The 114,332-nt window shown below is 61.4% G+C and carries 108 protein-coding genes (1 of these 108 running past the window's edge); 49 read left to right on the forward strand and 59 right to left on the reverse strand.

Annotated elements, in window-relative coordinates; genetic code table 11:
• Positions 1–286 precede the first annotated feature (286 nt).
• The 6 genes from HP556_RS14730 to HP556_RS14755 form a co-directional block, all read right to left on the reverse strand.
• A complete protein-coding gene (locus HP556_RS14730; RefSeq protein WP_175367534.1) occupies positions 287–1,285 on the reverse strand; it encodes a M23 family metallopeptidase in 999 nt (332 codons plus the stop codon).
• Positions 1,286–1,322: 37 nt separating this feature from the next.
• A complete protein-coding gene (locus tag HP556_RS14735) occupies positions 1,323–2,468 on the reverse strand; it encodes a helix-turn-helix transcriptional regulator (protein WP_175367535.1) in 1,146 nt (381 codons plus the stop codon).
• A 45-nt stretch (positions 2,469–2,513) separates the two neighbouring features.
• Positions 2,514–3,860 (reverse strand): HlyD family type I secretion periplasmic adaptor subunit, encoded by a 1,347-nt coding sequence (locus tag HP556_RS14740; protein ID WP_231077868.1) that lies wholly within the window; start codon positions 3,858–3,860, stop codon positions 2,514–2,516.
• An 11-nt stretch (positions 3,861–3,871) separates the two neighbouring features.
• Complete coding sequence (locus tag HP556_RS14745; protein ID WP_175367623.1) at positions 3,872–5,542, reverse strand: type I secretion system permease/ATPase; 1,671 nt, start codon at positions 5,540–5,542, stop codon at positions 3,872–3,874.
• Between the two features lie 128 nt (positions 5,543–5,670).
• Complete coding sequence (locus HP556_RS14750) at positions 5,671–7,080, reverse strand: calcium-binding protein (RefSeq protein ID WP_175367536.1); 1,410 nt, start codon at positions 7,078–7,080, stop codon at positions 5,671–5,673.
• A gap of 922 nt (positions 7,081–8,002) precedes the next feature.
• Positions 8,003–9,064, reverse strand: coding sequence for a class I SAM-dependent methyltransferase (locus HP556_RS14755; RefSeq protein WP_175367537.1), 1,062 nt, complete (start codon positions 9,062–9,064; stop codon positions 8,003–8,005).
• A gap of 213 nt (positions 9,065–9,277) precedes the next feature.
• On the opposite strand from HP556_RS14755, the gene HP556_RS14760 reads away from it, so the two are divergent.
• The gene (locus tag HP556_RS14760; RefSeq protein WP_175367624.1) at positions 9,278–10,195 is read left to right on the forward strand and encodes an alpha/beta hydrolase; all 918 of its coding nucleotides are present in this window, start codon (positions 9,278–9,280) and stop codon (positions 10,193–10,195) included.
• Between the two features lie 119 nt (positions 10,196–10,314).
• Here the strand turns inward: HP556_RS14760 and HP556_RS14765 are convergent, their stop codons facing one another.
• The gene (locus tag HP556_RS14765) at positions 10,315–10,500 is read right to left on the reverse strand and encodes a hypothetical protein (protein WP_170849737.1); all 186 of its coding nucleotides are present in this window, start codon (positions 10,498–10,500) and stop codon (positions 10,315–10,317) included.
• 323 nt (positions 10,501–10,823) lie between these two features.
• Between HP556_RS14765 and HP556_RS14770 the strand changes: the two genes are divergently transcribed.
• The 8 genes from HP556_RS14770 to HP556_RS14805 all read left to right on the forward strand — a co-directional run bounded on the left by HP556_RS14770 (position 10,824) and on the right by HP556_RS14805 (position 16,745).
• Positions 10,824–11,600, forward strand: a complete 777-nt coding sequence (locus HP556_RS14770) for a FadR/GntR family transcriptional regulator (RefSeq protein WP_175367625.1) — start codon at positions 10,824–10,826, stop codon at positions 11,598–11,600.
• Positions 11,590–12,087, forward strand: coding sequence for a 2,4'-dihydroxyacetophenone dioxygenase family protein (locus tag HP556_RS14775; protein WP_231077871.1), 498 nt, complete (start codon positions 11,590–11,592; stop codon positions 12,085–12,087). Before HP556_RS14770 ends, HP556_RS14775 begins: the two co-directional genes overlap by 11 nt.
• Positions 12,088–12,104: 17 nt before the next feature.
• Entirely contained in the window at positions 12,105–12,863 is a 759-nt protein-coding gene (locus tag HP556_RS14780) for an SDR family NAD(P)-dependent oxidoreductase (RefSeq protein WP_093759962.1), read from the forward strand.
• 115 nt (positions 12,864–12,978) lie between these two features.
• The gene (locus tag HP556_RS14785) at positions 12,979–13,800 is read left to right on the forward strand and encodes an ABC transporter permease (protein ID WP_309947350.1); all 822 of its coding nucleotides are present in this window, start codon (positions 12,979–12,981) and stop codon (positions 13,798–13,800) included.
• Positions 13,797–14,603, forward strand: coding sequence for an ABC transporter permease (locus HP556_RS14790; protein ID WP_175367538.1), 807 nt, complete (start codon positions 13,797–13,799; stop codon positions 14,601–14,603). The genes HP556_RS14785 and HP556_RS14790 overlap by 4 nt, the downstream gene beginning before the upstream one ends.
• The gene (locus tag HP556_RS14795; protein ID WP_175367539.1) at positions 14,600–15,358 is read left to right on the forward strand and encodes an ABC transporter ATP-binding protein; all 759 of its coding nucleotides are present in this window, start codon (positions 14,600–14,602) and stop codon (positions 15,356–15,358) included. Before HP556_RS14790 ends, HP556_RS14795 begins: the two co-directional genes overlap by 4 nt.
• Entirely contained in the window at positions 15,355–15,687 is a 333-nt protein-coding gene (locus tag HP556_RS14800; RefSeq protein ID WP_092138836.1) for a hypothetical protein, read from the forward strand. Before HP556_RS14795 ends, HP556_RS14800 begins: the two co-directional genes overlap by 4 nt.
• 2 nt (positions 15,688–15,689) lie before the next feature.
• Positions 15,690–16,745: an ABC transporter substrate-binding protein gene (locus HP556_RS14805; protein WP_175367540.1), complete on the forward strand. Its 1,056-nt coding sequence runs from the start codon at positions 15,690–15,692 to the stop codon at positions 16,743–16,745.
• Positions 16,746–16,870: 125 nt separating this feature from the next.
• Here the strand turns inward: HP556_RS14805 and HP556_RS14810 are convergent, their stop codons facing one another.
• The 5 genes from HP556_RS14810 to HP556_RS14830 all read right to left on the reverse strand — a co-directional run bounded on the left by HP556_RS14810 (position 16,871) and on the right by HP556_RS14830 (position 21,505).
• Positions 16,871–17,617 (reverse strand): SDR family NAD(P)-dependent oxidoreductase, encoded by a 747-nt coding sequence (locus tag HP556_RS14810; protein WP_175367541.1) that lies wholly within the window; start codon positions 17,615–17,617, stop codon positions 16,871–16,873.
• A 136-nt stretch (positions 17,618–17,753) separates the two neighbouring features.
• Positions 17,754–18,722, reverse strand: a complete 969-nt coding sequence (locus tag HP556_RS14815; protein ID WP_420878667.1) for an MBL fold metallo-hydrolase — start codon at positions 18,720–18,722, stop codon at positions 17,754–17,756.
• 80 nt (positions 18,723–18,802) lie between these two features.
• The gene (locus HP556_RS14820) at positions 18,803–20,008 is read right to left on the reverse strand and encodes an NAD(P)/FAD-dependent oxidoreductase (RefSeq protein WP_175367542.1); all 1,206 of its coding nucleotides are present in this window, start codon (positions 20,006–20,008) and stop codon (positions 18,803–18,805) included.
• Positions 20,009–20,129: 121 nt separating this feature from the next.
• Positions 20,130–20,459 carry a hypothetical protein gene (locus HP556_RS14825; protein WP_139285859.1) on the reverse strand — a complete coding sequence of 110 codons (330 nt, stop codon included), beginning with the start codon at positions 20,457–20,459 and terminating at the stop codon, positions 20,130–20,132.
• Between the two features lie 101 nt (positions 20,460–20,560).
• Positions 20,561–21,505, reverse strand: a complete 945-nt coding sequence (locus HP556_RS14830) for a helix-turn-helix domain-containing protein (RefSeq protein WP_175367627.1) — start codon at positions 21,503–21,505, stop codon at positions 20,561–20,563.
• A gap of 479 nt (positions 21,506–21,984) precedes the next feature.
• On the opposite strand from HP556_RS14830, the gene HP556_RS14835 reads away from it, so the two are divergent.
• Positions 21,985–22,830 (forward strand): tetratricopeptide repeat protein, encoded by an 846-nt coding sequence (locus HP556_RS14835; RefSeq protein WP_175367543.1) that lies wholly within the window; start codon positions 21,985–21,987, stop codon positions 22,828–22,830.
• Positions 22,831–22,913: 83 nt separating this feature from the next.
• Here HP556_RS14835 and HP556_RS14840 read toward each other — a convergent pair whose 3' ends face one another.
• Positions 22,914–23,114: a hypothetical protein gene (locus HP556_RS14840; RefSeq protein WP_175367544.1), complete on the reverse strand. Its 201-nt coding sequence runs from the start codon at positions 23,112–23,114 to the stop codon at positions 22,914–22,916.
• A gap of 241 nt (positions 23,115–23,355) precedes the next feature.
• On the opposite strand from HP556_RS14840, the gene HP556_RS14845 reads away from it, so the two are divergent.
• A complete protein-coding gene (locus HP556_RS14845; RefSeq protein WP_210269198.1) occupies positions 23,356–23,787 on the forward strand; it encodes a hypothetical protein in 432 nt (143 codons plus the stop codon).
• 117 nt (positions 23,788–23,904) lie between these two features.
• Here the strand turns inward: HP556_RS14845 and HP556_RS30255 are convergent, their stop codons facing one another.
• Complete coding sequence (locus HP556_RS30255; protein ID WP_175367546.1) at positions 23,905–24,309, reverse strand: Imm63 family immunity protein; 405 nt, start codon at positions 24,307–24,309, stop codon at positions 23,905–23,907.
• Between the two features lie 153 nt (positions 24,310–24,462).
• Here HP556_RS30255 and HP556_RS14855 point away from each other — a divergent pair, with 153 nt between their 5' ends.
• On the forward strand, positions 24,463–24,696 hold the full coding sequence (locus HP556_RS14855) for a hypothetical protein (RefSeq protein ID WP_175367547.1): 234 nt from the start codon (positions 24,463–24,465) through the stop codon (positions 24,694–24,696).
• Between the two features lie 30 nt (positions 24,697–24,726).
• Here HP556_RS14855 and HP556_RS14860 read toward each other — a convergent pair whose 3' ends face one another.
• Entirely contained in the window at positions 24,727–25,746 is a 1,020-nt protein-coding gene (locus tag HP556_RS14860) for an arsenate reductase/protein-tyrosine-phosphatase family protein (RefSeq protein WP_175367548.1), read from the reverse strand.
• A 150-nt stretch (positions 25,747–25,896) separates the two neighbouring features.
• Here HP556_RS14860 and HP556_RS14865 point away from each other — a divergent pair, with 150 nt between their 5' ends.
• The 3 genes from HP556_RS14865 to HP556_RS14875 all read left to right on the forward strand — a co-directional run bounded on the left by HP556_RS14865 (position 25,897) and on the right by HP556_RS14875 (position 27,257).
• A complete protein-coding gene (locus HP556_RS14865) occupies positions 25,897–26,334 on the forward strand; it encodes a lipid-binding SYLF domain-containing protein (protein WP_068731288.1) in 438 nt (145 codons plus the stop codon).
• Positions 26,335–26,727: 393 nt separating this feature from the next.
• On the forward strand, positions 26,728–26,946 hold the full coding sequence (locus HP556_RS14870) for a hypothetical protein (protein ID WP_068731389.1): 219 nt from the start codon (positions 26,728–26,730) through the stop codon (positions 26,944–26,946).
• A gap of 122 nt (positions 26,947–27,068) precedes the next feature.
• A complete protein-coding gene (locus HP556_RS14875) occupies positions 27,069–27,257 on the forward strand; it encodes a hypothetical protein (RefSeq protein WP_068731284.1) in 189 nt (62 codons plus the stop codon).
• Positions 27,258–27,300: 43 nt separating this feature from the next.
• On the opposite strand, the gene HP556_RS14880 is transcribed toward HP556_RS14875, so the two are convergent.
• Complete coding sequence (locus HP556_RS14880) at positions 27,301–28,275, reverse strand: VOC family protein (RefSeq protein ID WP_175367549.1); 975 nt, start codon at positions 28,273–28,275, stop codon at positions 27,301–27,303.
• A 208-nt stretch (positions 28,276–28,483) separates the two neighbouring features.
• On the opposite strand from HP556_RS14880, the gene HP556_RS14885 reads away from it, so the two are divergent.
• Both HP556_RS14885 and HP556_RS14890 read left to right on the forward strand, forming a co-directional pair.
• Positions 28,484–30,469 carry a tannase/feruloyl esterase family alpha/beta hydrolase gene (locus HP556_RS14885; protein WP_175367550.1) on the forward strand — a complete coding sequence of 662 codons (1,986 nt, stop codon included), beginning with the start codon at positions 28,484–28,486 and terminating at the stop codon, positions 30,467–30,469.
• 199 nt (positions 30,470–30,668) lie between these two features.
• Positions 30,669–32,855, forward strand: a complete 2,187-nt coding sequence (locus HP556_RS14890) for a TonB-dependent siderophore receptor (protein ID WP_175367551.1) — start codon at positions 30,669–30,671, stop codon at positions 32,853–32,855.
• A gap of 279 nt (positions 32,856–33,134) precedes the next feature.
• On the opposite strand, the gene HP556_RS14895 is transcribed toward HP556_RS14890, so the two are convergent.
• Positions 33,135–34,754, reverse strand: a complete 1,620-nt coding sequence (locus tag HP556_RS14895) for a hypothetical protein (protein ID WP_175367552.1) — start codon at positions 34,752–34,754, stop codon at positions 33,135–33,137.
• Positions 34,755–34,807: 53 nt separating this feature from the next.
• The gene (locus HP556_RS14900; RefSeq protein WP_089261652.1) at positions 34,808–36,100 is read right to left on the reverse strand and encodes an adenylosuccinate synthase; all 1,293 of its coding nucleotides are present in this window, start codon (positions 36,098–36,100) and stop codon (positions 34,808–34,810) included.
• Between the two features lie 473 nt (positions 36,101–36,573).
• Between HP556_RS14900 and HP556_RS14905 the strand changes: the two genes are divergently transcribed.
• The 4 genes from HP556_RS14905 (at position 36,574) to HP556_RS14920 (ending at position 40,979) form a co-directional block, all read left to right on the forward strand.
• Positions 36,574–37,095 carry a FecR domain-containing protein gene (locus tag HP556_RS14905; protein ID WP_175367553.1) on the forward strand — a complete coding sequence of 174 codons (522 nt, stop codon included), beginning with the start codon at positions 36,574–36,576 and terminating at the stop codon, positions 37,093–37,095.
• 37 nt (positions 37,096–37,132) lie between these two features.
• The gene (locus HP556_RS14910; RefSeq protein WP_338117572.1) at positions 37,133–39,022 is read left to right on the forward strand and encodes a CHASE2 domain-containing protein; all 1,890 of its coding nucleotides are present in this window, start codon (positions 37,133–37,135) and stop codon (positions 39,020–39,022) included.
• A 200-nt stretch (positions 39,023–39,222) separates the two neighbouring features.
• Complete coding sequence (locus tag HP556_RS14915; protein ID WP_175367554.1) at positions 39,223–40,575, forward strand: HWE histidine kinase domain-containing protein; 1,353 nt, start codon at positions 39,223–39,225, stop codon at positions 40,573–40,575.
• A gap of 11 nt (positions 40,576–40,586) precedes the next feature.
• Complete coding sequence (locus HP556_RS14920) at positions 40,587–40,979, forward strand: response regulator (protein ID WP_231077883.1); 393 nt, start codon at positions 40,587–40,589, stop codon at positions 40,977–40,979.
• A gap of 8 nt (positions 40,980–40,987) precedes the next feature.
• Here the strand turns inward: HP556_RS14920 and HP556_RS14925 are convergent, their stop codons facing one another.
• Both HP556_RS14925 and HP556_RS14930 read right to left on the reverse strand, forming a co-directional pair.
• On the reverse strand, positions 40,988–41,179 hold the full coding sequence (locus HP556_RS14925; RefSeq protein ID WP_175367555.1) for a hypothetical protein: 192 nt from the start codon (positions 41,177–41,179) through the stop codon (positions 40,988–40,990).
• Between the two features lie 174 nt (positions 41,180–41,353).
• Positions 41,354–41,563 (reverse strand): cold-shock protein, encoded by a 210-nt coding sequence (locus HP556_RS14930; protein ID WP_068731259.1) that lies wholly within the window; start codon positions 41,561–41,563, stop codon positions 41,354–41,356.
• Between the two features lie 268 nt (positions 41,564–41,831).
• On the opposite strand from HP556_RS14930, the gene HP556_RS14935 reads away from it, so the two are divergent.
• Positions 41,832–42,533: a class I SAM-dependent methyltransferase gene (locus tag HP556_RS14935; protein WP_175367556.1), complete on the forward strand. Its 702-nt coding sequence runs from the start codon at positions 41,832–41,834 to the stop codon at positions 42,531–42,533.
• Between the two features lie 28 nt (positions 42,534–42,561).
• Positions 42,562–42,963, forward strand: coding sequence for an avidin-fold protein (locus HP556_RS14940; RefSeq protein WP_210269199.1), 402 nt, complete (start codon positions 42,562–42,564; stop codon positions 42,961–42,963).
• Between the two features lie 11 nt (positions 42,964–42,974).
• Here the strand turns inward: HP556_RS14940 and HP556_RS14945 are convergent, their stop codons facing one another.
• A complete protein-coding gene (locus tag HP556_RS14945; RefSeq protein ID WP_175367557.1) occupies positions 42,975–43,886 on the reverse strand; it encodes a PhzF family phenazine biosynthesis protein in 912 nt (303 codons plus the stop codon).
• A gap of 270 nt (positions 43,887–44,156) precedes the next feature.
• Between HP556_RS14945 and HP556_RS14950 the strand changes: the two genes are divergently transcribed.
• Entirely contained in the window at positions 44,157–44,936 is a 780-nt protein-coding gene (locus HP556_RS14950) for an alpha/beta fold hydrolase (RefSeq protein ID WP_420878668.1), read from the forward strand.
• A gap of 107 nt (positions 44,937–45,043) precedes the next feature.
• Positions 45,044–46,291 (forward strand): cupin domain-containing protein, encoded by a 1,248-nt coding sequence (locus tag HP556_RS14955; RefSeq protein WP_175367558.1) that lies wholly within the window; start codon positions 45,044–45,046, stop codon positions 46,289–46,291.
• 50 nt (positions 46,292–46,341) lie between these two features.
• Here HP556_RS14955 and HP556_RS14960 read toward each other — a convergent pair whose 3' ends face one another.
• Together HP556_RS14960 and HP556_RS14965 are read right to left on the reverse strand one after the other, a co-directional pair.
• Complete coding sequence (locus HP556_RS14960; RefSeq protein WP_175367559.1) at positions 46,342–47,904, reverse strand: serine hydrolase domain-containing protein; 1,563 nt, start codon at positions 47,902–47,904, stop codon at positions 46,342–46,344.
• 111 nt (positions 47,905–48,015) lie between these two features.
• Positions 48,016–49,137 (reverse strand): HPP family protein, encoded by a 1,122-nt coding sequence (locus HP556_RS14965; protein ID WP_175367560.1) that lies wholly within the window; start codon positions 49,135–49,137, stop codon positions 48,016–48,018.
• A gap of 203 nt (positions 49,138–49,340) precedes the next feature.
• Between HP556_RS14965 and HP556_RS14970 the strand changes: the two genes are divergently transcribed.
• The 3 genes from HP556_RS14970 (at position 49,341) to HP556_RS14980 (ending at position 50,782) form a co-directional block, all read left to right on the forward strand.
• Complete coding sequence (locus tag HP556_RS14970; protein WP_120288645.1) at positions 49,341–49,865, forward strand: carboxymuconolactone decarboxylase family protein; 525 nt, start codon at positions 49,341–49,343, stop codon at positions 49,863–49,865.
• Between the two features lie 22 nt (positions 49,866–49,887).
• Entirely contained in the window at positions 49,888–50,361 is a 474-nt protein-coding gene (gene ybaK / locus HP556_RS14975; protein ID WP_120288644.1) for a Cys-tRNA(Pro) deacylase, read from the forward strand.
• A gap of 118 nt (positions 50,362–50,479) precedes the next feature.
• The gene (locus HP556_RS14980; RefSeq protein WP_175367561.1) at positions 50,480–50,782 is read left to right on the forward strand and encodes a DUF3551 domain-containing protein; all 303 of its coding nucleotides are present in this window, start codon (positions 50,480–50,482) and stop codon (positions 50,780–50,782) included.
• Positions 50,783–50,887: 105 nt separating this feature from the next.
• Here HP556_RS14980 and HP556_RS14985 read toward each other — a convergent pair whose 3' ends face one another.
• From HP556_RS14985 to HP556_RS15000, 4 genes are all read right to left on the reverse strand, one after another.
• Complete coding sequence (locus HP556_RS14985; protein WP_120288642.1) at positions 50,888–51,073, reverse strand: hypothetical protein; 186 nt, start codon at positions 51,071–51,073, stop codon at positions 50,888–50,890.
• Positions 51,070–52,224 carry a PepSY-associated TM helix domain-containing protein gene (locus tag HP556_RS14990; protein WP_338117574.1) on the reverse strand — a complete coding sequence of 385 codons (1,155 nt, stop codon included), beginning with the start codon at positions 52,222–52,224 and terminating at the stop codon, positions 51,070–51,072. The genes HP556_RS14985 and HP556_RS14990 overlap by 4 nt, the downstream gene beginning before the upstream one ends.
• A gap of 144 nt (positions 52,225–52,368) precedes the next feature.
• Positions 52,369–54,672: a TonB-dependent siderophore receptor gene (locus HP556_RS14995; protein ID WP_246297726.1), complete on the reverse strand. Its 2,304-nt coding sequence runs from the start codon at positions 54,670–54,672 to the stop codon at positions 52,369–52,371.
• Between the two features lie 276 nt (positions 54,673–54,948).
• Entirely contained in the window at positions 54,949–56,658 is a 1,710-nt protein-coding gene (locus HP556_RS15000) for a methyl-accepting chemotaxis protein (protein ID WP_246297728.1), read from the reverse strand.
• 367 nt (positions 56,659–57,025) lie between these two features.
• Here HP556_RS15000 and HP556_RS15005 point away from each other — a divergent pair, with 367 nt between their 5' ends.
• A complete protein-coding gene (locus tag HP556_RS15005) occupies positions 57,026–57,940 on the forward strand; it encodes a DMT family transporter (protein ID WP_175367634.1) in 915 nt (304 codons plus the stop codon).
• Positions 57,941–57,988: 48 nt separating this feature from the next.
• Positions 57,989–58,792, forward strand: coding sequence for a sugar phosphate isomerase/epimerase family protein (locus HP556_RS15010; RefSeq protein WP_175367562.1), 804 nt, complete (start codon positions 57,989–57,991; stop codon positions 58,790–58,792).
• Between the two features lie 62 nt (positions 58,793–58,854).
• Here HP556_RS15010 and HP556_RS15015 read toward each other — a convergent pair whose 3' ends face one another.
• Both HP556_RS15015 and mbfA read right to left on the reverse strand, forming a co-directional pair.
• The gene (locus HP556_RS15015) at positions 58,855–59,148 is read right to left on the reverse strand and encodes an antibiotic biosynthesis monooxygenase (RefSeq protein WP_089263582.1); all 294 of its coding nucleotides are present in this window, start codon (positions 59,146–59,148) and stop codon (positions 58,855–58,857) included.
• 153 nt (positions 59,149–59,301) lie between these two features.
• On the reverse strand, positions 59,302–60,273 hold the full coding sequence (mbfA, locus tag HP556_RS15020; protein ID WP_175367563.1) for an iron exporter MbfA: 972 nt from the start codon (positions 60,271–60,273) through the stop codon (positions 59,302–59,304).
• Positions 60,274–60,678: 405 nt separating this feature from the next.
• Between mbfA and HP556_RS15025 the strand changes: the two genes are divergently transcribed.
• On the forward strand, positions 60,679–61,665 hold the full coding sequence (locus HP556_RS15025; RefSeq protein WP_120288638.1) for a Bug family tripartite tricarboxylate transporter substrate binding protein: 987 nt from the start codon (positions 60,679–60,681) through the stop codon (positions 61,663–61,665).
• 309 nt (positions 61,666–61,974) lie between these two features.
• Positions 61,975–63,330 (forward strand): esterase-like activity of phytase family protein, encoded by a 1,356-nt coding sequence (locus HP556_RS15030; protein WP_175367564.1) that lies wholly within the window; start codon positions 61,975–61,977, stop codon positions 63,328–63,330.
• 118 nt (positions 63,331–63,448) lie between these two features.
• Here the strand turns inward: HP556_RS15030 and HP556_RS15035 are convergent, their stop codons facing one another.
• The 11 genes from HP556_RS15035 to HP556_RS15085 all read right to left on the reverse strand — a co-directional run bounded on the left by HP556_RS15035 (position 63,449) and on the right by HP556_RS15085 (position 77,634).
• Positions 63,449–65,134 carry a methyl-accepting chemotaxis protein gene (locus HP556_RS15035; RefSeq protein ID WP_175367565.1) on the reverse strand — a complete coding sequence of 562 codons (1,686 nt, stop codon included), beginning with the start codon at positions 65,132–65,134 and terminating at the stop codon, positions 63,449–63,451.
• A 179-nt stretch (positions 65,135–65,313) separates the two neighbouring features.
• Complete coding sequence (locus tag HP556_RS15040) at positions 65,314–67,002, reverse strand: cache domain-containing protein (protein ID WP_089261690.1); 1,689 nt, start codon at positions 67,000–67,002, stop codon at positions 65,314–65,316.
• 292 nt (positions 67,003–67,294) lie between these two features.
• Positions 67,295–68,974: a methyl-accepting chemotaxis protein gene (locus HP556_RS15045; protein WP_120288635.1), complete on the reverse strand. Its 1,680-nt coding sequence runs from the start codon at positions 68,972–68,974 to the stop codon at positions 67,295–67,297.
• A gap of 202 nt (positions 68,975–69,176) precedes the next feature.
• Positions 69,177–70,766: a phosphoglycerate dehydrogenase gene (serA, locus tag HP556_RS15050; RefSeq protein ID WP_089261694.1), complete on the reverse strand. Its 1,590-nt coding sequence runs from the start codon at positions 70,764–70,766 to the stop codon at positions 69,177–69,179.
• A gap of 234 nt (positions 70,767–71,000) precedes the next feature.
• The gene (locus tag HP556_RS15055; protein WP_120288634.1) at positions 71,001–72,173 is read right to left on the reverse strand and encodes a phosphoserine transaminase; all 1,173 of its coding nucleotides are present in this window, start codon (positions 72,171–72,173) and stop codon (positions 71,001–71,003) included.
• A 219-nt stretch (positions 72,174–72,392) separates the two neighbouring features.
• On the reverse strand, positions 72,393–72,797 hold the full coding sequence (locus HP556_RS15060; RefSeq protein ID WP_175367635.1) for a GNAT family N-acetyltransferase: 405 nt from the start codon (positions 72,795–72,797) through the stop codon (positions 72,393–72,395).
• Positions 72,798–72,853: 56 nt separating this feature from the next.
• Positions 72,854–73,435, reverse strand: a complete 582-nt coding sequence (locus HP556_RS15065; protein ID WP_175367566.1) for a glutathione S-transferase family protein — start codon at positions 73,433–73,435, stop codon at positions 72,854–72,856.
• Between the two features lie 72 nt (positions 73,436–73,507).
• Entirely contained in the window at positions 73,508–74,344 is an 837-nt protein-coding gene (locus HP556_RS15070; protein WP_175367567.1) for an outer membrane protein, read from the reverse strand.
• Between the two features lie 154 nt (positions 74,345–74,498).
• Entirely contained in the window at positions 74,499–75,368 is an 870-nt protein-coding gene (locus HP556_RS15075) for an outer membrane protein (protein ID WP_175367568.1), read from the reverse strand.
• Positions 75,369–75,839: 471 nt separating this feature from the next.
• Positions 75,840–77,186 (reverse strand): phosphoglucosamine mutase, encoded by a 1,347-nt coding sequence (gene glmM / locus HP556_RS15080; protein WP_068731229.1) that lies wholly within the window; start codon positions 77,184–77,186, stop codon positions 75,840–75,842.
• A 250-nt stretch (positions 77,187–77,436) separates the two neighbouring features.
• Positions 77,437–77,634 (reverse strand): hypothetical protein, encoded by a 198-nt coding sequence (locus HP556_RS15085; RefSeq protein WP_141137017.1) that lies wholly within the window; start codon positions 77,632–77,634, stop codon positions 77,437–77,439.
• A 123-nt stretch (positions 77,635–77,757) separates the two neighbouring features.
• On the opposite strand from HP556_RS15085, the gene HP556_RS15090 reads away from it, so the two are divergent.
• On the forward strand, positions 77,758–78,897 hold the full coding sequence (locus tag HP556_RS15090) for an alpha-hydroxy acid oxidase (protein WP_175367569.1): 1,140 nt from the start codon (positions 77,758–77,760) through the stop codon (positions 78,895–78,897).
• 7 nt (positions 78,898–78,904) lie between these two features.
• Here the strand turns inward: HP556_RS15090 and HP556_RS15095 are convergent, their stop codons facing one another.
• The 10 genes from HP556_RS15095 to HP556_RS15140 all read right to left on the reverse strand — a co-directional run bounded on the left by HP556_RS15095 (position 78,905) and on the right by HP556_RS15140 (position 88,847).
• Positions 78,905–79,708: an alpha/beta hydrolase gene (locus tag HP556_RS15095; RefSeq protein ID WP_210269200.1), complete on the reverse strand. Its 804-nt coding sequence runs from the start codon at positions 79,706–79,708 to the stop codon at positions 78,905–78,907.
• Positions 79,709–79,733: 25 nt separating this feature from the next.
• On the reverse strand, positions 79,734–80,363 hold the full coding sequence (locus HP556_RS15100; protein ID WP_175367570.1) for a hypothetical protein: 630 nt from the start codon (positions 80,361–80,363) through the stop codon (positions 79,734–79,736).
• A 72-nt stretch (positions 80,364–80,435) separates the two neighbouring features.
• On the reverse strand, positions 80,436–81,281 hold the full coding sequence (locus HP556_RS15105; RefSeq protein WP_175367571.1) for a shikimate dehydrogenase: 846 nt from the start codon (positions 81,279–81,281) through the stop codon (positions 80,436–80,438).
• A 141-nt stretch (positions 81,282–81,422) separates the two neighbouring features.
• Positions 81,423–83,162, reverse strand: coding sequence for a SulP family inorganic anion transporter (locus tag HP556_RS15110; RefSeq protein WP_175367572.1), 1,740 nt, complete (start codon positions 83,160–83,162; stop codon positions 81,423–81,425).
• A 55-nt stretch (positions 83,163–83,217) separates the two neighbouring features.
• Complete coding sequence (locus tag HP556_RS15115) at positions 83,218–83,505, reverse strand: helix-turn-helix domain-containing protein (RefSeq protein ID WP_089261718.1); 288 nt, start codon at positions 83,503–83,505, stop codon at positions 83,218–83,220.
• A gap of 64 nt (positions 83,506–83,569) precedes the next feature.
• On the reverse strand, positions 83,570–84,079 hold the full coding sequence (locus HP556_RS15120; protein ID WP_175367573.1) for a P-loop NTPase family protein: 510 nt from the start codon (positions 84,077–84,079) through the stop codon (positions 83,570–83,572).
• Between the two features lie 11 nt (positions 84,080–84,090).
• Positions 84,091–86,154, reverse strand: coding sequence for an elongation factor G (locus HP556_RS15125; protein WP_175367574.1), 2,064 nt, complete (start codon positions 86,152–86,154; stop codon positions 84,091–84,093).
• Positions 86,155–86,338: 184 nt separating this feature from the next.
• On the reverse strand, positions 86,339–86,815 hold the full coding sequence (locus HP556_RS15130) for a DUF992 domain-containing protein (RefSeq protein WP_068731211.1): 477 nt from the start codon (positions 86,813–86,815) through the stop codon (positions 86,339–86,341).
• Between the two features lie 179 nt (positions 86,816–86,994).
• A complete protein-coding gene (locus HP556_RS15135; RefSeq protein WP_068731210.1) occupies positions 86,995–87,525 on the reverse strand; it encodes a DUF992 domain-containing protein in 531 nt (176 codons plus the stop codon).
• A 119-nt stretch (positions 87,526–87,644) separates the two neighbouring features.
• Entirely contained in the window at positions 87,645–88,847 is a 1,203-nt protein-coding gene (locus tag HP556_RS15140) for a pyridoxal phosphate-dependent aminotransferase (RefSeq protein ID WP_068731379.1), read from the reverse strand.
• A 217-nt stretch (positions 88,848–89,064) separates the two neighbouring features.
• On the opposite strand from HP556_RS15140, the gene HP556_RS15145 reads away from it, so the two are divergent.
• The 4 genes from HP556_RS15145 (at position 89,065) to HP556_RS15160 (ending at position 92,686) form a co-directional block, all read left to right on the forward strand.
• Positions 89,065–90,291 carry a glycosyltransferase family 87 protein gene (locus tag HP556_RS15145; RefSeq protein WP_175367575.1) on the forward strand — a complete coding sequence of 409 codons (1,227 nt, stop codon included), beginning with the start codon at positions 89,065–89,067 and terminating at the stop codon, positions 90,289–90,291.
• 181 nt (positions 90,292–90,472) lie between these two features.
• Complete coding sequence (locus HP556_RS15150; RefSeq protein WP_089261726.1) at positions 90,473–91,126, forward strand: glutathione S-transferase family protein; 654 nt, start codon at positions 90,473–90,475, stop codon at positions 91,124–91,126.
• Positions 91,127–91,266: 140 nt separating this feature from the next.
• A complete protein-coding gene (locus tag HP556_RS15155) occupies positions 91,267–91,440 on the forward strand; it encodes a hypothetical protein (protein ID WP_175367576.1) in 174 nt (57 codons plus the stop codon).
• 82 nt (positions 91,441–91,522) lie between these two features.
• Positions 91,523–92,686, forward strand: coding sequence for a PQQ-dependent sugar dehydrogenase (locus tag HP556_RS15160; protein ID WP_175367577.1), 1,164 nt, complete (start codon positions 91,523–91,525; stop codon positions 92,684–92,686).
• Positions 92,687–92,693: 7 nt separating this feature from the next.
• On the opposite strand, the gene HP556_RS15165 is transcribed toward HP556_RS15160, so the two are convergent.
• A complete protein-coding gene (locus tag HP556_RS15165) occupies positions 92,694–93,050 on the reverse strand; it encodes a DMT family protein (protein WP_068731204.1) in 357 nt (118 codons plus the stop codon).
• 261 nt (positions 93,051–93,311) lie between these two features.
• Here HP556_RS15165 and HP556_RS15170 point away from each other — a divergent pair, with 261 nt between their 5' ends.
• The 3 genes from HP556_RS15170 (at position 93,312) to HP556_RS15180 (ending at position 95,970) form a co-directional block, all read left to right on the forward strand.
• On the forward strand, positions 93,312–93,854 hold the full coding sequence (locus tag HP556_RS15170; RefSeq protein WP_374725693.1) for a PAS-domain containing protein: 543 nt from the start codon (positions 93,312–93,314) through the stop codon (positions 93,852–93,854).
• A 223-nt stretch (positions 93,855–94,077) separates the two neighbouring features.
• A complete protein-coding gene (gene olsA, locus HP556_RS15175; protein WP_089261732.1) occupies positions 94,078–94,932 on the forward strand; it encodes a lyso-ornithine lipid O-acyltransferase in 855 nt (284 codons plus the stop codon).
• 96 nt (positions 94,933–95,028) lie between these two features.
• Entirely contained in the window at positions 95,029–95,970 is a 942-nt protein-coding gene (locus tag HP556_RS15180; RefSeq protein ID WP_093759308.1) for an aldo/keto reductase, read from the forward strand.
• 205 nt (positions 95,971–96,175) lie between these two features.
• Here HP556_RS15180 and HP556_RS15185 read toward each other — a convergent pair whose 3' ends face one another.
• Together HP556_RS15185 and HP556_RS15190 are read right to left on the reverse strand one after the other, a co-directional pair.
• Complete coding sequence (locus tag HP556_RS15185) at positions 96,176–97,402, reverse strand: DUF1501 domain-containing protein (protein WP_175367578.1); 1,227 nt, start codon at positions 97,400–97,402, stop codon at positions 96,176–96,178.
• Complete coding sequence (locus tag HP556_RS15190; RefSeq protein WP_175367579.1) at positions 97,399–98,892, reverse strand: DUF1800 domain-containing protein; 1,494 nt, start codon at positions 98,890–98,892, stop codon at positions 97,399–97,401. The genes HP556_RS15185 and HP556_RS15190 overlap by 4 nt, the downstream gene beginning before the upstream one ends.
• 122 nt (positions 98,893–99,014) lie before the next feature.
• Here HP556_RS15190 and HP556_RS15195 point away from each other — a divergent pair, with 122 nt between their 5' ends.
• On the forward strand, positions 99,015–99,218 hold the full coding sequence (locus HP556_RS15195) for a hypothetical protein (protein ID WP_175367580.1): 204 nt from the start codon (positions 99,015–99,017) through the stop codon (positions 99,216–99,218).
• Positions 99,219–99,271: 53 nt separating this feature from the next.
• Here HP556_RS15195 and HP556_RS15200 read toward each other — a convergent pair whose 3' ends face one another.
• The 3 genes from HP556_RS15200 to HP556_RS15210 all read right to left on the reverse strand — a co-directional run bounded on the left by HP556_RS15200 (position 99,272) and on the right by HP556_RS15210 (position 102,345).
• Positions 99,272–100,744 (reverse strand): sensor domain-containing diguanylate cyclase, encoded by a 1,473-nt coding sequence (locus tag HP556_RS15200; protein WP_175367581.1) that lies wholly within the window; start codon positions 100,742–100,744, stop codon positions 99,272–99,274.
• A 172-nt stretch (positions 100,745–100,916) separates the two neighbouring features.
• Positions 100,917–101,612, reverse strand: coding sequence for a glutathione S-transferase family protein (locus HP556_RS15205; protein WP_089261744.1), 696 nt, complete (start codon positions 101,610–101,612; stop codon positions 100,917–100,919).
• Positions 101,613–101,634: 22 nt separating this feature from the next.
• Positions 101,635–102,345, reverse strand: coding sequence for a glutathione binding-like protein (locus tag HP556_RS15210; RefSeq protein WP_175367582.1), 711 nt, complete (start codon positions 102,343–102,345; stop codon positions 101,635–101,637).
• 214 nt (positions 102,346–102,559) lie between these two features.
• Between HP556_RS15210 and HP556_RS15215 the strand changes: the two genes are divergently transcribed.
• Both HP556_RS15215 and HP556_RS15220 read left to right on the forward strand, forming a co-directional pair.
• On the forward strand, positions 102,560–103,672 hold the full coding sequence (locus HP556_RS15215) for an MBL fold metallo-hydrolase (protein WP_175367583.1): 1,113 nt from the start codon (positions 102,560–102,562) through the stop codon (positions 103,670–103,672).
• Positions 103,673–103,719: 47 nt separating this feature from the next.
• Entirely contained in the window at positions 103,720–104,316 is a 597-nt protein-coding gene (locus HP556_RS15220) for an SCO family protein (protein WP_175367637.1), read from the forward strand.
• Positions 104,317–104,369: 53 nt separating this feature from the next.
• On the opposite strand, the gene HP556_RS15225 is transcribed toward HP556_RS15220, so the two are convergent.
• Positions 104,370–105,146: a DUF4394 domain-containing protein gene (locus HP556_RS15225; protein ID WP_175367584.1), complete on the reverse strand. Its 777-nt coding sequence runs from the start codon at positions 105,144–105,146 to the stop codon at positions 104,370–104,372.
• A 153-nt stretch (positions 105,147–105,299) separates the two neighbouring features.
• On the opposite strand from HP556_RS15225, the gene HP556_RS15230 reads away from it, so the two are divergent.
• On the forward strand, positions 105,300–105,878 hold the full coding sequence (locus HP556_RS15230; protein ID WP_175367585.1) for a sigma-70 family RNA polymerase sigma factor: 579 nt from the start codon (positions 105,300–105,302) through the stop codon (positions 105,876–105,878).
• Positions 105,875–106,639: an anti-sigma factor gene (locus tag HP556_RS15235; protein ID WP_175367586.1), complete on the forward strand. Its 765-nt coding sequence runs from the start codon at positions 105,875–105,877 to the stop codon at positions 106,637–106,639. Before HP556_RS15230 ends, HP556_RS15235 begins: the two co-directional genes overlap by 4 nt.
• 59 nt (positions 106,640–106,698) lie before the next feature.
• Here the strand turns inward: HP556_RS15235 and HP556_RS15240 are convergent, their stop codons facing one another.
• Positions 106,699–107,961 (reverse strand): hypothetical protein, encoded by a 1,263-nt coding sequence (locus HP556_RS15240; RefSeq protein ID WP_175367587.1) that lies wholly within the window; start codon positions 107,959–107,961, stop codon positions 106,699–106,701.
• A 159-nt stretch (positions 107,962–108,120) separates the two neighbouring features.
• On the opposite strand from HP556_RS15240, the gene HP556_RS15245 reads away from it, so the two are divergent.
• Both HP556_RS15245 and HP556_RS15250 read left to right on the forward strand, forming a co-directional pair.
• Complete coding sequence (locus HP556_RS15245) at positions 108,121–108,273, forward strand: hypothetical protein (protein ID WP_175367533.1); 153 nt, start codon at positions 108,121–108,123, stop codon at positions 108,271–108,273.
• 96 nt (positions 108,274–108,369) lie between these two features.
• Positions 108,370–109,413, forward strand: a complete 1,044-nt coding sequence (locus HP556_RS15250; protein WP_175367588.1) for a hypothetical protein — start codon at positions 108,370–108,372, stop codon at positions 109,411–109,413.
• 32 nt (positions 109,414–109,445) lie between these two features.
• Here HP556_RS15250 and HP556_RS15255 read toward each other — a convergent pair whose 3' ends face one another.
• Positions 109,446–111,410: an alkyl/aryl-sulfatase gene (locus tag HP556_RS15255; RefSeq protein ID WP_246297731.1), complete on the reverse strand. Its 1,965-nt coding sequence runs from the start codon at positions 111,408–111,410 to the stop codon at positions 109,446–109,448.
• Positions 111,411–111,525: 115 nt separating this feature from the next.
• Between HP556_RS15255 and HP556_RS15260 the strand changes: the two genes are divergently transcribed.
• Positions 111,526–111,915, forward strand: coding sequence for an EF-hand domain-containing protein (locus HP556_RS15260; protein ID WP_175367590.1), 390 nt, complete (start codon positions 111,526–111,528; stop codon positions 111,913–111,915).
• Between the two features lie 40 nt (positions 111,916–111,955).
• Positions 111,956–114,332 carry the 5' portion of an excinuclease ABC subunit UvrB gene (uvrB, locus tag HP556_RS15265; protein ID WP_175367591.1) on the forward strand. Its footprint extends 638 nt past the window's final position, so only the first 2,377 of its 3,015 coding nucleotides appear in the window; it begins with the start codon at positions 111,956–111,958; the stop codon falls past the right edge of the window.

Genomic DNA, 114,332 nt, shown 5'->3' on the forward strand with positions numbered 1-114,332 from the left:
AGTGGCAGACCCCCGTAGTGGGGCCGGACGGTGACCCAAGGCCTCCCGAGTGCGTGAGGGAACGTCTCCCTCCCGCCCGCAGGCGCCACATCCCGCCCCGCGCTAACAAGCGTCCCTGGCAACGCCCCTCAAAGTGGGACGAGATGCAATGGAATATAATCTCCTCGAAAACAGCGTCAAGGATTATTTTCAGAATTCTTCGGAGGCACCCGCCAGAGAGCCCACCTCCTGAGAGAGCGACGCAGGTGTACAGATGAATATCGAGGCGTGATAGAAAACGGACCCGCTAACGCAGATCATGACGAAATACCTGGTTCAACATCGGCGCGCCGTTACGCCCGACGATATATGTCGCGGAATATACTCCGCCTGGCCAAGGTTCGGTGGACCGCTTTTTTCCGATGAAGAGAAGCGTCTGGGCCTGATTTTGCGCAACTGCAACTGGACCCTTCTCGGCGATGATCCTGCCGTCGGGATCGCGCAGCGTCAGTGACTGTTCGTCGCCCGTCTTCAAGCCAATTGTCCGAACATAAACGACAAGGGCTTCAGATTTCGTACTTGGCTTGCGCTGAGAGACAGCGTCAACCTCGATCATATCGTTCGTGACCGCTTCGGTAGCGAATCCGAAGTTCAAGACTGCGCGCGGTGAATAGGCCAGACGAACCCGAGCATCGTCCGTCCATTCACTTTCAGTATGACTGCCGCAAGCGCCAGGCATCAAGCCTGTTCCAAAGGGATCGATGACCTTCCCTTCTCGCCGCACAATAAAGTGTAGATGCGGATACTCAGTTAGCCCCGACATGCCGACGGCACCGAGAACTTGGCCAGCGCGGACTGTATCTCCAGCTCTTACCAAGATGCTGTCTTTGGCCATATGGCAGTACTGGGTTTCGCGATCTCCGGAATGTCTGACAACAACGCCATTGCCGCATTCATTTCCTTTGGCTGCATCGCGCCTGTCGCCTTTCACAGGGCTGTCCGCAAGGCCATCGCGAGTTCGCAGCACCGTGCCCTCGGCGGCTACGACGACGTGAACCGGCTTCTGCTGTCTGCCATGTGACGTTAATCGAAAATCGACGCCGTTATGGCCGTCATAGGTCAATGTCCCGCACATGTAGTCCTTGGCCGAGGGACTATCGTCGATGTCTACGTAATTCTGGATGAAACACGTGCGACCAATGTCGCACGATAACGGTATGATCAAATCTCCAGCAGTCGCCGCGTGCGATATTCCTATAACGAGGGGCAGCGCTAACAATATCGCAATCTGTTGCCGATGCGCCATCTGATCACGTCTGGATGCCCGCGGGAACTCCACGATTTTACATGGATGAAGATGTGGTGATGTAGGGTGCCCCGGGCTGTCGCAACTTGAACGGTGAGAATGTTCGACTATGCAGAACGAAAAATTCCGATTGGCGATTGATTCCAACTTTCAGCATGACGCGTTTGATGTAAGTCCGTACGGTTTCTTCCGTGAAACCAAGTTCCAATCCGATGGCGCGTGGACAGCGCCCGCGGAGAATACAGCGAACAATCCGCGCCTCCACCCAACTCAAGCCAAACGCGAGAGCAATGCGCTGGGCACCGGCCTCCTCATTGAATTGAGGAACGTAGATGAGAGCAAGATTTGGATCGGTATTTCCAGGGATTGAACCGATCACAGCAAACAAAAATCGCTGCTCCTCTTGCGAGATGAGTACGGTCGATCCGACGTTCTTTTGGTTTAGATCCGGAATGATAGCGGCTCGAACAGCGTCCCTGAGCTGGGTGGTGATGAGGGGGGTCGATCCCGAGAGCGTACCACCATCGAGAGTGATGACACCTTCGCCGACAAGTCGCCGAAACCCGCTGTTCATGCTCCGAACGATCAGATTTTCGTCAATGGTCAGGGCGGGCGACTCAATGTCATCCAGCCACATTTGATGAGACTGCAATGTGGTCTTTGTCAGATCAGCGACCGCATCCCATAGGAGCTCGATCGCGCGCCTAGCGGTAGCGAATTCTGCATCAGGAATCTGCACCTGCCACCATCCCGCAATAAAGATGGCAGTATCCCCAGAGACCGTACATACACGTCCGATGACCGAGTGGTGCCCGTAGACCGGGCGCGTTCCGATCAGCCGGCGTGCAAACCCGTTTGGCGACGTAGACGACTGATATATGAAATTGCCGTCTCCGTTGAAAGTCTCCGAGATGGATCTCGCCAACGCTTCCGATGCGGGACTGGGCGCGGGTAATCCAACTGAAGTCTGATCGAGTAGATCTCCTTCTGGAGACAAGAACACAGCGTAGCAGCGTTTGCATTCGAGCAGTCGGGCTAAGGATCGCGCAAACCACAGGTTTTGTGGCGCACTGGAGTTGCGGCTGGGGCGGGGCAATGGATTCGCCGGAGTAGCTCGAAGCCTGAAGGCCAGTGAGCCGATGGTGTCAGAGCGGTCGTTTTCCTGTTGGTATCCTTGCTGCATAAATGCCTCCCAAAGAATTTGTGTGTTCAATATTCCGCCAAGGCGTCAACTCTCCCGGAAGGCACGGTGGACGCGTAGGCGCAGCGGCTGAATTAAGTACTCCGCAAATGTTCTTATGCCTGTTTCAACAAAGACTTCGACCGGAAGGCCGGGCTTCAAAGTCGTGAGATGAGGTTCGACCTCCGGTGATCGCTGCAAATCAATTTCTGCCATGTAGGATGTGACGCCGCTCTTCGTGTCAGTGAACGCATCCGCCGCGACAGCAGTCACCTGGCCTTCCAGCATGGGTCGGCGGCGAATGTTGAGGGCAATGATGCGGATACGAGCGTTCTGCCCCGCCATGACTTCCTCGCGATCCTGCGGCCGCAGGGATGCCTCGATGACGAGGCGATCCTCGATGGGCACGATCTCCATGAGTGTCTCTCGAGGCGCTAACACAGTGTTCAATTCCCTGCTGTTGAGGCGAACAACCCGTCCCGACTCCGGTGCGCGTAAATCAGTCCGCGCCAGTTGTTCACGCAATGCGCCAATCCGATGTCTGAGATCGCCGATCGATTCTCGCGTTGCGTGACTCTGTTTTGCGATATCCTGACTTTGGTTGAGACCCAGCTGTTTTCCACGATCGACGAGTTCTGCGATTTTCCCGCGTGTTTCTGCTTGCTGGGTCAGATTGCGCGTGAGTTGGGCCTGCATGTCCGCTTCCGCCCTCTTCAACGCAAGTACGCGTGGCTTTCGTGCGAGCCCTTTTTCCAATAGCGATGCTGTATCTCGTATTTCTTCCTGAAGAAACTGAAGTTGCTCTTGCAGGCTTGTCCTGCTGTTTTCGAGGCCATGGGCCGTTTCCATGAGTTGTCGGGTCTGCTGATCGATCAATTTCCGCTCGCCGGTCAATGCACTTGATCGCGTCGCGAACTCCGTCTCCTGGGTCTGAATTGCCGTCTTTGCTTCGGGGCGAGGAGAATTCCGTAATTCGTCAGGAAATGAAATAGCGGTGGACTGCATTTGTTCAGCGAGTAACCGTGCATCCAGCGAGAGATCAGCAAACAATTTTGTCTCTAATACGCCAAGGCTTCCCTCAACTTGGGTCGTATCGAGTTTTGCAACGATCTGACCGGCCTCGACTTGCTCGTTCTCGCGGACATAAATGGTCTTCAATATCCCACCGTCGAAATGTTGCACCGCCTTCCGCTTGGATTGGACCTTTATGATACCGGGAGCGATGACGGCGCTGCGCAGCGGGACGAATGTAGCCCAAAGGCCGAATCCGCCGAATTGAATCGCTAAAAGGAAGGCTCCCCATTTTATGAGTCGTCGGGCATCGGACCTGGGTTTCTCCAGGATTTCGTGGCTGCTCGTTGCACCGAGTAAAAGTTCGTGGACGTGAGTTGTCACAATTCCTGCTCCTAGCCAGATAGCAGTTGCGGGCGCTCGGGCTGACGCGGACCCCGGCGTGAAGGGAGCCCCGCTGTGTTGCTGGGTAGAACTTCCGAAACGGGACCGAAGGCGACCTGCGTGCCGTCGCGGAGCAGCAATACGTGATCCGCAATCGTCAGGAGGCGTGGCCGGTGGGTCACGATCAGGAAGGTTGCGCCCTGCGATCGTGCGCTCAATATCGCAGTGCACAGCGCTGCCTCGCCATCCGGATCGAGATTTGCGTTGGGCTCGTCGAGCAGTATCAGTTTACGGTTGCCGAAGAAGGCTCGTGCCAAGCCGATGCGCTGTCGCTGGCCACCAGAGAGGCGATGACCGTCGCGACCGATCTGCGTTTGATACCCGGCCGGCAGTGCCAGAATCATCTGATGCGCGCCAGCCAGAGTTGCCGCCATGACGATATCTTCGTCGCGCGGGCTCTCCTCAAATCCCGAGATCGCTTCAGCAACGGTACCGGCGAGCAATTCGACATCCTGAGGAAGATAGCCGATGTAGCTTCCGAGCTGATCGGGGTGCCAGCTCTCCAGCAACGCGTTGTCGAGCCGGATTTCACCGACGCTGGGCTTCTCCAAGGCGGCCGCCATCCGCAAGAGAGTGGACTTGCCCGCGCCGGTCGGACCAACGACCACGACGATCTCGCTGGGCCTGCATCGGAAGGCAATACCTCTCAGGATCGAACGTCTCGCCTGCGGAATGGTGAAGCCGACACCATTGAGTTCCAGTAAGCCATTTGGGGCAGTGAGGCGGGTCCGATGAGGTTGCTTCAACACCCATGTCGCCGCGGCGCTGACGCGTTTCCATGCCTCCTGCGCCGCGGTCACCCCGCGCCAGGCAGAGATAAGGCTCTCCATCGGTTGCAGGGTTCGGCTGACCATGATCGAGCTCGCGATCAGGCTGCCGGCGAGTACCTCGTTTTGCAGTACAAGCCAGGCACCACATCCGATAGATAGAACTTGCAGAGTAGACCTCACCATGCGTGCCGCCGATGCGATCGCGGCGACCCGTTCGCTGGCGCGAACGACAGGAGATAACGCCTCATCATTGGCGCGCATGAAGGCGTGGATGGCGCCTCCAGTCCAGCCCATGGCCCTGATGAAGTTGCCGTGTCGTACGATGCCATCCATTAGCATCTGACAACGTGCGGCTGCACCGCTCGCTTCATTGACCTCCGCCCGGGCAATACAGCTACTCACATATCCCATGATCGACAGAACGACCGCGCCAGTCAGCGCAATAGCGCCGTAGTAGGGATGGATGAGAAAGAGGATAAGTATGAAGACGGGAAGAAACGGGGCATCGACCAACGTAATGACAGCGCCGCCTGAAAAGAAGTTCCGTAGCTCCCGAACTTTCACCAGATCATGCGTCGAGCCTTCGCGGCGTCGCGCCGGATCGGCAATGGTTGCCTCCAGGATGAGCGGTGCGATGCGCTGTTCGAAGGTGACGGCGAACCGGCTGAGCAATCGAAATCGAATGACGTCGAAGAAGGCGCTGAAGATCAACGCCGCAATTCCGAGGGAGGTCAGGCCGATGAGAGTCTCGATGCTTCCGCTGCTGATGACCCGGTCGAAGACCTCGATGGAGTAGAAGGGTAACACAAGCAGAAGGATGTTGGCCGACACGCTGAAGACGACGACCCACACGAGCGTGGTTCGCCCTGGAACGGCGCTGACAACAGATTCTGCTCGGGCCGAGTGAGCCAGACGCATAGTGACTGCCTAATTGCGCAGAATGCGTAGGGCGGCAACGTGCCGCCCTACGTCGTCAATAATCAGACAACTTCGATAGCGGTGTAACCCGCTGCGTTATTTATGTCCTCGATCGAGGCATAGGGGGTTCCTCCGCCCGTAATGCCATCGAGGGTGATGGTTCCGAAGCCGAAATCCAGCGTGGTATTGGTACCATCGTCGTCGACGACCACCGTTGTCGGGTCATAGCCAGGCGCCGCATCGATGCTGATGGTGTCACCGTCAGCGAAACTAAGATCGGTAACTTCGTCATCACCGAAGTCCGCGCCCGTACCATCGCCAGCGTTGATCGCGTCGGTTCCGGCGCCTCCTGTAAGCACGTCATCACCGATACCGCCGTTCATCGCGTCAGCGCCGTTACCGCCGCTCAGCTCATCGTCGCCCGCCGCGCCGTTGAGCGTGTCATTTCCTGCACCGCCGGCCAGCGTATCGTCACCGTCGCCGCCTTCAAGCGCATCCGCTCCATTGCCGCCGGCAAGCGTATCGTCGCCTGCATCGCCGTTTAACGTATCGACGCCGGTGCCACCGGACAGTTCGTCTGCCCCGTCGCCACCATTAGCGACGTCATCGCCAGCGCCGCCTTCGATTGTGTCGTCACCGGCGTCACCTGCCAGCAGGTCGTTACCCGCACCGCCCTCCATGACGTCGTCGCCCGCTCCACCATTAAGTGTGTCGTTTCCGGCGTCGCCGTTCATGATATCGTTCCCGTCATCGCCATTGAGGGTATCGATACCATCGCCTCCGTTCATGGTGTCGTTACCGGCACCGCCATTCAGTGTGTCATCACCGAGACCGCCATTCACCGTATCATCACCCAGGCCGCCACTGGCGGTATCATTGCCGTCGCCGCCTTCCAGCGTGTCATTGCCGAGCCCGCCGGTCAGGGTATCGTCGCCGGCATCACCATTGATGGTATCATCGCCCACCCCGCCAGACAGGACGTCAGCACCATCACCACCATTCAATGTGTCATCGCCAGCAGCGCCTGCGAGTGTATCATCGCCTGCGCCCCCCGAGAGAACGTCATTTCCAGCACCGCCGTCGACGTTGTCATTTCCGTCGCCGCCATCGATCGTATCCGCCCCGGCGTTGCCGGAGAGATCATCATTCCCTGAGCCGCCATTGATCGTATCGTCCCCCGCGTCGCCGCTAGCCGTATCATCTCCAGCGCCACCGTCGATCGTATCAATGCCAGCGCCGCCACTGATCTGGTCGTTTCCGTCTCCTCCGAGAATGGAGTCGTCTCCCGCGTTGCCGTTCAAGGTGTCGTTGTCGACGCCACCATCGATCGAGTCGTTACCGGCTCCACCGTTGATCGTGTCATCACCGCCGAGGCCTGAGAGAGTGTCATTACCCGGGAGCCCATTGATCGTATCCGCAACTGGGGTTCCGTCCAGAATGTCGTCACCTGGTGTACCATTGATCAGTGCCATGATTGCCACTCCATGATGATGTCGCGCTTCTAACGCGACTACGCTTCGCGCTGAACATAGATGCATGATCCTAGCTATCCCCTCGACAACCGGAGATCGCTGACACCGAGCGTGTCGATCGAGCGAATTTTGCGCAATCCCCATGTGGGGACAAAATGCAGCGCGTGATAGGGAAAGCTATTGCGTAAATGTTCGCTCAGGATTCATCTGAAGGACAGCCCTGCTGCCGTAACTCAAGTTCGACAATAATGCTCTGAGGCCATGATTAAGCGCGTCGAGCGTGCAATCTGAAGATGAGGGGCAGAGCAGAACTCTAACTATCCGGTATTCTTACGGATTACAGAGTGCTCTCGCGCGTGGCTCGTGACGACTGCTCCATCTAGCCGAGTGCCTTCGTCTACTTCAGCCATAATCTCGTTAATCGTCTCAATAGGTCTTGCAGAAAGGAAGGATGACGCGAAGCTCATGTGCGTGAAACTGGCTTAACGCCAACAATGTGCAACGCCCGTCCCAAGTATATTATCCTGGAATCGATCTATCCTACGAGTGTCACATGTAATCGGCATCGTGTCGCACATCGACGAGCTGCTCGACCGCAACATCGGTGCCGGGTATCCAATTGGTCGATTTGAAGCCGCTCACGCACGCGGCAATCCCTTGCGACATTAAGATAGCTCACGTCCGCTTCTGGTGCCAAACCGACAATCGGTAACGGACGATGTCGGCCGCTTGCCATGAGCGAGACAAGACCTTTGTGGCGGTCAAATTACTCTGAACTACACTTTCGAGAGATTTTTGCAGCGGCTCCTTTTCGAATCTGCAGCGCTCCTGTCGACAGGTGACATCAATCCAGAGCGACGCAGCCCCTAGAAGCCGCATTTCCCGCGGCATCCGGGTCGCTCTGCACGGTTGATCTGAGAGATCAAGCGCGTACTTCGAAGATCATATTGAAGGGTGTCTCAGTCGCGCGGCGGAAGCGCTTGAATCCTGCCTCAGTCGCGACCTGACGCAATTTGCTTTCACCTGCCTGGGCACCGAGCCCCAAGCCCACCTCCTGAGAGAGCGACGCGGGTGTACAAATGAATGTCGAGGCGTGATAGAAAATGGACCCGATCGGGTTGAGATTATCCTTGAGATTGTCATGAGCAAATGGCTCGACGATCATCCACGACCCGTCTTTGGCCAGTGTTTCCTTGACATGCTTGCCCGCACCAACGGGGTCGCCCATGTCATGCAGGCAATCGAAGAAAGCGACCAGATCGTAGTCTTTTGCCGGAAAATCCTTGGCACTGGCCTGCGCGAATTCAATTCGGTCTCCGACCCCCGCTTCCTGGGCCAGGACCTTCGCGCGATCGATCGAAGGTTTGTGGTAATCAAACCCGAAGAACCTGGATTTGGGGTACGCCTGCGCCATCACGATGGTAGAGGCGCCGTGGCCGCATCCGACATCGGCCACCTTGGCGCCAGCTTTCAATTTGGCTTCGACGCCTTCGAGCGTCGGAATCCAGTTTGAGACCAGATTGGCGTTATAGCCCGGCCTGAAGAAGCGTTCGGTGCCCGAGAAAAGGCACTTCGAATGCTCATGCCAGCCAACGCCCTTCCCTGTTCGAAATGCTTCGGCGACCTTGGGTTCGTCGAGATAGGTGGACTGCACGACATCGAATGCACCGGCGAAGAAAGCTGGCGACCCTTCCTCGGCGAATGCCATCGCTTGTTCGGCCGAGAGCGAGAACGCGTTCTTTTCAGGGTGATAATCGATGTAACCAGAGGCGGCTTGGCCGGAGAGCCACTCGCGGACATAACGCTCATGCAGGCCGGTCTTCTTGGCAAGCGCCGACGGCGTGAAGATATCTCCATCCGCCATTGCCTTGTAGAGGCCGAGACGATCGCCGAGCAGTATACTGGCACCGCCGAGTGAAATGCCGAGGTCGTTGACCAGCTTTCCTACGAGTGCGTTCAGCTTTTCAGGATTTGGTTCACGCATTGCAGCATCCTCCACTTTGTGAAGAACAGCCCTCGCTCTAGTTAAGCACGACTGGCGAATTACAAGTGGGAGCCGAGCGCCACGCGATGTCAGATTGAGGATTATGCGGAATTGTCCGCTGCTGGCGCAATACCCGCGTTCCCTCTAGACTTGCTTCTGCGAAGTTTTGAAATTGCCGCTCAATTTTCACGAGTTTTCGGGGGAAATTATCCTTTGGCCGAAAGTGGGATTGCGAATATTCGCGCGGTACTGTTGTCAAAGCCCCGCCCGGTCGGGTGGGATCAGCGCCGGCAGCGACTTGACGAAGTCGGGTCGATCTGGCCGGTGGCCGACGATGTCGAGTTGCGGACTGTCGATCGCGGAAATGTCGTGGGGGAATGGTCCTTCTCACCGGGGGCAGATACGACGCGCGTGCTTCTGTATTTTCATGGCGGCGGTTTTTGTTCGGGATCAATCCTCAGTCATCGACGCCTGGTGACAGAGGCGGGGCGGGCTGCTGGCATAAGCACCCTGGCGATTGACTATCGGCTCGCGCCAGAAAATCCGTTTCCTGCCGCTCACGACGACGCGATGAGCGCTTGGCGATATCTGCGCCAGCAGGGCATAGACGCCAGCAATATAGTAGTTGCTGGTGACAGCGCTGGCGGCAATCTCACAATTACCCTCATCAACGCCTTGCGCGGAGCCAATGAAGAGTTGCCGGCATGCGCTTGGCTTATTTCGCCCTGGACCGATCTTTCAATGTCCGGGACGACGCTACAAAGCAAGGATCAGATCGATCCGATCATCCACCGTGGCTATCTCGAGGAACTGGCTGACGCCTTTGCTCCGGCATCGCTTGACCGCAGGAGCCCGTTTCTGTCTCCGCTATTCTCGAACCTCATCGGATTTCCACCAACACTCATTCAGGTCGGGTCAGCCGAAACTTTGCTCGCAGACTCGACGCGTTTCGCGGAGGCTGCCGCAATAGCCAACGTCGCGACGACGTTGGAGGTATGGCCCGACATGATCCATGCATGGCCTCTGTGGAATGGCGGTCTTACAGACGCAAGGTTGGCGCTCAGGTCAGCTGGACAATTCATCAAGCATCAATTGTCTGATCTAGTTCAAATCAGTTCCAAGTCTTCGTGATTCATGATTCTTAACTCTGACATCCGATGGAGTTCGCCCCATCGCAGGACATCAAGGCGCCATTGCCGCCACGACAGTACGGACGGCACTGCGCGCATTCGCAAGGCGGCATCGCAACCTCAGCTCTGATGCGGGCCTTGCATGATCTTCATAGCATCCTTCACGTGGCGCCACTCGTTGGCTTCTTCCACCTGACCCTTTTGCTCGCATGTCAGTGCATTCTGAGCGGCATGAGCGATGGCCACGGCGCCGTGCCGATCAAGCATCTGCCGGGCGATGGTGTGGACTTGAGTTTCGGACATCATTTGCTTTCTCCTGATTTACCCGAGCCAAGGAGAACCTGTGCTGCTGGAACCGAACCGGCCCGGTGTCTCTGAAAACGGTGGAACAGCCAATCTCGTTCCCGCAAAAAACAACCGACCGCGCGCTGGCATGGGCCGGCCATCTATCGCGACCGCCTTGCCATGAATTTCAAACTCGAATTGCGATCGGACAAAGCATTGTGCACCGCAAATCAATCATCCGATGTTAAACATCGGATGATTGCATTCGCTCTGAAAACGTGAGATAGGCCACTGAGGAAACAAGCGGGGAAAGAACACTCGTGGCACGAAGTCCTACAAAATCGCTGGAGCGGGGAAGCAAACCAGGTCGTATCAATTCGGTCTTGACCACACTCGGCTGCGAAATCGCGCAGGATATTATCCCGATTGGCGCAACCCTCCCCCCAGAGCCGGAACTGGAGGCGCGCTTCGGTGTCGGGCGCGGCGTCATCCGGGAAGCGATCAAAACCCTCGCTGCGAAAGGAATGGTCAGCGTCCGTCCGCGTTACGGTACGCACGTCTTGCCGCGCCGCGACTGGAGCCTGCTCGATCGCGATGTGCTGGGATGGCTGGTCGGCAGCGGCGAACCGGACCGCGATCTTCTGATGGCGATTCAGGAAGTCCGACTGATCATCGAGCCGGCAGCAGCCGCGCTCGCGGCAACCCGGAGCACCAAGCAGGACAGGTTGCGCATCGAAGCCGCGCTGGTCGGCATGGAAACCTCGCACGATCAGGAAAGCGCCATCAAGGCGGACAAAGCATTCCACCTCGCCATTCTGGATGCGACGCATAACCCTGTGTTGCAGGGTTTTCGCGGCGCCATCGATACCATTCTGAGCGCGGTGTTTCTTGTCGCGGTCGGCAGCCCCGGCTGGTTCGAAGACAACCTGCCAAACCACGCGGCCGCGGCGCGCGCGATTTCCGCGGGCGATGCAAAGAAGGCCAAGGCCGCCATGGAACAGGTGCTTGGCTACACGCAATTCAAACTCTCGAAGCGTCGCGCGACTGCGACGCCTGAAGGCATAACGCGGGTCTCAACCGCGGCGGCGAAAAAAAGAAAGAGGAAGCCCCATGTATCGTGACATGATCGGATCGACGCACGTCCTTGCATCACCGGAAATCGCCGTCGTCGCTATTCCCGAGGACGAGCGCGTCTGGGTGCCGCAGGCGCCGGATGTCTGGTTTCGTCCGCTGATGCTGAACACACGACAGGGGCAGTGGTGCAATCTACTGCGCGTGCGACGCGCCGGCGTGCTGTCGCGACATCTGCATCCCAATCCGGTGCATGGCTTCGTGTTGCGCGGCAAGTGGTTCTACCGCGAACACCAGTGGGTGGCGACGGAAGGCTCCTACGTGTTCGAGCCTCCGGGTGAGATCCACACGCTGGTCGTCCCAGAGGACGTTTCCGAGATGATCACCTTCTTCAACATCCAGGGATCGATGCTGTATCTCGATGAGAACAACAAGCACGTCGGCTATGAGGACGTCTTCACCAAGATCGATATGTGCCGCGCCCACTACGAGTCCGTCGGCCTTGGCCGTGACTACGTCGACCAGTTTGTGCGCTGATGGCAGACGGAGCCAACATGATCGAGGAGATTCCGTCGGCCGCATGGGCGTCGATCTGGTATGCGGGAAAACGCGTGCTGGTGACGGGCGGAACGTCAGGGATCGGCGCGGGCCTGGCGCGCGGCTTCGTTGAGGCCGGCGCGGAGGTCATCGCGACCGGCGTGAATGCTGCGGAGATCGAGCGGGCGCGTTCGGATTCGGTGCTGCGCGAGGCTCAGGCGCATCAGCTCGACGTCCGCGACGACAGCGCGATCAAGTCCCTTGTCGGCTCGCTCGGCGAGCTCGATGTGATCGTCAATTGCGCCGGCGTTATTCGTCGCAGCGAAGAACTCGACCCCGCGGTTTTCCAGTCGGTCGTCGATATCAATCTCAACGGCACCATGCGGATGTGCGCCGCCGCGCGGCCGCTGCTGGCACGCTCCAAGGGCGCGATCGTCAATCTGGCATCCATGCTGTCGTTCTTCGGCGGCGGTCTCGTTCCCGGTTATGCCGCCAGCAAGGGCGGTATTGCACAACTGACGAAATCGCTGGCGATCGCCTATGCGAATGACGGCATTCGCGTCAACGCGATCGCGCCGGGCTGGATCGCGACGCCGTTGACGACCGATCTGCAGGCCAGCCCGGAACGCAGTCAGGTCATTCTGGGGCGCACGCCGTTGGGCCGTTGGGGCAAGCCGTCGGACCTTCTGGGCGGCGTGCTCTATCTGTGCTCGCCGACGGCTTCTTTTGTGACGGGGACGATCCTCGTCATCGACGGCGGATATGCCGTGACGTGATCAGGCGGCGGCGAAGTGCCGCCGTTCGCAGACGAGATTTGAGTACTAAACTGCGTAGCCGAGAGCCTCGCAGATAAAAACAAAGCGGCCAGAACGCTGGTCAAAGGGAGGTCGCGTGCTCGTTGCGCCCGGTCAAAAAGTGCGGTCCCGCGTCGCCTGGCGCGGCATGAACTCGCTGGTGGGCGCAGCCTTGTTCGTGGCGCCCCTGCTGGTGCTCGTCGCCATCTGGGCGATCGTGGTCCCGCTGTTCAATGTCAATCCGCGGATTTTTCCCTCGGTCGGCTCGGTGGCGGAAGCAGCGGTTGCCGCGATCGGCGATGGCTCGCTCATCCGCCACATCGGCGCGAGCATGCTGCGTGTGGGACTGGGCACGTTTCTCGGCGTGCTCGTCGCCGTTCCGCTTGGCATCGCCATGGGCGTGAGCCCTGCGGTCTCGGCATTTCTGACGCCGCTGTTTCGCTTCTTCTCTGTGCTTGCCGGCATCGCCTGGATACCGATCGCGACATTGTGGTTCGGCTACGGCTTCGGCGCCATCATCTTCGTGATCTTCAACGCCGTCTTCTTTGTGGTCGCCTACAACACGCTGCTTGGTGTCTCCACCATTCCGATGACGATCCGCAATGCAGCCGCGTCGCTCGGTGCCGGACGATGGGCCTTGCTCACCGAAGTGCTGCTGCCGGGTGCGCTCCCCAATATCGTGACAGGCGTGCGCACCGGGCTCGGCTTCGCGTGGCGCGGCCTGATCGCGGCGGAGATGATCGCGACCAATGTCGGACTTGGCTACATGCTGTTCGTCGCCCGTGACTTCTATCGCACCGAAGTGATCGTGCTCGGCATGATCGTCATTGGCGTGCTGTGGCTATTCATCGACCGGTTGCTGCTCGTTCCGCTGGAACGCGCGACGATCGAGCGATGGGGACTGGTGAGGCGCACATGAACATTGCACTGAGATTCTGGAGCGGCTACGTGCGCACGACGCATCGGTGGCCAATTATCGCGACCATCGTGCCATTTATTCCCGTGGTGGCGATCTGGAGCATTGTCGCCAATTCAGGCATGTTTCCGCGCGCCTTCTTCCCGGCGCCGGTGGATGTGATGCGGTCGTTCATTTCCCTCACCTACAAGGGAATTTTGCCGGACTATCTGCAGGACAGTCTGATCCGGCTGCTGTTCGGCGCAACCATCGGCGTCGCGCTGGGTATTCCGCTCGGCATCCTGATCGGCTCCAGCCGCCTCGCGCATCGCATCTGCTGGCCGGTGCTGCTGTTCTTTCAGGCCATCGGCGATATTGCGTGGCTGCCGATCCTGCTGATCTGGTTCGGCTTCGGCCTCACCACCATGACGTTCGTCATCGTCTACACCGTGCTGTTTCCGATCGTGCTGAGCACCGTGCTCGGCGTGCAGTCGGTGCACCGCGATCTGGCCCGTGCCGCCCAGAGCCTCGGCGCTTCGCCGATGCGGGTGCTGTGGGAAGTGACGCTGCCCGGCGCTTTGCCGAATATTATTACCGGCCTGCGCAATGGCCTCGGCTATGGCTGGCGCGCGCTGATCGCGGTGGAGATCATCGTCGGCACCAGCGGCATCGGATTCATGATGTTCGATGCACGTCGTGCCGGCTCAACGGTCGAGATCCTGCTCGGCATGATCGTTCTCGGCACTCTTTGGTACATCGTCGATGCCTGGATCCTTGCGCCGATCGAGCGCGCAACGGGCCAGCGGTGGGGATTGGTTACGTCATGAAAACACTGTCGCTGAAAAATCTTCGCAAGACCTATTTCGATCCCTATGCGGGATCGCAGGTCACCGCCGTCCACGACGTCTCGCTCGACGTCGAGCAGGGCGAATTCGTCTCCGTCGTCGGTCCCTCCGGCTGCGGAAAGACGACAATCCTGAACATGATCGCGGGCTTCATCCCCTATACGGGTGATGAAATCCTGATCGACGGCAATCTCGTCAAGGGACCGGGTCCGGATCGCGGCGTCGTTTTCCAGTCGTTCGCCCTCTTCCCGTGGAAGACGGTGCTGGAGAATGTCGGCTTCGGCCCGAAGATGCGGGGCGTGCCAAAGGACGAGCGCGACCGCACTGCGCGGGAATATCTCGCGCTCGCCGGCCTCTCGCATGCCGCGGATCGCTACCCGAATGAACTGTCCGGCGGCATGCAGCAGCGCGTCGGCGTCGTCCGCGCATTGGCCAACAATCCGGCCGTGCTGCTGATGGACGAGCCGTTCGCCAGCGTCGATGCGCAGACCCGCATGACACTGCAGGAAGAGCTGACGCGGATCTGGCAGGAGCGCAAGCCGACCGTCATTTTCATCACACACGATGTGGCGGAGGCCGTGTTCCTCGCCAACCGCGTCGTCGTGCTGTCCAAGGGCCGCGTGCTCGATCAGATCAAGGTCGATCTTCCGCGTCCGCGCGTCTGGGATCACCTGATCGAAGATGAAACGTTCAAGCGTCTATCGGCGCAGGTGCTGCAAATGGTGCGGGCCGCATGAGTATTGCGCGAGATGTCATTCGTTCGACCCGCGGGCGTGTGGTGCTCGCTGTCATCGCCGTGTGGGCCGCGTTTCAGGGCTGGCTGAGCATCGAGGCGCCGGGCAAGATTTCCAAGGAGCTCGCCGGCGCGTCCGACAAGGTCAATATCCAGATCGATATGCCGTTTACGCCGGAGCGTTTTCACGTTCTGGCGTTTCAGAAGTATGGGCGGATCGCCGGAGCCGACGATCATTCCATCGGACTAAGGGGTGTGAAACGAACGGACCTCAACGCGGTTGCCCGGCCTTACTGGGTCACGAGCGTGGGGCCAATCAAGGAGGAGGACTGATTTTGAAACGCATATTATGGGCCTTAACTGCCGTGATGCTGGCTTGCGTGCCCGCACAATCGCAGACATTGACGAAACTGAATGTCGGCATGGTCAGCGCCATCGACATGCTGGCGATCCCGGTGGCACTGGAGCGCGGTTACTTCGAGAAGCAGGGTCTCGATGTCACCATTGCGCGCCCCTACGCAACCGGCGTTGATGCGCTGAATGCGCTGCAGGCCGGCGAGACCGAGATCCTGCAGGTCGGCGTTCCGATGATCGGCGCCGTGCTGCGCGGCATGGATCTCGTGGCGCTCGGCAATTACAGCGGCAGCGCCACCAAGTCCGGTTCGGACGCGACAATGGCGATCATCGCCCGTGAGGGATCGGGCATCGTCAAGGGTGACCTCAAGAGCCTCAAGGGCAAGAAGATCGCGACCTCCTTCGGCACCGTCAACCATCTCTATATCCTGGCACTGCTGGAGAAGGCCGGGCTCAAGCCCGACGACGTCCAGCTGGTCAACACGCCGCCGCCGGATATGACGGTCGCGTTGCTCGCCAAGGGCATCGATGCGTTTTCCGGCTGGGATCCGTGGCCGATCATCGCGCAGAAGGACGTCCCCGGCGCCTTCGAAGTGATCCGCGGCGGCGATGTCATCGCCTATCTCGGCTATGTCGTCTCGCTTCGGTCCTGGGTCGAGAAAAATCCGGAATCGACGGAGAAATTCCTGGCCGCGACCTCACAGGCCGACCAGTGGATGCGCAAAAATCCCAAGGCCGCCGCGCAGATCGGCACCCGCTGGATTCCGGGCCTGAAGCCGGAGATCGCCGAAGCCGCCATGGAGTTTAATGTCCAGCAGCTTGATCGACGTCTTTCGGCAAATAGCTACAAGGCACTCTGGAGCGCGCAGGATCGGCTGCAGCGGCTGGGCGTGCTGAAGGCGACATTCGACGTCACCAAGAACATCGACGCCAAGCCGATGCTGAACGTCATGAAGAAGCATCCCGAACTATTCGCCGATCTGCCGCCCATTCCGGCTGAGGTGGCGCTCGGACCGGATTTCACGTTCAAGCCATGAATAAAGGAGGCGGTCCGCGCAATCGCGGACCGCCTTTTTTCTGATCGATGCATCAATCGAAAACGCTAGCTAGCAGCGTCGTGCTTTTGCGAGCAGCTCACGTTCATCCGCAACATCAACAGCACCTAAGCCAGTCCCAGGCCGCCATCAACAGCAACAACCTGGCCCGTCATCCATTCCGAAGCGGGACTCGAAAGCCTCACGATCCATTCCGCCAGGTCGTCAGGAACGCCGCGCCGCCCGAGCGGTATGCGCGCACGCTCCTGCTCCTTGATTGCCGCAGCCTGTTCCGGGGAGAGCCCCATCATGCCCGTCAGCGCGCCCGATTCCGTAGGCCCTGCCGCCACGGCGTTCACGCGTATGCCGAGTGGTGCAAGCTCCAGCGCCCAGCAGCGCGTCAAATGCTCCAAAGCCGCCTTGCTGGCGGCGTAATGAGACAGTCCAGCCACCGGCTTGTGACCGAAAGTGCTCGAGACATTAACGATCGTGCCCCGTGTTGCCTTTAGGTGAGGAAGAGCAGCAGAGGCGAGGAGACTTGGGCCGAGCACATTGACGGAGAAAATATCCATGATCCGATCGGCTGTCGCGTCTGCCAGCGGAAGGATTGCACCTGCGCCCGCGTTGTTGACCAGGGCATCAACCCTGCCCCAAAGATCGATCGTCTTGGCGATTGTGCGCTTGGCATCTTCGGCGGAGGCTGCATCCGCCACCATGCCGGCTATGTTCGCATGCTCGGCAATCGTTTCTTCAATTGGGCCGGAACGGCGGCCGGTCACGAACACCTTGTTGCCTTCCCTTGCGAAGCGCAGCGCCGCCGCCTTCCCTATGCCGGAGCTGCCGCCCGTTACAATCACGACCTTTTCACTCTGCATTTTCAATCTCCTTCTTGCCAAGATGACGCGGCTTGGCCCCACGACGCTGCAGTCCATCTGAATCGGCGCTGCTAAAACCAGGGCGCGCACGCATGAACGCCAAGAGGGCGCGCCCCGGTCTTAACCCGGCAAACGATCAGTAGTCCCAGGAGATCGGAACCCAGCGAAACGCGTCGCCATCGATCGCCACGTGGCCGGCGGACGGGAATGGCAGATGGGTCGCGACCAACAATTCGCCTGTTGCCGCCAGCTCCCGCAACAGAAGGGTCCGCACGCGCGCTGCTTCTTCGGGGTCGTGCTCGAAACCGTTGTGCCAATCGGGTTGGTCAAACCCGACCGTGAACACGGCGTCGCCGGCGAAGGTCAGCGCGTCACCGCCGGATGCCAGGCGGACGACACTGTGTCCGGGCGTGTGGCCGCCGGTCCGACGTACGATGACTCCCGGCGCCAGTTCGTGCTCGTCCGTGAATGTCCGAAAATGCTTTCCATATTCGGCCATGAACCGCTTGGCGGTCGCCCGCAGCGCGTCCGGGAATCCGGGCGGCATTTGGGTGTGAGAGAAATCGGGCGCTTTCCAGAATTCGACCTCGGCGGCAGCCACGTGGATTCGCAGATCCGAACGCAACTGATCCTTCACCCCTTCGACGAGCAGTCCGCCGATATGGTCCATATGCAAGTGCGTCAGCACGATATCGGTGACGCATGCAAGATCGATCTCGGCAGCGGCCAATCGCTGGATCAGTTGTCCGGCCCGCGGCAAATGCAGGTCCGGGTCCAATCCCAGCCCGGCGTCGACAAGAATGGTCTGCTCGCCACTCTGCACGACGACCACGTTCAGCGGCCAGTCGAAAGCGTCCGGCGGCAGGAACATGTCGCGCATCCAGGCGGCCCGAACGGCGGGGTCTGCGTTATGTCCCAACATGGAGGTTGGGAGTGGCAACACGCCATCGCTGACCACCAGCACGTCGATGTCGCCGATTTTCACTGCATAGCGCGACGGAACGAGTTCGTTACGCCCCGACTTGACGGGGGCTGATGTCGTATCAAGGTTCATGTGTTTCTCCTTCTGGGTATTTTGCTGAGTTTTTTGAATCGTCTGTGTCATCTGTGAGTCCTCCTGGTTGATCGATGGTGAGAGCTGGCCGCGCTCCTGCATGGAGCGCGGTCCTTTCTTGTGTGGGGTGGCTAGACTTCGGTCACATGCTCCGGATCGGCCGAGGCGAGAGCGGCAGCACGCTCGGGCTTCGGCGGATAAATCCAGACGGTGTTGATTTCCTGCTTGGTCTTCTTGGCAACGTCGCCAACCATCTCGACCTTGCGATCCCAGCCGCGCGTGAACAGTGCGCCGGCTTCGCCAAGGTCGAGACAGGTGACGTAGCCCTTCTGGTGATATGGCCTGGTCGCCATGCGCAACAATTCGGCGGCGGCATTGTTGCCGGCAAAGGCGCCCATCCGCGTCGCATGCTGGCACGACATCAGCGCGTAATTGCCGACATCGTCGCTGGCCGCTCTGGCGGCATCGCCCGTGGCAAAGACGCCAGGTACCGAGGGTACGCGCAAATCGCGGTCGACCAGCAGCCGGCCGAAATTGTCGCGCTCGGCTGGGATCTGCGTGGTCAGCGGCGCAGCGCGAATGCCTGCCGCCCAGATCACGGTCTCGGTTTCGATACGTTCGCCGTCGGACAGTGTGATCCCGGATGCATCCAGCGAGGCAACGCCGGCACCGAGCCGGGTCTCCACACCGAGCTTGCGCAGCGCCTCCTCGATGATGGGACGTGGTCCCTCGCCCATGTCGGGAGCGATCGCGCTGTTTCGTTCGACAATGATGACGCGCGGCCGGGCGTCCTTGCCGAGGATCGCGCGAAGCCGCGCCGGGATTTCGGTCGCGGCTTCAATTCCCGTGAAGCCGCCGCCAGCTACGACGATGGTGTCGCGTCCGTTCGACGCCGGCCGGTTAGCCAGGCCATGCAGATGCTTGTCGAGCGCGATCGCATCGTCGAGATTGTCGACGCTGAAACCATGCTCCGCGAGGCCGGGAATATTCGGACGGAACAACCGGCTTCCGGTCGCCACGACCAGCCGATCGTAGGAGAGCGACTGTCGCCTATTGTTGGCGGTCGCGACTTGCACCGTGCGGGATGCGGTGTCGATCGTCTCGGCGCTGCCTTTGATATAGACGACGTCGACGGCCTTGAGGACATCCAGCAAAGGCGCCGTCAAGGTTTCGGGCTTCGGCTCATAGAGCCGCGGGCGAATGACCAGTGTCGGCTCGGGTGCGACCAGCGCGATCTCGAGCTCTTCGGGCGAAACGCCCTTGATGTCGCGCAGGCGGGCTGCGGACAATGCGGCGTACATGCCGGCGAAGCCGGCGCCTATGATGACTATTCGCATGTGATGTTCTCCTTGGGTTTAAGTTGCTCGGCAGTACGCGCGTCACCGCGCCGCTTCTCACCTGCGGCAAATTTGTTGCGATCAACGATGACGCGAAGACGGGAAACGACGAGGTGAGCCCCTATGGAGGGGTACAGTCCAGCATCGACGCCAGTTGCATGGGACGTTCACATTCGGCGCGGCAGATTCGCGGAACCAGCGGCCGGTCACGATGAAAGATGATCGGCTGTGCGAACGTCAGCGGCCGGTCGTTCAAAGCCTGGATGTCATCGCTCACGATGATGGACAACGAGGGGGTGCTGTCTTGGGCGGGCTGCGCTGGCTTCTCGGCCTCTTCGCCCGTCGATGTCGTCAGTCGAATGGTCAGTGAAAGTCCATATATCAGAGAGCTCGTGACGACCCTCCGTCGCGGTATCATTGCAAGTGGGTCGACGAAGGTCTTCCAGGCCATTGTCTGTCTCCGTCCGTTATTGGCGTGGGCACGGTGATGATCTAGCCGATCGGATCTGCAACTGCCCCAGAGCGATTGACGTACCTGTCGAGAGATTGCGGCTAACGCGTCCGTCGGCGCCAATCGCTTGGACTTTCGCCGGTCAGCTTCCTGAACGCCGCTGCAAACGCTGTCTGCGAGGCATAGCCAAGCGCCGCAGCCACCGACACGACCGATGCGTCGGTGTCGCGCAGCATGTTCATGGCCTGCTCGAGCCGGTGTTGGCGCAACCAGGCATGTGGCGAAAGCCCGGTGCTTTCCTTGAAGGCGCGGCAGAAGTGAAAGCGCGATAGGCCGGCATCCGAGGCCAGGGCGGAAAGAGAGACGTCCGTATCGCTGTCCGAGCGCAAACGTTCGATGGCACGTAGCAGCGTCTTCGGCGCCAGCCCGCCCATGGTCTGCTGGAACGTGGTTGGCGCGCCGGTGTGCGCAGCCAGCAGGCGCGTGGCCAGAAGATCCGTCACTTGCTGCCTGAACAGGGCATCCAGGGCCGCATTGCCCTCCAGGACGTCCGCCGCACTTATAAGCAACCGCGATGTGATGGGATCGGGATGCGCCGTTCGCTCCAAAAGGTCGCCAGGAGCGGCGATGTCGGCTTCGTGGGCAACGCGCTCGAGTATTCTGTGCGGAAGATAGAGCTGAACGACATCGACAGGTTTCGGAATATCCCATCGGGAGCTTGATCCTTCTGGAATGATGATCACAACCCCGGGACGAAACGTTCCAATCGCAACCGATCTTCCTGACCGCCGCTCCATGCGCTGCATCGAACCGTTGTAAGCCATGATGACGTGATGGGTCATCGGCTCGACGACGTCGTGCAATGGCTCATGTTTCCAGTGGGTGATTCCGGCACCGGAGGAATCCAAAGCCATATGAAATGGTGTGGTCCCGAGCACGCGGGACATCTCCGCACCGGCAGAAGGCCGCTCGGCATGGGACGGAGTTTCCTGGGGCGCCTCAGATGCGGCTGCCGGGTCATTCGAACGATCGTGAGGCTTGGTCATGGACGTGCACCCGCAGCAAGGGTTCGTGTGTGTCCGATGAGACCCGTACCGCCCATGACGATAATCCTCATGACTTTCCTCCGATTGTTCAGGCCATCCGTGGCCTTGCTCCTGAAAGCACTGCCAGAATGCGCGCGGACGGGCCGGAAAGCCTTGTAGGCACCTTGAATTGCCGTTGAGTTTTCCTTGGCTTCTTGTGCAATCGACGCGCGGACGTGCAGTTTTCATTCAAAAATGATTGCCTGGACGCCGATCAGCGCGAGCTCAAGCGAGGCGCCCGAACTCGTCGCTGCTGGACCGAAGCCGTTCGATCTGCTGCTCTTTCCGGTCCCGAACAATGACCCGAAGCGGAAACCGAGGATCCAATCATCGCTGATGAACTATTTGATCTGCGACCCCGACCAAGGGACAAATGAGCGTCCGGGGAATGGCGGTCGGGTATCCCGGCTGCTCCGGACAAGGTGCGGAGACCACATGCGATGCAGATGCGCTTCTCAACATACCGGTTGTTCGCATGCATGGGCGTGGTGCTTCTCGCCGGGTTGCCGGGAGTGGCCGCCGCAGACGAGTCGGATTCCTGCATAAAGCTGTCGGATGACCTCGCGGTCGCGGGGTGCACGCGCACCATCGACTCGCACCAATACACGGGTCGAAGCCTCGCGCGGGTCTATGCGCGTCGCGGCGGGGCGTACCGGGCACAGGGCGACCTCACCCACGCCATGACGGATTACAACGAGTCGATGCGGATCGATCCGACCTATCCGTCTGCCTACAACAATCGCGGCAACGCTTGGTACCACAGCGGAAAATTCGATCGGGCCATCGCGGACTATAACCAGGCGATCCAGCTCGATCCGAAATCAGGGCTCGCCTACGCCAACCGTGGCAGCGCCTGGGGCGCCAAGGGCGACTTCAACCGGGCCATCGAGGACTTCGACCGGGCGATCCAGCTCGATCCGAAAGATACTGACGCCTACTACAACCACGGCAGCGCCTGGAGCGGCAGGGGTGACCTCGATCGGGCCATCGCGGACTACGATCAGGCGATCCAGCTCGATCCGAAACATGGGGCTGCCTACGTCAACCGCGGCAACGCCTGGGGCACCAAAGGCAATTTCGACCGGGCCATCGCGGACTTCAACCAGGCGATCCGGCTCGATCCGAAAGATACCAAAGCCTATTACAACCGCGGCATGGCGTGGGAGAAGAAACGCAGTCTGAAAGAGGCATTGGCTGACTTCAAGATGCACGCGCGACTGGCTCCGTCCGATCCAGAAGGCCTGAAGGCGTTGAAGCGCGTATCGAAAGAATTGAGCGCAATATGACGGGCCGGCGCTGAGCGAAGCGATACCCATCTTGCGGCATTGATGGGTTTCGCGAAGAGCTCAACCCATCCTACGCGCTAATGTTACAGTGCTTCCGGCTTCAGATATTTCGGAGGATCGTTGCGATCCTTCTCTCTTTTCAGATTGTAGGCATCCAGTACCTGCTGACGCTTCTGTGCCGATTCAGACAAATTATGACGCCAATACTGAAACATCCAGACGGCGCCGGCGATAGCAGCCAGAATAAGGATGCCTTCTGTACGGGTGAGTGGTGACTTATTCATGCGACGCCAGCATTTGATCTCGTACGGCCTAAATGGCTTACGATCATTCCACGACAACATTGTTATCAGAGATATAACTGCGCATGATGAAACTCGGCGGCGTTGCCCTGCCTCAACAGCGTAGCCCGCCTGTTGCGATGCCCATCCGGGCTGCGCTTACGGCACTCGCCGCATTGAACATTCCTGCCGGATGTATCGACCAAGCGTCATGCCTCCGACGTCTGATATCCCCACCCCTCCCATGTCCCGCGTCTCGCAATGCCTGATCGACATCGGGCGCATGATCGTTGGCCTGATCGCGGCGATTATCATCGCGCCTTTGGCCACGGGAGTTCTGCTGCAGCTCAGCCTTCGGCCCACCGGCGGACTCGCCGCGCATCTCGGCGCGGTCGTCACGACGGCTCTGCTGACTCTCGTTTTCGGCGTGGCGGGTTCGTTCAAGGCCACCGTTTTCATCGCCCTGCCCGGAATCCTCTTTGCGCGATGGGTCGGGATCATGTCGCCCGCGATGTGCATGATCGGTGGCGCCATCACCGGCGGCGGCTTCTTCGGCATCAGCGCCTCCATTGGCTCCTCACTCCCGACCGAATGGGGGCTGATCGCCGCAGCGGCCTGCGGCGGGAGCCTCGCGGCGCTCGCTTACTGGTGGCTGGCGGAGCGTCACATCCGGTGACCGACGCGGCACCGCCAATGAGAACAATTGGCCTGTTTTGGGATCGACCGACATAACAAAGCCTGTCGCGCCGCCCATTGCTCACATCACGTCTGCTTTCGCAACGATGCATGCCGATCAACGACCGTCGACATAAGGATGACGCGAGAGGATATCGTCGAGTCCGGCGCGGCAGCGATCCGCCCATGCAGGATCGAGCCGGCCCAGCAATGCGAGCTGATGCGCAAAACGCAGGCGCCTGATATCGCCGGCGTTGGAATTGCGGTGCATGAGTTCATAGTTTCCGGCCATCGCCAAGGTGATGGTCTCGAAAGTCCAGTACATCAGCTCATCGAGATCGTCGGTGGTCCGCATGTCGTATCGCTCGCCGCGTTCGACGAACATGTAGTGGAAGTGCCCGTCATGCTCGATCAGCGCACGGCCGGAATCGACATGCCGATACCCCGGCAGCAGCTCCTCGGACGCATGGATGCGTGCGGCAAGCACGCGGATGCGGTGATCGACTTGCTCAAGGGGTGTCACGGCAGCGGCCTCGTGATTGGCCGATGCGGCCGTGGGACGGTGGCGATAAGTCGGGATAACTGCGCACCAGGTTCACGCAACAAGGCGCAAAGCAGCCGCAATACGGCTGAACCCGATCGTCGCGCTCGCCGACTGATCGAAAGGAGTTAGTCGATGTCCGAGCCAAGCCCCCCTCTGGAATTCATCATGCAGGCGTTGGCGTCAAAGCCGGAAGAGCGCGGCTGTCTATTCTACTCCGCGCTGACATTCGCCATCGGCCTCTGCGTTGCCGAGTTGTGGCCATTTGGCGGCACGCAGGCCGACGTCCTGACCGGCTATGGGATCGTGGTTGTGGCGGTCGGCAGCGGCGTGTTACTGGTGAAGTGGTTCTTTCACAGCATCAATTGACGCGGGCTTCGTAGTTCACAGGCGTTGGCCTTACGCCACGCCTGCGCGACGCACGCACGGCGCAAACGGATCGACCGCCCACGCCTCGCCGGATTTGAGCCACGCGCGGCTGATCTCAAGCCAATCCGCCAGCGGCAGCAACCGGAGACCAGAGGGCGTTGCCCAGCCCTGCGCTTCCGTCACGAACGGCGCATCGTCATGAGGGCGGCGCACGATCTGGACCACATGGGTGATCCCGCGTGGCCGCGGATGGTTCGCGGCCCATACCCCGCCCCCCTGTCGCAAGCCGATCGTGGCAAAGCGCGGCAGGCTTTCGAGATCGATCCGATCGCCTTCGAGAATAAAACCGGTGCGAGCCTCGATGACCTCGATCATGCGATCGGACCAGGTCGAAATCCCGGCAATCTCACCGGCGCTGAAGACGCCGCTTCTGGATGCATCATTCATCGCTTGCATCGCACTGGACAGCAGCAGCGCAGCCCAGCCGGAGCAATCGATGACCGGCGGATCCCACGCAAGTCCTTCGGACTTGACGCCGCCTTTATAGCCGACCTGCCCCACATGGCGCTCGACGAGTTGCCACATGGCGGGAGCGATCAGACTCGTATGGGGAGGTTCAGCCAGCTCACGCACCAGACGCGCGACATGCGTTTTCAGCTCGCCCAGCGCGACGTCGGGAGGCGCCACGTCGATGTCATGCACGCGCCAATAGGTCACGCGATCTTCCCAACCCGGAAAGCGCGTCACCAGCAAGGTGCGGTGCTCGGCCTCCTTCACGGCCACGATCATATCGGACGCTGCAAGCGCATCATGCGTACAGGGTGCCGGCATCCGCGACGCGCCAAGGGGCGCAATGCCGTCGATGGTCAGAGCGTCGATGGTCTGCCGCGCCATCGGGCCGACATTGTCCTTGCCCCGCTCGATGGCCAGGGCGTGAGACGTCGCCTCCCAGTCCAGACCGGCACGGCGCGCCAGGTGATTGAAGAGTTCTTCCGCATAGCGGCTGCGATAGTAGTTGCCGGTGCAGAGGAAGAGGACGGTCCTGGCCATGGTCGAGTGTGTTTGGTGGGGCCTGCATTTGTCAATTGCAGCGCCCTAGCCGCCCGCCCAGCGCCGAAGGCCCATGGACCCCGCGGCCATTTTGCTGAATTGTGCCGGCCTCGCCTTGCGCCAACGAATCATCCCTCGGAGGACACCCCCATGTCGCGCTCGCTTTTCCGCACCACCCTCGTCGCCGCCCTCGCTTTGATCGGCGCAAGCCTGTCCTCCGCAGCTTTCGCCGATAGCGGCACGATCCGCATCAATGTGCTGAAGGGCGGCTGGTTCATCGGCGCGTCGGGCGGTTCGGGCACGCTGACCTTTCGCGGGCGGACCTATCCGCTGTCGATCGGCGGCTTGAGCGCGGGCCTGGTGTTCGGCGCGTCGCAGACCTATCTGTCCGGCCGCGTCAGCCGCATCAACAGCCCGGGCGATGTGGCCGGCGTCTATGGCGCAGGCGGCGCGGGGGCTGCCGTCGGCCGCGGCGTCAGCGCCATCGTGCTCACCAACGAGAAAGGCGCGCTGCTGGAACTCAGCGGCCGCCAGACCGGATTGATGGTTAATGCCGATCTCTCGGGCCTCGCCATCTCGCTGAGGTAAGCCGCGAGCCCATAAGCGGAGCACGGACGCCTTGCTCCAAGGCGCCCGTGCAACACATATCCGCGAACCGACGCCCCGGCGCACGATAGGCCGCATTCGGGAATGGCGCTTTATCAAGCCCCCATTCAGCGAAATGGCAGGGGGTCATCGATCGCGCGAATGTGCACGCGACGTCATCGTGGCTTCACACTCGCTAAAGATTTTATCGATCCCTTTTTGCGCTCTGGTGTGCAGCGCAATGCGCGCGACGCGATGTCGCGCAACACCGCGTGAAGGTTCACGCCCACACTTCAAAACAATGTCACCAGCCGTCATCCACGTTTCATCGCACGGGCCAAGATACGCCCCAATGCGCCAGCATGGTCCGCGCAGCTCGAGACGACGGAGTGTATCATGACAACCGACCCGACACCGAAGTTCGACGCAAACTATGTGGCCACGCTGCGCCAGGTGCTGGATATCGCTGTGCAGCAGATCGCCGTGCAGCATCGCACCCCAGCGACGAAGGCGATGATGGCGGAGACCATCGTGCGCCATGCGGCCGGCGGCATCACCGACGCTCATGCGCTCGTGTCGCACGCCGTGACCGCAGGCGCCAACGGCGCGCCGTAACGTTGCTGCGCAATCTTTCGCAACGCAAAAAGCGGGAACTGCCACGTATTTGATGGCATGCCGCCACGTCTTCGCCAAACCGGGCGGCGAAGTTCCATCGAAGCCGATGGAAAACGATACCGATGATTATGTCAGAAAATTATTTCAGAGACCGCGCGGACGATTGCAACCGCCTCGCCCGCGAGGAGAGCGATCTGGAAATGCGCGGCATGCTCTGCGATCTCGAACTGGATTATCGCGCCAAGGCACTCCATGCTGCGGCCCATGGCTGGCGCGACGCGCCGCGATATTTCGAATTGGCTGAGGCGTAGGCCTGTCGCGCGCGACAGCAGACCGGCCGAATCTTTCTCAATCTTAAGCTTTCACGAGCCGCACCTGAGTGCCCCAGGGATCGGCGATCATAATGCCATCTGCAATCGACTCGCCTGACAGGCCCGCCGCCGCAAGACGGCGCTTGCGGTCAGTTATGACAGCATCATCGGCAATACGGAGCGAGAACCAGGCCAGCCCGGTCTCCTGCGCGTTGCGCGGACCACTGCCGGCGCTCTGCCATGTGTTGATGCCGATGTGATGGTGATAGCGACCAGACGACAGGAATGCGACACCCGGCCGGCCAAGCCGCGTCGGCTCCATCCCGATCAGCCCCTCATAAAAATTGCGCCCGCGCGCGACATCGCCGACGCGTAGATGCATGTGGCCGATACGCAGCGCCTTCGGCGCGGTGTGATACTGATCGCGGGTTGTGTCCGTCTGCGCCACGATGTTGTCGATGTCGAGCTGGTCGGTTCCCATAGTGACCATGTCGCCGGTCCATTTCCACGCCGATGGCGGCCGGTCCGAATAGACCTCGATGCCGTTGCCCTCGGGATCGGTGAGATAGGAGGCTTCGCTGACGTGATGATCGGCAAAGCCATCGAACGGCGTGCGCGCCAGTGCAGCATGGACCAGCCAGCGCGCGAAATCGGCGCGGCTCGGCATCAGGAACGCGGTGTGAAACAGCCCCGCGGTGGTCTGCGCTTCCAGTGGCGCATCGGGCCGATGGATCAGATGCAGCAGCGCCACGCCATCGACGCCGAGCACGACCTCGGTCTTGTCCGTGCTGATGGTGTCGAGCTTCAGCAGGTCTGTGTAATAGGTCCGCATCTTGCCGAGGTCGCGGACACGAAGCGCGGCGGCACCGATCCGCATCGGCGTCTGCTGCGCGAAGGGGAGCGGTGACAACGCGGCCGGGCCGGAATCGACACCGCCCTCGGCCCGCACCGCGCCCATCAGCGCGGTCTGGCTGGCAGCGAAGGCGGCGAGCTTCATCACCTGTCGGCGCGTGGTCATGCGGGGGTCCATGGCGGCAGAAGGGGTTCAAGAGCGGATCATTGTGGATAGCAGGCGACCATACGGGGTCAAATCACATCGCTGTAGGCCCAATCCGCGGGCCTTTTTTAACATAATGTTACGTTCCGACATCGTTTTGGTAGTTGATCGCAGGGGCGAAGTGAGGAGAACTCACCCCAACTCAAAAATAAAACAGACGGGAAACGCCATGTCGACAGCCCCCCACATCGTCCATGATGACAACCGCGCGCGTGCCATCGTGACGGCGATAGCCTTGTTTGCCGCGCTATGCGGCACCACCGCCCCCGCTTCCGCACAACAGCTCGGCTGCGACGACGGTATCAAGACTGCATTTCATCCCGATGAGGCCACCACCGTGGTGGCCGTGCGGGCGATCAAAAAGGGCGAGGAACTGGTCGCACAGGATTCGCCCCGCCCGATCACCATGGCGGCGGACATGTGCCTTGTGAAGCTTCTGGTGGGGCCAGGCTTCACGGCGGAAAAGGACAAGACTGCACGCTCCTGGTCCGAGGGCATCGGCATCGAGGTCTGGCTGCCGACATCGTCGAACTGGAATACGCGCATCCGCAATTACGGCGGCGGCGGCTGGGTCGGCGGTGGCCATCGCACTGCCGACAAGATCGGCAGCAAGGTGCCCGCCCTCGTCAACGCCAATATGGGTTATGCCTCGGGCACCACCGATGCAGGACAACCCTGGTATCAGGACGGCTCCTTCACATTCCTCTCCGACGGCAAGGTCAATGTCGAGGCGTTCCGCGACTTCTCGGTCCGCGCCATGGTGGAGCAGGCCGTCAAGACCAGGGCGCTCGTCACGCTCTATTACGGCAAGGCGCCGGCTTACGCTTATTACGACGGCCACTCGCAGGGTGGCCGGCAGGGCATGAAGATCGCCCAGGACTATCCCGAGCTCTATGACGGCTACATGATCGCGCAGCCGGCGCTCAACATCCCGCAATTCGGCACGGCTGCGCTGTATCCGCAGATCGTGATGAAGACCGAGCTCGGCTTCACAGCACTCGACAAGCCGAAAGCCACCGCCTTTGCCACCAAGATCGACGCCGCCAACAAACGCGCACTCGCAGCCTGCGACAAAGCCGGGATCGGTTTCCTGCTCGATCCGTTCGCCTGCGATTACGATCCCGCACGCGATGCCGCAGCTCTCTGCAGCGGCGAGGCTGGCCAGGGCGTTACCGGCAGTAATGCCGATGCGGCAACCTGCATGAGCATCAAGGAAGCGATGGCGCTCGACAGGATCTGGTTCGGCGCAACGCCCGATGGCAGCTATGACGCCGCGCAAAGCTCCGACAGCCGCAGTGGCAAGGTGCTCGGCACGAAACAGGTGTGGTGGGCCTTCACCAGGACCACGGCGATCGGCAGCCAGATCACCGGTACAGCCGCCGGCAGCGTGGCCCTGGCCCTGCAGGACGTCCGCTACGCCGCCGATGCCAGCGCCACCAACCCGTCGGACATTCCGTTCAACAACGGCTCGACCACTGAACGCAACAAGTGGCAGGAGCTCAGCTATGCCGGTCTGGCCGATACGGTGAACAAGAACCTTGCCCTGCAGCCCACCCTGTTCAGCAATCTCGGCACTGACAAGGCGGATCTCGGCAAGTTGCGCGATCTCGGTCGCAAGATCATCGTCTATAGCGGCCTTGTCGATGACGCGATCCCGCCCGCCGGCAATGTCAACTATCACGAGCGCGTCGCCGCACAGATGGGCGGTCATACCGAGGTGCAGAGGTTCATGCGGATGTATCTGCTGCCCGGTTCGGCCCACAGCTCGCAGGGCCGCGCCTATACCGTGGGCGGCCAGAACGACTCCGTGCCGCTGCCGAAACTACCCGGCAATGCCAACCAGACGCCGACGCGTGAGCAGGATCAGTTCTTCACCGCGCTGACGGACTGGGTCGAGAAAGGTGTGGCTCCCGGCGAGATCGCACTGACGTCGCGCGACAGCAAGTTGAGCTATCCGGCTTGCGTCTATCCGTTGCGGACAGTGTGGAATGGTGGAGCAGTGACACAGGCGGGAGCTTCGGCTGCAAGTAGCTGTCATTCCGGCGGCGCGAGAGCGAAAGCTCTCGCCTCTCGTTCGTTATGGCCGGACTTGATCCGGCTATCCACAAATTGCCGCTCGGTACGCTCCTGCGATTTTAACGATTCTAGTGTGTAGAGGTTCTAACTTGGCAGGTAATGCCATGCGCGATTTGATGTCCTAGAGACCACGCAGGAATCGGGCTCAGTCAGTCCGAACGACATGCGGGGCGTTATCGGTGGGGATCGTCGAAAGAAAAGTCACCAAGGCAATGTGTCTTGGTGCAGCGAGTTCTATTGTCTTGTTGATGGGCCTGTCAGCGCAAGCAAGCGCACAAATGCTTGCGCAAGCCACCGGCACGGAGACGCCTTCAGCGCGCGCCACGCAGCTGGATCCCGTCATCGTTCAAGGCAGCGCAGACCGGCGCGCCAAACCCAAGAACACTGCGCGCAGCAGCGCGTCGCGCACCGCCGCACGGGCGGCGCGCACAGCCACGCGTCAGGGAACAGTCACTCCGAGCAATGTGCCGGGCGCCCGCGCAACGGAATCCGCATGGGGCCCCGTTCAAGGCTATGTGGCCACGCGAAGTGCCACGGGCACCAAAACAGATACGCCTCTGATCGAGACGCCGCAGTCGATTTCGGTGGTGACGCCGGAGCAGATGCGCGACCAGGGCGCGCGAACCGTCGGTGAGGCGCTAGCCTATACGGCGGGCGTGCAAACCCAGCCCTATGGCTACGATGCCCGCTATGACCAGTTCCTGATCCGCGGATTTGCAGCTAACCAATACGGCAACTACCGCGACGGCCTGCGGCAGGGTAACGGCTCCTTCGCCTATTTCCGCAACGAACCCTACGGTGCCGAGCGTCTCGAAGTGATGCGCGGTCCGTCCTCGGTGCTATACGGCGCCAACGAAGCCGGCGGCATGGTGAACTATGTCAGCAAGATGCCGCTTGAGAAGCGGCTCAACGAAGCCGGGCTCGATATCGGCAATTTCAATCGCTATCAGGGCCGTTTCGATTTCAGCGGGCCGACGCTCGACAACGACAAGCTGCTCTATCGCTTCACCGGCCTGGTGCGTGACAGCGGCACGCAGATTCCCGGCACCTGGGACGATCGCGTGTTTCTGGCGCCGAGCTTAACCGCAAAGCTGGGCGAAGACACGACGCTCACGGTGCTGGCCGAATACGAGCGCAGCAAGACGTCGATGTGGCCGTATTATTTGCGCAACCCGGCGACGGGCGTGGTGACCAATATTCGTCTCGGCGATCCGTCATTCGATGCGCTCACGCAGTCGCAGGCCTCGGTCGGCTACAGGCTCGAACATCGCTTCAATGAGGCTGTGACGTTCCGGCAGAACGTCCGGCTCGGGCACGTGTCGTTCGAAGGCAACATGGTCGATGCGCTCAGTCTCGCGCCCGACGGCCGCACGTTGAACCGCTACGCGGCAACCTTCAAGGAAAGCCTGAACACCTTCAATATCGACAATCAGGTCCAAGCCAGGTTGGCGACCGGCCCGATCAAGCATACGGTCCTGGCCGGAGTCGATTACTTCCGGCAGGGAACGACCTTTGGCTCCTATGCGGGCGCCGGTCCGTCGCTCGACCTGACAAATCCTGTTTATAGCACTTCGGCGCCGACATTGCCCTTGTCGCTTCTAGGCGCCAACAGCCAGACTCTCGGTCAGCTCGGACTTTACGCGCAGGACCAGATGGCACTGGGCGGCTGGCGGCTGACCATCGGCGGCCGGCAGGACTTTGCCGAGCTCTCGGACCATAACGACCTGTCAGGCGTGACCACCACGAGCGACCCAAGCAAGTTCACAGGCCGCGCAGGATTGCTGTATCTGTTCGACAACGGGCTCGCGCCTTACGTCAACTACGCGACATCGTTCCTGCCGCAGACCGGCACGACGCGCGGCGGCACGCCGTTTGCGCCGACCACAGGCGAATCCTTTGAGGCCGGCATCAAGTATCAGCCGCTTGGCTGGAACAGCTACTTCACGGCGACCTGGTTCAACCTGACCAAGGACAACGTCCTGACCACCGATCCGGTCTTCGGTTCGCCGTACTCGGTGCAGACCGGCCAGATCCGCTCACGCGGAACCGAACTGGAGGCGGTGCTGTCTCTGGCAGAGGGACTCAAGGGTGTCGCGTCCTATAGCTATACTGACGCCACCGTGACTCGCAGCAACGGGGCCGATCTCGGCAAGGTGCCGATCGGCGTGCCCACCCAGCAGGCGGCGATTTTCCTCGACTACACCTGGCAGAGCGGTCCGATCGCGGGCTTCGGTGTCGGCGCCGGCGCACGCTGGATCGGCCAGACCTGGGCTGACGACATCAATACGATCAGAAATTCTGCGATCACAGCGTTCGATGCGGGTGTGCATTACGATTATCGCGGCATGCGCCTGGCCGTGAATGCGCGCAATCTGTCGGACGAGCGTGTTCCGATCTGCAACGGCGGCACTTGCACCTTCACACAGGGGCGCACCGTTCTCGGCAGCCTGACAGCGCGATGGTGAGCGCGCGCCTGCGAAACCTCTGCTGAAGCAGTTCTGGCTGCAGGAATGACGTGAAACGACGGAGCGGCGCAGGCGGATAGCTTTGAGGGCAAGTAACCGTAGCCTCAACATCGATTTGTTGGTCCAGGCAATGCACTCTCATTCGTCATGGCCGGGCTTGTCCCGGCCATCCACGCCTTCCTTTGGCACGGCTCAAGACGTGGATGCCCGGCTCAAGGCCGGGCATGACGTGGAGAGATCGGTGCAGATCACGAGCGGCTGACCAGCGCGCTTGATCTGTTACTCGCCCCAGGCCGCGAAGGCGTCGTTGAAGGCACGCTCGCCGGGCGAGCCCTTCTCGATGGCGATGATGGCGCGGCGCTGATTGGCATAGACCAGCGGGATATCGAACCATGACCGCTCCTTCAGGAGCTGCAGGTTGCGCGCGCGATCGCTTTCGACATTGCTGAGACCGACCAGGAAGAAGCCGTCGGTGACCTTGACCGCGAGGCCGGCCAGCGGCGTGCCCCGTGCCTGCTCGTTCGACTTCATCAGCACGCCCGGAACATTGGCGATGCCGCCGCCGGCGAAATCGGGCGGCAGCACGAAAGTGAGTTCGGCCGTGTGGCTGGCAGGCAGCGACGTGTCGGTGTTGCGGCGGAACGACATGGTCATCTTGAACTTGCGTTCCGGAATCTCGATGTCCGCGCGCACGGCGATGTCACCAGGCTTGCCGCCGGTGCCCTTGATCTGCTCGGTGCGCCAGACCACCGTGCCGACATATTGCCGGCCCTTCGGTTCAGCCGGATCCTCGTCATACAGAACGACGCGCTGCGCGACGGGCGCGATCTGATCCGACGACGACGGCTGACCAACGCGATCGGCGATCTTCGGCCGCGGCGCCAGCGGCGCATCCTTGTTGTCGGTGACGACGGGCGCCGAACCGCCGGCGAAACCGCGCACCATCTTGTTGATCGTCGGCCATCCCAGGATCACGGCGCCGATCAGGATCATCACGATGCCGATGAGAAGCGCGGTCTTGAACGGGAAACCGCCGCTGACGCGCTTCGGCTTCGGAGGCTTGGGCGGCTTCGCCTTCTTGCCCTTGGAATCCTTGATGCGCGACGGCGGCACCTGCGACTCGTCGCCGTCCTGGTCGTCGTAAGCCGTTTCGTCGTAGCCGAACGCCTCGCTCCGCGCTTCCATGCTGGGTTCGAGACGATCGAATTCCGGCGTCGGCGACGGCACGTTGGCGTAGGTCTTGCGCGCCGCGCGGTTGGCCTGGGCGGCGGCGCGGCCGAGATCGTCGACATCGGCGGTGACGTCGCGGAAACCGCGCATCGCGGCATCGCCCTGGTCGCCGCGGTCGTTGCGGGCCGGCGGGGGTGCCGCCGGATTGTTTTCGAAGCGGCGCGGCGTGCCTGATCGTTCGCGGGTTGGTGGACCGTTCGGATCCTGCGCGCCGGCATTGGGGGACTGCTGCTTCGGAATCGGTGGCGGATCGACGCGCAAGGTGCGTGGCTGGCGCGGCTCTTCCGGCACGCGGGGAGACGCCGGCGTCGGCGCAATCGGCTGGCGGCCGCGCGGCGACGGCTCGGCCGGCGTGGCACCGGCACGCGGCCCGGCATTGCGGAAAGCATCGCCGGCGCGCGGCTTGCCGTCGCCCGTCGTTCCAGCCCCCGCAGGCCGCGACGCATCGCGAGCGCGCTGGGCCGCTTCGGATTCGACCTTGCGGACGGCCTCTTCGAGCGACAGCCGCTCCCTAGTGATCTCTGACTCGCTGAGCGGCGGCTCGACACTGCGCAACTGGGCAATCAGAGCCGTGCGGGCGCGCTCATAGAGCGCGCGCCGCTGCTCACCGGGAGCACTGGGGTCCAGTCCGGCGATGGCACGGGCGATCAACGGGTAGTAATCAGCCATCTCGACTCAATGTTGCGGGTGCATCAATTTGGAGGCTATCCGGTAACAGTCCGTTAAGCCTCGAACGGGTTTTGCACCAGAATAGTATCTTCGCGTTCCGGGCTCGTGGAAAGCAAAGCAATCGGACAGCCCACCAGTTCCTCGATCCGGCGCACGTATTTAATCGCCTGCGCCGGCAGATCGGCCCAGGAGCGGGCGTTCGCGGTCGGCTCTTTCCAGCCTTCGATGGTCTCGTAGATCGGCTCGATCCGGGCCTGGGCGCCTTCACCGGCCGGCAGATAGTCGATTTCCTTGCCGTCGAGCTTGTAGCCGACGCAAACCTCGATGGTGTCGAAGCCGTCGAGGATGTCGAGCTTGGTCAGCGCCAGACCATTGATGCCGCAGGTGCGGACAGTCTGTCGCACCAGCACCGCATCGAACCAGCCGCAGCGGCGCTTGCGCCCGGTGTTAACGCCGAATTCCTTGCCGCGGCGGCCGATCTCTTCGCCGATCTCGTTGAGCAGTTCGGTCGGGAATGGACCCTGGCCGACGCGCGTGGTGTAGGCCTTGCAGATGCCGAGCACATAGCCGACCGCGCCCGGGCCCATGCCGGTGCCGGTCGCCGCCTGCGCTGCCACGGTGTTGGACGAGGTGACATAGGGATAGGTGCCGTGATCAACATCGAGCAACGCGCCCTGCGCGCCCTCGAACAGGATGCGCTTGCCTTCGCGGCGCTTGCTGTCGAGCAGCCGCCAGACGGCCTCAGCGTAGGGCAGCAGCACCGGCGCGAATGCGGAGAGCTCCTTCACGATGTCAGCCGTGTTGAATTCTGCGAGGCCGAGGCCGCGGCGCAGTGCATTGTGATGCGTCAGCAGGCGATCGACCTTGTGTGGCAGCGTGGCGAGATCGGCGAGATCCATCAGACGGATGGCACGGCGGCCGACCTTGTCTTCATAGGCCGGGCCGATGCCGCGCTGGGTGGTGCCAATGGCGGTGGCCTTGTTGGCATTCTCGCGCAGCGCATCGAGCTCGCGGTGCAGCGGCAGGATCAGCGTGACGTTTTCGGCAACGCGCAGATTGTGCGGGCCAACATCGACGCCCTGGCCGCGGAGCTTAGCAACTTCATCGACAAAGGCCTGCGGGTCGAACACCACGCCATTGCCGATCACCGAGAGCTTGGACTGGCGCACAACGCCGGACGGCAGCAGCGCCAGCTTGTAGGTCTGGCCATTGATGACCAGCGTATGACCGGCATTGTGGCCGCCCTGATAGCGGGCGACGACATCAGCCTGATCCGACAACCAGTCAACGATCTTGCCCTTACCCTCGTCGCCCCACTGGGCGCCGACGACGACAACATTGGCCATTTGGCGCTAGTCCTCTGAAAATACACGCGTCGAAGCGTGATCAGCGCGGAAAACGGTCTGCCGTTTGCCGGATCACGCCCAGGCATCCGCCTAAACGCGGCCAATGATCTTGGTTACCCAAGTCTTCCAGGACGCTGTCTGCGATGCAAAACGGGAATAAAGGAAGCGCGGGGGGAAAACAAGCACGAACGCCCCGAAAATGGCCTCGTTGGCCTCATGCAAACCTTTGATATCCCCTGAAAATCCGGGGCGATGTGGCGAGATTGCGGCAGCGCTCGCGGCCCGATTACTGAGAATGCCTCTCAATCTCACATGGTCGTGAGATCGGCCGTACCGGTTGGATCTGCCCTCGTTGTGCCGCGGCGTCGCCCTATATGGGTACCTCCGAGCGTTAATCACGCCGCTCGCCCGCTGACGTTGAACGGAATCCCCCGCCGCCCGCCTTACCGATGTGGCGTTCAGGAGTAACCAACATGACCCATTCAATCAGGCTGGCGGCGGCCACTGTCGCTGCGGCGTGCCTGTATGGCAGTGCTGCATCGGCGCAGCAGGCCGGCCCCGGCTGTACATCGAGCCAGCCGACCGGCGGCCCACAAACCCTGCACTGCGGCGGCGTGACGATCATTGCTGAAAACGGCGCGCGTTTCACGCTGCTCGACCGCGACCGCAACGGCCGTGTCGACGGCGTCGACCTGCAAAGCAAGGCCATTTTCATCGAGGCCCCCAAACAGAAGGCCGGCAAAACCTTCGAGGTGATGACACCGCAAGCAATCGCCGCCGTGCGTGGCACCAAATGGGCGGTGGACGCCGAGGGCAGCAAGACCTCCGTCTTCGTCGAGACCGGTCGTGTCGGCGTCAGGCGTGTGACCGGCCCCGGCAGCGTGAGCCTCGGCCCCGGTGAAGGCGTCGATGTCGATGCATCAGCGACACCACTCGACATCAAGCGTTGGCCCGCGCCGCGCGTCGCCGCATTGATGGCAAGGCTTGGTCGTTAGCAAGGCTTGGACGTTAAAGAGGCCTGGATACGCGACGATGATGAAGGCCAGCAGATTGCAGACACCGCTCGCCATGGTCCTTGCGGGCGTGTGGGCGGCAGCACTGGCCTTTGGTCACAACCGCGGCGATGTCGGCTTTCTCGACCGGTTAGAGGCGACGCTGACCGACCTGCGCATCCAGATCCGCGGCGTGAAGAAACCGCCCGATCTCGTCACCATCATCGCCATCGACGATCGGGTCGCACGCGAACAAGGCAGCTATCCGCTGCCCCGCGCCACGCTGACGACAATCATCGAGGAGATCACACGCTACAAACCGAAAGTGCTCGCACTCGATCTGCTGCTGGTCGATGCCGGCGCAGCGGAAAGCGATGCCGCACTGGCGCTGGCGATCGGCAAGACCAACACCGTCGTCGCCGCGGCGGCGCTGTTCAGCGAGTCCAAACAGACCGTGGCCACCAAGGAGGCCGGTCCGCTCGCGGACCTGCCCGTGGCATCGGGATTTCTGCTGCCGCTGAAAGTCTTCGCCGATCAGGCCACGGTCGGCGTGGTCAATCTCAACACCGATAGCAGCGGCGTACCGCGCTCGATGCCGATGCTGATGCGCTCGGCCGACCGCGTGATGGTGTCGATGCCGCTGCGCGTCGCATCCGCCGCCTCGCGCGACGATGCTCAGATTGGCGAGTACAATTTCTCCCTCGCCGGCACCCATGTCCCGACCGATGTCGGCCATTTGTTGCCGATGTCTTTCTATGGGCCGCGCGGCACGATCAGGACGATCAGCGCATCGGAGGTTCTGGCGGGCAAACTGCGCCGCGCCGATGTCGAGGACCGCGTCGTCGCCATCGGCGTCACCGTCAGCGGCGGCGGCGATTTCTTCTCCACGCCATTCGATCCGGTGATGCCCGGCGTCGAGGTCGTGTCCACCGCGATCACGCATCTGCTCGCCAAGGACACCTTGCTGCGCAATACATCCATCCGGCTGTTCGATGCCGGCTTTGCGATCGTCTTGGCGATGCTGTGCATCGCCCTGCTCGCCTGGCGGCGCAATGCCGTCGGCCTCATTGCGATTGTCGCCGTCGTCGCATTGTGGGCCGTGATCAACACCGTCGCCTATGCCCATGGCATCTGGATGAGCGCTGCATTGCCGCTGGCTGCGGCTGTGCCGCCGGCCATGGCGTTCGGCGCGCTGCAGATCTGGAGCAGCCGGCGCAGCGTGCAGCGTTTCGCCGCCCGCAGCGACCTGCTGCGCCAATTCCAGGCGCCGGGCCTGCGCGAATGGCTGATCAAGGATCCGGACTATCTGTTGCAGCCGGTGCATCAGCATGCCGCCGTCATCTTCATCGATATCTCGCGCTTCACCGCACTCAGTGAGACACGCGACGCAGATGCGGTGCGCGAATTGCTGAAGTCCTTCCACGCCATGATCGATCAGGTGACCCTCGCCCATGGCGGTGTGGTGACAACCTTCATGGGCGACGGCGCGATGATCCTGTTCGGATTGCCTGTGGTCGCCGATGACGATGCCGCCCGTGCCGTGCGCTGCTGTATCGAACTGACGACGCGCACCGGCACATGGATCGCCGGCCTTCCGCCTGAGATCGCCAGCCAGATCGGATTCAAGATCGGCGCACATTTCGGCGATATCGTCGCATCGCGTCTCGGCGGCGCCAGCTACCAGCACATCACCGCGACCGGCGATACCGTCAATGTCGCCAGCCGGCTCATGGAGGTCGCCGCGAGCCACGGCGCCAAGGTGGCCCTGAGCGACGACCTGCTGCGCGCCGCGGGGGCTGATTGTGCGGTGCGCGCAACGGGGGCGCTGAGCGGCCCGACCGAAGTCCAGATCCGCGGCCGCAGCGGCGCGGTCAGCGCGTGGCTCTGGCACGACGGCAGCGCGGCGGAGGCTATATCGACCTCAGCGTAAATCGACGCACGCGGCATCGCCGCGATTGAGCCGGAACCCGGTCTGGTCTGGCACGTTTGCTCGAAGACCTGTTAGCGTAAATCCGCAACCGTATCTGTTTGCGGCCGTATTTCATTGCAGCGTATTTTTGCGATCGGAGCCGCAGCTCCCGGGTATTCGTGGATCAATCGTTAGGACCTATTCAGGACGCCAATTCATTCTTGCGAAGTTTGCTCGAAGCATCGGGCGACTGCATCAAGGTTCTCGATTTCGACGGCAACCTCATCTTTATGACCGACGGCGGCCAGCGCATCATGGAGGTCACGGATTTCGATGCGATCAAGGGCTGCCCATGGCCGGACTTCTGGCAGGATCAGGGCAATATCGACGCCAAGGCGGCTGTAAGAGCCGCTCAGCTTGGGCGTACCGGACACTTCCAGGGTTTCGCCGCCACAATGGCCGGCACGCCGAAATGGTGGGATGTCACCGTCACCGCCATTCCCGGCCCCGATGGAAAACCGCATCAGCTGCTTTCGGTGTCGCGCGATATCACTGCATCGCGTGCCGTGGATGTCGCGCTACAGGCCAGCGAAAGCCAGCTACGACTTGCACTCGACGCCGCCGACACTGGAACCTGGGATCTCGACCCGCGTACCGGCGTGCTGCAATGGGACCGGCGCTGCTACGAATTGTTCGGCCTCACCTTCGGCAAGCCGATCTCGTTCGACGTCTTCCTGCAAGGGCTTCATCCCGACGATCGCGACGTCACTGAGAAGGCGTGCCTGAACGCCATGAAGCTGGACGGACCGCAGGCCTATGACATCGAATACCGCACCATCGGCCTCGATGACGGCATCGAGCGCTGGTGCTCGGCCAAGGGCCGTGCGGAATTCGAAAACGGCGAAGTCAGTCGCTTCATTGGAACCATTCGCGATATCGGCAAGCTGAAGCGCGCCGAAGCGCAACAGCAAATGCTGACGCGCGAACTCGAGCACCGCATGAAGAACACCATGGCGATGGTCGGCGCCATCGCCAGTCAGACGTTCCGGACTGCCGCGACCAAGGAAGATGCGCGCACAATCTTCGATGCGCGTCTGGCCGCGCTCAACCAGGCGCATGACATCCTCACGCAATCGAGCTGGACCAGCGCGTCGATGCCCACGGTGATCGCTGGCGCGCTCGCGCCGCATCGAACGGGCGAAAAGCGCATTCGCGTCTCGGGCCCCGAGGTGGAACTGACGGCCAAGCAGGCGCTGTCGCTGGCGCTCGCGCTGCATGAACTCGCAACCAATGCCACAAAGTATGGTGCATTATCCGTTCCGGACGGAACGATAGATATCGACTGGGCTTGTCACACCGGCAGCGACGGGCCGGCGTTAGGTTTCGCGTGGCGCGAATCCGGCGGCCCCGTCGTGGCGCCGCCGACGCGACGTGGATTTGGCTCACGACTGATCGAAGGTACGCTGTCTGCCGACTTCGGCAGTTCCGTCAAAATCGAATTCTTGCCCGAAGGGCTCACATGTCGGTTCGAAACCAGATTGAGCGATCTGGCTTCGGTGCCCGACGAAAGGTGACACCAATTTTTATGGCATCACTCCAAGAACTCAATGCACGTGACATGCAGCGGCCCGCCGTCCTCATCGTCGAGGATGAGCCTCTGCTCCGCATTCACGCGGCCGACATCGTCGAGGAAGCCGGGTTCTTCGCCATTGAGGCCAACAATGCCGACGAGGCCGTGCGAATTCTGGAAACGCGCGACGACATCGTTCTGCTGTTCACCGACGTACAGATGCCTGGAAGCATGGACGGGTTGAAGCTGGCCCACGCGGTACGCAACCGCTGGCCACCGATCAAGATCGTGATCGTTTCCGGCCATTTGCAGGTCGCCAAGAACGATCTGCCCGACGACAGCCGCTTCTTCGGCAAGCCGTTCGAGACGACGAAGATGATCGCGGAACTACGCGCGCTGATCGGCTAGAGCCGGCGCTACTGGACGGGTTGCTCACCGGTGATGGCGCGATCGATGGCGTCGACCACGTTCTGAATCTCGACAAACTTCATGCGAGCCCGTTCCGCATTATCGCGATTGAAGGGCGCCGCCAGCACTTTTGCGTGCGCATCACGTTCCTCGATCATGCGCATACGCGCCGCCTTGAGCGTATCCAGACGTTCAATCATCTTGATCGATCCTCATATGGGACGCTGAAATCGGACGTATGATCATGCGTATAGCATGAAGCCCGCCGATGATGATCACCGACGGGCTTCAGTCATTCAAAATCTATCAGACGAGGCAAAACTTGTTGGTCGAGAAATCCCAGTACATCCGTGGAAATTTCAGGACCTTCAAGCTCAGATCGCGCGGAGATCTTCCGCGCTGGTCTTGCCGCGCATCTTGTCAGCCTTGGCTTCGAAAGAAACCTTCTGGCCTTCATTGAGCGAACCCAATCCAGCGCGCTCGACTGCACTGATGTGAACGAACACATCCTGGCCGCCGTCATCAGGCTGAATGAAACCGAAACCCTTGGTCGCGTTGAACCACTTAACTGTACCGACTGCCATAACTATTCTCCAAGATGTGCGAATGCGCGAGCCCTACGCGACATCGCGTGAGCCCGATCCGATTTCAACGATGTCTTGGGGAATGGAGCCGATTACGGCGCGGTCAACAAGCCAGAGCATATATTCGAATAACTGCAATATAGATGATTTCAGCCGAATTACAAGAACAATGATTCCAGAGCGTGTTTAACGAGCATTTACAACGGTGAACTTCAGATCGAAGCTGGCTGTGGAACTCTGATTTACCGTTGCTGCAGCGGGCACACGAATGGACAGATCGAGGCGACGCACACCGGTTCTGGCCGAACTTCGCTTCGCCGAGCGACGCTGCGAATTCGACGGGCTCGATCTCACCACGCGTTTCGAGCTGATCTATCGCACCAATCTGTGGGGCGCTGAAAAATCGCAATCCGGCCTCGGCTCCGAACTCGACGCAACAACGTCACTCCGCCGCGACCTCACGCAATTGCTGCGACGATTACGGGTGCAATCCATCCTCGATCTGCCCTGCGGCGATTTCACCTGGATGGCGCAGATGGACCTCGGTGGTATCCGCTATCTCGGCGCCGATATCGTTGCGGATATCGTGGCAGCCAATGCCGCGCACTATGGCAATGCAGGCTATATCCATTTTGCCCGCCTCGATCTCGTCAGCGATACCCTGCCCGCTGTCGATCTGGTGTTGTGCCGCGACTGCCTTGTGCATCTGTCATTCGCCAACATCCACCGCGCCATCGCCAATCTGAAACGCTCCGGTACCCACTGGCTGCTGACCACGACATTTCCCGACGCATCAGCCAATCGCGATATCGAGGACGGTGACTGGCGCGTACTCAATCTGCAGCACGCACCGTTCCTGTTTCCTGCTCCCTTAGCCGTGATCAACGAAGGCTGCACGGAAGCTGCCGGCGACTATGCCGACAAGTCGCTGGCCCTGTGGCGCGTGAGAGATCTGCCGGACGGGGCGTGAAGTTATGTCAACAGATAGCGAGGTGCGCATGGATAACAACAGTTCCGATGAAACCGCAAAGACGCTCGTCGAACAATTGGACGGACGCAGCTTTGTCACGACCGGCAATGCGGAAGGCCTGTCGACTGCCGCAACGACGTTCCAATACTCAAGCGATGGAGCAACTGTAACCGGCGGCTATAAAGGCGGTCACATCTCTGTCGGACAGATCGCAGGGAAAAGTACCAGCCCGGACACGATCGAATTGCTGTTTCAATGTCTGACCACCGACGGCCAGCTTCTCAGCGGCCAATCGTCCGGGCGGATAGCCCGAAATCATGATGGCCTTCTGACCATCGATTTCAATTGGTCCTGGCTGACGGGCGATCGATCTGGCGGCACATCACACTACATCGAGGTCACCGGCAACGAAGCAGGCAACATGCCGTAGTGGCCCTCACGCTACACGTCGATACGGCCCTGCATCACCGGCACGCAACGGCCGGAAATGCGAACGCTCTCGACATGTCCATCACGCTTCCGCACCTCGACCTCAATGAGGCTGCGGCGCCCCATCTCAACGCCCTGCTCGATGGTGATGCCACAGACCGCATCGCGGCGCGGGTCGAGCGTGACGAGATAGGCCGCGAGCGCCGCCGAGGCGCTGCCGGTGGCGGGATCTTCGGGCACGTTGCTGAGCGGCGCGAACATGCGGGCGCGCAAATGATCGATGCCGTCGCCGGTGCGGACATAGATGAAGGCCGAGAAGCGATCGTCGCGGTGCCAGTATGTCTTTCCCGCTACCTCAAAGGCCGATGTATTCGGACGCGCGGAGGCCAGTGCATCGAGACCCGACAGTTCAGCGACAGCGAAAGGCAGGCCGACGGAGACGATGCGCGGCGGATGCGTGTGTGACACGACCGCATCCGCCGGCAGCGAGATGCAGCCGGCCAGCGTCGCTACATCGACTTCGTCACCGATCTGAACGGATTGCGGCGCGACAAAGCCGGCGCCGATGACCTCCCCACCATCGCGCAACAGATCGAGATGGACGAGGCCCGCCTTCTCTTCGAACACCATGCGATCGCCGACAGGCTTGCCGAAGGCCGTGCCCTGACGGCCAAGCACGAAGGCAGTGCCGACATTGGGATGACCGGCGAACGGAATCTCATCAGTCGGCGTGAAAATGCGAACGCGTGCGGTATGCGCGGGATCATCCGGGGGAAACACGAAGGTCGTTTCTGAATAGTTGAACTCGGTGGCGATCTTCTGCAGCAGCGTATCGTCGATGCCACGCGCATCCGGAACGACCGCCAGCGGGTTGCCGCCGAAACGCTGGTCCGTGAACACATCCACGGTGACATAGTCGATCATGCTGTAGCCCTCACCATTCCGTTACCGCTGGGTTCGCCGACGTAACAGTCGGCGCGGGCCCTGCGTATTCGTAGCCATAAACCTAGGTATGCCGGCTGCACACCACCGTCCGATTCACCGCGGCCTTGCCATCCCATAGACCAAATAATGTCATGCCGATCCGCTCCCGTTCGAGCTGACCGGCGCGAACTCGTCAAGTGCAACATCCATGCTTCCCTTGTCCCTCCGGCCGAAACAATCGCCGGGCAACCGAATGGTGATACCATGTTGATGAACTCCCTTTCCAAGACGACTCTGCGTGCGATGCTGACAGTGGCCATGTGCGTGCTAACGGCGCCGATGGCGCAGGCTGCAACCGCAGCGCCCGTAAAGGCAAAGAACGTGGTTCTGGTGCACGGCGCCTGGGCCGACGGATCGAGCTGGGCCGGAGTCATTCCGCTGTTGCAGAAGGCAGGACTCCATGTGACGGCCGTGCAGAATCCACTGAGCTCGCTGGACGACTCCAATGCCGCGACGCGCCGCGCATTGGCGCTGCAGGATGGCCCGACCGTCCTCGTCGCGCATTCCTGGGGCGGCACGGTAATCAGCGACGTCGGCACCGACCCGAAGGTCTCGGCGCTGGTCTATGTCGCGGCCCGTGCGCCGGACGCCAATGAGGATTTCGTGGCGCTGTCCGGCAAATTTCCGACGGGCGAGGTGCGCGCCGGAATCCAGACCCATGATGGCTACACCCAGCTCTCCGAAGACTCGTTCCTGAAATATTTCGCCAATGGCGTTCCGCGCAAGCAGGCCGAAGTGCTCTATGCCGTGCAGGGCTCGACCGCCGCATCGATCTTCGCAGGCCGCACCACTGCAGCCGCGTGGCATGACAAGCCGTCATTCTATGCCGTGTCGAAAGAGGACAAGACGATCAATCCCGATCTCGAACGTTTCCTCGCCAAGCGCATGAATGCGACGACGATCGAACTCAATGCCGGCCACCTCTCGCTGGTTTCGCATCCCAAGGAAGTCGCCGACCTGATCCTCGCTGCGGCGGGCGTCAAGAAGTAGAGCTGTTTCTTTCTCCCTGACAGCGCGCGTCGGGATACCCGGCGCGCACCGCTTTCATCGATCCGACAATCATGACGCAGATCTGCGTCGCAACAGGAGGACGTCCCATGTTCTCACGGAGAGATCTCATGGCAGCCACAGCATCGGGCATCGTGATGACGGCCGCAGCATCGGCACAGGCCGCCACATTCGGCAATCCGGATCTGCCGCCGCAGGGCGCGGTCAATGCCAAAGGGCCGAACAATCTGAGCGATCCCGGCCCGCAAAATCCCATCATCGCCGGCCAGTTCCCATCCTCGCAATTGCCACCGGCGACCGATATCGGGGGCATGGCGCTGCCATGGGCCACGTTCAACAATGCGCCGCGGCGCATCCAGAATGGCGGCTGGGCACGGCAGGTGACGCAAGCAGACTTTGCGATCTCGACCACGATCTCCGGCGTCAATATGCGGCTCACCGCCGGTGGCATCCGCGAGATGCATTGGCACCAGGCGGGCGAATGGGCGATCATGACTTACGGCTCGTGCCGGGTGACCGTGCTCGACAATCAGGGCCGGCCTTATGTTGCCGACGTCAGCGCGGGCGATCTCTGGTACTTCCCCTCCGGCGCGCCGCATTCGCTGCAGGGCCTCGGCCCCGATGGCTGCGAATTCGTGATCTGCTTCGATGACGGCCAGGCCAACGAGTTCAATACGCTGCTGCTGTCGGACTGGATCGCGCATACGCCGCCGGAAATCCTCGCCAAGAATTTCGGCGTGCCGGTCGAAAGCTTCGCGAAAATCCCGCTGCAAAATCTCTGGATCTTCCAGGGCACGGTTCCCGGTTCGCTCGCGACCGATCAGGCCTCGTCCTATCGCGATGCGGATGTTGCGCTCTATCCGTTCACCTATTCGCTGGGATCGTCCAAGCCGGTCAAATCGACACGCAACGGCGAGATCCGGATTGCCGACACCAGCAACTTCACCGCTTCAGCGACGATCGCGGTGGCGCTGGTGACGGTGAAGCCCGGCGGCATGCGCGAGATGCACTGGCATCCGAATGCCGACGAGTGGCAGTATTATCTCGCGGGCCGCGCGCGGATGACCCTGTTCAATTCCGGCCCGAACGCCACCACCATCGACTTCACGCCGGGCGATGTCGGCTACGTCAAACGCAACTTCGGCCACTATATCGAGAACACTGGCGACACCGACCTGCAATTCATCGAGGTGTTCCGCGCGGCGCATTACGAGGAAGTGTCGCTGTCCGACTGGCTAACGCACACGCCACCGGCTCTCGTCGCGCAACACCTCAACGTGGCACCCGAAGTTATCGCCAAATGGCCACGCCGGACGCCAGGCATCATGCCAGCCTGACGCTGCAAGACCGCATAGGAGGTCTCGGGACTTCCCGTGCCTTTCGGCGATCACCCGCCCGACTGTCCGTCGATTGCGACATCGACACCTTCATAGTTCTTGCCGCGAAGACTGACCTTGTCGCCATCGAATGACAGCGTCCATGTCCGTATGCGGCCGTCCTCGCCGAGGGTCCTGCGCTCGATTTCGAACGCATGTTCGTCCAGCCACCTCCCCTTTACGGTAATAACCCCAAATGCCGTTGGCGTCCCTCTGCGATACCGTCCGTCGAGCCCGAGAGGGCCACTGATCTTCTCAGCCCCTCTCGTGGGATCGCGACTATAGATTTCGAAATCATAGTGCGGATGGGAGTCCACGAATGTCAGCGTCAGCGACTTCACACCGAGAGGATTAGGCGAAAAGGTGTAGGTCTTGCCTGATACCGCGGAGGCAATCGGAGGTGCTTCCTTAACTTCCACCTGTGCCTCGGTTGAAATGGCGCGAACAACGCTTGCGAGTCGCGCAGTGCCGGCAGGGTCCGGCTGTATTGCCGTCTCGGACCTGACAGCCTTTGGGATGGCGTCCACGATGTCGGTCACCGGGCAATTGTCTCGGCCGGTCGTCACAGCAACGAGGTCCAGTGCTGGATAGACCATCACAAGCTGACAGTGCAGCCCGCTCGCCCAATAGACATTGCGGTCAGGTCGCGCCCAGAAGAAGTTCGAATAGCGAAACTCCGGCGCAAAGGAGAGCTTCATGTCCACCGTGGCGTGGCTCACTCTGTCGATCCAAGCCGGCGACACCAGCGGTTTGCCCTCCCACGTCCCGTTGTGCAGATACAGATAGCCGAATTTCGCCATGTCGCGCGGATGCAGCGCCAGGCCGTATCCGCCGGTCGAGATGCCCTGCGGATCGCGCCGCCATTTCCACGCCGTGATGCCCAACGGACCGAACAGCTTCGCTTTCGCGTAATCCTCCGCACTCATGCCGGTCACTTTGGCAAGGATGGCCGATAGTAGATGTGCATTTCCACTATCGTAATTGAAGCCGTCTCCCGGCGAAGCAGCCATCGGACGATCGAGAATGTACTGGATCCAGTCCCGGCTCCGCTCCATGCCGGCCGTCGACTCCAATGAACGGTTGACACCGGCCCGGCCGTCCCGCGCCAGTCCGGACGTCATGTCCAACAGACTTTGAAGCGTGATCGCCTTCTTGTTGTCATCAAGGTTAGCAGCACTGCGCTCGCCGAAGAATGCCAGCATCCGCTGGTCCGTGCCCTTCAGGAGACCATCCTGCAACGCCATCGATGTCAGCGTGCCGATGACGGCCTTGGTGACGGAATTGACCACGTGCGGCAGATCGGCAGTGTAAGGCGCGTAATAGGCATCCAGAACGATCTTGCCATGACGCACGATCAGCAGGCTATCGAAATCGTTGCGGCTTCCGAGCTCCAGCAGTGCGGCGAGCGCTGCCGAATCGACGCCCTGCTCTTCCGGCGTCGATGTCTGCCAGCCCTGGGTCGGCCACACGACGGCCCGTCCCTCCTCTGCGATGACGCCCGCACTGCAAAACGCGACGGCGAACATGCCCAGGCCGAGCACAAACTTCAGAACGGGAATTCGTGAAGATCGCATGACAGCCTCGCTGTGAGTTTTAACGCTGCGCGAGGACCATATCTCCAGCTACAGATTGTTCAACCGAATTGCAGCTTCATTCCGCCCGCGGACTTGCAGGTGCGCGATCACCTACACGGCAACAGGAACAAGCTTCGCGACGGCGCTGAGCAAATCGGTCTGGGTGATCAGCCCCTGAATCATGCGGTCCTGATCGACGATGATGACGGCGTGTGTTCGTCCATCGGTCAGCGTCGGCAGCAAGGTCACCGCGGGCGTCTGCATCGTCGCCGTCGCTGCGGGCGACATGGATTTTCCGACATCGCCCGATTCTTTCATCAGCTCGCGGAGGCCGACCGTTCCGACGAGCTGTCCCTGCTTGCCCAGGACGGGAAGCGTGCGGACATTGTGCAGGAGCAGCCGCGAGCGAGCCAGTTCGGCACTATCCCGCAATCCGACCGTGACGACATCGCGCGACATGATGTCTCCGCACAGGATCGTGCCGTGCGAACGCAGCATGGCTTGCAGTTCGACCTGCCGCAGCAGCGTTTCGAGATCGTCGGGGCTGATATCGAAAGTCTCGCTGAGCGCTTCCAGCGCCTTGTCGATATCCTCGGCGCGAAAGCCGACCCTGAGCTCCGGGCTGATGTCCGACGTCTGATGCGGATTTGCTGATGGCACCGGCGCCCTGTGAGGATAGGTCCGCCGCGAGATCTTGTGGAACAGATAGCCGAGCCCGACCAGAAGCACCGAGTTCAGGCCAACGGGCACGAATGGAAACAGATATCCCGACGCGGTCACGACAGGCCCGCCGATGATCGCCGTCAGCGCCGTGGCGCCGCCGGGCGGATGCAGGCAGCGCGCAAAGGACATCGCGGCGATGGCGAGTGATACGCCGAAGCCGATCGCCAGAATCTGGTCGGGAATGAGATGCGCGACAGCAACGCCGATCAGAGCCGAGATGGTGTTACCGCCGATGATCGCCCATGGCTGGGCCAGCGGACTCGTGGGAACCGCAAACAGGAGCACAGCGGAAGCGCCCAGCGGCGCCACGATCAGCGGCAGGCTGGAGCTGTCGCCCAGCACAGATCGGCAGATCAGTCCCGTGAGCACGATGCCCAGCAGTGCACCCAGGCAAGCAATCATGCGCTCGCCAAGCCGTGCCCCCGCCAGGATGGGGACGAACAGTCGAATACCTGTCTTGCGAGGTGCAACGTCGCTCGAAAGGTTCCTTGGGTCTTCTCTTTTTGTCATTGAATCGAGACCGGCGCATGGCCCCGCCAGAATGACGGGCCCCCCTTTGACCACTATGCACAAGCGCCTGCAATGTTGAATACGACACGCAGGCCTGACGATCGCGATCTGGCAGAGCTATCCCTTCCCGGCTACAACGGCACGGCCACTCGCCCGAACGCGCCCCATCAGGAGGGCGCGACGGCGATCTCAAGGGAGGACCCATGGCCCGCATCGACTACAGCGATCCCGCCACAGCCAGCGAACGCACCCGCGAGATCCTCGGCAAGAACCGCAATGCCAACATCTTCCGCATGATGGCGCATTCGCCCAGCTACCTCGAACAATATTGCCGGCTCGGCGGCGCCATCCGCAACAAGGGCGAGCTCGATCCCGTGATCCGCGAACTGGCCATCACCCGCACCGGCATTCTCTGCGAGGCGCCGTATGAAGTCGCCGCGCACAAGCGCATCGGCGGCTATGTGGGCGTCACCGAGGAGCAGAACGCCGCGCTGGAGGACTGGCAGACAGCGAGCTGCTTCACCGACGTGCAGCGGGCGGCTCTGGCCTTCACCGATGAGATCGTCGCGCTGCATCGCCCAACCGACGCGACCTTCAAGGCAATCGCAGCCAAGCTGACACCCGGCGCGCTGGTGGAATTGCAGCTCTCGGTCGGCTTCTACATCATGACCTCGAAATTCCTCGAAAGTTTTGCTATCGACATGCAGCCCGTGTCCGAGGTCGTCTGAGTCACCACTGCTTGAGCACTCCATGTCGAAAACCACCCACGCCACGCAGACGCTGAGCAAGCTCGGCGCCGCGTTCACTCTGCATACCTACGAGTATGATCCGAATGCCGAGAGCATCGGCCTGCAGGCGGCGGAGGCGCTCGGCATTGCGCCGCAACGCATGCTGAAGACGCTGATGGCCGAGGTGGATGGCAAGCCGGTCTGCGTCGTGGTGCCCTCCGACAAGGAGGTCAGCATGAAGAAGCTGGCCGCGGCCTTTCGCGGCAAGAGCGCGAAGATGATGCGCCCGGCCGATGCCGAACGCATGACTGGCTATCACGTCGGCGGTATCAGCCCGTTCGGACAGAAGAAGCGCGTGCCCGTCGCGATGGAACAGGCGGCATTGTCCGAAAATACGGTCTATCTCAATGGCGGCCAGCGCGGGCTGCAGATCGAGATTGCGCCGGAGGCAGCACGGGCAGCGCTGGATGCGATGGCGGCCACACTGACGGACTGATGCGCATCACCGCGGTTTGAAGCCCCGGCAGGGTGCTGTGATCATGATGCGCTGTCGCGGGCGGGAACGGCCATGTAAGCTGCGCATTATCGATTTCAGACCTCAAGGGAGAATCGACATGCGCTCAATCCTGGCAGCAACTGCACTTCTGGTCGTGATGGGCGCCACGCCCTCCATGGCCCGCGAATATCCATGGTGCTCGCGCACCTCGGCCACCGGCTTCAATCCGAGCTGTACGTTCACCTCCTATAACCAGTGCATGGCCACCGTGAGCGGCCAGCGCGGCGACTGCATGCAGAACCCGATGTTGGCCTATGGCGACCAGCGCCGCGGCCAGAGCCGCGCGATACGCGGTCAGCAGGACGGTTGGGACAATGGATGGAACAACGGCTGGAACAATAACTGGGATCGGCGCTGGTAGCCTCATAGGCCAATAACAGATTGGCCGAAGGCGTAATCCGTCGCAGGCGTTACGATGTCGGAGACGTGGCGGATTGCGCTTCGCTGATCCGCCACGCTTTCTCAGTCACTTCCGGCAATACGCCCATGCCGCAATCGCAATCGGCAGCCCGACGCCGAACCACGCAAAATAGCGGCCGGGATCGCCCGCGAGCAGCGCCGACAACAAGCCTGCCAGCGATAAGACGCCAATGACGATCGGCGCACCGAACACGCGCCACCAGCTAGCTCTGTGCTGCGGCACCTCGCTCACGACGATGGCCCGATCGCTGCCGTCGCGCCGGCAGACAGCCGCGCCCCGCGCCTAACCTTGCTGCGCTTCACCGTCCACAGATACAGCCCGCTGCCGAGCACGATGATCGTGAAGACTGTGAGCAGTGCCCAGATGATCTTCAGCGGCATGCCGCCATAGTCGCCGAAATGCAGCGGCTGCGAGACGAGTACGGCTTTCAGATAGGTCGGCAGCTCGCTGGTGTCGGACACCTCGCCGGTCTCGCCATCGAGCAGCACCGGCTTCACCAGCCGCGACGTCAGCGGGGTATCGCCGCGCAGAAAGACGGCGAAGTGATGCGTCGATGTGAACGGCGTGCCGGGGAATGCGATGAAGGCTGGATCCATGCCGGGCGTCGTCTTCATGGCATTGCCGACGACCTTGTCCAGCGAGGCGAGCTGCGCCGGTGTCGGCTTGCCGGCATAGGGTGCGGCCATGGCCGCCAGCTCATTACGCTGCCAGATGCCGAGCATGACTTCGGCATAGGCGTTGATGATACCGGTGCCGCCGACCACCAGCGCCCAGACGATGGTGACCACGCCGAGCAGATTGTGCCAGTCGAGCCACAACACCCGGCGCGATTTCTGTTTGCGGATCGCCGCGAAATTCAGCCGGCGGGTGAACGGCCAGTACAGCACCACGCCGGAGATGATGGCGATCATGAAGAGGAAACCCATGACACCCATAAACCACTTGCCGGGGAGACCGAGATACATGTCGGTATGTAGCCGCAACATCACCAGCATCGGGCCGGTGCCGAGCAGACCCACCGGCTTCGCCGTATAGGCATCGAATGCCTTCACCACCGTGGTCTGCGGATCGGAGGTCACCGACGTGTTGGTGAAGGTCGAGACCATCCCGGGCTCGTCATTGTCCCAGGCCATATAGAGCAACACACTGCCGGGATGATCCGTGATCGCGGCGCGGCCGATGGCATCGAGACTGAGCTTCGCCGCGCCCGGCACATGCACATCCATCTTCGGCGCATAGCCGAGCGCCTCGTCGATCTCGTGATGAAAGATCAACGGCAGGCCGGTGAGGCACAGCAGCAGCAGAAAGACGGTGGAGACAAGGCTGGTCCATTTGTGGATCAGCGACCAGATGCGGGCCGTACGCGCTTTCAGGGGATCGATCCTTCTTTATTCACCAGGCCGAAATAGCCAATGTCGTCCCCGGCAAGCCGGAGACGACATTGGCTGATCATTTTGACGCGGCGACCGTGTGGCGAGCGTGACGTACAGCGACCTATTGTCGTGCCGTCTCGCTCATCCGCCGCACTACCACTTATAGCCGATGCTGCCCGTGATGCGGCGCCGGTCGCCATAGAAGCAGGCATTCGCAGTCGAACAGTTCGCGACGTAGATCTCGTCGGTGACGTTCGCAGCGTTAACCGCAAAGCGCCAATTCTGCCAATCGTAGTGCACGGCGAGATCGCCAAGAACCCGCGACGGAACCGAGAGCGTATTGGCCTGATCGGCGAAGGAGGAACCGACATAGCGCACGCCGCCGCCGAAGCCAAAGCCGCGCAGAACGCCATCCTGGAACGTGTAGTCAGCCCAGCCGGAAGCGAGCTGGCGCGGCGTGTTGGTCGGCACGAGACCGACCAGCGCAGGGTTGGCATCCGCGCTCGTGAACAGATTGTAGCTCGTGAACGAACCCACAACCTTGAAGCCCGGCGCGAGATTCGCAACGGCTTCCAGTTCGATGCCCCGCGAAGTGACCTCGCCGGTCTGAAGAGCCGTCAGCGGGAACAGCGGATTGGTGGTCGGGACGTTCTTGCGCTTGAGGTCGAACAAAGCGACCCCGAACTGGGCATTGATACCGAGTGGCTGGAACTTGACGCCGACTTCGGTCTGCTCACCCGTTTCCGACAATAGCAATTGGCCCGCGGCGTTGACGCCGATGATCGGATTGTAGCTGGTCGCATAGGAGACATATGGCGCAAGACCGTTGTCGAAGTTGTAGATCAGGCCGGCACGGCCACTGAACTTGCTCTCGTCACGGCTGAGCGAAGATGCGCCGAAGGCCTGATCGAAGCGTGAATTACTGACCCAATCGTTGCGACCACTGAGCACGAGGGTGAAACGATCCAACTTGATCTGGTCCTGCAGATACACGCCAAGCTGATTCTGCGTCTGGTTTCCGTCACGGTAGTTGGCGAAACCGGCCGACGATCGGATCTGCGGTAATGACGAATAAACCGGGTTCACCGCATTAATGTTCGGATAGACCGAGTTCATGCCCTGCGTATCGCTGATGGAATAGGTCTTCAGGTCGAGGCCGAACAGCGCGGTGTGACTCAGGATGCCAGTCGCAAACCGATACTCCACCTGACTGTCCAGCGTTCCCTGGTCTGCGATGCCGCGCGTGGCGAAGCCGTAGCGCTTCAGGTCGCCGGTCGCCGCGTTCGCATAGCTGTTGCCGAACGTCACGCCGTCTCCGACAGTGATGCCAGTATAGTTCACGTCGACATGCGCATAGCGAGCGTTCTGGCGGAACGTGACGTTGTCCGACATGTGATGCTCGAACTGATATCCAAGCATTTCCTGCTCTCGCTTGAAGCTATCGGTGCTCGGATCGCCGCCATAGAAGCTGGTGGAAATTCGCCCGAACGGCGCATTCGTCACCGAGCCAACGTAAGGCAGAAAATTCTCCGGGCGCGTCTCGTTATACGAGGCTGAGGCAAGCACCGTCAGCGTCGTGTCGATGTTCGGCTTCCATGTCAGCGACGGCGCGATGAAATAGTTGTTGTTCGGCGTGAAGTCGGTCTGGGTGCCGCCGTTCTGAACCTGACCGACGATGCGGGTGTAGAGTTCGCCATTGCCGGGCGCCAGCTTGATCGGCGTATTAATGTCGAAGCCGAAATAGGCGTTGCCATAATTATCGACGCCGGTTTCGACGTAACGGATCGGCTGGGCTTGCGGCATCTTGCTGACGACATTGACGAGGCCGCTGGGGCTGGAGCCGCCATACAGGATCGCCGACGGACCGCGCAGGATCTCGACGCGCTCCATATTGAACGGCTGCAGCTTCCAGCTCGCATACGACGTGTAGAACAGTTGCATGCCGTCGAGGAAGACGCTGTTGTCATCGGACTTGAAGCCGCGGATTAGGAACCAGTCGTTGCGGAAGTCGGCGCCGAAGGTGCCGGCCGCCACACCAGGTGCGTAACGCAGAATCTCGTCGAGCTTCGTGGGCTTCTGATCTCTAATCTGCTCGGCACCGATCACCGAGATCGCCTGCGGCGTTTCATTGATCGGCGTATTGGTCTTGGTGCCCGTCGAGCTACGATTGGCAACGTAGCCCTGGATCGGACCGCGCGGGCTTTCCACGAACACGTTGCTGCGCGAGGGCTGCGCCACCGGACGCGGCGCAACGGCGGTGCGGGCGCGCGGCGTGCGGCTCGGCGCTGCGGCCGCGCGGCGACGCTGCTGCGGTTGATTGACGACCACGGGTGGCAGCGGCTGCGCCCCGGTCTGTGTGGAACTGGACTGCGCCAGCGACGTATCGAGCGTGACGACGCTGAGCGCGCAGACCGACGACAGAAGCGCGAGACGCGACAGACGAATGGTGTTGTTCAAGGCGATCCCCAAATCTCATCCGCATCGACATATTCGATGATGGATGCCCTCATGTGATGGATCGGGGTTAGAGGGACGGCCGCGTCATCGCCAATAGAAGCGTTCCAAACAACAAGCATTCTGCGGCAGTGTGACATCACTGCCGCAGATTTTAATGGTTCTAAATTCAGCGGGTATTTTTCTCAGCAAGATGCAGTCCAGGCGCGACGGTTATGTCTGCCCGCAAATAGTTGTGGCGCCGTCGCGCGCGCGATTCTTGTCTTTCCCGGTGGATAGTTACGCGGCGCGCACCGAGCGCAGGAAGTTGCCGACCTCCTGCTTCAGTCGCGTGCTTTCGCTGGACAGCGACTGTGCCGCGGACAGAACCTGCGATGACGCCGAGCCTGCTTCTTCGACGCCGCGCTGCACGTCGGTGATGTTCGAACTCACCTGCATCGTGCCGGCTGCGGCCTGCTGCACGTTGCGCGAAATCTCCTGTGTGGTGGCGCCCTGCTCTTCAACGGCCGATGCGATGGCGGACGCGATCTCCGACATCTGACCGATAGTCATGGAGATCTCCTTGATGGCCGAGACCGAATCCTCGGTCGCCTTCTGGATGCCGCTGACCTGTTGGCTGATCTCGCCAGTCGCCTTCGCGGTCTGCTCGGCCAGCGCTTTCACTTCGGCGGCAACCACCGCAAAGCCGCGACCGGCTTCGCCGGCACGCGCCGCTTCGATGGTGGCGTTGAGCGCCAGCAGATTGGTCTGCCCCGCGATATTGTTGATCAGTTCGACGACATCGCCGATGCGTGCCGCGGCCGTCGCCAGTTCGCTGACGCGGTTGTTGGTATTGTTAGCCTGCGCAACGGCCTCGCTGGCAATGCGCGCGGCGCCCTGCACCTGACGGCTAATCTCATGCACGGACGACGACATCTCCTCGGTGGCGGATGCAACCGACTGCACGTTTGTCGCGGCTTCTTCCGATGCCGCCGATACAGCCACCGCCAAAACCTGTGAGCGCTCCGAGGTTGCCGTCAATGTGGTGGCCGAACCTTCCAGTTCCTTCGAAGCAGACGATACGGTCTCGACGATCTGACCGACGGCGCCCTCGAAATCGGCGGCAAGCTTCATCATATCCGCCTTACGCTGTTCGGCCGTGCGGCTTTCCGTAGCGATCTGCGCGACCTTCATGCGCTCGACTTCGAGGCCGTTCTCCTTGAATACACTCAGCGCCGTCATGATCTCCCCGATCTCGTCGGCGCGCTTGCTTGCCGGAACGTCGACGGTGAGGTCTCCTTTAGCGAGCTTGTTCATCGTGGCGATGCTTGCCTTCAACGGACGCACCACGCTGCTGCGCGCCACAACATAGCTGACAATGATGGCGAGCAGCATCACGCCGAGCGTCGCATAGATAATGGTCCAGAGCGTGTCGTTGGCGGTTTCGAGAAACTCGACCTTCTTGATGCCCACATAGAGAATGCCGATCACGTTGCGGCTGGCGTCGAAGATCGGATCATAGACGGTCATATACGGCTCGCCGAGGATAGCCACTTCACCACGGAACGCGGTCTTGCCATTGAAGACCGCGTCATAGGCGGGTCCTTTCGCCAGCTGCGTGCCGATGGCACGGGTGCCATCCGGCTTCATCACGTTGGTGGAGATGCGGGTATCATTCATGAAGATCGTTGCGGTGCCGCCGACCAGCGTCTTGATCTTGTCGACCGCTGCGAAATTGCCGTTCAGCGGCTTGCCGTCCGCCAGCAGCTTGCCATCCGCGATACTGTACTTGTCGCCGCTCTCACGCAGCACGTTCCAGGCGACACGCATGTTGGTCTCGACCCGCTCCGTCGCGGATTTGGCGGCGCCCTGTTCGAGCACATATTTGGCGACCAACGTGATGCAGATGCCGAGGATGAGAATGCCGGAGACCGTCATCAACATGATGCGCGGGCCAAGACCGAGACCCCGGCGACGGCCGGGTTTGGGTTGGGAGGCGGACAACGGCATTGCGATCTCCTGTCGCGCCGACCCCTCGGTCGTGCGCTCAAAGCCGAACGGCTCCAGACACACTCACTGCACAATGTCGAGGAGGTATCCGGACCCGCAATTCAAGAAATAAGTTCCATCATTATGATTCAGTTCTATCGGCTAGCCGTTCGAAAGCGGTTAATGTTCGCCTGGCGGAAAAGGTATAATCGTCTGATTTTGCGTGATTTTCGGCATCGGAATACCTGAATCGAAGCTCATTCTCGGCGTCCATTCGACGCATCTACCGATGCGCGCTCCGTTGCCGCGCATGGTGCCCGCGCGCCAGCGTGACTTGTGCCACCCGGCGAACTGCCGCCTATGGAAAGCTGCATTGACCATCGAGCCGATGACCCCTTCCGCTCCGCCGCGACCAACGATCGTCGGCTGGTTCGCCAACCAGCCTTATCTCCTGCTCAGCCTCACCTCGCTGTTCTGGGCCGGGAATATCGTGCTCGGCCGCTATGTCGCCGGCCACGTCCCGCCGGTGACACTGGCCTGCGTGCGCTGGATCGGAGCCTTTTTCCTGTTGCTGCCCTTCGCCTGGACGCATCTGCGCACGGACTGGCCGGTTCTCCGCGCCCAACTTTCTCTCATGACGATGCTGGCGCTGACCGGCTTCGCCGCCAATACGGTGCTGGCCTATTGGGGCCTGAAATACACGCAGGCCCTGAATGCGCTGCTGATCCAGTCGTCGGGCCCTCTCTGTGTCGCGCTGTGGACGCTGATCCTGTTCGGCGTGAGGCTGACGCTGGCGCAGTTGCTCGGCATCGTGGTCTCCATGGCCGGCGTGCTGATCATCATCCTGCGCGGCGATCTCACCGCACTGGCCAGTATCCAGATCAACAAGGGCGATGCGATGCTGTTCGCAGCGCTCCTGGTGTTCGGCATCTATTCGGCGCTGATGCTGCGGCGACCGGTGACGCATCCGATGTCGCTGATCGCTTTCACCACCGCCGGCGGCGCGATCCTGACCCTGCCGGTCAGCATCTGGGAACTCAATTCCGGTTCACCGCTGATCTTCGACACCGTAACGCTGCTGACGCTCGCCTATGCCATGATCTTTCCTTCCGCGCTGGCCTATCTGTTCTTCAATCGCGGCATCGCGCTGATCGGCCCGAATCGCGCGGCACCATTTCTGCATCTCATGCCGGTGTTCGGCTCGGTATTGGCCATCGCGTTTCTGGGCGAACAGCCGCAACTGTTTCATCTCGTCGGCTACGTGCTGGTGCTATCAGGCGTGTTCATCGCATCGCGGCGATAGACCGAACATCCGCTCCGGCCACCCTGACATCGGGAGTAAAAACATCACATGACCGTTTTCTCGCTCGCCCACCTCACCGTGCTATCGCTGGCGCCGCCAGAGATGATCGACGTTGCCGCGCGCTGCGGCTACCGGAGTGTCGGACTGAGACTGATAGCCGTGACCGCGGAAAGCCCTGGCTACCCGCTGATGAACGACAAGGCGATGATGCGGCAAACCAAGGCGCGTCTCGCCGATACCGGACTGCACGTGCTCGATATTGAACTCGTCAAGATCACGCCCGGGATCGACGTCGCGGCGCTTGAGCCGATACTCACCGCCGGCACGGAGCTCGGAGCCCGCCATGTCATCGTCGCGCCCTATGATCCCGACTTGTCCCGCCTCGCCGACCGACTGGCGGCCATCGCCGATCTTGCGGCGCGATACGGCATCATGCCGGTGATGGAGTTCTTTCCCTGGACCAATGTGTCGAACCTGCACAAGGCGCGCGCCATCGTCGAGACCGCAGGCCGCGCCAATGCGGGTATCCTCGTCGATACGCTGCATTTCGACCGCTCCGACAGCAGCCTCGCCGAACTCGACGACATACCATCGCGCTTGCTGCCGTTTTTCCATTTTTGCGATGCTCCGGCGGAGAAGCCTGGCACGGTGGAAGGACTGCTGCACACCGCGCGCGCTGAACGGCTGCCACCCGGCGACGGCGGCATCGACCTCTGCGCCATCGCCGCGCACCTGCCGAAGCATATTCCGGTCGCGCTCGAAGTGCCGATGGATGCGCTGACCCGGGAGCGCGGCCCCGAAGAAGTCGCGCGCCGCGCAATCGCCGGCGCGAAGCGCCTGCTGGGAGATTGAGAATCTAGCGAGTAATCTACGCGCACATGCCACCGCCCGGCATAGCACCTGTCCCGCGCGCGTTATGCCAACGTATGAACGATAACCGGCCCGGCTATCGCTGTGGCTGGTCCAATCAGCAAGGGCGCCAGATTCTGTTCGCTCCATGCGAGCCCGCGTCGGTTCGACTCCTCGGCGCCCGCGAAATTGTTGAAGATGCTGATCGCCGTCACCGTATCGTCGGACGCATAGACCACATAATAGGCCATGAAACCTTCGACATCACTGATGATCGGAATGGCACCTTCCTTGATCCTGCGCGTCAGTTCCTCAGCCATGCCGGTCTTTGCCTTGCTCTGACGAATGGCAGCATACATGGGACGCTCCTTTACCCGTAAGCTGCCCGCGATCGCACCTGCCGCGATCATGCATCGCACACACTCATCATCGGCGGGACGAGCAGCAGGGTTTCCCGTGCATAGAACCTACGCCATCCCGCGTAACGACGCCATCTGACGCCTCCCCACCCACTACGCGCCTCCGATCAATATTCCCACCGCCAGAACGATGACGCCGCCAAGCACCACCTGAAAGACGGCCTGCAGGAACGGCGTATCCATATAGCGCGCCCTGATATAGGCGATGGACCAGAGTTCGAAAAAAACGACAACACCCGCGATGGCCGTCGCGATCCAGAATGCATTCGGCCAGCTGTCCGGCACGAGATAAGGCAGAGTATGGCCGAGACCGCCCAGCGTCGTCATCAGCCCGCAGATGCCGCCACGCAACCACGGCGAGCCGCGTCCGGTCATGGAGCCATCGTCCGACAATGCTTCGGCGAAACCCATGCTGATGCCGGCGCCGATCGACGCGGCGAGGCCAACAAGGAATGTCTGCCAGTTGTGATGTGTTGCAAACGCGGCCGCAAACAGCGGCGCCAGCGTCGATACGGAGCCGTCCATCAAGCCCGCAAGACCTGGCTGGACATATTGCAGGACGAACATCCGGTGGCGGGTGTTGTCCTCCACCGTACGAACGTCGGACGTCAGGATGGCATCCGATAATTTGGCCGCGAGATGCTCGTGTCCTTTTTCCAGCTCGGCCAGATCGCCCAGCAACTTGCGAACGCCGACATCCGTCGCCTGCTCGGCAGCCCTGGCGTAAAAACGCTCGGCCTCAAACTCCATCCTCTCGGCTTCCTTGCGGATAGTGTCGAGCGACAGGTTACGCGTGAGCCAGATTGGTCGGCGGCGGATGAAGCCCTTGACGTCTTCGCGCCGGATCGGCGGAAGGTTCGGTCCGAAGCGCTCCTCATACATCTGCAACAGCAGATGTCGATGGCCCTTTTCCTCTTCGGCCATCTCGCTGAAGACTTTCGCGGAATCGGGATAGCGCTCTGCCAGATCCTCGGCGAAGCTGAGATAGATCCGGCTGTCCTCTTCCTCGCTGGAGATCGCAACCGCCAGCACCTCGCGTTCGGTGAGCTCCGAAAACGCCTTCATATCAATGCCTTGCTTAGTTTAGAATTATTCTAATTATATAGGAGCTGCTTTGCATTTGTCAAAGAGCTTCGCGCCTGCGCGGCGCTGAACCTGTCCGCTGGTCGGGAAGCAGTAGCGGGGACGAGAAGGACCGCGGCGAAACGATCGTGCGTGCTCGGGAGCTTGCACCGGCATTCGCACCGACCCCGACGCGGAGATGCTGCGGATCAGCGGCCGTCTGCAGGTGCTGTCACTCACGAACGCGATAAGGTCGCCCCAGTGCTGCAGACGTCGATGCATGGCCTACACCATCGACAGCGCACTCACCTGAACTGCATACCTTTCCGCTTCCGTGTGTCACCGACCTCCGCTAGTTTGCCCGCAACAAACATGGGCTACCAAGGCCGATTCAGGGAGAAAAGCGGAATGCACGGACTTTCAGTTCTTCGCGGTGTGGCGAGCGCATCGTTTATCGGAGCGCTGCTGTTGGCGACCCCGGATGCCATCGCACAAACTGCGAATTATCCAAACCGGGCGATCACGCTGGTGCTCCCTTTCGCCGCAGGCAGCGGCACCGACACCACGACGCGCCTGATCGCCAAGGAACTCGGCACCGCACTGAACGCCAACACCGTGATCGACAACAAGGCCGGCGCCAATGGCTCGATCGCCGCCAGTTTCGTCGCCCGCGCCCCCGCCGATGGTTACACGCTGTTCGTGACCACCAACACGACGCATTCGGCCAATCCTTTTCTGCTCAAGACCATGAGCTATGATCCGATCAAGGATTTCACGCCGATCGCGCGCACCGGCGACCTGCCCTTCATGCTGGTGATCAATCCTGAGATTCCCGCCAACTCCGTGGAAGAGCTGATCGCGCTCGCCAAGAAAGAGCCGGGCAAGTACTCCTACGCATCGGGCAGTTCGTCGGCGATCGTCTCGGGCGCGACCTTTGCCCGCCTCGCCAAGCTCGATCTCCTGCACGTGCCTTACAAGAGCTCACCACCGGCGCTCACCGATGTCATCGCCGGCCGTGTCAGCATGATGTTCGTCGACGTTCCGACCGGCCTGCCGCATGTCAACGCCAAGGCGTTGAAGTCGCTTGCGGTGACCACGAAATATCGCTCCAAACTGCTGCCCGATCTGCCGACCATGGACGAGGCCGGCGTGAAGGGCTTCGACATCACGTCATGGCAGGGCTATCTCGGCCCGGCCAACATGCCGAAGGACATCGTCGTCAAGCTCAACGCCGAAATCCGCAAGATCGTCGAACGCCCCGAGATCCAGAAAGACCTTGCCAACCGCGGCATGGAAGCCTTCTCCGGTACGCCGGAAGAATTCGACGCCTTCCTGAAGGATCAGCTCAAGGTGTGGGAGAAGCTGATCACGGATGCGGGGATCGAGAAGCAGTAGGCGCATTTCAGATAGAACCGCACGGCAGGTATGTTCGTCATGCCCGGCGAATGCCGGGTATCCACGTCTCGGCCACAAAGAAGACGTGGATGGCCGGGACATCCAGCGAAGCCGCGCTTCGCGCTTTGCCCGGCCATGACGATGGTTTTGCGTGGGTTGAATGAAGAGGAACCACGCCTAACCCGCAGACTCGGCGACTGCATGTCGCAGGGTTTTCCCCTCTCGTCATTTTCTTGTCACGGAACTGTCAGCGCAGCGTAACGCCCGCGCCCCAGAACACGCCGCATGGTCACCACAAAGGAGACAACCATGCGCAGCACATTCCTCTGCTCCGTCGCTTCCCTCGTCATGCTCACATCCGCCGCTTTCGCCCAGACCGAAGGTGAATTCCCCGCCAAGCTCGCCGGCCATGCCGTGCTGCCGGCGACGTCGACCATCGATGCGCCTGTGGATGCGCCGAACGACCTGAAGACCTCGGGCAAATACACCACCGGCAAGCGCGTCGACGCGCTCGGCACCGTGATGGGCAAGTCCTACGAGCGCGCCACCGGCATCTCGCTGCCGATGAAGGGCCAGCCGCTGCAGGGCCATTCCGGCATCAAGGTGATGCCAGACGGTTCGTTCTGGGTGCTGACCGACAATGGCGCCGGCTCGCGCTACAATTCGGCCGACTACATGATCTATCTCAATCATCACAAGATCGACTGGAAGAACGGCAAGGTCGAGCGTCAGGCCACCGTGTTCCTGCACGATCCCGACAAGAAGGTGCCGTTCCGCATCGTTCATGAAGACACCGCCAAGCGCTACCTGACCGGCGCCGATGTCGACACCGAAGGCTTCCAGATCGTCGGCGACAATTTCTGGATCGGCGAGGAATTCGGCCCCTACATCATCAAGGCCGACAAGACCGGCAAGGTTCTGGCTGTGTTCGACACCGTCGCCGACGGCAAGCCGGTGCGTTCGCCGGACCATTGGTCGGTGCAGTCGCCGGGTGCGCCGGGCGCCACCTACACCACGGTCAACCTGCGCCGCTCCAAGGGCTATGAAGGCTTCGCCTCCTCCAAGGATGGCAAGTTCCTCTACGGCCTGCTCGAAGGCCCGATCTGGGATGCCGAGAAGAAGGACTGGGAGAAGGTCGACGGCAAGGAAGCTTCGCGCATCCTGGAATTCGACGTCGCCAACGAGAAGTTCACCGGTCGCTACTGGCAGTACGTGTTCGAACAGAACGGCAATGCAATCGGCGACTTCAACATGGTCACCGCCGACAACGGCCTGATCATCGAGCGTGACAACGGCGAAGGCACCAAGGACAAGGCCTGCGCCGACGGCAAGCGCGGTGAAGACTGCTTCCCGGATCTCGCCAAGTTCAAGAAGGTCTACAAGATCGAACTGAACGACGCCAATGTCGGCAAGCCCGTTCGCAAGATCGGCTTCATCGACCTGATGAAGATCCAGGACCCGAACAAGCTGGCCCGCAAGCCGCTGAATGACGGCGTTCTGACCTTCCCGTTCTTCACCATCGAGAACGTCGACCAGGTTGATGCCACCCACATCATCGTCGGCAACGACAACAACCTGCCGTTCTCGTCGAGCCGCGAGCCGAACAAGGCCGACGACAACGAGTTCGTGCTGCTCGAAGTCGCCGACTTCCTGAAGGCGAAGTAAGCAACGCGAGCAGGCCCCCGCCTGAAACGACGAAAGCCCTCCCGCAAGGGAGGGCTTTTTGCGTTAGAGCGTGATCTACTTTCCTCTCCCACAAGGGGAGAGAGGGGAAGAAGAGCCTCTACGCCGCACGCACCTTGGTCAGGAACTCGTCCACCGCCGTCCGCAACATGCCGGACTGGGTGTCGAGCTCCCTGGCATTCGACAACACCTGCGAGGCCGCCGTCCCGGTCGCTTCTGCTGCGCTGCTGACGCCGCCGATATGTTCGCTGATTTCACTGGAGCCCGCCGCGACCGACTGAATGTTGCGCGCGATTTCCCGCGTGGCCTCGCCCTGCTCCTGGACGGCCGTGGAGATGCTGGTGGTGATCTCGCTCATCTGCGCGATGGTCCCCGTAATGGCGCTGATCGAAAGCACGGCTTCGCTGGTGGACGCTTGCATCGCGGCAACCTGGGCGGAGATCTCTTCGGTAGCCTTGGCGGTCTGGCTCGCCAATGCCTTCACTTCCGAGGCGACGACCGCAAAGCCGCGTCCGGATTCGCCGGCGCGCGCCGCTTCGATGGTCGCATTCAGCGCGAGCAGATTGGTCTGGGAGGCGATGCTGTGGATCAACTGAACCACTTCGCCGATCTTCTCCGCGCCGCTGGACAGCAGCTGAACGGTCGCATTGGTGCGTTCCGCATCGCCGACTGCCTTGCTGGCAATTTGGCTCGACTGCGAGACCTGCCGCAGGACTTCGCTGACCGAAGCCGACAATTCCTCGGCGGCGGCTGCAACCGTGCTGACATTGTCAGACGACCGCTCCGACGCGGCGCCGACCGTCGATGCACGCGAACTGGCATCGCTGGCGGTCGCCGTCATGGATTGCGCGGTGGTCTGCATCCCTGCCGCTGCCGTCGATACCGAGCGGACAATACCGTTGACGCTGCGTTCGAAATCATCGGCGATGCTCTCCATGGTCGAACGACGCTCGGCAGACGCGCGCGCCTGCGTCTCTGCTTCGATCTTGTCGAGCCCGCGAATCCGGACCGCATTGTCCTTGAAGACCTGAACGGTCGATGCCATCGCACCGATCTCATCGCCGCGCCCGGTCCCGGGAATGTCGTCTTCGAGCGCGCCATCGGCCAGCGTGCGCATCCGCGCACCGAGCTGACCGAGCGGGCGGCTGATGCTCCGGCCGATCATCCAGGCGATGCCGCCCGCGACCGCACCAATAGCAAGGATCGCCAAACCGAGCGCCCAGACGATCGGCTTCAACCTGGCGTCGAGGTCTTCCAGATAGGCCCCGGCGCCCACATACATATTCCATCCCGGGATCGCTGCGGCATAGGCAACCTTGCGCAGCGGCTCCGTCTGGCCGGGTTTGACGTAGTCATAGAACATCGTGTGCTCGCCTTTGGCAGCAATACTGTCGCGCCACTCGCGACCGATCGCCTTGCCATTGGTCACCACATCGAGGCGGTTCTGACCGATCTGCTTGGCATCCGGGGACAACACCGTCACGCCGTCCATCATGGAGCCAAACAGGTAGCCCGCGCCGTTGTCATAGGTCATCGTATTTGCACGACGACCGAATTCAGCCATCGCTGCTTCCTTGGTGAGCTGGCCGGCGTCGACTTGCTTTTGCAAACCGATCGCCACGCTGCGCGCGGCATCGACGAAGTGGCGAAGCTCCTCGATCCTCGAGGTCATCATCTCGCGCTGAACGAAATATCCCGCGAGAACGCCAGACGCGCACAGACCAAGCAACATGACACCCACCAGAATACCTAGCTTGGGCGTGATCGTCAGATTACTTATCTTCACAATGAGTTCTCCAAAAAAGGTCGCGGGCGCAAATACCAATTGATGAGAAGAATACCGAACAGACCTTTTTTTGTTCTTTACAAACCAAACCCGCAAATCATCGAGCCTGTGATACTTGGTGATGAGCAACGATTGCAGCGCTACAAGAGCTCGCTCTCCGCGAGAGAAGAGGAAAGGCTCTACGCTGCGCGAACCTTCGCGAGGAATTCATCCACCGCCTTGCGCAGGATGCTCGACTGGCCGTCCAGCTCCTTTGCATTCGACAGCACCATGCCTGCCGCCTGCCCCGTTGCTTCCGCCGCTGCGCTGACGCCGCCGATATGAGCGCTGACCTCGCTCGAGCCAGCGGCAACCGACTGGATGTTGCGCGCGATCTCCTGCGTGGCCGAACCCTGCTCTTCCACTGCCGCCGAGATCGTCGTGGTGATCTGGCTCATCTGCGCGATCGTGCCGGTGATGGCGTTGATCGAGTTGACAGCCTCCTGCGTCGACGCCTGCATCGCTGCAACCTGCGCGGAGATTTCCTCGGTCGCCTTGGCCGTCTGGCTCGCCAGTGCCTTCACTTCCGACGCGACGACCGCAAAGCCACGGCCGGATTCACCGGCGCGTGCCGCTTCGATGGTTGCGTTCAGCGCAAGCAGATTGGTCTGCGAGGCGATGTTGTGGATCAGCTGCACGACCTCGCCAATCTTCTCGGCGCCGCTGGAGAGCTGCTGCACCGTCGCATTGGTGCGCTCCGCATCGCCCACGGCCTTGCTGGCGATATCGCTCGAGGCTGCGACCTGACGCAGCACTTCGCTGACCGATGCCGATAGTTCTTCAGCCGCGGCGGCAACCGTGCTGACATTGTCAGATGAACGCGCCGATGCCGCACCGACCGTCGAAGCGCGCGAGCTCGCGTCGCTTGCCGTCGCCGTCATCGACTGTGCAGTGCTCTGCATGCCGGCCGCGGCGGTGGAGACGGAACGCACGATGCCGTTGACGCTGCGCTCGAAATCATCGGCGAGGCTTTCCATCGCCGCACGGCGTTCGGCAGCAACACGGGCCTGCGATTCCACCTCGATCTTGTCGAGCCCGCGGATACGCACCGCGTTGTCCTTGAACACCTGAACCGTTGCGGCCATGGCGCCGATCTCGTCGCCCCGATCGACGTCGGGGATCGCTTCATCCAGCGCGCCATCGGCGAGACCGCGCATGCGCGCGCCGAGCCGGCGAAGCGGGATGGTGATGCTGCGGCCAATCATCCAGGCAAGCGCGCCGAGAATGACAATGACCGCGAGTGCCGCGATCATCACGGTGCGCGCACTCTCCCAGAGCTGTACCTGCAAGTCGTCGATATAGACGCCGGTGCCGATGACCCAGCCCCAGGGCTCGAAACCGACGACATAAGAGAGCTTCGGCTGCGGTGCGTCCTTGCCGGGTTTCGGCCAAAGATAATCGACGAAGCCAGCCTTCTGCTTCTTCACGACATCGGCGAATTCGACAAACAGCCGCTTGCCGTTCGGGTCCTTGTTGCCGGAGAGATCGCTGCCGTTCATCTCGGGCTTGATCGGATGCATCACCATGCGCGGCTGCAGGTCGTTGATCCAGAAGTAATCGCCATTGCCGTAGCGCAGTTTGCCGATACGCGCCGCTGCGGTCTTGCGCGCGGCCTCGTCCGACACACCGCTACGCTGGATCGTCGCGTATTCTTCCTGCGCGATGCCGAGCGCCAGCTCCGTGAGATGGGTCAATTCGCTCTGGCGCTGCTGCTTGAGGGAGTCGCCGAGGGTGTTCAGCTGCATCCAGGCCAGCCCGGCGAGGCCAAGAAAGCTCAAGCCAATGATGCTGTAGAGGCGAAGGCCGATCGAAATTTTCAAACGATTCATGGGAAGTATCCCTGTAAGGCGCGCTGAAATAAGCGAGTCACCATCGCAGGGTGTAGTTTCGAGTTCGTGAAGTGGTGTGTAGTTCCGTTTTTGCAACCGCGGTTATAGGTTACCTCGAATGCACCAAAAGTCGCGCTACAGGTAGCTGCGCACCACTATGAACTATCATTGTGCAGATTTAAATTCGGTGGTGCAGCGATACGACGCAGCGGCCGAAACTCAATAGTTCAGGCAAGTCCCAGCCCTGTAGCTCCCCGAGCGCAGCTAAGCCGCGCTCGGGGAAGGATTTGACTCAGGCTGCTCTCACCTTGGCGAGGAATTCATCCACGGCGGTGCGCAGCATGCCGGACTGGCTCTCCAGCTCCTTTGCATTCGACAGCACCTGTGACGCCGCCGAGCCGGTGGCCTCGGCTGCGCTGCTGACGCCGCCGATATGATTGCTGATCTCATTCGCGCCGGCCGACACCGACTGAATGTTGCGCGCGATTTCCTGCGTCGCCGTGCCCTGCTGCTCCACCGCCACAGAGATCGTGTTGGTGATCTGGCTCATCTGGGCGATGGTACCGGTGATGGCGCCGATCGATGCAACGGCCTCGCTGGTCGATGCCTGCATGGCGGCAACCTGCGCCGAGATTTCCTCGGTGGCCTTGGCGGTCTGACTGGCCAGCGCCTTCACTTCGGATGCCACCACCGCAAAACCGCGGCCGGACTCGCCGGCACGTGCGGCTTCGATGGTCGCGTTCAGCGCCAGCAGATTGGTCTGGGAGGCAATGCTGTGGATCAGCTGCACGACTTCGCCGATTTTCTCAGCGCCGCTCGACAGGATCTGAACAGTCGCATTGGTGCGCTCGGCATCGCCCACCGCCTTGCTGGCGATCTCGCTGGAGGCCGATACCTGACGCAGCACTTCACTGACTGACGCCGACAATTCCTCCGCAGCCGCCGCAACCGTGCTGACATTGTCGGACGAGCGCGTCGAAGCTGCGCTGACCGTCGCGGCGCGCGAGCTTGCATCACTTGCCGTCGCCGTCATCGACTGCGCAGTGCTCTGCATGCCGACAGCGGCGGTGGAGACCGAGCGGACGATACCGGTCACGCTACGCTCGAAATCCGTGGCCATCGCCTCCATGGCGGCGCGGCGCTCCGCGGCGATACGGCCCTGCGCATCCGCCTCGACCTGTTCCAGCGAGCGGATACGCAGCGCATTGTCCTTGAACACCTGAACCGTCTTGGCCATCGCACCGACTTCATCGCTACGGCCAACGCCGGGAATTTCCTCATCCAGCGCACCATTGGCGAGCGACTCCATGCGCGATCCCAGCATGCCGAGCGGCTTGGTGATGCTACGGCCGATCAGCCACGCGATCGCACCCGCCACTGCGGCAATGGCCAGCATGGCTAGGCCGAGCGCCCAGATGATCGGTTTCAGATGAGCGTCGAGGTCATCGAGATAGGCGCCGGTGGCAATGAACATGTTCCAGCCGGGAAGCGCCGCGGCATAACCCATCTTGCGCGACGGGACCTGCTCATTGGGCTTCTGGAATTCGTAGGTCAGAATCTTCGTGCCGTTGGCTGCGACGCCGTCGCGGAATTCACGCGTAATGGCTACGCCGCTAACCTTGACGTCGAGCCGGTTGGATCCCGCCTTGAAGCCCGGCAGATGAACCACTTCGCCGTCCATCGTGTAGATGAACAGATAGTTGCCGTTGTCATAGGTCATCGGCTCGATGCGGCGTACCAGCTCGGCGGTCGCGGCTTCCTTGGTGAGCTTGCCTGCTGCGACATCCTTCTGGATGCTGGCCGCTACGTTGGTCCCGATTTCGACGATCGACTTCAGCTGCTCGGTTCGCGCGGAGAGCATCTCGCTCTTGACCATATAGGCGGCCAGAATGCCTGCGGCGCAGAGGCCGATCATGGTGACGGCCACCAGAACGACGAGCTTGTACGTAATACGGATATTGGCGAGCTTCACGGCTGTATTCCCCCGGGCGTGCGATTTTCGATCGCTGATTCCTCGGAGTAAAATGTATCGGGGTAGTGTTCCCAAATCCTTACACGTGCGGGGCGGGGGCAAACCTGCCGCGCCGACCTGAATGTGAACATTTTCCGCAAAACGAAAAAATCCCCGCCTTTCGGACGGGGATTTCGGCAATGTCAGTTCGGGTAAGAGACACTCAGAATGTCAGCGCCTTGGCCTGTTTCACCTGCGGCAGCGCCTGCACCTTGCTCAGCACATCGGCCGGCACAACGCCGTCGATCTCCACCAGCGCGATGGCGTCACCGCCCTGTTCGTTGCGGCCGAGATGGAAGGTTGCGATGTTGACCTTGGCATCGCCGAGCAGCGAAGCGAACTTTCCGATGAAACCCGGCTTGTCCTCGTTGGTGACATAGATCATCGACTTCCCGAATTCGGCATCGACGCGGATACCCTTGATATCAACCAGCCGCGGCTTGCCGTCATGATAGACAGTGCCGGACACCGAGCGTTCCTGCCGTTCGGTGATAACCGTAACGGTGATCAGGCTTTCGTAATCGCTCTGCGCCGCGCGCACCACTTCATCGACTACCATGCCGCGCTCCTTGGCAACGGCCGGCGCGGAGACGACGTTGACGTCGCCGAGCATCGGCCGCAGCAACCCGCTCAATGCAGCAGACGTCAGGGCCTTGATCTTCATTTCGGCCACCGCGCCTTCATAGGTGATCTGCACCTTGGCAATGCCGGTCTCGGTGAGCTGGCCCGCGAACGAGCCAAGCTTCTCGGCGAGTTCGATGAACGGCTTCAGCTTCGGTGCTTCTTCCGCGGTGATCGACGGGAAGTTGACCGCGTTGGAGATCGCGCCCGACAGCAGATAATCCGACATCTGCTCGGCGACCTGCAGCGCGACATTCTCCTGCGCTTCGGTGGTCGATGCGCCCAAATGCGGCGTGCAGATCACATTGGGATGGCCGAACAGCACGTTCTTGGTGGCCGGCTCCTCGACGAACACGTCGAAGGCAGCGCCGGCGACATGCTTGCTATTCAGCGCATCGACCAGCGCCTGCTCGTCGACCAGACCGCCGCGGGCACAGTTGATGATGCGCACGCCGGGCTTCATCTTGGCGATGGCAGCGGCATCGATGATGTTCTTCGTCTTCTCGGTGAGCGGCGTGTGCAGCGTGATGAAGTCGGCGCGCTTGAGGAGGTCGTCGAGCTCGACCTTCTCGACGCCAATATCCTTGGCGCGCTCCGGCGACAGGAACGGATCGAAGGCGATGACCTTCATGCGCAGTCCGAGCGCGCGGTCAGCCGCGATGGCGCCGATATTGCCGCAGCCGATCACGCCCAGCGTCTTGCCAGTGATCTCGACGCCCATGAAGCGGTTCTTCTCCCACTTGCCGGCCTGCGTCGACGCATCGGCCTGCGGGATCTCGCGGGCCAGCGAGAGCATCAGTGTGATCGCATGTTCGGCGGTGGTGATCGAATTGCCGAACGGCGTGTTCATGACGATGATGCCCTTGGCGGTCGCCGCGGGAATTTCGACATTGTCGACGCCGATGCCGGCGCGGCCGATCACCTTCAGGCGCGTCGCCTTCTCGAGGATCTTCGCGGTCGCCTTGGTGGCCGAGCGGATGGCGAGGCCGTCATAGTTGCCGATGATCTCGGCGAGCTTGTCCTTGTCCTTGCCGAGGTTCGGCTGGAAGTCGACGTCGATGCCGCGATCCCGAAAGATCTGCACGGCGGCGGGAGAGAGAGCGTCGGAAATGAGAACTTTGGGGGCGGTCATGGATGTGATCCTCGAAATGGGAGCCGGTGTAGGCGCGACAAACGCAGCAGGCTCCTTCTCCCCGTTCTTACGGGGAGAAGGTCGGGATGAGGGGCCGCTTTCGACCCGAGAATGCAGGAGTGAGGAGAGTTGAGTGCCATGCCCCTCACCCGGACATCGCGCTTCGCGCGATGTCCGACCTCTCCCCGCCCGCGCACAGCGAAGCTGTGCTAGGCGGGGAGAGGTTAAGAGCAACTAAGCCGCTTTAGCGAGCGAAGCCTTGGTTTCGGCGAAGGCCCAGTCGATCCACTGCGTGAGGATTTGGACGTCCTTGGCTTCGACCGTGGCACCGCACCAGATGCGCAGACCAGCCGGCGCATCGCGATAATGCGCGAAGTCGAAACCGGCATTTTCCTTCTCGACGGCGGCGACCAGCTTCTTGGCGAAGTCAGCCTGCGCGTCCGGCGAGAGCGCGGTGATCGCGGGATCGATCACCTTCATGCATACCGACGTGTTGGAGCGGATCGCCGGATCAGCCGCCAGGAAGTCGATCCACGGCGTCTTCGCTTTCCAGTCGGCGAGCGCCTTGGTGTTGGCGTCGGCACGCGCGATCAGCGCCTTGAGACCACCGACCGACTTGGCCCAGCCGAGCGCATCGAGATAATCCTCGACGCACAGCATCGACGGCGTGTTGATGGTCTCGCCGACGAAGATGCCTTCGTTGAGCTTGCCGCCCTTGGTCATGCGGAAGATCTTCGGCAGCGGCCACGGCGGCGTGTAGCTCTCCAGACGCGCCACAGCGCGCGGCGACAGCACGAGCATGCCATGTGCGGCTTCGCCGCCGAGCGCCTTCTGCCAGGAGAAGGTGACGACATCGAGCTTCGCCCAGTCGAGCGGCTGCGCGAAAGCGGCCGAGGTCGCGTCGCAAATGGTCAGGCCTTCGCGGTCAGCCTTGATCCAGTCGGCATTCGGTACGCGCACGCCGGAAGTGGTACCGTTCCAGGTGAAGACGATGTCCGAGTTCGGATCGGCCTTCGACAGGTCGGGGAGTTCGCCATAGCCGGCATGCAGCTTGGTGACGTCCTTGAGCTTCAGCTCCTTGACGATGTCGGAGACCCAGCCCTCGCCGAAGGATTCCCAGGCGATGGTGGTGACGGGACGCGGCCCGAGCAGCGACCACAGCGCCATCTCGACAGCGCCCGTATCCGATGCCGGCACGATACCGATGCGGTAATCTGCGGGCACTTCAAGCACTTCACGCGTCAGATCGATCGCGAGTTTGAGCTTGTTCTTGCCGATCTTCGCACGGTGCGAACGGCCAAGGGCTGCGTCGGTGAGTTTTTCGGGGGTCCAGCCTGGGCGCTTGGCGCAGGGGCCGGAGGAGAAATGCGGCACGTTGGGCCGCGAAGAAGGCTTCGCTGCAGTCATAATCTATCCTTCCAGATAGCTAGCCTCCCGTTGGGGGGAGGTGTCCCGCTGGCGTGGATATGGGAACCGACCCGGAGCGTCAAGCGACTTCCGGGCTATCACGCGTGATTGATGGCCGGATGACGTCGCCCGTCCCGGCGTACCACCGCCGGTTTTGCTGATGCCTTGCAACGAACGGCGCGGCGCGGCGTCCGCCGGACGACATGATGATGACGCGTTCTAGAACCGCAACGTCATGCCTACATGGCTGTCAGCAAAACCGAGCCGCTTGTAGAAGCGCTGGGCATCGACCCGGGTCTGATGCGTCAGCAGCTCGACGAGTTTGCATCCACTCGCCTGTGCCTCGCCAATGGCCCATCGCACCAGCTGTTCGCCGGTGCCCTGGCTGCGCAGCGTCGTCGACACACGAACATCCTCGATGAGTGCACGCGAAGCGCCCTGCGAGCTCAAGCCCGGCAAGATGCAGAGCTGCAGGCATCCGACCACGCTGCCGTCGCCGCCTTCTGCAACCATCAACCGGATATTTGGGTCATGCGCGAGTTTATCGAAGGCCTCGTAATAAGATTGCGGCAGTGGGTCCTCGATACGCTCGCGGCCACGGCCGAGCGCATCATCGGCCAGCATTACCACGATCGCGACGACGTCCTCGCGGCGCGCAGGCCGTAGCTTGATCTGCGTATTCACGAAATACCCAATGCCTTCTCGCTATCGGCGATCCAGCGCCTGATCGATGCGTAACCGTCGAGATGAAAGCCGCCCTCATGGGCCACGCGCGTATAGGCCAGCAACGATGCGTCAGCCAGCGAGACGCGATCTCCCACAAGGAAACGCGATGTCGTCAGGTGATGCTCCATACGCACCAGTGCGAAATAGCCGCGCTTGAGCTTCTCAGGATCGAGATCCGAAATCGACCTGCCGAGATAGACGATCTGATAGCGGCACACCGCGATATAGGGCTCGTGGCTGTATTGTTCCCAGAACAGCCATTCATCCATCTTGGCGGCATCATAGGCATCGGTCGGGATCAGATCGCTGCCACGGGCGAGATAGCGGATGATGGCATTGGACTGCGCGAGCGGACGGCCGTCATCGAGCACAACGGTCGGCACCTGGCCGGCGCCGTTAAGCGCCAGAAACTCCGGCGTCCGGCTCTCGCCCTTGCTCGTATCGATATCAATCCACGTATAGGAAAGTTTGAGGTGATCGCTCACCCACTTCACCTTGAGGCAATTGCCGGAATTCAGATCGCCGTAGATCTTCATTGTTGCTCCCCTGTACGGAAGCAAAAGAGCAGCAGCCGCGCTACACTTTGTCAAGCGAGCGCGGGGTGGATGTCAGAACTTGTAGCCGATACCGGCTCGGACGGTATTGATCGAGGTATCTACTTGGGACGTGAAACGGATGTATTCCCATTCACCGCGCAGGAACAGGCCGCCAACGATCGCCATGTCGAAGCCCAGACCAGCGGTGTAGCCGTAGATCAGGTGGCTATACTTGCCATCCTCGATGCTGTTATTGAGTTGCCGCCCTAGCAGATTGGATGGTGTCGTCGATCCCGGCCCCGCGGTGACGAAATCGCTGACAAAGGCCGTCCGGACGATGTCAGCCTGGCCAAGCGCCAGTCCACCGAAGGCGTAAGGCAGGAAGTTGCCAAAAGCATAACCGGCGCGAGCACGGAATGTGCCGATATCGCTGATGCTAATCGAACTCGACGCGCGCGACGTCACCGTATGATAATTATTATCTGACAGTAGGCTGTATCGCGACATATCGCCTGAAGATGTACCGCCGAACTTGCCATGAACGTAACTCATCTCAAGTCCGATTACGACGTCTTCCCACTGCGAGTTGTAACCCGCGAAACCGCCATACACCTCGGAATGTCCCGACTGGTTGGTGAAACTGAGCGGCCATGATGCGACACCCGTTTCCCTGCCGACCAAGGTGTTGGCCACCAGGCTCCCCGTCATGTCGGAGTTCGAGCCTTTGAATTTGGTATCGCCTGATCCATAACCGACCTGTCCGCCGACATAGAAGCCGTCCCAGATCGCGCGTGTTGAACTCAGTCCCTCGGGGAACGAACCGCGCAGCACCGGAAAATCCGGCATGTCAGCCGCTTGAGCAGTTTGCACGACGCCCAGCAGAGCTGCAGCGATCAGAAGTCTACGCATCACGACAATTCCTCAACTCACCGAACTGTCCCGATCATCCGCTGTTAACCTTAATCATTGGTTGCGATGATACTACCCGTGCAAAACAAAACGGCGCGGGAAGCTCCCGCGCCGTTAAGGTCTCTTAAGATAGTTGAGGCGATCAGCGCTTGCTTTAGCCCTTGCGGATCAACGGCGGCGGCGCATATGCCGGCGGGCTGTCGAGGTTCCAGCGCACGCCGAGCTTCAGATCATGCGAGGTGATGTCTTTGAACTGCATCGCCACGCCGCGGGTGAAGCCATCATAGGTGGAGACCGGTCCGGTCTGGCCATCGCCGAGATTCATGTAGCTGTAGCCGAGTTCGACGGTCATTGCCGGATTGACCTTGTAAGCCAAGCCCGTGTGCAGGGCCCATGCGAAATTCCACTTCGATGCAGCAGGTGCACTTGCGTAGCTCGGGAACGGGCCACCGATGAAGGGCACGCCGCCGGCGGAGCCGACATTGATCGCACCGTTATCCGTGTAGTTCCCGATATTGACGCGAGCCATGCCGACGCCGGCACCGACGAACGGGGTCACGCACCACCAGGTACCGAGATCGACGTAACCATTGGCCATCACCACCCATTCGGACTTGGTGGCGTTATAGTTGTTCACGCCGGTACCAACGAGGCCGCTCGACGGGAACGTTACGTGATCGGTGCCCTTGAAATTCGAATTGCCGCGATACTGGCCGGTGATGTCACCGCGGAACCAGTTGTTGAACTGATAACCGACACCGAGCTGGAAGATGCCAGCCGTATCGAAGGCAGTGGTCTGCTGAAGCGAGAGCAGATTGGCGTTGCGACCATCACCCATCTCGATGTTCTTGACGCGCTGGTTGCTGAAACCGATATCGCCGCGCAGGTACCAACCGCCGAAGTCTTCAACCGGCGGCGGCGCATACATCTGAGGCGATGGAGCAATGGGCATGTCGGCAGCGAGAACGGCGGTCGACATCAGGGAAGCCGCGCCCGCGGCCAGAATGAATTTAACGCTACGCATTGGCTTCGTCCTTTTGGGCCAAAGAGGCAACTAATGGAGGCCTCACACTCGGAAACTCACAAACGGACGATGACACCAACTCCTTAAGCGGCGCTTAACCCTAACTTTTAAGGTTGATATTTGGTGACGAAAATGCACGCAAATTCCATCACGCCACTGCGTCGCCACAGTTACTAACAATGTCTTGCTATCAAACCGCGCTGCAATGCGCCGCGGCATCGCCAGGTGTTAACGAGGACTTACCTGCCCGGAGCCTTCGGCTCTGACCGGATCAGAACCGAGGCTCCAGCTTTTTGCTGACGCGTTTCCTTGATGCGAACCGGTGCCCACTTCGCTCGAAAGCGCTCCAACGCGAACTATCAAAACGCAAAAGAGCCGCCTCACCCGATAAATATTCGGGCAAGACGGCTCTTCATGTCAGCTCGGCAGTCATCGCGCTGGCGCCTTGGCCAGAGCGAACGAACAGGAATCTTACGCCGCGGCTGCGTGGCCCAGCGCGTCAACGATGGAATCCACCACTTCCTCGACCATCACGCGGTCATCGCCCTCTCCCATCACGCGGATGACTGGCTCCGTGCCCGACGGGCGGATCAGGAGACGACCATGGCCGTTGAGGCGCTGTTCACCGGCAGCGATGGTGGACTTCACTTCCGCATCATCGAGCGGCTTGCCGCTGCGATAACGGACATTCTTCAGAATCTGCGGCAGCGGATCGAACAGGTGGCAGACTTCCGACACCGGCCGACCGAGCTTGGTCACCACGGCCAGCACCTGCAGCGCAGCTACGAAACCGTCGCCTGTCGTCGCATGGTCCGACATGATGATATGGCCGGAGGGTTCGCCGCCGACATTGTAGCCGTGCTGCAGCATCTGCTCGAGCACATAGCGATCGCCCACCGCCGTACGGATGAGATCGATGCCCTGCGCCTTCAGGAAACGCTCCAGACCGAGATTCGACATCACGGTGGAGACAATGCCTGGCTTGGCGAGCCGTCCGTCTTCCTTCCAGCTCTGCGCGATAACGGCGAGCAACTGATCGCCATCAACCAGATGGCCACGCTCGTCGACCATGATCAGCCGATCGGCGTCGCCATCCAGCGCAATGCCAATATCGGCGCGCATCTCGCGCACCTTGCGGCTCAGCGCTTCCGGTGCGGTCGATCCGCATTCCTTGTTGATGTTGAAACCATCCGGCTCGACACCGATGGAGATGACGTCCGCGCCGAGTTCCCAGAGCGCCTCCGGCGCCACCTTGTAGGCGGCGCCATGGGCGCAATCGATGACGACGCGCAAACCATCGAGGCTGAGATTTCGCGGCAGCGTGCGTTTGGCAAATTCGATGTAGCGATCATGCACCCCGTCGATGCGGCGCGCCCGACCGAGGCTGGCGCTCTGCGACAGTCTCTTGTCGAGATTCTCGTCGAGCAATTCCTCGATCTGCTTCTCGACATCATCCGACAGCTTGTAGCCGAGCGGTCCGAACAGCTTGATGCCGTTGTCCTCGAACAGATTGTGCGATGCGGAAATCATCACGCCGAGATCGGCGCGCATCGACTTGGTCAGCATCGCCACGGCGGGCGTCGGCATCGGCCCGACCAGCAGCACATCCATGCCGACCGACGTGAAGCCTGCCACCATCGCATTTTCGATCATGTAGCCGGACAACCGGGTGTCCTTGCCGATCACGACACGATGACGATGTTCGCCGCGCTGAAACACCAAGCCTGCCGCCTGCCCAACCTTCAGTGCCAGTTCCGGCGTGATCAGACCATTGGCGCGGCCGCGAATGCCGTCTGTCCCGAAATATTTACGGCTCATGGTAACCCCCAATGCCCTCGCGCTTCGCGCGAGGGCTCAAAACCCTGTCTCAGGCGACTGACCCATTGGCAGCGCCATATATGTGACGGACTTATAAGGCTCGGGCCCCTAAAATCGCTTCAAAAAATATGATGAATCATTACCAAGGCCCGGAACACGTAATTAACGACAAGCCATTGATATTACTTATATACCTTACCTTCCATGTAATGCCTTCGATGGAGCATCGACTGACCGGAACCCGGCCCGCTCAGCCCTTTCGCTTGATATGCGCGTCCGCCTTTGAATGGGCAGGCTGGGTCACACTGACCGGATCGGAGCCCGGAAAAGTCTCCTCCAGTCCTTCGTCCAGCGCAACTTCCAGCTGTCGCTTTTCTTCGTCCTCGGCTGCCTTGCCGGGAGCCTTGCCGGCCCCGTGGCCTGCTGGATTTGTCTTGGAGCCGGACATTCTGGCCTCCTTCAATTTCGACGACATTCCAATGACAAGGATGATATGGCGGACCGCCTAACCATGCTAGATGACACCGAAACAAGCAAATACAAGCAAAGACAAGAACGGCTGGGACATCTCATGAAGCATATCACCTGCATCGAAGATCTTCGCCTCGAGCACAAGCGCAACGTGCCGAAGGCGTTCTTCGATTATGTCGACCATGGCTCCTATAGCGAAGACACGTTCCGTGCGAATTGCGAGGATCTGCAGAAGCTGAAGTTCCGCCAGCGTATTCTGGTCGACATCGCCAATCGCGACACCTCGACGACCATCCTCGGTGAGAAGGCCACCATGCCGCTGATCTGCGCGCCGGTCGGCTCAACCGGCTTGCAATATGGCGACGGCGAAATTCACGCCTGCCGGGCGGCGCAGGCGGCGGGCATTCCCTATACGCTCTCGACGATGTCGATCAATTCCATCGAAGACGTCGCCGAGAATGTCGAAAAACCGTTCTGGTTTCAGCTCTATGTCATGAAGGATCGCGGCTTCATCAAGGAATTGATCGAGCGCGCCATCAAGGCGAAGTGTAGCGCGCTGGTGCTGACCGTCGATCTGCAGGTGATCGGCCAGCGTCATGCCGACATCAAGAATGGCCTGTCGGTGCCGCCTCAGATCTTGAATGTGAAGAACCTGATCGATTTCATGAGCAAGCCCGGCTGGCTGGTGCGGACGCTGAAAGCCAAGCGGCGCAACTTCGGCAACATCGCCGGCTTCGTGAAGAACACCAACGATCTCGGCTCAGTGGCGGAGTGGACGGCATCGCAATTCGATGCGTCGCTGAACTGGAAGGATCTCGACTGGATCCGCAGCATCTGGCCCGGCAAGATCGTGATCAAGGGCATTCACGATATCGAGGATGCCCGCGAAGCCGTGAAGGTCGGCGCGCAGGCGATGGTCGTCTCCAACCACGGCGGACGTCAGCTCGACGGCGCGCCGTCGTCGATCTCGGTATTGCCGGGGATCGCCGATGCGGTCGGCTCGGAGATCGAAGTGATGTTCGATAGCGGCATCCGCTCGGGGCAGGACGTGATGCGTGCGCTCGCCCTCGGCGCCAAGTCCTGCATGATCGGCCGCGCCTATATCTACGGTCTCGGCGCCTATGGCGGCCCCGGCGTGACCAAGGCGCTGGACATCCTGCGCAACGAACTCAGCGTGACCATGGGCCTGTGCGGCGTGAATTCGATCGCCGAGATCGACAGGCACGTTTTGGTGCAGTGAGGCCTCGTCAGATCGCCGCGTCGATCCACGCGGCGATCGTATCGACGACTTTTTGCTCGATGCCGTAATAGCCGTGCGGCGACAGCGATCCGCAATCCGTGGACGAGCGCTGATCTCCGCCACTGACCCTGAGGACCTTGACGCGCGGCGCGCCACTCATCGCTGCTGCGATCTTGTCGGCGTCTTCCGGCGGTGCGACATTGCAGCGATCGTCTGAATTGGCAACGACGAGTGCGGGCACATTGACTCGTTCAGGATGCGCGTCGAACACCGTCTCGTGGCTGCCACCAAGGCGCGACACCGACTCAGTGAGCACGATACCTGCGATCTGACCGTCACGCAGATTCGCTGCGCCGTTCATCGCCGCAATCGAGCCTTGGCTGGTCCCGAGCAGGAAGACCGGTCCCGGCGCCTGCGCATGAGCTGCAGCGACGAGATCGCCGACAAGTGCTGCATATTGCGGCGAGCTGCGCAGCCCGCGCAAGTTCTGACTATCGACGGCGTCGGGGATCAGCACCGCGAAACCCGCAGCATTCCAGAGCACGCGCGAGCGGACGACGAAGTTGTTACCGTGCGCTATTTCGCCATTCCGGGCGACGCCTACATCGCCGGCTCCGCCGGGCAGCATCACGATGGTCGCGCGTGGATGCGATGGACTGGCGTAGAGCGCGCGCTGCTGATCGCCGCCATGAACAGGCAGGTTCAGCACCCGCTCCGTCGTGGAGGGCGATGTCTGCGCAGCAGCGAAGTGCGGCGCAGACAACAACAGAGATGCGAGGATGAGGCATGGTGCGAGGAATGGCCTGCGCAAGAGCTTCTCCGCTGTTTCGAATTTCTCACATCGGCGGCGTCAGCCCATCCAGCCCGACATTGACCCGCGCCGTCTCGAAGGTGCCGTCATCCTTCTTGGTAGCGCCCATGATGATGATCTTGGCGCCGGGCTTGAGTTCGTCCTTGTTGCCCGGCACGAATGTCACGATCGGAGTGTCAGGCGTCACGGTCACTTTCTTTTCCCCGTCCTTGTACTTCACCGTCACCGTCTGGCCATCGGAGGCCTGGACCTTCTGATCGACGGTGGCATTGGTCATGCTGCTGTTGGGGCGCAGATCCCACGGGCGCGAGCCTTCGCCGGTGCCGCGCATCGCTTCTGGAAAGATATGGATCGCGATGGCCTTCTGCGACCCATCGGCCTGCGGCATGCCGGTCACGCCGATATAGGAGCCGGGCTTCACCTCGGCCATTGTCGTTCTGGCAATGCCGGTGACGGTGACATTGTCCGTCATCTTCACTTTGCGCTCGTCGCCTTCACGCGTCTTGATCGTCAGCACCGCGCCGTCGACGGCTTCGATGGCACCACGGATGCGCAGGGGTTGCGGCTGCTGCGCCGATGCGGCGGAAATCAGCAATGAACCAGCAAGAAGTGAGCCCGCGAACAAGCGAGCCGAAGTCGATACGATCTGAACCATAGGGGAATTTCCTTTGAAGGCAGCGCCCACCGCTGCAGATGGAAACCCCAAGACCAAATAGCTATTCCCCGCTCACGCCACTGTGAGGTCGGCCTCGACGAGGCGACGCAGTTCCGGCGTCACATCGGGGCGCTGCCCGAACCAGAGCTCGAAGCCACGCACGGCCTGATACAACAGCATGCCGAGACCATCCGCGGTGCGGAGGCCCCTCGCGCGGGCGCCGGCGAGCAGCGGGGTGTCAAGCGGCACGTAAACGAGATCGGCGACGACCGCCTGGTCAGGCAACAGATCGAGGTCGATGATCAATGGCGGCTGGCCGCCCATGCCGAGCGACGTGGTGTTCACCAGCAAGGATGCGCGCGGCAACATGCTGGCGACATGCTCCCACGCCAACGGCACCACCTGCGAACCGAATTGTGCGGCCATCGCCTCGGCGCGATCGAGACTGCGATTGGCGACATAGACATGTTTGATTCCGCGTTCGAGCAATCCGAACACCACTGCACGCGACGAACCGCCCGCGCCGAGCACCAGCGCGTCGTCGGCGTGGTCCCAGTCGTGCGCGCAATGATCGAGATTGTCGATGAAGCCCTCGATATCCGTATTGGTCGCGCGTAGCGTACCGTGGTCATACCATAACGTGTTGGCGGCCCCGACCGCGCGCGCGCGGCGATCCGGTGAGGTCAGCTTCAGCACACGCTCCTTGTGCGGGATCGTGACATTGGCGCCGATGTAACCGTGCTTGGAGAGGTTCATCACGAATTCGGCCACGCCTTCCGGCGGGATCGACTCGATGCTGTAACCGCCCGGAATATCCATGCTGCGCAGCCAGTGATGGTGGATCAGCGGCGAGCGCGAATGCGCGGCAGGCCAGCCGATCAAACAGGCGGCGCGGGGCGTGGTCTCGTTCGGCATCATTCATCCTTCGCTTCAAGCGGAAGCGTGCGTAGCATAAAAATCATGCAGGGGCTCTTAATCATCAGACAGTTTGCAGCGCACAGCAAGTCCGACAACCATGCAGACGATCAATACTGCAGCTGCGAGCAATTGCCGATGCCATCAGCTCGACGCCTCCTGGATCGCTGCAGCGCTTCGGGTCTTGATCTCGCTGACGGCCGCTGCAACATCAGCACGGTATTTGACCAGTGGCGGTCGCGCGCCGTGGGTCAGCAGCGCCCGGCGCACGCCCTGCGAGGTGCCGGTGAGAATCACGCGGACGCCCTGTCGCTTTGCCTTCTCGGCAATGCCCTTGATCGCATTCGCGGCAGTCGAATCCAGGAAGGGGACCGCGGCAAAATCGATCACGAAAGCCTTGTGGCGATCCGAGAAGCCCTCGAGCACAGATCCGATGGTGGAGGCCGCGCCGAAGAAAAATGCGCCGGTGATGCGATAGACAACGACGTCGGGATCGGCAGCGAGACCGGGATCATAGGGTTTTCGGTCGCCATTGGCGTCGTCGGCCTTGTCGGCCACGACCAGCGGCTTATCCGCCTCAATGCCGGTTGTTTGCGCCATGCGGTTGATGAACAGAATCGCGCCAAGCGCGAAGCCGACCACAATGCCCTCGGTAAGATCGCGGAAGATCGTTAGCAGGAAAGTCGCCGACAGCACGGCAGCATCGCCCCATGATGACCGCAGTAACGTCGCGAATTCATGCTTCTCCGCCATGTTCCAGGCGACCACGGCAAGCACCGCGGCGAGCGCCGCCAGCGGAATGTAACTTGCCAATGGCGCCGCGACGAGAATGAATACCAGCAGGAATACCGCATGCAGCATGCCCGAGATCGGGCCGTGCGCGCCGGCGCGGACATTGGTGGCGGTTCGCGCGATGGTGCCGGTCACGCAGATTCCACCGAACAGCGCCGAGCCGATATTGGCGATGCCCTGCGCCACCAGTTCGCAATTGGAGCGATGCCGCCGGCCGGTCATGCCGTCAGCGACGACAGCTGAGAGCAAAGATTCAATCGCGCCCAGCAGCGCAAAGGAGATGGCGTCCGGCAGAATGGCCTGCAGCTTTGCCAGGGAAATCGCGGGAAGCGACGGCAGCGGAAAGGATTGCGGAATGCCGCCGAACTTGGTGCCGATGGTTTCAACCGGCAGCGCAAAGAACCCTGCCGCGACCGCGCTTGCGGCAACCGCGATCAGAATGCCCGGCCAGGAAGGCCGCAGCTTCTTGAGCAGAAGGATGATCGCAATGGTCGCGATGGTGATCGCGGCGGCCGACAGGTTGACGGTGTGGATCGCACTTCCGAGCACCTGCAGCTTCGGGATCAGTTCGCCAGGCTCCTTGCCGGTGAGTGTGAGCCCGAGGAGATCCCTGATCTGGCTGGCGAAAATAATGACGGCAATACCGGCGGTAAATCCCACCGTGACCGGATAGGGAATGAACTTGATGTAAGTGCCGAGCTTCAAATAGCCCGCCACCATCAGGAACACGCCAGAGAGCATGGTCGCGAGGATCAGTCCGTCGATGCCATGGCGGCTCACGGTGGCAGCCACCAGCACGATGAAGGCGCCGGCTGGACCGCCGATCTGAAAGCGGCTTCCACCCAGCGCAGACACGAGGAAGCCGCCGATCACAGCGGTGATGAGGCCACGATCCGGCGACGTCCCCGAGGCTATGGCAATCGCCATGGACAACGGAAGCGCGACGATTGCCACCGTCAAGCCGGACAAGATGTCGGCGCGCAGATCGGCGATGCCGTAGCCTTCGCGCAACACCGTGATCAATTTCGGCGTGAACAGTTCGGCGAAGGTCGGCTGATGCGGCCCCCACGCGCGATTTCTGGACATGTCCATTCCCGACTCGCCCCTGTCACCTGCCGCGGATCTCGATCGAGGCCGCGGCCCGTTCTCAATCCGTCAGCTTTGGCTCTTCAAGTTTCGGTGGTGGACCGGGCTGTTTCAGCCTCACCCCTCGTCCGCCGGAATCGCTGCGGACGTTCTCGCCGATCAAATCGACGCCTGAGCGATCGAGGGCATCGACAACCTTGATCAGCGAATCCACCACGCCCCTGACATTGCCTTCGCTCGCTTCCATGCGCTGGATGGTCGGTAGCGACACGCCGGCCATTTCGGCCAGCCGCTTTTGATCGATACCCAGCAGCGCACGGGCGGCCCGCATCTGAAACGATGTAATCAAGGGCGGTTTCCAGTTTCACGAGTCTTATATCATATGTGAGATATCTTCAATGATGTATAAAACATCACTTGAGCGGCGAAGCCGCCATGGTCGCCACGAACTGGGCGACAGCGGCGCGCGATGTCAGGCGTCGTTTGACGCCGCCGAAGTCGTCGAACAGCGCCAGGTGGCCAGCGAACGAACTCGACGTTTTGCGCTGCCAGTAGGCCTCGGCCCAAGCCAGAAAATCTGCATGTTCCTCGGCCGTCGCGCCACCCCAGGGGCCCCGGAGAGCGAGGCTATCACGACAAACCTCCGGGCTCATGTCGAGCCAGATCAATGCTGTGGCGCGCGGCAATGCCGCTTCGACCAGCCATCCGTAAACGCCTTCGATGATCCAGTTCGACTTCACGGCAAGGGCGGCCACCAGTTCTTTGGCCTGCCCCTCGTCGCGCTTCACACCGACCCTGTCCAGCCAATGGATATGATCGAGATCCGTGCGTTCGCCGCCGACGCGGCTTTCAAGCTGCCGCGCCAGCGTGCTCTTGCCCGAGCCGCTATTGCCAATGATTACAACCCGCGGTCCAAGCGTCATGGGCCACTGTACTAAGCCGCCACCCGATGCGCCGCAACGATCTGGTCGGCGGCGCGGCCCGAGACTTCGGCCATGTGGTCGAAGCTGCGGGTGAAGCTGCCGGCACCCGCGGTGGCCGAACGCAACTCGACGATCAGGTCGCCGATCTCCGCTTCCGGCAACATCGCGCGCACCGTGTCCCAGCCCGGCCAGTTGTCACGGGTATCGAAGCCGAGGATCTGGCCGCGCCGTCCTGACAGAATGGCGTTGACCTTGGCCGTGGCCTCGGTGGGACAGACGATCTCCACCGTATGGATCGGCTCCAGCAGCACCGGCTGGCATTGCGGCAGCGCCTCGGTGAAACCGATCCGGGCAGCGGTCCGGAACGCCTGATCGGAAGAATCCACGCTGTGATAGGACCCGTCGGTGAGCGTCACCTGCACGTCGATGACAGGAAAACCGAGCGGGCCACGCTGCAACCCGTCGACGACGCCTTCCTGCACCGCGGGAATGTAGTTGCGCGGCACCGCGCCGCCGACCACCTTTTCCTGGAATGCAAAGCCCTCGCCGCGCGGCAACGGGCCGATCTCCAGCACAACGTCGCCAAACTGGCCGTGACCGCCGGACTGTTTCTTGTGCCTGCCGCGCTGGGTGATCGGTTTACGGATGGTCTCCTGATAGCCGATCACCGGCGCATGCGATTTGACGTTGATGCCGAAGCGTTCGTGCAGGCGCTCCATCGCCACGCGCAGATGCATCTCGCCCTGCCCCCACAACACCACGTCATGGGTCTGCGCATTATTGACCACCGCAAGCGACGGATCTTCCTCGGTCAGCCGCAACAGCGCCTGCCCGAGCTTGACGTCGTCCTTGCGATCGGCGGACGCTAGCGCCATCGCCAGCACGGGCGATGCAGCTATGACACTCACGACAGAGGCCGGCGCAGTCTTGCCGGTCGAGATCGTGTCGCCGGTCCTGACATGATCGAGCTTGCCGAGCGCGACGGTCTCGCCCGCTTCGGCCGATGCGCGCTTGCTGTCATGTCCGCCGCTCGCCGCAAGAATGCCGGAGACACGCCCGCTTTCGCCCGACGAGGACAGCAATGTTGCGCCATCATCGAGATGACCACTCAGCACGCGCGCGTAAGACAGCTTGCCGCCATGCTGTAGATGGCTGCTCTTGAACACGTAACCGATCGCATCCTTGCTGTCAGGCACGCCGAGGCGCTTGGCCGTCTCGGCCACGCCGGGTGCCTCGTGGCGTAGCGCCTTCATCAGCCGCAGCACGCCATTCTCGCGCATCGCCGAGCCCAGCAGCACCGGACAGATCAGACCTTCGCGCAATTCGCGCGCGAGATCGTCGAACACGGCGTCGGCCGGCGGCGCGATGTCGTCAAGCAACTGCTCCATCAGCGCGTCGTCATGATCCGCAAGCTTCTCCAGCATGGAGAAACGCGCCTCTTTCTCGCGATCGAGATCGCCGCCTTCGAGCTTGATGACTTCGGACGCCTTGTGCTCGCGATAGACGAAAGCGCGCTCCAGCGCGAGATCGACGAAACCGGCGACCAGGTCGCCGTTCCAGATCGGGATCTGCCGCAGCACCAGCGGCACGCGCGAGGCCGGCTGCAATGTCGCCAGCGTCTCGCGCACGCGCTTGTGGGCGCGGTCGATCTTGTTGAGAAACAGAAATCTGGGAATGCCGAGGTCTTCGAGTTCGCGCAGGATCAATTGCAGCTGCGGCAATTTTCGCGCATCCGCCTCGCAAACCACGATGGCTGCATCGACGGCGGGTAATGCCGCGCGCATGTCATGTGCGAATTCCACCGAGCCCGGACAGTCGATGAATGTGTAGCTGTCGCCCATGAAGGTGGTGGTCGCAGCCGTCAGGCCGACGCCCATCTTGTGGGCTCTGGCTTCCGCATTGGCATCGCCGATGCTTGTCCCATTGTCGACGCTGCCGGCCCGCGGGATCGCCCCGGTGCGGGCCATGATCGCTTCAAGCAGTGTGGTTTTTCCGCTCTGGAAAGGGCCCACCAGCGCAATGCACTTTGCGGCATTGCCTTGTGGACCGCGGGGACTTCTCAGGTCTTGTCCCATTGCCGCCTCCTCATGTGGAGCTCGGCCCATGATTGGGTCGGCGGTCAATGCTCCGCCCGGTCCGGATATTTGGCAAGATGGAAAAGTTGCTGCGCTGCGATGAACGTGATCGGATTGCGCCATAAAAAATCCGGCTCCGCCATGGGCGAAGCCGGATGAATTTGTGCGAGCGATCGCCGCGGGATCAGCGACCGGGGCGCAACTCCAGGCTCTGCAGACCGGCGGCGACATTCAGTCCCACCGACCCCTGCAGACTGAGCGGCTGCAGGGAGAAGGCGTTTTGCGAACCGCCAACCAGGACATTCGCGCCGACGCCGACACCAACCGACGCGCTGCCCTGCGCGCCCGCATAGTTGCCGGACAGATCGCCGGGACCGCTATAGTTCACCGGCACGAACACGGCCCAGGATAGCGCGGTCTGTTCGGTAATACCGAGATCGATGCCCACTTTGCGGATCGTGGCGACATAAGGCTGATCCGGACGACCGGTACCGGTGAGCACGCAGCCGAGATTGGTCACCGAGCCCACGACGAATCCGACGCTGGCTCCGCCCCGGCAATTCAAGACACCGACCTGCACGCCTTGCTGCGACTGCGCTTGCGATGCAGTGAAAAAGGCGGCGGCAGCGATACCGAGAACGAGCGATGAGAGGCGGACCATCAGGAATCTCCGGGTGATGAACGGAAGTAAGGATGTGGATCGACTATCCATAGCTAATGATACCGCCCAATGACAGCGGCGCACGCGCAGCGCACGCAACAAAAAAGGCCCGCTCGCGCGGGCCTTTTCGTTAACCTTGCCGGATCGCTTACGCGATCACAGCGATCGCTGGCGATCGCTTAGCGATGGCTGCGATGACGGCGCTTCTTGTTGTAGCGATGACCGCTGACCGGACCGGTCGCTTCCAGTTCGAGCTGAACGATGCCGCTGGCGACGTTCAGACCGGTCTGGCCCTGCACCGAGATCGGCTGCAGCGAATAGGTGTTGCCCGGACCGCCAACGAGGAAGTTGCCGCCGAAACCGAGGCCAACCGATGCGTTGGTACCGACGCCGCCGTAGCTGCCGGCCAGCGCGCCGCGCGGCACGCGGGTGGTCGGAGCGAATGCAGCCCACTGCACCGTGGTGTTTTCGGTGAAGCCGAGATCAAGGCCGAAACGGCGGATGTTGGCGACGTAACCTTCGGCGCGGCCACCGGCGCTCTGGAAGACGCAGTTGAGGTGCGCATTCGAACCGACCACGTAGCCGACGTTCTGGCCGCCACGGCACTCCAGCACGCCAACCTGAACGCTGCCAGGCTGCTGTGCATTTGCGGTCGCAACCGACGCCGCAAAGGCCACGGCCGTCAGGCCGAACATCTTGGAAAGTCGCATAGTGATACTCCACCTTGGGGATTTTGATAGCGAGGGGACAAGAAGGAAGCGCCGTGTCGAAAACAAGGCGCTTCCCGAAATAAGCCCCGAAACCGTCAAAAGTTTCGGAGCGGGTTTTGTTACCGAAGATTTCCGCAGAAGCGCTGGATGCGCTTGCAGGCATCTTCGAGATCGGATGTTTTCGTCGCGTAGGAGATGCGGAATGCCGGGCCAAGGCCGAAGGCCGAACCCTGCACCACCGCCACGCCTTCGGTTTCCAACAGTTCTGTGACGAAGTCTTCGTCATTGGCAATAACCTTGCCCGAAGGCGCAGTCTTGCCGATGGTGCCGGCGCAGGACGGATAGACGTAGAACGCGCCTTCCGGACGCGGGCAGTTGATGCCCGAGGCCTGATTCAGCATTGCCACCACGAGATCGCGGCGCTCCTTGAACACGGCATTGTTCTTCGGGATGAAATCTTGCGGACCGTTCAAGGCTTCCACCGCCGCCCACTGCGCGATCGACGACGGGTTCGAGGTCGACTGCGACTGGATCGTCGCCATTGCCTTGATGAGCTCGGCGGGACCACCGGCGTAACCGATGCGCCAGCCGGTCATGCAGTAAGCCTTGGAGACGCCGTTCACGGTCAGCGTGCGATTGAACAAAGACGGTTCGATCTGTGCCGGCGTGGTGAACTCGAAGTCGTCATAGACGAGGTGCTCATACATATCGTCGGTCATCACCCAAACGTGAGGATGCTTCACGAGGACATCGGTGAGCGCCTTGAGCTCCGACTTCTTGTAGGCGGCGCCTGTCGGGTTCGACGGCGAGCACAGGATGATCCACTTGGTCTTCGGCGTGATCGCTGCTTCCAGCGCGGAAGCCTGCAGCTTGAAGCCGAATTCTGCGGTGCAGACCACGGACACGGGCGTGCCGCCGGCCAGCGCCACCATTTCCGGATAGCTCACCCAATACGGCGCCGGGATGATGACTTCGTCACCCGGGTTCAGCGTCGCCATCAGCGCGTTGTAGAGCACCTGCTTGCCGCCGGTGCCGACGATGATCTGGTTCGGTTTGTAGGTCAGGCCATTCTCGCGCTGAAACTTGCCGATAATGGCTTCCTTCAGTTCGGGAATACCGTCCACGGCGGTGTACTTGGTCTTACCGGCCTCGATGGCGTGAATCGCTGCCAGCTTGATGTTCGCCGGGGTGTCGAAATCGGGCTCGCCCGAACCAAGACCGATGACGTTGCGGCCGGCTGCTTTCAGCGCGCGTGCTTTATCCGTCACCGCGATCGTCGCGGACGGCTTCACACGGTCGAGCGCAGCGGACAAAAACGACATCATCTTCTCCTGAGAAAGGTCGCGGACCCGCGGTCGGCGACGTCAAAATGGCTGATCCTGCTGGGATCGGCGCACCCTAGTGCGTGCGACGTTGCATCGCAAGAAGCTTGGGCAAAAACCCATCTGGAAGTGATGCAATTCAGCAAGCGTTAAACGGGGGACGGTAGCGTCAACCGCACGTCGCAATCGACGATTTGGGCCAAAATGCACCCTTAAAATGATCTGGATCTGGCAGCACATTGAAAGCGGCGCATGGCTGACCCTCGAACGCGTGCGGGCTTACAGCCTGATCGTGCTCGCTTTGGGCACATTGGCCTTCGCCGGCTGGATTGCGGTCTCGGACGGCGTGATCGACCGCAATGGCAAGCCGATCGGGACCGACTTTTCCAACATCTATGCGGCGGGCCGGCTCACCCTCGAAGGCAAACCCGCCGACGCCTATGATCCCGCCCTGCAACATGCCGCAGAACAGAGGGTGTTCGGCCGCGATGTGCCGTTCTACGGCTGGCACTATCCGCCGTTCTTTCTCGGAATTGCCGCGCTGGTGGCCACGGTACCCTATGGATGGGGGCTCGGTCTGTGGCTCGTCGCCAGCTTCGCCGCCTACCTCGCCGCGATCCGCACGATCCTGCCCCGCCAGGAAACGCTGCTGGTGGCCGCCGCCTTTCCTGCCGTCTTCATCAATGTCGGTCACGGCCATAACGGATTTCTAACCACCGCACTGCTGGGCGGCGCATTGCTTCTGCTCCATCGCCGGCCGTGGCTGGCCGGCGTGTTGATCGGGCTATTGGCCTACAAGCCGCAATTCGGTGTGCTGATTCCTCTCGCCCTGCTCGCCGATAGACGCTGGATCACGATGGTATCGGCCGCGCTCACCGTCGCTGTCCTCATCGTATTGAGCACGGGGTTATTCGGCGCCGGCATCTGGCAGGCCTTTGCCGACTCCACTGCTTTCACTCGCGATGTCGTACTCGAACAAGGCGGCACCGGGTGGCAGAAAATCCAGTCGATCTTCGCCGCGACACGGATGTGGGGCGCCGGTCTTCCTGTCGCTTATGCCGCACAGTTCGGTCTCGCAGCCGGCATTGCCATCAGTTTGATGTGGCTATGGCGCAGCCATGCAGCGTTCGAACTCAAGGCAGCAGCACTCGCGATCGGCAGCCTTCTGGCGACGCCCTATGTGCTCGACTACGATCTCATGGTGCTCGCCATCGCCATCGCCTTCTTCGCGCGGCATGGACTCGATCATGGCTTTCACGCGGGCGAGATCAGCCTGCTCGCATTGACCTGGATCATGCCGCTGCTGACGCGCAGCATCGCTGGCGCCATCGAACTGCCGCTCGGCTTTCTGGTGATGATCGCTTTTTATATCATCGTGCTGCAGCGCGCACTCGCTGATAACAGCACATCGCGGCACCTTCACACACTGATCGCGGCAGCGTGATCTTCCATTGCCGAATGCTGCCTGACATACATTTTTCTCAATCCAGACTGCCGCAGCCGTTTTCGACTTTTTCCATTCCGTGGGCCTTGCGACAGGCTCGCATCAGCATCATTGTCTAACCGCGATCTGCGATGGCCAATCGCGCAGTTGCCTTGACCTGAAATGAATTGAACATCTGCGAATGTACAAACTCTATTCGATGCAGCGCTCTGGCAATAGCTACAAGGTTCGCCTTGCGCTGGCGTTCCTGGACGCGCCTTATCGCGCCATCGAAGTGGACATTCTGCGCGGCGAGAGCCGTACCCCGGAATTTCTGGCCAAGAACCCCAGCGGTCAGGTGCCGCTGCTCGAGATCGCCGAAGGCCGCTATCTCGCCGAATCCAACGCCATCCTGTGGTATGTCGCCATCGGTACATCTCTGGCGCCGGAATCGCGGATGGACCGTGCCGAAGCCATGCAGTGGATGTTCTTCGAGCAGCACGCGCTGGAGCCGAATCTCGGCGCCGCCTATTTCTGGCTGTGCCTGGTGCGCGGTGGCCGCGACCTGCAGACCCACGCGCTGGAAGACTGGATGGAGCGTGGCTATGCCGCGCTGCAGGTGATGGAGAATCACCTCAAGATCCATGACTTCTTCGCCGCGGGCCAGCTGACAATCGCCGACATCGCGCTATACGGTTACACCCACGTCGCCGAGAAGTGCGATTTCGACCTCTCTAGCTTTCCGTCGATCCGCCGCTGGCTGCGTCTGGTGGAAACCCAGCCGGGTTTTATCTCCATGGACTGGCACCCGACCTCGTCGGAATACGATACTTTGGACGTAGTCGCCGACGCTTAAGTCCTGAAATAGCGGGCATAACCGCTGTGAATGCCATTTTCCCGCCATAGTTAGGGCCAATCCCGCCCAAATCTCGCCTGCCGCAGCTGCGAATTTGTAGCACGCGGGTGATTCGCCCGCGATTTGAAGGATTTACGGCCATGATACGGTCGCTTCGCGTGGGTGCAGGATTTCAGGCGCGCCCCACGTCCATCGCATCCACCCGGTTGACCCACGCCGTCGCGGCGTCGCTCGCGGTTGGCTGTCTGTCGCTCTGCGTCATCCTCGCCCTCACCGTGATGTCGATCCCGGTGGCGAGTGCGATGCCGCTCTGACGGTCCCCACAACTCATAAACACTCAACCGCGATGCCGCGCATCGCTTATGCAACCTGCGACTCCGTGATGGAGCCATTTCGATGAAAAGGCCCGTGATCTGGGTCACTGTCACGTTGACGGCGGCTATCGTCGTGACCGCGACCCTTCTGATCGCCACGACCACCCGTGGCGAAAACACCTCGTTCGGCTCGTCGGCCGGCAGGCTCGAAGTACAGACCGTCGCCTCCGGTCTCGCTTATCCATGGGCACTGGCGTTTCTCCCCGAGGGCCGCATGCTCGTTACAGAACGGCCCGGTCGCATCCGTATCGTCTCGCCGCAGGGACAGTTGTCGCCTGCGGTCAAAGGCGTGCCCGAGGTGATGGCCGTCGGCCAGGGCGGTTTGCTCGACGTCATCACCGACAAGAACTACGCGCAGAACAACACAATCTACTTCTGCTACTCGGAGCGTTCGGGCAGCGGCGGTCGCACCGCCGTCGCACGCGGTAAGCTCATCGACGGCACTGCACCACGTCTCGACGACATGAAGGTGATCTTTCGCCAGGACGGCCCGCTGTCGTCGGGCAATCACCACGGCTGCCGTATTGTTCAGGCGCCTGACAGCAACCTGTTTGTTACGCTCGGCGAACACTATAGCGGCCGCGATCAGGCCCAGAGTCTCGATAATCATCTCGGCAAGCTGATCCGCATCGCGCCGGATGGATCTGTGCCGAAAGACAATCCGCTTGTCGGCCGCGACGGTGCCAGGCCGGAGATCTGGAGCTACGGTCATCGCAACCAGCAAGGCCTCGCCATCAATCCGGCGACCGGCGACTTGTGGGAGACCGAGCACGGGCCGCGCGGCGGCGATGAAGTGAACATCATCGGCAAGGGCAAGAATTACGGCTGGCCTGTGATCGGTTACGGCATCGACTATTCCGGCGCGAAGATCCACGAAACCACGTCGAAGGCGGGCATGGAGCAGCCGGTGAAATACTGGGTGCCGTCGATCGCCCCGTCCGGCATGACGTTCTATACCGGCGATCTCTTCCCGCGCTGGCGGGGCAGCCTGTTCACCGGCGCGCTGGCAGGCCAGATGCTGGTGCGGCTCCAGCTCAACGGAAACACCGTCACGTCCGAAGAGCGCGTCCTGCAAAATCTCAACGAACGCATCCGCGACGTCCGGCAAGGACCGGACGGCGCGCTGTGGCTGCTGACGGATAGTTCGGCAGGACGAATCTTGCGGATTACGCCAGCCGGGAAGTAAGCGGTCGTTACGACCACTTGTGGAAAATGAAGAACGCCCCGAGCGCGATGAAGGCAAAGCCCAGCGCGTGATTCCAGCCGAGCGGCTCCTTCAGATACAGCACCGAAAATGCAGCAAACACGACCAGCGTGATGACTTCCTGCATCGTCTTGAGCTGGGCGGCATTGTAGACTTCGCTGCCCCAGCGGTTGGCGGGCACCGCCAGCCAATATTCGAAGAAGGCAATGCCCCAGCTCACCATGATGACGAGGGGCAACGAGTGATCCTTGAATTTGAGATGGCCATACCAAGCGAAGGTCATGAAGATATTCGAGGCCAGCAGCATCAAAATCGGCAGCAGCAGCGGCGGAATGGTGAAGGGCATTCGATCGGGGTCCTTTTTAAATCCCGGCGCTAACATTCAGGGGCCGGCGCCGGTTCCGGTGGCATCGATAGCATTTGAAGCGAACAAGGGGAAAATGATGCCGGGCTCTTCACGCGCCGTTAGCTATACCGCCGGGAAATTGTGGGCCTTTTTGCAACCAGAGGCCAACCTGCGTTTCTTACCTTTGTACGGACACAGGTACGACCGATGCAGTACGATTGGCGACTGATTCTCGATCCGGGAATTGAAACGGCGATCATTGTGATCGCAGCCGTCGGGATTACTTTGGCAATCCGCCTCTTCCGGCTGCGACGCGCGGCACGGGCCCGCGAGAACGAGCAGCACGCCACTGCCCAGCGCCTTTCGGCTGCACTTGACCAGATCGATATCGGTGTCGTGCTTCTCAATGCCGACACCCGCGCCGAATTCATCAACCGCGCCTTCCGCGACTACTTCACGCTCCCCGACGAGAAGGCTGACAGCAAGCCGCCGCTGATCGCGCTGATGTATCACGCGCGCGATATCCACGCTTACGCCCTCCCCGACGACGAGGTCGACAGCTTCATCGCCAGGCGCGTCGAGATGATCCGCGCCGGCACTTCCACGCCGACGACGTTGCGCCTCGCCAATGGCCGGGTGCTGCGGATGAGTTGCGCCGTGCTGCCCGATGGCGGGCGGATGCTGAGCTACACTCCGGTGACCGACCTCATTCGTCACACCGACGAGCTCTCCGAGCGCGACTATTATCTGGCGCTCCGCGAAGGCGACGTGTTCAGCTCCCACCGGCTGGACGCGGCCGAATAGGGCGCAATGCCACCTGTGGATATCCCGGGTTGTCATGGCGATGTCACTCGCCCCGGCTAGGCTCCTCATGCAGCCGGTTGCTTCCCCCCGTCGCCAATCGGGTGCTTCCCCAGCGGTCTCCGTCAGTTGCCGCGCTGACCGGGACCGCTTCTTTTTGCCGTGGTTTCTCTTAATTCAAGCAACTGACTTTGCCTGCGGAAGTCGGCCCCGGTATAATAAACCCATGATCCGTTTCGCCGCCGTCCTGATCTCCTTGACCATGCTGACGCTGCTGCTGGCGCCGTTTCAGCTGATCGCACTGGCCTTCGGCCTGCGCTGGCAGCGGAGTATTCCGCATCTGTTTCACCGCGTGCTTTGCGCATTGATCGGGGTGCGCATTCACGAAGTCGGCAAGCGGACGACGGACACGCCGGTCCTGATCCTCTCCAATCACGTCTCATGGCTCGACATCATCATCATCGGCGCCAGGGCGCCCGTGGTGTTCGTCGCCAAGAGCGAAGTTGCCAAATGGCCCGTGTTCGGCTGGCTCGCCAAACTGCAGCGCACGATTTTTGTCGAGCGCGAACGCCGGCAGAAGACCGGCGCGACGGCGCAGGAAATCGGCGACCGCATGCTGTCCGGTGACGCGGTGGTCCTGTTCGCGGAGGGTACCTCCAGCGACGGCATGCGCGTGCTGCCGTTTCGCTCGGCACTGGTCGGCTCGGTGCATCACGCGCTCGGCGATTCCACGCATCACAAAGAGATCACGGTGCAGCCGATGTCGATCGCCTATGTCGGCTTCGGTGGATTGCCGGTCGGCCGCGCCTTTCGCGAAAACGTGGCGTGGTATGGCGACATCGATCTGATCCCGCATTTCATCGGCATCCTGTCGTCGGGCGCCATCGACGTCGTCGTAAGCTGGGGCGAAGCCGTCGCCTATGACATGTCCGCTGATCGCAAGACCATCACGCGTAACGCGGAAAACGCTGTACGGCGCATGACATCCGCAGCCCTGCGCGCCGGCCCGCCGCGGAAGACCCCGACCGCCGCGCCCGCACCCGAAGTTCAAACGCCCGAGTCCGCTTCCGCAATCGCCTGAGCGCCCGCGCGACTGCCATGATGCAGCGCGTCTTGCTGCGCGATGAGGCGCGCGCCATAACCTTGGTCCGCGCTTCCCTCACAAGGCACACTCATCATGGAAATCCGCAATCTCGGCCGCTCCGGCCTTCGCGTCTCCGCCGTCGGTCTCGGCTGCAACAATTTCGGCCAGCGCACCGATCTGGAGACCGCGCGCAAGGTCATCCACAAGGCGATCGATCTCGGCATCACGCTGTTCGACACCGCCGACATCTATGCCGGCATGGGCGGCTCCGAGACGGTGCTGGGTGAAGTGCTGGGCGATCGCCGCAAGGACATCGTACTCGCGACGAAATACTGCAAGCCGATGAGCAATGACGGCAGCAAGCAGGGCGCCTCGCGCCGCTACATCATGAGCGCCGTCGAGGCCAGCCTAAGGAGGCTGAAGACTGACTATATCGATCTGTATCAACAGCACGATTACGATGCGCTGACGCCCATCGAAGAGACGCTGCGCACGCTCGACGACCTCGTGCGTCAGGGCAAGGTGCGCTATATCGGCAATTCCAACTTCCCGGCTTGGCGCATCGCCGAAGCCGAGATGGCCGCGCGCCAGATGGGCGTCGCGCCCTTCGTGTCGTGCCAGGACGAATACAGTCTCGTCGTCCGCGACATCGAGAAGGACCTGCTGCCGGCCGCGCAGCATTTCAATCTCGGCCTGCTGCCGTTCTTCCCGCTCGCCGGCGGCATGCTGACCGGTAAATATGCCGGCCTGAAGAACGTCCCCGCCGATACGCGCTTCGGCAAGACCCCCTATATGCAGGAGCGCTATCTGAACCCGCGCAACATCGCCTTGGTCGATCAACTGCAGGCCTTCGTCAGCGCGCGCGGCCATTCGATGCTTGAGCTCGCCTTCTCGTGGCTCGCCGCCCGCCCGCAAGTCTCCAGCGTCATCGCCGGCGCATCATCGCCCGAGCAGATCGAGCAAAATGTGAAGGCGGCGCAGTGGAAGCTGACGGCGGAGGAGATGACGGAGATCGACGGGATTACGCTGGGGTAGTTGCGCGCAGATTCTTCCCCTCTCCCCCAGCGCGGCAACGCCGCGCGCCGCGGGAGAGGGTGGATCGAAGGCGCGAAGCGCGTTCGAGCCGGGAGTGGGCTCCATTGCGCTTACGGCCAGACCCTCTCCCGCCTTCGCTTCGCTCAGGCACCCTCTCCCACGGCGCGGAGCTTCGCTCCGCTGGGGGAGAGGGGAAGCAAGAAAGCTACCCCACCAATCCCTTGGCCGGCTTCACCAACGCACTGTCAGGAAACACCTGCTCGGCCAGTGCACGCTCGCTGATGCCGAGGTGATCGTGCAGCACGCCCTTGAAGATCGCGCGCAGGTCGGTCGTCGGGGCGAGATCGCGGGATTCATAGAGCTTGCCATTCGCAAGGCCGGGCCAGTCCGCAATCACGCGGCCGCCCTTGATCGCGCCACCCGCAAGCAACGCAATCGTGCCGGTACCGTGGTCGGTGCCGGCAGTGCCGTTGATCTTGGCGGTGCGGCCGAACTCCGTGGCCACCACTACCACCGTGTCACGCCAATGCGGCCCAAGCCCGCTCTCGAATTCCGCCAGTGCGCCATCGAGACCGCCGAGCAATTGCGCGAGGCGCCCGACCGGCCCGCCTTCCTGCGCATGGGTGTCCCATCCATCGAAGGCGAGCGCCGCGATGCGCGGGCCATCATCGGCAGCCATCAGCTTCGCCGCGCCGCGTGCGACCTGGCGCATCGCCGCTACGGCATTGCCGCCGCCCTTCGGTTTCATCTCGTCGCCAACGGCAATCTTGTCGAGCTTCAGGCCCTGCGACAGCGCCGTCGCCAAAGCGGGATCGCGATCCTGATAGAGTTGCATCAGCCGCATCGCCGTATCATCGGCCGCGTTGGGCAGATTGACCGGCGCCCAGCCAACCGTCGGCGCGGCGCCGCGGAGCACCAGCGGCGTGGTCGGTCCGATCGCAAGACCGGACGAGACGCGTTCGCCACGCGGTAGCGCTTCGATGGCGCGATTGAGCCAGCCCGACTGCACGCGGCCGGGGCCGGCATAGCCGCTCTCCAGCACGTCCTGGCCGTCGAAATGCGAACGTTCGCGATAGGACGTCGCCACCGCATGGACCACGGCAGCTTTCTTGTCGCCATACATCCGCGCAAATTCCGGCATCGCTGGATGCATGCCGAAGAACGAGTCCAGCGCGATGGCTGCGTTCGGGCCATCCTTCGCCAGCGCGATCGAGCCGTGCAGACCGGCATAATCGGGATCGCCGAGCGGCGCGACGGTGGCCAGACCATCGAGCGCGCCGCGCAGGATCACCACGATCAGGCGCGGATCGCGCGCGTCGGCGGCCCTAGCGAATTTCGGCAGATAGGCCCAGGCGGCAAAGGCCGCGCCTGATAACAGAAGCGAGCGGCGTGTGGGGCCGAGCATGCGGCTTTCACAGCAGTCCATCGTCATCTCCTCTGAAATTCCGGCGACATCAGCAGCAACGTCAGTGCCTGCTGCCGCGTCTCCGCGCGCGCGATCGTCTGTCGTGTTTCGGATGAGGCCGCCTCGCCGGCGACCACGTCGAGCATCTCGCGCGGATCGATACTGTCGGGAATGCGCGACGAAACCTGTGCGGCGAGATCGAGCCGCAGCTTCATGCCTTCGGGCACGGCCCAGGCGGCATTGCCGTCCGGAAAGCCGTTCGGCCCCGGCGGTGTCCAGAGCGGCTGGCCAAGCGTCTGCAGTCCCGCAAAGTAACGGCCGGGATCTTCCGGGATGCGCGCCAGCAGGCGGCCGGTGGAGATCAGATATTCATAGGGCGTGCGCAGCTTGGCCATCGGCATCTGCCAGGCTTCACTGGAATCGAGCAGCGCAAGCGCCAGCGCCTTCAGATCGCCGTCGGTCTTTTTGAACACCCCTTCCAGCCGCGCCAGCAGTGCCGGCGGCGGCGCATCAGCCACGAAATGCTGCGCGAATTTCCTGGCGATGAATGTCGCCGCCGATGGATGGCGTGCGAGATCGGCGAGCGCGGCTTCGCCTTGCGCCACGCCGGTGTCGTCATAGGTCTTGCCCAGCAATTGCTGCGGCCCCGGTTCATGCGCATTGGCGTTGAAGGCAAAACTGCCGGGGGTGCCGATCTTTCCTTCGCGGCCGGCAAAGGTCCAGCCGGTGATGATGCGCGCCAGCGACGTCACATCGGCCTGCGTGTAACCACCGCCGACGCCGAGCGTATGCAGCTCCATGATCTCGCGTGCGAGATTTTCATTGAGGCCGCGCTTGCCCCTCTCACCGGCTTTCGAATTCGGGCCGATCGATTGCTGGTTGTCGAGAAAGAACAGCATCGCCGGATGCTGTTCGACGGCTTTCAGCATGTCGGCAAATTTGCCCAGCACATAGGGGCGGATCGCCTCGCGTTCGAAGGAGCCAGCCCACATCCGCGCCGGGTCGCCCTTGCTGGCCGAGATGCAGAAATGGTTCGACCAGAACACGACGAGGCGTTCGACAAAGCCACCCTCGGTAATGGTCGCGCGCTGGATCCGCGCCAGCGCTTCTGCACGATAGGTCTTCTGCACCACATTCGGCGGCAGCGCGACGGCCGGCGGCGGCTTCGGTGCGTCAGGCTGCACTGTCATGGTGGTGTTGCCGGTCATCGCGGGAGCTTCCGGCTTCCTGTCCATCGCAGCCGGCGGCGCTTCGACCGGCACCAGCCCCGGCGTCTTCAGCGCCGCCTCGCGTGCCGTTTTCACTTCGAGCTGATAGGCGAACATCGCCTGCCCCAGCTCGGTCGTGGATTGCAGGCCAGGCAATTCCAGCAGCGCCGCATTGGGGCGCGCCAGCTCGGCCTTCACGAAGCCGCGGGGATCGGAGGCCGCATTGACGATGTCGCCGGAAGCGCCACCCCGCGCGCCAAAACCGAATCGGTTCAGCGCGATCAGCGCACCTTGCGGGTCGCGGGCCATCGGGTTTCCCTCACTCTGCCTTCGTCCTATGATGCATTGGAACATCAAAGGCGACACCCCAGATATACGGGTGGAACAGATGAACCCGGCATGAAAATCGCGCTGAAATTTGGGCTGCTTTCATGAATTATCGGACAGAAACTGCACAGCCGCTCAGCCGCCGCCCCACCTGTTCGGACTGCGGGACTGAATTCGGCTGCGACCTGTCCGGCAATTGCTGGTGCGCCGAGGAGACCGCGAAACTGCCGATGCCGACCACAGGCGGCGATTGCCTGTGCCGCGACTGCCTGCGCGCGAAGGCAGCGGCAGCGCACGCCACGACCTGACGGACGTGCTGATCCGCATGGCGCGCGATTGCGCATCGGCTCCCGCAGCCTGCTTACACCATGCCCGCGCTGCGCCGGTCACGATCGGGTTGCGCATAGTAGCTGCGCTTGGCTTGCAGCATTTCCATATCGGCGCGCTTGACCACGGCTTCGAGCCGCTCGCCCGTCCGGCTGGTGGCAATCCCGGTGGAGAGGCTCAGCGTCAGATCCGGATAGTACTGGTTGTTGACCTCGATCAGTCGCGCCAGCGAGGCAAGTACAGCTTCGCCGCCGGCAGCATCGACTCCGGGCAGCAAGATGGCGAATTCGTCGCCGCCTATGCGCGACACCGTCGCCGGCTTTTCGACCAGTTCGCCGAACACTTCACCGGCCCGGCGCAGCAACCCGTCGCCGGCGGCATGGCCAAGATCGTCATTGGCAGTCTTCAGCGCGTTAAGATCGGCAACGATCACGGTGACCGGTTGCGATCCCTTGCGTTCGAGCCGGTTGAGTTCGTCCACGAAGAACGAGCGGTTCGTCGTGCGCGTCAATACGTCGTGGGTGCCGAGATATTCCAGATAGGCTTCCGCCTTCTTGCGCGCGGTGATGTCGGTCAGCGCGACCTGCACCTGTGACCAGTCGCGCTCATGCCCGGGCAACACCGAGAACTGCAGCAGCAGATGCAGCTTGGTGCCGTCGAGCGCGTAGTTGACGACCTCGCGCTGCTGGAACAGCTTGCCCTCCCACAAGTCGATCAACTGTTCGCGGAAATGCGGCTCCATCTCGTCGCGAAACACATCCGACAATTGACGGAGCAACGTGTCCTTGTCGGGCGCGCCGAACAATTCCAGCGTACGACTGTTGACATCGAGCACACGGATCTCGCTCATGCAGCGCAAAACGAATTCCTCGTGCACATCCGTGAACACGCGAAAATCCTCGATGCCCCGCGCGCGAACGTCGTCCACCAGGCGCTTGACGCCGCTGAAATCCTCGACCCACAGCGACACCGGCGAATGCGCGAACAGGCCGAACGCATAATTCTCGCTCTCCGCGAGGCGACGGCGCGCGCCTTCGCGTTCGGTCACATCCTCGATGGCGATCATCACGCGATCCCAGCGCTCTTCGTGCCCGGGAAGAACAATGCCGTGCAGCTGGATGTCGAGGCGCTCGCCTTTGAGCGTGTAGTTGACCGTATGGCTGGAAAAATGATTCCGACCGCTCCAGAGCTGGGCAAGTTCTGACACATGACTCTTGAACGTATCGTCGCGCATCACCAGGCCGAGACTGAGCGTCAGGTGAGACAGGTCGCGCGCGCCGAACAGTGACAGCGTCTTGCGATTGACCTTGAGAATGCGGATGTGCTGCGAGCACTCACGGACCCGTTCGGGATTGGCGAGCAGGAATGTCTCGATGTCGTCGACGCCCTGCGCCTGCCATTGTTCGAACAGCCCCCTCACATCGCTGTAGTCCTCGATCCAGAGCGAGACCGGGGCAAGATCGAACATCACGGCATCGTCGGCGAGATTGGTAGGCGGAACGGACATAGAGACCTTGGCGCGTGAGACAGCGTGAATCGTTGAGGTATTCCCTTATAGCGAGAGTTACAGGGAATATCCTCGGATTTTCACGAAGGCACCAAGCACCATCGAGAACAACGCTGGTATGCGGACATGAATACCAGCGATTGCTCAATTCATCGCCCGTAGAGAGTGGAACTCACACCGGATAGCCCGCCGAGTTCCGCGCCATGCCGTTAAAAGCATCAAGCATTCTTTCGCGCCATGCATAGATCGCGTCGTCTTCCGCCAGCAGCTTGAACGGCGAGATCGCGCGCGCCCACTGGAACGGACCGAACACGATGTAGTCGGCATAGTTTGGCGCGGCGCCCCCAAGGAACGGCTGCGTCTTCAGGGTGAGACGCATCGGATCAAGCGACTTGCGGAAGGCATCGACGCCCGTGTCGCGATTGGATGCGACCTCTTCCAGCGACTTCTTGAACCGCGCTTCGCGGCTCTCGCGGAAATAGGCCTGATCGACCGGACGCAGATGACCATGAATATCCGCGACGATGAACGGAAACATGCCGGCGACCACGACCGTGTCGCCCCACCAGTTCAGCATCCGCCCCATGGCGCGGCCGCCCTCGCCGCCGAACAGTGACGGACGATCCGGATAGGTGTCTTCGAGATAATTGGCGATCGCCCAGGAGTCGTTGACCGCGCGCTCACCATCGAGCAGCACCGGCACCTTGTCGGATTTGTGCTTGTTGATCGCGTCCTTCTCGGTGAAGCGCCAAGGGATCGATGTGGCGTCGAGGCCCTTATGTGCCAGCGCCATCCGGATGCGCCAGCAGAACGGGCTGAAGGGACGATCTTCTTCGGTGCCGACCAGTTCGAACAGTTGCAGCGCCATGATTACTTCTCGTAACTCTGAGCTAACTCTTCACCACAGCCGAGGTCTGGCCGAACAGCAGCTTGCGCTCTTCGTCGGTCCGGATCGGCGGCTGGCCGAAATTGGGGTTGACCTCTTTGGCGATCTCGTAAGCACGCTTGACCGCCGGCCGCTCGGCGATGGTTTCGAGCCAGCGCTTGAGATGCGGGAAGTCGTTGATGTCCTGGCCCTGGTTCTTGTAGGGCACGATCCAGGGATAGCTCGCCATATCGGCAATCGAATAGTCGCCGGCGATGAACTTGCGATCTGCAAGGCGCTTGTTGAGCACGCCATAGAGCCGGTTGGTCTCGTTCACATAGCGGTCGATGGCGTAGGTGATCTTTTCCTGCGCGTAGTTGCGGAAGTGATGGTTCTGTCCGGCCATCGGCCCGAGACCACCCATCTGCCAGAACACCCACTGGATCGCATCATAGCGCACAGCGAGATCGTCGCTCAGGAACCTCGCGGTCTTCTCGGCGAGATACAGCAGCATCGCGCCGGACTCGAACACCGAGATCGGCTTGCTGCCACTCTTGGGCGCATGATCGAGCAGCGCCGGAATGCGATTGTTCGGCGCGATGGCCAAAAACTCGTCCTTGAACTGGTCACCCTTGCTGATATTCACCGGAATGATCTTGTAGGGGAGCCCCGTCTCCTCAAGAAAGATCGTGATCTTGTGGCCGTTCGGCGTGCTCCAGTAATAGAGATCGATCATCGTTCAATCCGTTTTGCGTGATGAGGCAACCCGCAAACCCGACCGAAGGCCGATTGAATGCGACTGCATGAAATGTTGCCGGATCATCGGATCAAGTCAATGCAATTTGCTCCGCCTCCGATGATCTTCGAAAGATCATTCCCTGCCAGTGGCGCATCCGGTCTGTTATCAAACGGAAACTCCGCACAGGCGGATGATTTCCGGGAGACATGCCATGACCGCAGATATCCGCCGCCGCGACTTTCTCAAGACCTCGGCAGCCTTTGCTGGCATGGCTGCGGCCGGATTTTCCTGCGTGGAGGTTGCCAACGCGGCGCCGATCCAGGTGCCGACCGTCGATCGGCTCTCGATCCGCGTGCTCGTCGATCAGCAGCATGATCAATTTCTGCGCGGCAGCACGGTGAATGGCGTGGTGCATGAGGGGCCAGGGCCGGCCCGCAGCGCCGATGCGCGCAACGTGCTGCACAATGAGTGGGGCCTGTCGCTGTTTCTGGAGTCTCAGCGTGAGCAGGACAAGCGTAATATCCTGCTCGATTTCGGCTATACCTCGCCGGCAATCATCAACAATATCGGGCTGCTCAAGGTCGATCCGGCCTCGCTCAACGCGCTGATCGTCAGCCACGGTCATATCGACCATTACGGTGGACTGATCGGCTTTCTCGAGCAATATCGCAGCGTCTTGCCACCCGACATCAAGCTATATGCCGGCGGCGAGGATAATTTCTGCCACCGCGTCAGCCGCGCATCGACCGGCCAGTTCGGCGAAGGCGGCATCCTCGACCGCAAGCAAATCGCCGCGCAGAAGGTGCAGACCGTACTCTGCGAAACCCCGACGGTGATCGAGGGCCATGCTTTCACAACAGGCAAGATCAAGCGTAACAGCGTCGAGCGCGTGCTGCCGAACACCTTCGTGGACTACAAGCCGGACAGCGCAGGCTGCGACTACGGCCACTATACGGCTGCCGAACTGCAGGGCAATTTTGCACCGGACGAACACGTCCACGAACACGCCACCTGCTTCAACATCCGCGGCAAGGGGCTGGTGGTGATCAGCTCCTGCGGCCATGTCGGCATCGTCAATTCGGTCCGGCAGGCGCAGGAGATATCGGGCGTGCAGAAGGTACACGCCGTCGTCGGCGGCTTTCACCTCGGTCCTGCCCCTGCCGACTACCTCAAGCAGATCGTCGGCGAGATCAAGAAGCTCGAGCCCGATGTGATCATCCCGATGCATTGCAGCGGCCTGAACTTCCTGCTCGAGGCGCGTGCGCAGATGCCGGACAACGTCATCAACGTCTCGACCGGCAGCCGCCTGACCTTCAGCGCGTGACCTCGCGCGCCGCACGCGCCTTCTGGTATCGGACCGGCATAGCCGCCATGGCCGCGCTGTGGCTCGGGTGCTGGAGTGCGGCGCCCGCATCAGCGCAGGGGTCGTCCCGTTCCGCAGCCGAATTGATGGACGCAGTGATGTGGAATCGCGAGCCGATCGGTGGCGCGTTCCAGCTTATCGACCAGTCGGGTCAAGCCCGCAGCGAGCGCGATTATCGCGGCCAGCTGTTGCTCGTTTATTTCGGTTTCACCTATTGTCCGGACATCTGCCCGACTGACCTGCAGGCCATCGGACTGGCGATGGACCGGCTTGGCGCTGACGCCGCTCATGTGCAGCCGCTCTTCATCACTCTGGATCCCGAGCGCGATACACAGGAGCAACTGGCGCAATATGTGCCGATGTTTCACCCGAAGCTGATCGGCCTGACCGGCAGCACTGCCGCGATTCATGCCGCCGCCGAAGCGTATCGCGTTTATTACAAGCGCATCGACTTCGACGACAGGCCGACCGACTACACCGTCGATCACTCGGCCTTCGTCTATCTGATGGACCGCGACGGAAAATATCTCGGCTTCTTTCCGCCCGGCACCTCTGCCGAGAAGATGGTCGATATGATCCGGCCGTATCTGGGAATCGGAAAATAGAGATGCCGCGCCCTTGCGAGCGCAGCATCGTGATAGAAGTGATCGATTGAAGCTTACATGCCCATGATCGCGATATCCGTCACCTTGCCGGTGACGCCCGAGATCTTGGCGGCTTCGGTCGCCTTGCCGGTGGCGAGATCGACCGAATAGAGCGTGCCGTCGGCCATCAGCCAGGCTTCGTTCTTGCTGCCATCCGACCAGATGTCGAAGGCGACAGCCGCCGGCTTGATGCCGAGTTTGCCGACCGCGCCGAGAATGCCGTCATTCGGTGGCGCCTGCTTGACCAGCGCGCCGATGGTGCCGTCGATGTTGAACAGCGCGGTCTCCTTGGTGCCCTTCACAGAGTTTGTGTAGGCGCCGGCGATGACATTCGGCTTCTCGCCCTTGTGCATGTCGGTCTCGGCATATTTATGATCGCCGTCCTTTGTCACCTTGCCGTCGTCGACATTGGCACGCAGGCTCATGCCGTCCGAGCCCATCACGCGCAGACGATCGGCCACCGGGTTGAAGTCGACGGTGGCGGTGACGCCCTTGGCCAGCATGGTGTCGAGCTTCGACTTCACCGTCGCCTTGCCGTCCGCGGCGATGGTGACGATCGTGCCGTCATCGACCACCCCATAGAGCATGCCATCGGCGGGACGGACGTCGATGCCGACCAGCGCGCCGGATATACCAGTGACCTTGACGGATCCAGCGGCCATCTTCTTGGTGGTATCGACCATGGCGATGGTGTCGCCACCGACCAGGGCTGCAACCTGGGCAGCATTGGCGGCGGCCGCGGGGATCAGCAGCAATGCTGCAGAGGCGGCGAAAAGCGAACGAAATGACATAAGTGGCTCCCTGTGTTTCCGCGATCCCCTCGGGACCGACACAAGGACTACCGGCGGGCCCTCCCAACTGGATGCACGCCCCTGAAAATAAATTCATTTGGGTGCATCCAATTGCGTGCGGCAAAGGTAGACTGACCATGCAAGGGCATGGACATGACTGGGAATGGCACCATCACCGAGACCCGGCGCGACGAGGCGGGCCTCGACCACGCGCGCGAGGCACAGCTGTCGGCCGCGCTGGCGCGATGCGCCGCCGGCGACCGGGCGGCTCTGCAGATGATCTACAACAGCGAAGCCCCGAAGATGATCGGGGTCGCCCGCCGCATCCTGTTCCGGCAGGATCTGGCGGAGGAAGCCGTGCACGATGCCTTCGTGCGGATCTGGGGCGCGGCCGCGTCGTTCGATCCGCATCGCGGCTCGGCGCGCGGCTGGCTCTATGCCGTCGTGCGCAATCGCGCGCTCAGCATTCACCGCAACGAGCATCGCTATGATGCGTCCGACGACAGCGCGCTCGATATCGACTGCGAGGCGACCATGACGCGGATGCCCGAGACATCGGCGCTGCGCAAATGCCTGGAGCGTATCGACCGGCCGCGCCGCGATGTCGTGGTGCTGGCCTATGTCCATGGCATGAGCCATGGCGAACTGGCCGGACGGCTGAAGGTGCCGCTCGGCACCGTGAAGAGCTGGATCCGCCGCAGTCTGTTCGCACTGCAGGAGTGCATGGGATGAGCATGCACGACGACAACACGCATTCCACCGACGATCTCGCCGCCGACTATGTGATGGGCCTGCTGGAAGGCACGGAGCTCGCCGCTGCCGAAGCGCGCATGACCGACGATGCCGATTTCGCCAGGGCCGTCAGCACCTGGCGCGAGCGATTGGCCGATCTCGACGCCACAGCCGAAGCGCTCGCCCCCAGCGCTGCACTGTGGGACCGCATCGCCGACTCCACAAAGATCAAACCCGCGATCCCGCTGCCCGGCGCCCGCGCTGCGCTGCGCGGCGCAACGCTGTGGGACAATATCGGCTTCTGGCGCGGCACCGGGATCGGCGGCGTGTTCGCGGCCTTGATGCTGGTGGTGATCCTGATCGGCGCGCTCGCAACGTCGCGCCAGCTCCGCCGCGAACTGATCGCGCTGGCGCAGCGCAAGCCGATCTATGTCGCCGTGCTGGTCAACGACGCCACCAGGGAAACCGGCGCCATCGTCAACACCTTCTCCGACGGCCGCGTCGAACTGATCCCGCTGCGCCCGATCGACGTCCCCGCCGGCCGCACGCTGCAGGTCTGGACCCTGTGGGATCGCGACATCGGCCCGAAGTCCATCGGCCTCACCGGACAGTCGCGGACATTGCAGCTCGATCTGGAAGCATTGCCGGATACGGTGGCAGATCAGTTGTTCGAGATCACACTGGAGCCCGAAGGCGGCTCGCCGATCGGAAGACCGACGGGGCCGATTTTGTTTAAGGGCAATGCGGCAAGGGCGTTGTGAACCGAGATAAGCAAATCCCCGGCTATATTCGCACCGGGGATTTGCCAACCCATTTACAACTATTGGGGCTCAACCTGCTTCGGCTTCCCGATAGATCCTGTCGGATTCAGATCTTTTTCTCCAGGCTTTTCCGAGTTCCGCACATCTATTGCATTTGATGGTCGACTAGAAAGTTGGGAAGGCATTTGGGGGGAGCGTATTCGTGCAAGATACTGCCGTCTCTCCAATGACGCACTATACAGCCGCCCACCCTCTCCCGGAACAAGGTCAGCCTCAAAGGCAGCTTTGGCCAATGCTTGGTTCAATGCATTCTGACATTTGTTTCTTGCAGTCGGAGTCTTCGTATACTCGGTGCTATCGCCCAACAAATTCTGGCATGAACGCCACATGAGTTTCGTTACTAAGAAAAAGTGAGGCGTATATGCCTCGATGGCAAACGTCGCATAGTTCATGTTCCAAGCGAAGTCTCGCCATAGACGAAGATCGCCATTTCCATTGTTCATAATCTGCAACGCGTATGCCAAGGTCGCGCAAACCTCGCCTCGCGCCATTGCGTAACTGGGAGCGTAGGCGCCGTCGGGTCCGGGAGTTACGTTCGCAGGCGCCAATTGGCACCTCTTCGTCAGATTATCGATGATCAGCCACATGTTGAGTTCGAGCGAATCCCGATAAAGCGGCAGCAGGGTTAATACGGGACCAGCACTAGAAAAGCTCAGATTGAGAAGATCGTCGACCAACGACGTGGCCTGATTGACTGCCTTGGTTGCGTGAATGGCGGCTTTCACTGAGTCCGAAAGGACCGGAATCTTCCCCATCAATTTGTCACGAATTTCGGAAAGTGATGCATTGCTTTCGGCATTGAAGAGCGTCGTCAGCGCGAGTCTGAACAGGGCGTAGTCCAATCTCGCCATCTTCTCATCGAAAAACTGGCAAACTGCTGGCAGTGTAAATCTGGCAGCCTCGAGTGTACCGATCGCTCCCACTGCGTTGTCTGTGATTGCAATGTTCGTATTCGCATCGGGATAAAGGCAGTGGTATGCCTCATAAGCCGTTTCCACCGCAGCTCTCATGTTAGCTTCGATAGCGAGCTTGTCAGCGTCGTTATGACCGGCTTGCCGCGCTGCCGCTAATAAAACGCCAACCAACAGATATGACCGAAACAACCGATGGCTTTTCGTGTTTGCAACGAAGAGAACATAATCTTCGCCCTGCGCGACGATACCTCCTCTTCGATTGAACTCCGCACACCCCGTCAGCATTGACGCCACCAGAACAAGCGCCGTCATTCGCACAGTAAAGCGCGTCGCGAATCCTGAAAACATGATCGCCCCCAAGCAAATCTTTGATTTGTAATGAGGTGAATCTCGCCAGATTCGCGGCACATCCCGTAGTTGATATTTATCAGGGCATTTCCTTTGGTTGATTTATCCACATCAATCGCTTTCGGGTTGAGTGTCCATTCGTGCAGCTGGCGCAGCACGGTGGCGCCCGTCGCTTCGTCGTGGTCCCGACTGTCGCCGGAAATCGTCGCCGACCAGCCGTTCGAGATCACCCGGGAGCACGAAGACGGCTCGCCGGCCGGCCATCCGACCGGGCCTGTATCGTTCAAGGGCAATGCCGCGCGGGCGTTGTAGTCTCACGGCGACCGGTTTTGGCCCTTGAACGCTTCGGCCTGTGTAAGCGACAAAGGGCAGTGTTCGGCGTCGAATGGCGCATTGCGGAGAGAGTGCATGCGATATTCGACCGATGATCTGCGCGCGGCTGTCACAGCCGGCGTGCTTCCTTCCACGCAGCTCGACGCCCTGCTGGCTTTCCTCACGGCGCGTGTGCCGGAGCAGCCGGCTGCCGGGCCCAAATTCGACGTCGTGCATTTGCTCTGGTACGCAGGCGCGCTGGTGGTGATATCAGCCATGGGGCTGTTCTCGACGCTGGCGTTTTCGCAAATGGGCGGGCCGGCGCTGACCGCCACTGCCCTTGTCTATGCCGGCCTGTTCACCGCAGCCGGTCACTATCTCTGGACGGTCAAGAAGCTGCGCACGCCGGGCGGACTGCTGATCGCGGTCGCCGTGGCGATGACGCCGCTCGCCGTGTTCGGCATACAGGATGCCTACGGTGCATGGACCGAATTCGGCAGGCCGGCGGCGATGCGCGATTTCTATGTCTGGATCAAGGGCAGCTTCGTCTTCATGGAGCTTGCGACCATCGCCGCGGCCATCGTGGCACTGCAATTCTATCGCTTTCCCTTCATCGTCTTCATCATGGCGGTCGCGCTGTGGTTTCTGTCGATGGATGTCGTGCCGTGGATCGCGGGCGCGAGCTACGGCAACTGGGAACTATCGCGCAAGGTGTCCATCTGGTTCGGCCTTGGCATTCTGGTAGCTGCGGTGATCGTCAACCTGCGCCAGCGCAGCGGCGATTTCGCATTCTGGCTCTATCTGTTCGGCGTGCTGACATTCTGGGGCGGCATCACCGCCACGTCGAACGGCACCAATCTCGACAAGGCGCTATACTGCCTGCTGAATGTCGGCTTCCTGCTGATCTCGGTCGCGCTGTCACGACGGGTGTTCGCGGTGTTCGGCACCATCGGCATTGCGATCTATCTCGGCGACCTCGCCGAGAAGATCTTCAAGGATTCAATGCTGTTCCCGTTCGCGCTGTCGCTGATCGGCATCGGAATCATTGCGCTGGGGCTGTATGTCCATCGCCACCAGCGCGACATCGGCGCCTGGGTCGATGCGCGCCTGCCCGAATCGCTCAAGCGCCTGCGGGCGTAACCGGTCGCCGGATAGGTTTGATATAGCCGGACCTATTCCGCGCGCACTTTCTTCGGTTCCACGATCTCGAATCCCGGTGAGAATTCGTCCAGCAGACCAAACAATTCGCGCAGCTTGAGCGGATTGCCGCTGAGTGATGTTTCCCCGGCGGCCACACTATCCGCAAAGGTGCGCTGCTTCAGCGTGATGGCGTCGAGCGCTGCGCGGGTCAGCGTCACGCTGGCGTCGGCGTTGTCCGAAAGTTTGCCCGACATATGCGTCAGCGCTGAATTCTCCAGGTTCATCACATAGGTTTCATTGAGATCGGTGAAGGTCCAGTTGATGACGATCTTCTTGCCTTCTGCCTTCGTCGCGTTGAGCCGCACCCCGAGAAAATCGAAGGCCAGATCGATGGATACGCCCTTGAGCAGCTCGGCGTTCGCCAGCGACGATCTCTGCGGCCCGACGCCGCTGCGCAGTTCCAGTGCGCCGAGCAGATAAGCATTCCGCCACGTCGCCGCCTCGCTCTGATAGCCCAACTGTTCGAGCGCATCGGCACCGAGATCGCGCGCCTCCTTGTTCGACGGATCGGCGAACACGACCCGACTCATCACGCTGGCGACCCAGCGATATTGCCCTGCCTTGAAATCCTCGCGCGCGCGTTTGATCGTGGCGTCCGCACCGCCCATGTATTCGATCTGCTTCTTCGCTTCCTCTGCGCGCGGCAACGGATTGAGGTCCGCGGGATTGGCGTCATACCAGCCAAGATAGAATTGATAGACCGCCTTGGCATTGTGGCTCAGGGTACCGTAATAGCCGCGCGACGCCCAATCGTTCGCCAGCGACAGCGGCAGTTTCAATTGCTCCGCAATCTCGGTTGATGTGAGGCCGTGGTTGAGCAACCGCACGGCCTGGTCGTGGATGAATTTGTAGAGATCGCGCTGTTTCTTGAGAAAATTGACGATGCGCTCGTTGCCCCACATCGGCCAGTGATGCTGTGCGATCACGATATCCGTCCTGTCGCCGTAGCGCGCGATCGCCTCGCCGATGTAGCGCGACCACAACCGGCCATCGCGAATTTCCGCGCCGCGGATGGTGTAGAGATTATGCATGTTGTGGGTGGCATCTTCCGCCATGTTCAGCAATTTGAACTGCGGAAAATACAAGATCATCTCGCTTGGGGCTTCCGAGCCCGGCACCAGATGAAATTCGATCTCGACGCCATCGACGATGCGCGTCTCATAGGACTGCTTGATGAGGTCGTTTGGGGGGATCAGCGAGATCGTCCCCCGCGCCAATGCCTTGCCCAACCCCGTATCGACCTGGGCGCGCTCACCGACCGGCAGTGTGCTGCCGAACTGGTATTGCGCGCGGCGCGACATCGCATTGCCGGCAATGACGTTCTCCGCCACCGCATGCTCCATGAAGCCGTCGGGCGCGATCACCTTGACCTTGCCCTGCCTGGCGTCGTTCTCGCTGATGACGCCCTTGGCGCCGCCGAAGTGATCGGCATGGCTGTGGGTGTAGATCACGGCGGCGACGGGCTTCGCAGGCCGATTCTTCAGATAAAGTTCGAGCGCGGCTTTTGCGGTCTCGTTCGACAGCAGCGGATCGATCAGGATCAGGCCGCTGTCGCCCTCGATGATGGTCATGTTGGAAATATCGAGCCCGCGCACTTGATAAACGCGCTCGGTGACCTTGAAGAGGCCGTTGATCGCGTTGAGCTGCGCCTGTCGCCACAGGCTGGGATTGACGGTCGCCGGCACGGCGTCGTTTTGCAGGAACGCATAGGGCTTGGTGTCCCATGCCGGCCTGCCGTCCGGACCTGCGATCACACCATCCGGCAGCGTGGCGATGAAGCCGCGTTTGGCATCGTCGAAATCGGCGCGGTCGGAAAACGGCAGCGCCTTCAGCACCGATTCGTTCAGCCCCTTCGTGGCCGGCTCGGCGTCCCTAGACTGGGCGAGGCACGGCGCTGTTGCAAATCCTATTGCAGTGCACAGCAATATTGTTGGCATCACACGCATGGCAATCCCTCGCAGACCTCGGCCGCATCGCCGGATTTGAGTGTTGAACCCGGAATCCGAATGACGCATCCTGATTGAAACATAGAGTACGCCAAGGGAGATGATCATGACCACACGCCGCACGGTTTTGCTATCCCTCGCGATTCCTCTTGTCGCACTGCTGCCGGCGCAGGCCGCCTCGCCGCTGAAGAGGCTCGATCCCGACAAGGACGGCACCGTGGACCTCAACGAGGCCAAGGCCGCGGCGTCCGCATTGTTCGACAAGCTCGACCGCGATCATGACGGCACGCTGGATGCGAAAGAGCTGCGTGGCCGGCTCACTGCGAAAGAATTTGCCGCCGCCAATCCCGACAAGGATGGCACCCTCGACAAAGCGGAATATCTCGCCCTCGTCGAAGCGCGTTTCCGCGCCGCCAATCCGGACAATGACGGCACCCTCGATGCAAGGGAACTGGGCTCGCCCGCCGGCAAGACGTTGCTGAAGCTGCTGCTGTAGGGCCCTTTCATCGCCCCAAGACTCGCCCCATATTCCGCCCATGGCGAAGAAACCCGACTCTCCGAAAAAGCCCGCAAAATCAATCAAGACACCCGCCGCCAAGCCTGGCGCCGGCCGTCCCGACGTCAAGCCGATCGGGCCTGCCCTGGCGGAACTGCTGAATCCCGCGATCAATCGCGGCGATGCCGGCATGGGCTCGGGCACCGGACTGCAGCCGCCGCCGAGTAATTCCTTCGAGCGTCGTTCCGGCGGCGAGGCCGCGGTGCATCGCGCGCGCAAATCGACGCCGAAGAAGTTCGAGGGCGACGAGGGAATGCGCCCGACGCCATTGCAGCCGTTTCCCCAGCCGGTGGTCGCGCCCTATGCGCCGCGGCTGAGCGAGCAGAAGGGCCTCGAGGAAGCGCCGCAGGCGAATTACAACACCTCGGCCTCGATCCCGACGCTGGATCCGGAACTGGCCAAACAGCTCGGCTTCGCCACCGAGGAAGACGACGACGCCGCCATGGCGCGGCCGCCGCGCAACAAGATGGAAGCCCTCGGCGTGCAGGCCACGGCCGATGCGCTGGAAGCACTGGTGCGCGACGGCCGTCCGGAGTTCAAGGACCAGAAGGTGTGGACGCCGCATCGTCCGCCGCGCCCGGAGAAATCCGAAGGCGGCGTGCGCTTCGAGCTGAAATCCGAATACGAGCCGAAGGGCGACCAGCCCACCGCGATCAAGGAACTGGTGGAGGGCATCGACCGCAACGACCGCACCCAGGTTCTGCTCGGCGTCACCGGTTCGGGCAAGACCTACACAATGGCCAAGGTGATCGAGGCCACGCAGCGTCCGGCCATCATCCTTGCGCCGAACAAGACGCTGGCCGCGCAGCTCTATGGCGAGTTCAAGAACTTCTTCCCCGACAACGCCGTCGAATATTTCGTCAGCTATTACGACTACTACCAGCCGGAAGCCTACGTCCCGCGCACCGACACCTATATCGAGAAAGACTCGTCCATCAACGAGCAGATCGACCGCATGCGCCATTCGGCGACGCGTGCGCTGCTGGAGCGCGACGACGTCATCATCGTGGCGTCGGTGTCGTGCATCTACGGTATCGGCTCGGTGGAAACCTATACCGCGATGACCTTCGCGCTGAAGAAGGACGAGCGCATCGACCAGCGCCAGCTCATCGCCGATCTCGTGGCGCTGCAATACAAGCGCACCCAGCACGACTTCACCCGCGGCACTTTCCGCGTGCGCGGCGACGTCATCGACATTTTCCCGGCGCATTATGAAGACCGCGCGTGGCGCGTGAACCTGTTCGGCGACACCGTGGAGAGCATCGAGGAGTTCGATCCGCTCACCGGCCACAAGCAGGACGAGCTCGAATTCATCAAGATCTACGCCAATTCGCATTACGTGACGCCGCGGCCGACGCTGATCCAGGCGATGAAATCGATCAAGGAAGAGCTGAAGTGGCGGCTCGACCAGCTGCACAATCAGGGGCGCCTGCTGGAAGCGCAGCGGCTGGAGCAGCGCACCACCTTCGATCTCGAAATGATGGAAGCCACCGGCTCCTGCGCCGGCATCGAGAACTATTCGCGCTATCTCACCGGCCGCCGGCCGGGCGAGCCGCCGCCGACTTTGTTCGAATATGTGCCGGACAATGCGCTGGTCTTCGCCGACGAAAGCCATGTCACGGTGCCGCAGATCGGCGGCATGTTCAAAGGCGACTTCCGCCGCAAGGCGACGCTGGCGGAATATGGCTTCCGCCTGCCCTCCTGCATGGACAACCGGCCGCTGCGCTTCGAGGAGTGGGACATGATGCGCCCGCAATCCGTCGCGGTGTCGGCGACGCCGTCCGGCTGGGAGCTGCAGGAATCCGGCGGCGTCTTTGTCGAGCAGGTCATTCGCCCGACCGGCCTGATCGATCCGCCGATCAATATCCGCCCGGCCCGCACCCAGGTCGACGATCTCTTGGGCGAAGTCCGCGCCACCGCGGCCCAGGGCTATCGCTCGCTGATCACCGTGCTGACCAAGCGCATGGCCGAAGACCTCACGGAATTTCTCCATGAGCAGGGCATTCGCGTGCGCTACATGCACAGCGACATCGACACCATCGAGCGCATCGAGATCATCAGGGATCTCCGTCTCGGCGCCTTCGACGCGCTGGTCGGCATCAACCTGCTGCGCGAAGGCCTCGACATTCCCGAATGCGCGCTGGTCGCCGTGCTCGATGCCGACAAGGAAGGCTTCCTGCGCTCGGAGACCTCGCTGATCCAGACCATCGGCCGCGCCGCGCGTAACGTCGACGGCCGCGTCATTCTCTATGCCGACCAGATGACCGGCTCGATGACGCGCGCCATCGCCGAAACCGATCGCCGCCGCGAGAAGCAGGTGGAATACAACACGCTGCACGGCATCACGCCGGAGAGCG

It is taken from the genome of Tardiphaga robiniae (genome assembly GCF_013359755.1).
Taxonomy (GTDB): Bacteria; Pseudomonadota; Alphaproteobacteria; order Rhizobiales; family Xanthobacteraceae; genus Tardiphaga; species Tardiphaga robiniae.

What these genes read in the sequence shown, in the direction of transcription:
- HP556_RS14795 (WP_175367539.1), top strand. Translation starts at nt 14,600, where the DNA reads ATGAAAACACTGTCGCTGAAAAATCTTCGCAAGACCTATTTCGATCCC.
- HP556_RS15040 (WP_089261690.1), bottom strand. Translation starts at nt 67,002, where the DNA reads ATGAATCGTTTGAAAATTTCGATCGGCCTTCGCCTCTACAGCATCATT.
- HP556_RS15240 (WP_175367587.1), bottom strand. Translation starts at nt 107,961, where the DNA reads ATGTTTTCAGGATTCGCGACGCGCTTTACTGTGCGAATGACGGCGCTT.
- HP556_RS14940 (WP_210269199.1), top strand. Translation starts at nt 42,562, where the DNA reads ATGGATAACAACAGTTCCGATGAAACCGCAAAGACGCTCGTCGAACAA.
- HP556_RS15260 (WP_175367590.1), top strand. Translation starts at nt 111,526, where the DNA reads ATGACCACACGCCGCACGGTTTTGCTATCCCTCGCGATTCCTCTTGTC.
- HP556_RS15010 (WP_175367562.1), top strand. Translation starts at nt 57,989, where the DNA reads ATGACCGTTTTCTCGCTCGCCCACCTCACCGTGCTATCGCTGGCGCCG.
- HP556_RS15150 (WP_089261726.1), top strand. Translation starts at nt 90,473, where the DNA reads ATGTACAAACTCTATTCGATGCAGCGCTCTGGCAATAGCTACAAGGTT.
- HP556_RS14855 (WP_175367547.1), top strand. Translation starts at nt 24,463, where the DNA reads ATGTCCGAGCCAAGCCCCCCTCTGGAATTCATCATGCAGGCGTTGGCG.
- HP556_RS15030 (WP_175367564.1), top strand. Translation starts at nt 61,975, where the DNA reads ATGCGCAGCACATTCCTCTGCTCCGTCGCTTCCCTCGTCATGCTCACA.
- HP556_RS14970 (WP_120288645.1), top strand. Translation starts at nt 49,341, where the DNA reads ATGGCCCGCATCGACTACAGCGATCCCGCCACAGCCAGCGAACGCACC.
- HP556_RS15135 (WP_068731210.1), bottom strand. Translation starts at nt 87,525, where the DNA reads ATGCGACTTTCCAAGATGTTCGGCCTGACGGCCGTGGCCTTTGCGGCG.
- HP556_RS14820 (WP_175367542.1), bottom strand. Translation starts at nt 20,008, where the DNA reads ATGCGAATAGTCATCATAGGCGCCGGCTTCGCCGGCATGTACGCCGCA.
- HP556_RS15000 (WP_246297728.1), bottom strand. Translation starts at nt 56,658, where the DNA reads ATGCCGTTGTCCGCCTCCCAACCCAAACCCGGCCGTCGCCGGGGTCTC.
- HP556_RS15180 (WP_093759308.1), top strand. Translation starts at nt 95,029, where the DNA reads ATGGAAATCCGCAATCTCGGCCGCTCCGGCCTTCGCGTCTCCGCCGTC.
- HP556_RS14875 (WP_068731284.1), top strand. Translation starts at nt 27,069, where the DNA reads ATGATTATGTCAGAAAATTATTTCAGAGACCGCGCGGACGATTGCAAC.
- HP556_RS14910 (WP_338117572.1), top strand. Translation starts at nt 37,133, where the DNA reads ATGATGAAGGCCAGCAGATTGCAGACACCGCTCGCCATGGTCCTTGCG.
- HP556_RS14930 (WP_068731259.1), bottom strand. Translation starts at nt 41,563, where the DNA reads ATGGCAGTCGGTACAGTTAAGTGGTTCAACGCGACCAAGGGTTTCGGT.
- HP556_RS15110 (WP_175367572.1), bottom strand. Translation starts at nt 83,162, where the DNA reads ATGGACATGTCCAGAAATCGCGCGTGGGGGCCGCATCAGCCGACCTTC.
- HP556_RS14955 (WP_175367558.1), top strand. Translation starts at nt 45,044, where the DNA reads ATGTTCTCACGGAGAGATCTCATGGCAGCCACAGCATCGGGCATCGTG.
- ybaK (WP_120288644.1), top strand. Translation starts at nt 49,888, where the DNA reads ATGTCGAAAACCACCCACGCCACGCAGACGCTGAGCAAGCTCGGCGCC.
- HP556_RS14790 (WP_175367538.1), top strand. Translation starts at nt 13,797, where the DNA reads ATGAACATTGCACTGAGATTCTGGAGCGGCTACGTGCGCACGACGCAT.
- HP556_RS14870 (WP_068731389.1), top strand. Translation starts at nt 26,728, where the DNA reads ATGACAACCGACCCGACACCGAAGTTCGACGCAAACTATGTGGCCACG.
- HP556_RS14960 (WP_175367559.1), bottom strand. Translation starts at nt 47,904, where the DNA reads ATGCGATCTTCACGAATTCCCGTTCTGAAGTTTGTGCTCGGCCTGGGC.
- HP556_RS15185 (WP_175367578.1), bottom strand. Translation starts at nt 97,402, where the DNA reads ATGACGATGGACTGCTGTGAAAGCCGCATGCTCGGCCCCACACGCCGC.
- HP556_RS15210 (WP_175367582.1), bottom strand. Translation starts at nt 102,345, where the DNA reads ATGATCGATCTCTATTACTGGAGCACGCCGAACGGCCACAAGATCACG.
- HP556_RS15125 (WP_175367574.1), bottom strand. Translation starts at nt 86,154, where the DNA reads ATGGGACAAGACCTGAGAAGTCCCCGCGGTCCACAAGGCAATGCCGCA.
- HP556_RS14735 (WP_175367535.1), bottom strand. Translation starts at nt 2,468, where the DNA reads ATGCAGCAAGGATACCAACAGGAAAACGACCGCTCTGACACCATCGGC.
- HP556_RS15155 (WP_175367576.1), top strand. Translation starts at nt 91,267, where the DNA reads ATGATACGGTCGCTTCGCGTGGGTGCAGGATTTCAGGCGCGCCCCACG.
- HP556_RS14765 (WP_170849737.1), bottom strand. Translation starts at nt 10,500, where the DNA reads ATGATGTCCGAAACTCAAGTCCACACCATCGCCCGGCAGATGCTTGAT.
- HP556_RS15200 (WP_175367581.1), bottom strand. Translation starts at nt 100,744, where the DNA reads ATGTCCGTTCCGCCTACCAATCTCGCCGACGATGCCGTGATGTTCGAT.
- HP556_RS14980 (WP_175367561.1), top strand. Translation starts at nt 50,480, where the DNA reads ATGCGCTCAATCCTGGCAGCAACTGCACTTCTGGTCGTGATGGGCGCC.
- HP556_RS15065 (WP_175367566.1), bottom strand. Translation starts at nt 73,435, where the DNA reads ATGAAGATCTACGGCGATCTGAATTCCGGCAATTGCCTCAAGGTGAAG.
- HP556_RS14900 (WP_089261652.1), bottom strand. Translation starts at nt 36,100, where the DNA reads ATGGCCAATGTTGTCGTCGTCGGCGCCCAGTGGGGCGACGAGGGTAAG.
- serA (WP_089261694.1), bottom strand. Translation starts at nt 70,766, where the DNA reads ATGACCGCCCCCAAAGTTCTCATTTCCGACGCTCTCTCTCCCGCCGCC.
- HP556_RS15225 (WP_175367584.1), bottom strand. Translation starts at nt 105,146, where the DNA reads ATGTCATTTCGTTCGCTTTTCGCCGCCTCTGCAGCATTGCTGCTGATC.
- HP556_RS15075 (WP_175367568.1), bottom strand. Translation starts at nt 75,368, where the DNA reads ATGCGTAGCGTTAAATTCATTCTGGCCGCGGGCGCGGCTTCCCTGATG.
- HP556_RS14950 (WP_420878668.1), top strand. Translation starts at nt 44,157, where the DNA reads ATGAACTCCCTTTCCAAGACGACTCTGCGTGCGATGCTGACAGTGGCC.
- HP556_RS15090 (WP_175367569.1), top strand. Translation starts at nt 77,758, where the DNA reads ATGAAGCATATCACCTGCATCGAAGATCTTCGCCTCGAGCACAAGCGC.
- HP556_RS15105 (WP_175367571.1), bottom strand. Translation starts at nt 81,281, where the DNA reads ATGATGCCGAACGAGACCACGCCCCGCGCCGCCTGTTTGATCGGCTGG.
- HP556_RS14730 (WP_175367534.1), bottom strand. Translation starts at nt 1,285, where the DNA reads ATGGCGCATCGGCAACAGATTGCGATATTGTTAGCGCTGCCCCTCGTT.
- HP556_RS15025 (WP_120288638.1), top strand. Translation starts at nt 60,679, where the DNA reads ATGCACGGACTTTCAGTTCTTCGCGGTGTGGCGAGCGCATCGTTTATC.
- HP556_RS14845 (WP_210269198.1), top strand. Translation starts at nt 23,356, where the DNA reads ATGTCCCGCGTCTCGCAATGCCTGATCGACATCGGGCGCATGATCGTT.
- HP556_RS15195 (WP_175367580.1), top strand. Translation starts at nt 99,015, where the DNA reads ATGAATTATCGGACAGAAACTGCACAGCCGCTCAGCCGCCGCCCCACC.
- HP556_RS15055 (WP_120288634.1), bottom strand. Translation starts at nt 72,173, where the DNA reads ATGACTGCAGCGAAGCCTTCTTCGCGGCCCAACGTGCCGCATTTCTCC.
- HP556_RS15220 (WP_175367637.1), top strand. Translation starts at nt 103,720, where the DNA reads ATGGCCGCGCTGTGGCTCGGGTGCTGGAGTGCGGCGCCCGCATCAGCG.
- HP556_RS15250 (WP_175367588.1), top strand. Translation starts at nt 108,370, where the DNA reads ATGCGATATTCGACCGATGATCTGCGCGCGGCTGTCACAGCCGGCGTG.
- HP556_RS15130 (WP_068731211.1), bottom strand. Translation starts at nt 86,815, where the DNA reads ATGGTCCGCCTCTCATCGCTCGTTCTCGGTATCGCTGCCGCCGCCTTT.
- HP556_RS14885 (WP_175367550.1), top strand. Translation starts at nt 28,484, where the DNA reads ATGTCGACAGCCCCCCACATCGTCCATGATGACAACCGCGCGCGTGCC.
- HP556_RS15120 (WP_175367573.1), bottom strand. Translation starts at nt 84,079, where the DNA reads ATGACGCTTGGACCGCGGGTTGTAATCATTGGCAATAGCGGCTCGGGC.
- HP556_RS15160 (WP_175367577.1), top strand. Translation starts at nt 91,523, where the DNA reads ATGAAAAGGCCCGTGATCTGGGTCACTGTCACGTTGACGGCGGCTATC.
- HP556_RS15165 (WP_068731204.1), bottom strand. Translation starts at nt 93,050, where the DNA reads ATGCCCTTCACCATTCCGCCGCTGCTGCTGCCGATTTTGATGCTGCTG.
- HP556_RS14890 (WP_175367551.1), top strand. Translation starts at nt 30,669, where the DNA reads ATGCTTGCGCAAGCCACCGGCACGGAGACGCCTTCAGCGCGCGCCACG.
- HP556_RS14780 (WP_093759962.1), top strand. Translation starts at nt 12,105, where the DNA reads ATGATCGAGGAGATTCCGTCGGCCGCATGGGCGTCGATCTGGTATGCG.
- HP556_RS14825 (WP_139285859.1), bottom strand. Translation starts at nt 20,459, where the DNA reads ATGGCCTGGAAGACCTTCGTCGACCCACTTGCAATGATACCGCGACGG.
- HP556_RS15140 (WP_068731379.1), bottom strand. Translation starts at nt 88,847, where the DNA reads ATGTCGTTTTTGTCCGCTGCGCTCGACCGTGTGAAGCCGTCCGCGACG.
- HP556_RS14800 (WP_092138836.1), top strand. Translation starts at nt 15,355, where the DNA reads ATGAGTATTGCGCGAGATGTCATTCGTTCGACCCGCGGGCGTGTGGTG.
- HP556_RS14865 (WP_068731288.1), top strand. Translation starts at nt 25,897, where the DNA reads ATGTCGCGCTCGCTTTTCCGCACCACCCTCGTCGCCGCCCTCGCTTTG.
- HP556_RS14755 (WP_175367537.1), bottom strand. Translation starts at nt 9,064, where the DNA reads ATGCGTGAACCAAATCCTGAAAAGCTGAACGCACTCGTAGGAAAGCTG.
- HP556_RS14860 (WP_175367548.1), bottom strand. Translation starts at nt 25,746, where the DNA reads ATGGCCAGGACCGTCCTCTTCCTCTGCACCGGCAACTACTATCGCAGC.
- HP556_RS14935 (WP_175367556.1), top strand. Translation starts at nt 41,832, where the DNA reads ATGGACAGATCGAGGCGACGCACACCGGTTCTGGCCGAACTTCGCTTC.
- HP556_RS14880 (WP_175367549.1), bottom strand. Translation starts at nt 28,275, where the DNA reads ATGACCACGCGCCGACAGGTGATGAAGCTCGCCGCCTTCGCTGCCAGC.
- HP556_RS15255 (WP_246297731.1), bottom strand. Translation starts at nt 111,410, where the DNA reads ATGCCAACAATATTGCTGTGCACTGCAATAGGATTTGCAACAGCGCCG.
- HP556_RS14775 (WP_231077871.1), top strand. Translation starts at nt 11,590, where the DNA reads ATGTATCGTGACATGATCGGATCGACGCACGTCCTTGCATCACCGGAA.
- HP556_RS15005 (WP_175367634.1), top strand. Translation starts at nt 57,026, where the DNA reads ATGACCCCTTCCGCTCCGCCGCGACCAACGATCGTCGGCTGGTTCGCC.
- HP556_RS15100 (WP_175367570.1), bottom strand. Translation starts at nt 80,363, where the DNA reads ATGGTTCAGATCGTATCGACTTCGGCTCGCTTGTTCGCGGGCTCACTT.
- HP556_RS14835 (WP_175367543.1), top strand. Translation starts at nt 21,985, where the DNA reads ATGCAGATGCGCTTCTCAACATACCGGTTGTTCGCATGCATGGGCGTG.
- HP556_RS14830 (WP_175367627.1), bottom strand. Translation starts at nt 21,505, where the DNA reads ATGACCAAGCCTCACGATCGTTCGAATGACCCGGCAGCCGCATCTGAG.
- HP556_RS14750 (WP_175367536.1), bottom strand. Translation starts at nt 7,080, where the DNA reads ATGGCACTGATCAATGGTACACCAGGTGACGACATTCTGGACGGAACC.
- HP556_RS14810 (WP_175367541.1), bottom strand. Translation starts at nt 17,617, where the DNA reads ATGCAGAGTGAAAAGGTCGTGATTGTAACGGGCGGCAGCTCCGGCATA.
- HP556_RS14895 (WP_175367552.1), bottom strand. Translation starts at nt 34,754, where the DNA reads ATGGCTGATTACTACCCGTTGATCGCCCGTGCCATCGCCGGACTGGAC.
- HP556_RS14925 (WP_175367555.1), bottom strand. Translation starts at nt 41,179, where the DNA reads ATGATTGAACGTCTGGATACGCTCAAGGCGGCGCGTATGCGCATGATC.
- glmM (WP_068731229.1), bottom strand. Translation starts at nt 77,186, where the DNA reads ATGAGCCGTAAATATTTCGGGACAGACGGCATTCGCGGCCGCGCCAAT.
- HP556_RS15060 (WP_175367635.1), bottom strand. Translation starts at nt 72,797, where the DNA reads ATGCTGGCCGATGATGCGCTCGGCCGTGGCCGCGAGCGTATCGAGGAC.
- HP556_RS15190 (WP_175367579.1), bottom strand. Translation starts at nt 98,892, where the DNA reads ATGGCCCGCGACCCGCAAGGTGCGCTGATCGCGCTGAACCGATTCGGT.
- HP556_RS15235 (WP_175367586.1), top strand. Translation starts at nt 105,875, where the DNA reads ATGAGCATGCACGACGACAACACGCATTCCACCGACGATCTCGCCGCC.
- HP556_RS15145 (WP_175367575.1), top strand. Translation starts at nt 89,065, where the DNA reads ATGATCTGGATCTGGCAGCACATTGAAAGCGGCGCATGGCTGACCCTC.
- HP556_RS14905 (WP_175367553.1), top strand. Translation starts at nt 36,574, where the DNA reads ATGACCCATTCAATCAGGCTGGCGGCGGCCACTGTCGCTGCGGCGTGC.
- HP556_RS14920 (WP_231077883.1), top strand. Translation starts at nt 40,587, where the DNA reads ATGGCATCACTCCAAGAACTCAATGCACGTGACATGCAGCGGCCCGCC.
- HP556_RS15015 (WP_089263582.1), bottom strand. Translation starts at nt 59,148, where the DNA reads ATGTATGCTGCCATTCGTCAGAGCAAGGCAAAGACCGGCATGGCTGAG.
- HP556_RS15085 (WP_141137017.1), bottom strand. Translation starts at nt 77,634, where the DNA reads ATGTCCGGCTCCAAGACAAATCCAGCAGGCCACGGGGCCGGCAAGGCT.
- HP556_RS14965 (WP_175367560.1), bottom strand. Translation starts at nt 49,137, where the DNA reads ATGACAAAAAGAGAAGACCCAAGGAACCTTTCGAGCGACGTTGCACCT.
- mbfA (WP_175367563.1), bottom strand. Translation starts at nt 60,273, where the DNA reads ATGAAGGCGTTTTCGGAGCTCACCGAACGCGAGGTGCTGGCGGTTGCG.
- HP556_RS15230 (WP_175367585.1), top strand. Translation starts at nt 105,300, where the DNA reads ATGACTGGGAATGGCACCATCACCGAGACCCGGCGCGACGAGGCGGGC.
- HP556_RS15205 (WP_089261744.1), bottom strand. Translation starts at nt 101,612, where the DNA reads ATGGCGCTGCAACTGTTCGAACTGGTCGGCACCGAAGAAGATCGTCCC.
- HP556_RS14840 (WP_175367544.1), bottom strand. Translation starts at nt 23,114, where the DNA reads ATGAATAAGTCACCACTCACCCGTACAGAAGGCATCCTTATTCTGGCT.
- HP556_RS15070 (WP_175367567.1), bottom strand. Translation starts at nt 74,344, where the DNA reads ATGCGTAGACTTCTGATCGCTGCAGCTCTGCTGGGCGTCGTGCAAACT.
- HP556_RS15215 (WP_175367583.1), top strand. Translation starts at nt 102,560, where the DNA reads ATGACCGCAGATATCCGCCGCCGCGACTTTCTCAAGACCTCGGCAGCC.
- olsA (WP_089261732.1), top strand. Translation starts at nt 94,078, where the DNA reads ATGATCCGTTTCGCCGCCGTCCTGATCTCCTTGACCATGCTGACGCTG.
- HP556_RS14945 (WP_175367557.1), bottom strand. Translation starts at nt 43,886, where the DNA reads ATGATCGACTATGTCACCGTGGATGTGTTCACGGACCAGCGTTTCGGC.
- HP556_RS14815 (WP_420878667.1), bottom strand. Translation starts at nt 18,722, where the DNA reads ATGACACAGACGATTCAAAAAACTCAGCAAAATACCCAGAAGGAGAAA.